Source organism: Roseococcus suduntuyensis (assembly GCF_014196305.1).
Lineage (GTDB): Bacteria > Pseudomonadota > Alphaproteobacteria > Acetobacterales > Acetobacteraceae > Roseococcus > Roseococcus suduntuyensis.
On sequence record NZ_JACIDJ010000001.1, the window covers coordinates 1,121,968 to 1,232,796 of the forward strand.

Genomic DNA, 110,829 nt, shown 5'->3' on the forward strand with positions numbered 1-110,829 from the left:
GCCCGTGGTCGCGTCCAGCACCAGCAGGGTGGAATGCGGCACCGCCTCGCCATGGCGCTTCAACACGCGCACCACCTTGCGAAGCTCGTCCATCAGCGCGGTCTTGTTGTGCAGGCGCCCGGCGGTGTCCACCAGCAGCACATCGGCGCCCGCCGCGCGCGCGTCTCGCAGCGCGTCGAAGGCGAGGCCGGCCGCGTCCGCGCCATGCTTCGCGGGTGCAACCACATGCGCGCCCGTGCGCTCGCCCCAGACCTGGAGCTGTTCCACCGCCGCGGCGCGGAAGGTGTCGCCCGCCACCATCCAGACCTTGAGGCCCTGGGCGCGATACTGCTCGGACAGCTTCGCGATGGTGGTCGTCTTGCCCGTGCCGTTCACGCCCACCACCAGCACCACATGCGGCGCGTGGCCGGGCGTGATCTCCAGCGGCTGGGCCACGGGCGTCAGGATGGCCGCGATCTCCTCGGCGAGCGCGGACTTGATCTCCTCATCCGTCGCCTCGCGCCCGAAGCGCGTGCGGCGGAAGCCGGCCACGATGCGCTGCGAGGCCGCGACGCCCAGATCGGCACTGATCAGCGTCTCCTCCAGCTCCTCCAGCGCCTCGTCGTCCAGCTTGCGCTTGGTGAAGACGCCGGTGATGGATTGCGTGAGCTTGGCGGTGGAGCGCGACAGCCCCGCCTTGAGCCGCGCGAAGAAGCCGCGCGGTTCCTCGGGTTCGGCCGCCACCGGGGCCGGGGCGGGTGGGGGCGGCACGACCACCGGCGGCGGCGGCACGTCCGGCCGGGGTGCCTCGATCACCGGGGGCGGGGCTTCCTGGACCGGTGCGGGAGGCGCTTCCGTGACCGGTGCTGGCGGCTCCGGGACAAGCTCCGGGGGCGTTTCCTGCACCGCCCCCGGCGGCGCTTCCTTCGCCACCTCCGGCGGCGATGGGGGGGCCTCCTCGGGCTTCGCGCCCTCCTCCTTGCCGCGCAGACGGTTCCAGAGATCGCGCAGGGCCATCAGATCGTCTCCCCGGTCAGGGTGGTGCCGTCGCTGCCCGCCACGCGCAGCCGCAGCAGCGTGCCGGCGGGCGGGGGCGAGGCGACGCGCAGGGGCGCGAAATGCTCGGTGTGGGCGCGGCCATCGGCCTCGAACAGCGCCTCGGCGGTGGTGCCGATGCGCGCGGCCAGGAACCGCGCGCGTTCCGCCGCACCCGCCGCGCGCAGCCGCGCCGCGCGTTCGCGCCGCAGCGCCATGGGAAGCTGTGGCATGCGCGCGGCCGGCGTGCCGGTGCGGGCGGAATAGGGGAACACATGCAGGAAGGAGAGGCCCGCTTCGGCCACCAGCGCCTCCATGGCGGCGAAATGCGCCTCGGCTTCGGTGGGGAAGCCCGCGATAAGGTCCGCGCCCAGCGCCACATCGCCCCGCAGCGAACGCGCGCGGGCGGCCACGCGCAGCACATCGGCGCGGGCATGGCGGCGCTTCATGCGCTTCAGCATCAGGTCATCGCCATGCTGCGCCGAGAGGTGAAGGTAGGGTGCCAACCGTGGCTCCTCGGCGAACACGGCCCAGAAGCGATCATCCAGCGCGGCGGGGTCCAGCGAGGACAGGCGCAGCCGCGGCAATTCCGGCACCGCGCGCAGCACCGCACGGATCAGCGCCGGCAGTTCGGGGTGCGAGGCCAGATCCACCCCCGTCAGCACCACCTCGGCATGGCGGGAAGCGAGGTCGCGCACCGCCGCAACCGCCTGGTCCACCGGCATGGCCCGTGCCGGCCCACGCCCGGCGGGGATGATGCAGAAGGTGCAGGCGTGGTCGCAGCCCTGCTGCACCGCCAGGAAGGCCCGCGTGCCGCCACCTGCCGCCAGCCCGATGGGCGCTTCGCGGTCCATGGCCGCCACGGGCGCATCCCAGCGCGCGCGGTCCAGCTTCGCGCCATTGCCGATGACGCGCGCGACGCCAGGCAGCGCCGCCCAGGCGCCAGGATTGATCTGCGCCGCGCAGCCGGTGACGAGGATGGGCCGCCCGGGCTTCTCCCGCGCCGCGCGGCGGATGGCCTGGCGGGCCTGGGCCTCGGCCTCACCCGTGACGGCGCAGGTGTTCACGATCAGCGCGTCCATGTCGCCGGCCAGGCGGCGCATGGTCTCGCTCTCGGCGATGTTCAGCCGGCAGCCGAAGGTCAGCGTCTCAGCCAACAGGGAACTCGCCCGTGAAGGACGTGGCGACGGGGCCGGCCATCAGCACATGGTCGTCCGCGCGCCATTCCAGCATCAGGTCGCCGCCCGGCATGGTGATGGTGACGGCGCGGTTCGTCAGCCCGCGCCGCACGGCGTTCACCACGGTGGCGCAGGCGCCGGAGCCGCAGGCCAGCGTCAGCCCCGCGCCGCGTTCCCACACGGTCAGGCGGATATGGTCCGGCGCCAGGACCTGCGCGAAGCCGATATTGCCACGCTGCGGTAGCAGGGGGTCGTGTTCCAGGAGTGGCCCGATGCGCGCGATGTCCAGCGCGTCCAGGCTCTCCACGAAGAAGGTGGCGTGCGGGTTGCCCATGGAGCAGCAGGCGGCATCCGAAACCCCCTCCGCGGCCAGCGGCACATGCAGCGTGTCCATCGCGCGGGCCAGCGGCACCGCGTCCCATTCCAGGCGGGGCTTGCCCATGTCCACGCGCACCATGCCATCCGGCAAGGTTTCGGCGGCCAGCAGGCCGTGCGCGGTGCGGATGGTGATGCGCGGCTTGCCTGTCTCGGCCAGGATCAGGCTGGCGGCGCAGCGCGTGCCATTGCCGCAGGCCCCGGCCTCGGTCCCGTCGCTGTTGTGGAACAGCAGAGTGATATCCGCATCGGTGGCGGGCGCGATGGTGATGAGCTGGTCGAAGCCCACGCCCCGGTGCCGGTCGCCCATGGCGGCGATGGCGGGGGCGGGCAGGTCGAAGGGCCGGGCGCGCGCATCCAGGATGACGAAATCATTGCCCAGGCCGTGCATTTTGCGGAAAGGAACACGCATGGGGCGGATATAGGCCATTGGTGCCCTTGGCGTAACAGCCCCAAGGTGCCTATCTGCCGGGCCATGAGACGCTTCGCCCTTCTCCTCGCGCTCCTGATGCTGGCGGCCTGCGCCGACCGTTTCTCGGCCGATGAATACCGCACCACCGCCGTGCAGCAGGCCAACCCGGTCGAGCAGGGGGTGGTGCTGGGCTCGCGCCGGGTCGCCATCGCGGCCGATGGCGCGGCGGGCGGCACGGCGGGGGCGGCGGCGGGCGGCGCGGTGGGCGGCGCGGCCGGGGGCGGCGGCGTCAGCGCGGCACTGGGCGCGGTGGGCGGCGCGCTGCTGGGCGGCATCATCGGCACCACGGCCGAGCGCGCCACCGCCAATACCGATGCCATCGAATACGTCGTGCGCCAGGGCAACGGGTCGCTGGTCAGCGTGACCCAGCGCGACCTGGAGCCCCTGCCCAACGGCACCCGCGTCCTGGTCATCAAGGGGGCGCAGGCGCGCATCGTGCCCGACTACACGGAGCCCGCGGCGGCCGAGGCGCCCTCGGGGGCCGTGATGGCGCCCGCCGCGGCGGCGCCCGCGCCCGCGCCCGCCCCGACGCTGGCACCGACCACGGAGCCCGCCCTGGCCCCCGCGCCGGCGCGCGAGGCCCTGGCGCCCATCGCCGGCGGGCTGGTGCCGCCGCCGCCCGTGGTGCCGGCCCCGCCGCGTCCGGACTAGCGTCTGGTCGGCTTCGGTGTAACGCCGAAGCCGTGAATCAGCCGCCCAGCCACGCCGCATGGGGCCGGGCTGGACTCCGCGCCGCCCCGCCTGTAGAAGCCTGCCTCCCGCCCGACCATGGCCATTGGACAGCCTGGCCGGGCGCGCGTGCCTCCGCCACATGGTGTGGCAGTCAGGGGCCGCCCCAACCCACCGATCGGAGGGCCCGAATGTCCAAGATGAAGACCACCTCGAGCGCCAAGAAGCGCTTCAAGATCACCGCCACCGGCAAGGTCCTCGCGGGCCCGGGCCGCAAGCGGCACATGCTCTCCAACCGCAGCCAGAAGGCCAAGCGCCAGAACCGGGGCACCCAGGTTCTTGAGCCGCAGGACGCCAAGACGGTGATGCAGTGGCTGCCCTACGGGCTGTCCCGGTAAAGCGCGGCTAGAGGAGAGAGCAGATGGCACGTGTCAAGCGCGGCGTTACCGCCCATGCCCGTCACAAGAAGGTCCTGGACCTGGCGAAGGGCTATGTCGGCCGTTCGTCCACGACCTACCGCGCGGCGCTGCAGCGCGTCGAGAAGGCGCTGCAATACGCCTATCGCGACCGCCGCAACAAGAAGCGTGAGTTCCGCGGCCTGTGGATCCAGCGCATCAACGCCGCCACGCGCGAGCATGGCATGACCTACAGCCAGTTCATCGCGGGCATCAAGGCGGCCGGCATCGAGATGGACCGCAAGGTCCTGGCCACCATCGCCTTCGACGAGCCCGCGGCCTTTGCCGAGATCGTCCAGAAGGCCAAGGAAGCGCGCCCCCAGGCCTGACAGCCCGGGTTACGCGTCGTGTTTCGGAGGGCCGCTGCGCGCAAGCGTGGGCGGCCCTTTTTCATGTTTCGGGACCATTGTCATGTCGGATGACCTCGCCGAACTCGCCACCCGGACCGAGGCGGAGCTTGCCGCCGCCGCCGATTTGCGCGCGCTGGAGGCGGTGCGCGTGGCCACGCTGGGCAAGGCGGGCGCGCTGACCGGGCTGCTCAAGACGCTGGGCGCCCTGCCGCCCGAGGAGCGCAAGGCGCGCGGGGCGGCCGTGAACGCGCTCAAGACGCGGCTGGAAGCGGCCATCGAGGCGCGCCGGGCCGTGCTGGAAGCGGCCGCGCTGGACGCCCGCCTGGCCGCAGAGCGCCTGGACGTGACGCTGCCGCCGCGGCCCTTCGCGCCGGGTGGGAAGGGGGGCATCCACCCCATCTCCCGCACCATCGAGGAACTCACCGCCATCTTCGGCGCCATGGGTTTCCGCGTGGTGGAAGGCCCGGACATCGAGGGCGACTGGTACAATTTCGCGGCGCTCAACATCCCCGACCACCATCCTGCGCGGCAGGAGCAGGACACGTTCTACTTGCCCGGTGAAACCGACGGGCGCCGGACGGTCCTGCGGACGCAGACCAGCCCGCTGCAAATCCGCACCATGATCGGGCAGGCGCCGCCCATCCGCATCATCGCGCCCGGCCGCACCTACCGCGCCGACCATGACGCGACGCACAGCCCCATGTTCCACCAGGTGGAGGGGCTGGTGATTGATCGCGGCATCACGCTCGGCCACCTCAAGGGCTGCCTGACGGATTTCCTGCGCGCCTTCTTCGGGATTTCCGACCTGCCGGTGCGCTTCCGCAGCAGCTACTTCCCCTTCACCGAGCCCTCGATGGAGGTGGACATCGGCTGGAACCGCAAGACGGGCGAACTCGGCGCGGGGACGGATTGGCTGGAAATCCTGGGCAGCGGCATGGTGCATCCGCGCGTGCTGGCCAATTGCGGGCTGGATGCGCGCGAGTGGCAGGGCTTCGCCTTCGGCATGGGCATCGAGCGCATCACGATGCTGAAGCACGGCATGGCCGACCTCAGGCCGTTTTTCGAGGGCGATACGAGATGGCTGAGCCACTACGGCACGAACCCTCTTTCTCCCGCCAACCTGCACGAGGGCGTGTAGCCATGCGCCACAACGCAAAATCCGGCCGCACGGCGGCCGGCGCCGCAAGCGTGTTCTTCCCGCCCTCAAGCGCCGGGCGCGCGCATCCGCGCGCTTGGCTTCGCCGCGCCACTGGCGCACCTGCGGTCACGCTCGGTCGGGCGGCGGCGGCCGCTGTGCGGCCGCATTCCTCAGGGGCATCGCTGATCCCATGAAGTTCCCGCTTTCCTGGCTGCGCGAACACCTCGCCACCACCGCCACCCTGGACGAGATCACCACCACCCTTTCCGCCATCGGCATCGAGGTGGAGGGCGTGGAGGACCGTGGCGCCGCACTCGCCCATTTCCGCATCGCGCGCGTGATCGAAGCGGCACCCCACCCCAATGCCGACCGCCTGCGCGCGCTGCGCGTGGATGTGGGCGATCGGCGTGAGCTTTCCGTCGTCTGCGGCGCGCCCAACGCGCGCACCGGCATGGTGGGGGTCGCGGCCCTGCCTGGCGCCTTCATCCCCGGCACCGGCATCACGCTCAAGGCCGGCGAAATCCGCGGCGTGAAGAGCGAGGCCATGATGCTCTCCGCCCGCGAGATGGGGCTGGGCGAGGACCATGACGGCATCGTGGACCTGCCGCCCGACGCGCCGGTGGGCAGCAGCTACGTCGCCTGGGCCGGGCTCGACGACCCCATCATCGAGGTGAAGGTCACGCCCAACCGCGGCGATGCGCTTTCCGTGCGCGGCGTGGCGCGCGACCTGGCGGCGGCCGGCCTCGGCACGCTGCACCCGCGCGTGCCGCCCGCCATCACCCCCGCCTACGAAACCCCGCTGCGCTGGACCATCGAGGACCCGCGCGCCTGCATCTGGGTGCTGGGGCGCGCCGTGCGCGGCGTGAAGAACGGCCCCAGCCCGCAATGGCTGCAGGACCGGCTGCGCGCCATCGGCCTCAGGCCCATCTCGGCGCTGGTGGACATCACGAACTTCTTCACCTTCGACATCGGCCGCCCGCTGCACGTGTTCGACGTGGCGAAGGTGAAGGGCGGCACGCTCGCCATGCGGATGGCGCGCGAGGGCGAGGAACTGGCCGCCCTCAACGGCAAGACCTACACGCTCACGCCCGAGGACGGCGTCATCGCCGACGCGGCGGGGGCCGAGGCGCTGGGCGGCATCGTGGGCGGCGAGCCTTCGGGCTGCGACGAGACCACCACCGAATGCTTCATCGAATGCGCGCTGTTCGACCCGGTGCGCGTGGCGCTGTCGGGCCGGCGGCACAATGTCTTCACCGATGCCCGTGCGCGGTTCGAGCGCGGCATTGACCCTTCGCTGCTGCCCTCCGCGCTGGACGCGGCCACGGCCATGATCATGGAACTCTGCGGCGGCGAGCCCAGCACGGTCAGCGAAGCCGGCACGCCCCCGGCCTGGGAACGCAACGCCACGCTGCGGCTGGAACGCCTGGCCGGGCTGGGCGGCCTCGACCTCCCGCTCGACGAGGCGGTGACGCGGCTGACGCGCCTCGGCTTCGTGCTGCAATCGGCGGATGACGCGGCGATCACGGTCGCGGTGCCGCCCTGGCGCAACGACATCGCGGCCGCCATCCATCTCGACCAGGACCCGGGCCTCGACGCCACCCGCGCGGCTACCGCCGCCGAGGGCTGCGCCGCGGTGGAAGCCGAATGCGACCTGGTGGAGGAGGTGCTGCGCCTGGGCGGGCTGGATGCCGTGCCGGCCGTCTCGCTGCCCGTGGCCTCGCCCGTGCCCGCGCCCTCGCTGGACGCGAAGCAGGGCAGGGCGGCGCTGGCACGGCGCCTGCTGGCGGCACGGGGCCTGCAGGAATGCGTGACCTATGGCTTCATCGAGCATCGCATCGTCGCGATGTTCGGGGAAACGCCCGAGGCGCTGCGCCTGGAAAACCCCATCGCCTCGGACCTCGACCAGATGCGGCCCACGCCGCTCGCCTCGCTCGCTCTGGCCGCCGCGCGCAACGCGGCGCGGGGCTTGCCGGATGTGGCGCTGTGCGAGCTGGGCGGCGGCTATCGCGACACCACGCCCGCCGGGCAGATGGCCATGGCGGTGGGCCTGCGCGCCGGCCGCACGCCCGCCAACTGGGCCGCGCCGGCACGGGACCTCGACGCGTTGGACGCCAAGGGCGACGTGATGGCGCTGCTGGAGGCGCTGGGCGTGCCCATGGCGGCCCTCCAGACCACCACCGACGCGCCGGGGCATTACCACCCGGGCCGCTCGGGCGTGCTGCGGCAGGGGCCCAAGACCGTCCTGGCGCAGTTCGGGCAGCTTCACCCCAGGCTCTGCGAGGCGCTGGACCTGCCGCGCGCCACGGTGGGCTTCGAGCTGTTCCTGGATGCCATCCCCGAGCCGAAGCGGCGGAAGAAGTCGGCGCCGGAGCTTTCGGCCCTCCAGCCCGTGCGGCGTGACTTCGCCTTCCTGCTGGACGCGAGCGTGCCGGCCGAGAAACTGCTGCGCGCGGCCCAGGGCGCGGAACGCGCGCTGATCAGCGAGGTCACGCTGTTCGACCGCTATGCCGGGCCGAACCTGCCCGAGGGCAAGGTGAGCCTCGCCATCGAGGTCACGCTCCAGCCGCGCGACAAGACCCTGACCGACGCCGAGATCGAGGCCGTGGCCCAGAAGGTGGTGGCGGCGGTGGCGAAGGCCACGGGCGCGACGCTCAGGGGATGAAGGCGCGGAACCTCACCTTGCTGGCGCTGGCGATCATGCTGGCGCCGGCGGTGTGGTTCGCGGGCGCGGCCACGGTGCCGCCCTTGCTCGCCTCCGGCGCCATCACGGGGGCGCAGGCGGGCTGGCTGACGGCGGCGGTGCAGCTGGGCTTCGTGGCGGGCACGCTGGTTTCGGCGTTGCTGTCATTGGCGGACCGCCTGCCGGCGCGGCGGCTGTTCCTGGCGTCCGCCCTGCTGGCGGGCGCGGCCACGGCGGCCCAGGCCTTCCTGCCGCCGGCCGGATGGGCCGCCTATGGGCTGCGCTTCGTGGCGGGGGCGGCCATGGCGGGCGTCTATCCGGTGGGGATGAAGCTCGCTTCGGGTTGGGCGCAAGGCGATCTCGGGCTGCTCATCGGCATCGTGGTGGGGGCGCTGACGCTGGGTTCGGCGGCACCCCATGCGCTGCCGGCGCTGCTGGGCGGGCTGGACCCGCTGGCGGTCTATGTGGCCTCGGGCGCGCTGGCCGCACTCGGCGGGCTGCTGGTGCTGCCCTTCCGGGAGGGCCCGAACCAGGCCAATCGCCCGCCCTTCAACCCGCGCGCCGCGCTGCTGGCCTTCACCGACCGGCGGCTGCGCCTGGCCAATGCGGGCTACCTTGGCCACATGTGGGAACTCTACGCGATGTGGGCCTGGGTGGGGCTGTTCCTGGCGGGGCAGGGGCTGCCCGGCGATGCGGGCGTCTGGACCACGCTGGTGGTGGGCGCCGGCGCCATCGGCTGCGTGGGGCTGGGCGCGTTGGCCGACCGCTTCAACCGGGCGCGGATGGCCGCACTCGCCATGCTGGTCAGCGGCACCTGCGCCCTGCTGGCGGGCAGCACGGCGGGGCTCTTCCTGCCGCTGACGCTGGTGCTGGTCTTCGTGTGGGGCATCTTCGTGGTGGCGGATTCGGCGCAGTTCAGCGCCTGCACCAGCCTCTGCGCCCCGCCCGAACTGGTCGGCACCATGCTGACGGTGCAGACCTGCCTCGGTTTCCTGCTGACCGTGCCGGTCATCCAGATGATGGCCTGGGCCGTGCCGGCGCTGGGCTGGGGCGGGGGGTTCGCGGTGCTGGCGGCGGGGCCGCTGCTCGGGGCCTTGGCCATGCTGCGGCTGGCGCCGCTGCTGCCGTCTGCTGTTCCGGCGCGCAGCCGCCACACCAACCCTGCGCGCTAGCCCTCTCCCAAGTAGACCGTGGCATCAATCTCCACCAGGCAATCGGGCGAGCCCAGCCCGGCCACGATGCAGGACACGCGATGCGGCGGGTCTTCCGCGAAATTGGCGAAATAGACCTCGTTCATCGGCGCCCAGTGCTCGCGGCCCGTCACATAGACGGTGCATTTCACCACGTCGGCCAGGGTGCCGCCCGCTTCCTCGATCAGGGCGCGGATGTTGTCGATGCATTGCTGGGTCTGGGCGCGGGCGTCGCCCACCGCATACTTCCCATCGCGGTTCGAGCCCACGCAGCAGACGAACATGAAGCCCCCCGCGACCGTGGCCTGGGCGAAGGGCAGGCGGGACTTGAACACCTTGTCGGAGGTGATGGCGCGCTTGGGCATGGAGCTCTCCGGTTGCGGGAAGGGGCCAGCTTCGCCGCCACGGGCCGCTTCGTCACCTCCGCGCTTTGACTTCCCGCCCGTCTGGCCTATGTCCATCCCGAACCCACCGCGCCCGGCATCATCCGGGCGCCGCCAGACCGGGCCCCCATGACCGATACCCCGCTGAACCGCATTCGTAACTTCTCCATCGTGGCGCACATCGACCACGGCAAGTCCACGCTCGCCGACCGGCTGATCCAGTCCACCGGCACCGTGGCGCTGCGCGACATGAAGGAACAGATGCTCGACAGCATGGACATCGAGCGCGAGCGCGGCATCACCATCAAGGCGCAGACCGTCCGCATCCACTACAAGGCGAATGATGGCGAGACCTATGTGCTGAACCTCATGGACACGCCGGGCCATGTGGACTTCGCCTATGAGGTGTCGCGCAGCCTGGCCGCCTGCGAGGGCTCGCTGCTGGTGGTGGACGCTTCCCAGGGTGTCGAGGCGCAGACGCTGGCCAATGTGTATCAGGCCATTGATGCGAACCACGAGATCGTGCCGGTCCTGAACAAGATCGACCTGCCGGCGGCCGAGCCCGCGCGCGTGAAGCAGCAGATCGAGGACGTGATCGGCCTCGACGCCAGCGAGGCGGTGGAGATTTCCGCCAAGACCGGCCTCAACATCGAGGGCGTGCTGGAGGCCATCGTCACGCGCCTGCCCGCGCCCACCGGCGATGCCAAGGCGCCGACCAAGGCGCTGCTGGTGGACAGCTGGTATGACAGCTACCTCGGCGTCGTCATCCTGGTGCGGATCAAGGACGGGCACCTGAAGAAGGGGCAGAAGATCCGCATGATGTCCAATGGCGCCACCTACACGGTGGACCAGGTGGGCGTCTTCACGCCCAAGATGGTGCCGGTGGACAGCCTCGGCCCGGGCGAGATGGGCTTCCTGACGGCGGCCATGAAGACCGTGGCCGACACCAAGGTGGGCGACACCATCACCGATGACCGCACCCCCGCGGCGGCGGCGCTGCCCGGCTTCAAGGACAGCATCCCGGTGGTGTGGTGCGGCCTCTACCCCGTGGACGCCGACGATTTCGACAAGCTGCGCGATGCGCTGGGCAAGCTGCGCCTGAACGACAGCAGCTTCCACTATGAGCAGGAAACCTCGCTGGCGCTGGGCCTCGGCTATCGCTGCGGCTTCCTGGGGCTGCTGCACCTGGAGATCATCCAGGAACGCCTCTCGCGCGAGTTCAACCTGGAACTCATCGCGACCGCGCCCAGCGTGGTCTACAAGCTGCGGATGAATGACGGCGTGGTGGAGGAACTCCACAACCCCGCCGACATGCCCGACCCGACCCGCATCGCGGCCATCGAGGAGCCCTGGATCAAGGCGACCGTCTTCGTGCCCGACGAGCATCTCGGCGCCATCCTGACCCTGTGCAACGAGCGCCGCGGCCAGCAGGTGGAACTGACCTATGTCGGCACCCGCGCCATGGCGGTCTATCGCCTGCCGCTGAACGAGGTGGTGTTCGACTTCTACGACCGCCTGAAGTCCGTCAGCCGGGGCTATGCCAGCTTCGACTACGTGATGGACGGCTACGCCGAGAGCGACCTCGTGAAGATCAGCATTCTCGTGAACAACGAGCCGGTGGATGCGCTGTCCTTCATGGCGCACCGGAGTGCGGCCGACAAACGCGGCCGCCAGATCTGCGAGAAGCTGAAGGAACTGATTCCCCGCCAGCTCTTCAAGATTCCCATCCAGGCGGCCATCGGCGGGCGCGTGATCGCGCGCGAGACCATCAGCGCCCTGTCCAAGGATGTGACGGCCAAGTGCTATGGCGGCGACATCAGCAGAAAGCGCAAGCTGTTGGACAAGCAGAAGGAAGGCAAGAAGAAGATGCGCCAGTTCGGGAAGGTCGAAATCCCGCAGAGCGCCTTCATCGCCGCCCTGAAGATGGATGCGTGACCCCGCGCGATCGCCGCAGGGCACAAGCCCGGAGGCGTCAATCGCTCGGGCAGCCCCCGCGCGATCGCCGCAGGGCGCAAGCCCGGAGGCGTGAATCGCTCGGGCAGCCCCCGCGCGATCGCCGCAGGGCACAAGCCCGGAGGCGTGAATCGCTCGGGCAGCCCCCGCGCGATCGCCGCAGGGCGTAGGCGCGGGCGCGTGACGCGCGGGGCCGTCTGGCCAGATTAACCCGTTGACAGGCGCGCGCGGCGGGGCAATGGCAATTCCGCCAAACGCACGGAACAAAAATGTCACTCGCCTTCGTCTTCCCCGGCCAGGGCAGCCAGGCCCCGGGCATGGGCCGCGACCTGGCCGATGCCTTCCCCATCGCCCGCCACACCTTCCAGGAGGTGGATGACGCGCTGAGCCAGCGCCTCTCCCGCCTCATCTTCGAGGGGCCGGCCGAGGAACTCACCCTCACCGCCAATGCCCAGCCAGCGCTGATGGCCGTCTCGCTCGCCGTGGTGCGGGTGCTGGCGACCGAGGCGGGCTTCGACCTGGGCCGGCGCGTGGCGCTGGTGGCCGGGCATTCCCTGGGCGAATACAGCGCGCTGACCGCGGCCGGCAGCTTCGACCTGCCCACCGCCGCCCGCCTGCTGCGCGTGCGCGGCGATGCCATGCAGCAGGCCGTGGCCCCCGGCGAGGGCGCCATGGCCGCCCTGCTGGGTGCCGAGGCCGAGCAGGCGCGGGCCATCTGCGCCGAGGCCGCGCAAGGCGAGGTGGTCGAGGTCGCCAACGACAATGGCGGCGGCCAGGTGGTCATCTCCGGCGCGAAGGCCGCCGTGGAACGCGCCATCGAGGCCGCGAAGGCCGCCGGCATCAAGCGCGCCATGCTGCTGCCCGTCTCCGCCCCCTTCCACTGCGCCATGATGGCCCCGGCGGCCGAGGTGATGGCCGATGCGCTGTCCAAGGCCCGCATGGTGCACCCCGCCGTGCCCGTGGTGGCGAACGTGACCGCCGCGCCGGTCAGCGACCCCGAGGCCATCCGCGAATTGCTGGTGCGCCAGGTGACGGGTACGGTGCGCTGGCGCGAATGCGTGGCCGCCATGGCCGCCGCCGGCTGCACCCGCTTCGTCGAGATCGGCGCGGGCAAGGTGCTGACCGGGCTGATGAAGCGCAACGCGCCGGAGGCCAGCGCCATGGCCGTCAGCACGCCCGCCGACATCGAAGCCTTCGCGAAGACGCTCTGAGATGCGCATCGTTCTCTCCGAGGCGGAACAGACGCCGCTGGAAGACGTGCTGGTGGCCGGCTTCGCGTCCTACAACGGCCCCTTCATCGGCCCGCATGGCTACAAGCCGCTGCGGCTGATGGTCTTCCGCGACGGAGAGGACGTGCCCGCCGGCGGCATCCACGGGTATTGCTACGCCGCCTGGCTGCACGTCCTGATGTTCTGGCTGCCCGAGGACCTCCGCCGCGACGGCCTCGGCGCGCAACTGCTGCGCCGCATGGAGGAGGAGGCCCGCGCGCGCGGCTGCGTCGGCGCCTATCTCGACACGCTCAGCTTCCAGGCGCGGCCCTTCTACGAGAAGCAGGGCTACACCCTCTTCGGCACCCTGCCCGACAATCCGCCGGGCCATTCGCGCTACTTCATGATGAAACGCCTCGACGGAGAGACGCATGTTCCAGCTTGACGGCAAGATCGCCCTCGTCACCGGCGCCAGCTCGGGCATCGGGGTGGGCATTGCCCGCGCGCTGCACGCCCAGGGCGCCCATGTGGTGCTGACCGGGCGGCGCGAGGCGGAACTGAAGGCCGTGGCCGACGAACTGGGCGACCGCGCCAGCGTCATGCCGGCCGACCTCGCCGACCCCGCCGCCCCCGCCGCGCTGGTGGAGGGCATCGAGGCCGCGCAGGGCAAGCTCGACATCCTCGTCAACAATGCCGGCTTCACGCGCGACATGCTGGCGCTGCGGATGGGCGACGAGGACTGGAACGCCGTGCTGGAGGTGGACCTCAACGCCCCCTTCCGCCTGGCGCGCGCGGCTCTGCGCGGCATGATGAAGCGGCGCACCGGGCGCATCGTCTCCATCGCCTCCATCGTGGGCGTGACGGGCAATGCGGGCCAGGCGAACTACGCCGCGGCCAAGGCGGGCCTCATCGGCATGAGCAAGGCGCTGGCGCAGGAGGTGGCGCCACGGGGTGTCACGGTGAACGTGGTCGCCCCCGGCTTCGTCGCCACGCCCATGACCGACAAGCTGAACGAGACGCAGAAGACCACCCTGCTCTCGCGCATCCCGCTGGCCCGCATGGGCGAGGCGAAGGACGTGGCCTCCGCCGTGGTCTATCTGGCGTCCGACGAGGCCGGCTGGGTCACGGGGACGACGGTGCATGTGAATGGCGGCATGCTGATGGTCTGACGACCAGGAAGGGGCGCGTCCATGCTGACCCAGCGGGCGAAATACGGGCTGCGCGCCCTGTGCATCCTGGCGGCCGACGACACGGGGCGGCCCATCCTGCCCATCCATGAACTGGCCGAGCGCGGGCACATCCCGCAGAAATTCCTGGAAGCCATCCTGCTGGACCTGCGGCGCCACGGCTTCGTGAACAGCCGGCGCGGCAAGGCGGGCGGCTATGCGCTGGCGCGCGCGGCGGCCGAGATCCCGGTCTCGGACATCATCCGCGCGCTGGATGGGCCGCTCGCCCCCATCCCCTGCGCGAGCCTGACGGCCTACCAGCCCTGCATGGACTGCCCCGACCCGCCGAGTTGCGAAATCCGCCGCCTGATGCGCCAGGTGCGCGACGCGACGGCGCGCATCCTGGACGGCACCAGCCTTGCGCAGTTGGCGGCCGAGGGCGAGGCGGCGGTGTGTCAGCCTGCCGCAACCTGACCGGCGCAGCGGGCCTTCAGCCCGCCACCCTTTTCCTGGCGCAGCGGGCTTTCAGCCCGCCACGACCCCCCCCACCCGCTGCACCGCATTGTTGAGGTAGCCGCGGGGGTTCCAGGGCGGGTCCATGGGCTGGGTCTTGCCCGCCATGTCGGTGGCGCGCGCCAGCAGCGTCACGGGGCCCGGGGGCACGGCCAGCTCCGTCGTGAAGCGCCGCCAGGCCCAGGGCGAGGCCCCAGGCTCCAGCCGCGCCGGGTGCCAGGTGCCGCCGCCATCGGCCGAGACCTCCACCTTCGCCAGCGGCACATGGCCGCTCCAGGCGAAGCCGCGCACCGCCACGGGGCCGGGGGTGGAAAAACCCTCCAGCGGCGCGGTGATCAGGCTCTTCACCGGCATGTCGGTGATGACGTCGAACTCGGTGCCGGCGGGGTCCTGGCCGGGGCGGAGCGGGTGGCGCGGCATGCGGTAGTCCAGGCCGGTCATCTTCGCGCCGTCATGCTCGCGGTCCAGCACGACGATCTCACGCAGCCATTTCTGCCAGGCCGAGCCGGGAAAGCCGGGTGCCACGATGCGCAGCGGTGCCCCATGCAGCGCGCTCAGCGGCGCGCCATTCATCCCGAAGGCGATCAGCGTCTCGGGCGAGAGCGCCTTGGCCAGCGGCAGCCCGCGCGACAGCGCCTCCACGCCCGGCTTGCCGATCACATGGTCGGGGCTGCGGAAGCCCACATAGACGGCGCGGGGCGAGACGCCGGCGGCCTCCAGCACATCGGCCAACCGCACGCCCGTCCAGCGCGCGCAGCCCACGGCGCCCGGGCCCCAGGGCTGCCCGTCCACGGCGGGGGTGATGGCGCTGCGGTTGTTGCCCGCGCATTCCAGCACGGAGACGATCTCGACGGTCGGGAAGCGGGCGCGCAGCGCCTCGGGCGTCAGGGCCAGCTCGCGCGCGACGAGGCCGGTGACGGAAAGCGTCCAGCCCGGCAGGTTGTCCGGCACCGTGCCGTTGTTGCGGGTAAAGAGGATGTCGGCGGGGGTGAGCATGGCATCGAGCGCGGAGACGGGAGGCTCGATATTCACCGGCTCGGCCGCCACGGGGGGCAGGCTGTCAGGCATGGAACTCTCCCTGTGTCTGGTGAAGGGGAGATTAACGGTGCTGGCGTCCTGGCGTCGATATAATTCCTACTGAGTTGATGGACATTCGGGCGGCCCGGTCAGACCTTGGCCTTGAGCTTGCCCAGCTCCTCCTTGAGCTTCGCGTTCTCGGCCTTGAGCGCCTCGACCTCGCTGCGGCCCTGGAAGGGGCTGAACAGATTCATCGCGCGTTCCATCATGGCGATGTTGCGGCTGCTGATCTCCTCCAGCGTGAAGGGGCGGAAGGCCTCCTGCACGCCGCGGCGCATCTCCTCCTGCTGGCGCGCGAAGCCCTGCATGGTCATTTCCAGGTAGCGCGGCACCACGCCCTGCAGGCTGTCGCCATAGAAGCCGATGAGCTGGCGCAGGAAGCTCTCGGGCAGCAGGTGGCTGCCCTTCGCCTCCTCCTCCACGATGATCTGCGTCAGCACGCCGCGGGTGATGTCGTCGCCCGATTTCGCGTCATAGACCACGAAGTCCCGGCCCTGGCGGACCATCTGCGCCAGGTCGTCCAGCGTGACGTAGCTGCTGCTTTCCGTGTTGTAGAGCCGCCGGTTCGCATACTTCTTCACCACCACAGGGGGTTTTGACGGCTTGCTGGCGGCGCTCTCGTCGGACATGTGACGTTCCCCATTCGGGCTTTGTTGCGGCCGCAACTCTAGCACGCGCGGCCCGGGATGCGATAAGTCTCTGCCGCCCCTGGCTTGTGCGCCGGCTGGAGCGTTAAAGGCATGGATGGAGCCGCCCGACCCACTCGACCAGCTTGCCGCCGACTGGATCTCCCTCTGGGAGAGCGAGGTCACGGCGCTGGCCCAGGACACCGAGCTGGCCGAGGCCTGGGCCGCGGGCATCGCCCTCATGGCCGCCTTCTGGCGGGCGCAAGCCGCGACCGCGGCCGCCTGGCCCCCGCGTGAACGGCCCGCACAGCCCGAGGCGCCGCGGCCCGCGCCCCCTGCCACTGCACCTGCTGCTGAGCCAGGCCCGGGGGCTGAGCGCGCTGATGATGCCACCGCCCTCCGCGCAAGGCTCGATGAGCTGGAACGCCGCCTGGCCTCGATCGAGGGAGGGAAGGGCGGAGGCGGCGCGGATCGGCCGCGCGCTCGACGCGCTGCGCCAAGGCGGAAACCCTCTCGCGGGTGAACAGTTCCGCGCCGCGGTGCTGCGGCGGCTGTGGCGGGCGGATGCGGCGCTGCTGAAGGGGCTGGCCGCCTATCGCCGCCACCCGCACCAGCGCGGGCTGGAGGAGCCGCCGGTGATCTGGCGCGAGGGTGCGGCCCGGCTGCTGGATTATGGCGGCCCAGGGGGGCGGGGTGGCCCGCCCGTGCTGTTCGTGCCCTCGCTCGTGAACCGCGCCCATGTGCTGGACCTGGACGAGGGCGCCTCCTTCCTGCGCTTCCTGCGCGCCCAGGGCGTCCGGCCGCTGCTGCTGGATTGGGGCTGGCCGGGCCCGCTGGAACGCCGCTTCACCCTGACGGACCACATCGCCGGTCGCCTCGAACGCGCCCTGCTGGCGGCGCCCGAAGGCGTGGTCCTGGCCGGCTATTGCATGGGCGGGCTGCTGGCGCTGGCCGCCGCGCTGCGCCAGCCCGCGCGGGTGCGGGCGCTGGCGCTGCTGGCCACGCCCTGGGATTTCCATGTGGACCCGGGCGCTGCGCGGTTGGCGAAGCTGCTGCCGGGGCTGGAGCCGGTGATGGAGGCCACGGGCACGGTGCCGGTGGACGCGCTGCAGGCCATGTTCGCCCTGCTGGACCCCTATGGTGTCGCGGAAAAATTCCGTGCCTTCGGGCGCCTGGACCCGGCCAGCCCGCGCGCCCGCCGCTTCGTGGCGCTGGAGGACTGGCTGAATGATGGCGTGCCGCTCGCCGCCCCCGTGGCGCGCGAGACCATCGGCGGCTGGTATGGCGCCAACACGCCCGCGCGCGGCGAATGGGCGGTGGCGGGGCTGCCGGTGGCGCCGGGCGAATGGCGCAAGCCCGCCTTCCTCGCCATCCCGGCGCGGGACCGCATCGTGCCGCCCGCTTCGGCCGGGGCGCTGGCGGGCGCGATGCCGGGTGCCGTGGTGCATGAGGCCGCATCCGGGCATATCGGCATGGTGGCCGGGCAGGGGGCGGAGGCGGCGCTGTGGCGGCCTTTCCTCGACTGGCTGCGCGGGGCGTGAGTCAGGCCGCAGTGGCGCGGGACCGTTGCACGCGGTAGGGCGAAGGGTCCTGGATGCGCACGCCATCCGGGTTGGCCGCGCTGTATTCGAAGACCGGCCCTTCCCAGGCGCCGAAATCGATCGGGCCGTCATCGTGGTGGTAATACTGCGTGTCCCGCGCCGCGATGACCCGCGCGCCCGTGGTGACCGCCAGATAGCCGCAGAAGCGCCGCCCATCGCCCCAGGTGCCGGCATTCTCGCGATAGGTGTCGGCCGGCGCGCAGGCGAAGAGAACGATCTCGTCCACCAGCCCGTTCCAGGCGCGGGCCAGTGTGTAGTTGAAGAGGTTCAGCCCCTCCATGCCGAGCTGCAGCCCGAAGCCGCCATGGGCGGTGGGGGTGCAGACCTGGCCGCCGATGCTCCAATTCGCCTCGAAGCCATGGCAGAGGATGTGCAGCTTCGCGAGCCGCCGCGACTGCCGGGCCCGCCGCGCGGTGGTCTCGACGATGGTCCGGATGGGGGAGTTGGCCGTGACCTGGTAGACATAGTTGTACCAGGCGGGTGTGGAGCCGATCAGGCGGCGGTCGTGGATCACCATCGAGGCCATGACGGAGCCCTCGGGAGAACGTTACGGTCGCAGCTTACGGCTTCGCACGTCCCGAATTCCAGCTTTTTCGCGGACGGGCGAAACCTCCCCTCCCCCGGGAATTCGGCGTGATACCGTTGCACCGCACCCGGCGAAGCGCGACATTGCGGGCAACCGAGGAGACACCCCCATGACCGGTATCGTCATCGCTTCCGCCGCGCGCACCCCTGTCGGCGCCTTCAATGGCGCCCTTGCGGGGGTGGCCGCGCATGACCTGGGCAAGGTCGCCATCGAGGCCGCGCTGTCGCGCGCCGGCATCACGGGCGCCGATGTGGACGAGGTGATCCTCGGCCAGATCCTGCAGGCCGGCGCCGGGCAGAACCCTGCGCGCCAGGCCGCGGTGAACGCCGGCATTCCGGTGGAGCGCACCGCCTTCGGCATCAACCAGCTCTGCGGCTCCGGCCTGCGGGCGGTGGCGCTGGCGGCGCAGCAGATCGCGACGGGGGATGCCACCATCGTCGTCGCCGGCGGGCAGGAGAGCATGTCCCAGGCGCCGCACGCGGCCAACATGCGCGGCGGCACCAAGATGGGCAGCCTGGAGCTGGTGGACACCATGCTCAAGGACGGGCTGTGGGATGCCTTCCACGGTTACCACATGGGCAACACCGCCGAGAACGTGGCCCAGAAGTTCCAACTGACGCGCCAGGAGCAGGACGAATTCGCCTACAACAGCCAGCGCAAGGCGGGCGAGGCGATGAAGGCCGGCCGCTTCAAGGACGAGATCGCCCCCGTCACCGTCAAGACCCGCAAGGGCGAGGTGGTGGTGAGCGAGGACGAATACCCGAAGCCCGACACCTCCATGGAGGTGCTGGGCAAGCTGCGCGCCGCATTCGCCAAGGATGGCACCGTCACCGCCGGCAATGCCTCCGGCATCAATGACGGCGCGGCCGCGCTGGTGGTGATGAGCGCCGAGGAAGCGAAGAAGCGCGGCATCACGCCCATGGCGCGCATCGTCTCCTGGGCCACGGCGGGGGTGGACCCGTCCATCATGGGCACGGGGCCCATCCCGGCCTCGCGCAAGGCGTTGCAGAAGGCGGGCTGGACGGTGGCGGACCTCGATTTGATCGAGGCCAACGAGGCCTTCGCGGCGCAGGCCTGCGCGGTGAACAAGGACCTCGGCTGGGACACGTCCAAGGTGAACGTGAATGGCGGGGCGATCGCGCTGGGGCACCCGATCGGCGCGAGCGGTGCGCGCGTGCTGACCACGCTGCTGTTCGAGATGCAGCGGCGCGATGCGAAGAAGGGCCTGGCGACGCTGTGCATCGGCGGCGGGATGGGTGTCGCGATGTGCGTCGAGCGCGACTAGCGCTCGCGGACGAAGGCGAGCGCGACTAGCGCTCGCGGATGAAGGCGAGCGCGACTAGCGCTCGCGGACGAAGGCGAGCGCGATTAGCGATCGCGGACGAAGGGAAGCGGATTGAGCTGACCGGCGGGTGGGGCGGCGCGGGTCGGGCCGCCTTACCATCTTACTACCTTACCATCTTACCGGGCGGGGGCAGCCGGCCCGCGCGGAACGCCCTCGGCAGATGCATGATATGGCACGAAGTGGCTGAAAAGTCCAGGGAAACCGCGCCCCGCCTTGCCACCCGGCGCGACCAACCCTAACTTCCTCCATGAGGGGAGACAGCACCGTCACGGCAACCATGACCTGGAGGCCGCATGATCCGCTTGTCCCGCCGCACCCTCGCCCGCACCGCCTTGGCCGCGCCGCTGCTCGCCGCCCCCGCCCTCGGCGCCGCGCAGGGCTTTCCCACGGGCGCCATCCGCCTTGTCGTCCCCTATCCGCCGGGCGGCATCACCGATGTGCTGGCGCGTGGCGTGGCCGGGCCCATGTCGGCCTTCCTCGGCAATTCGGTGGTGGTGGAGAACCGGCCTGGCGCCAATGGCAGCATCGGCGCCAATGCCGTGGCCCGCGCCACGCCCGATGGCACCACCCTGCTGGTGGGCGTGACGGACACCCATGCGGTGAACCCCGCCGCCATGCGCAACCTGCCCTATGACGCCAACCGGGACTTCCTGCCCGTCTCGCTCATCACCCGCGTGCCGCTGGCCGTCGCGGTCGGGCCGACGCAGTCGGGTGTGGCCGACCTCGCGGCCTTCATCGCCGCGGCCAAGGCGCGGCCGGGCGGGCTGACCCATTCGAGCTGGGGCGTGGGCAGCGTGTCGCAGATCGCGATGCTGCGCATCGGCCTCGCCGCCGGCTTCGAGCTGCTGCACGTGCCCTTCACCGGGGCGGCGCCGGCGCTGACCGCGCTGGGCGCGGGCCAGGTGGACAGCATGGTGCTGCCGGCCGGTGCGGCCGAGGCCTTCGCGCGCGACGGCCGCGTGCGGGTGCTGGCCGTCCTTTCGCCCGAGCGCCTCGCGTTGCTCCCCAATGTGCCCACGCTGCGCCAGCAGGGGGTGGACCTCTCGGTCAGCATCCTCCAGGCGGTCTTCGCGCCGGCCCGCACGCCCGCCCCCGTGGTGGCGCGGCTGAACGCGGCCATGGTCGAGGCCATGAAGGCCCCCTCCATGCTGGAAATCCTGCGCCTGCAGGCCTCGGCACCCGAAGCCGGCCCGCCCGAGGCGCTGGGCGAACTCGTCCGCACCGAGCAGGAGGCCTGGGGCAGCGTGGTGCGTGGCGCCGGCATCCGGCTGGATTGACGCGAGGGGCGCGCGGCGCCTCCAATCCAGCGCCTCCAATCCAGCGCCTCCAAACCCAGCGCTTCCAATCCCTGGCGCCCTGAAGGAGCCGAGCCATCACCCATCTGGAAACGGACGTCCTCATCATCGGCGCGGGCGGGGCGGGCATGTATGCCGCCATCGAGGCGGCGCGGCACGGTGCGGGCCGCGTGCTGCTGCTGGACCGCAGCTTGATCGGGCGCGGCGGCGCCACCGTCATGGCGCAGATGACCGTCGCCGCCTCGGTCGGCCCCGGCGACACGCCCGGCTTCCACCTGGCCGACACGCTGGCCGCCGGGCGTGGGCTCTGCGACGAGGCGCTCTCCGCCCTGCTCTGCGAGGAGGGGCGCGACTGCATCCTGGAGATGGATGCCTGGAAGGTGGGCTGGGCGCGCGCGGGCAACGGCTTCGCCCAGGTGCAGGCGCCGGGGCACGACCGGCCGCGCTGCGTCTATGTGGACTTCCTCAACACCGGGCCCGCCGTCTCGCGCACGCTGCGCGCGCAGGTGCAGCGCGTGGGCGACGCCATCCGCCGCGTGGGCGAGTTGGCCGTGACGGACCTGGTGGTGCAGGGCGGCGAGGTGACGGGGGCGGTAGCGCTGGACGTGGCGCGCGGCGGGGTTGTCACCATCGCGGCCGGTGCGACCATCATCGCGACCGGCGGCCTCACGCGGCTCTACGCCCGCAACAGCGCCAGCGCCAACATGTCGGGCGATGGCTATGCGCTGGCGCTGCGGGCCGGGGCGCGGCTGATGGACATGGAATTCGTGCAGTTCTTCCCCATCGGGCATTTGGCCCCGCGGCTGGTGGGAATGGACCCCATCATGTGGGACCCCTTCCGCTACAAGCTGGGCGGGCGGCTGCTGAACGCGGCGGGCGAGGAATTCACCGAACGCTGGGGCGGCGGCGTGGAGGCGGGCGGCTACACCGTCACGCGCGACCTCGCCACCTATGCCATCACGAAGGAGGTGGAGGCCGGGCGCGGCTCGCCCCATGGCGGCGCCTGGCTGAGCTTTTCGCATCTGCCGGCAGCCACGCTGCGCGCGGCCTTCGGGCCCGTGATCGACAAGCTGGCCGCGAACGGCATTGATCTGACGCGCGATGCCGTCGAGGTCTCGCCCATCGCGCACTACCACATGGGCGGCGTGCGCGTGGACACGCGGATGCGGACCGGCGTGCCGCGCCTGCTGGCGGCGGGCGAGGCGGTGGGCGGGGCCAATGGGGCGAACCGCCTTTCGGGCAATGCCATCACCGAGGCCTTCGCGTTCGGCCGCGTGGCGGGGCGGGAGGCGGCGCGGATCGCGGCGGCGGGGGCGCCGCGCGGCTTCGACGCGGGTTCGGCCACGGCGCTGCTCTCGTCGTCCGGCCCCGCGCGCAACACGGCGGCGCTGGTGGCGCGCTTGCAGGCGGTGATGGCGCGGGATGTGGGGCCCTTCCGCACGGCTTCGGGGCTGGCGCGGGCGGCCTCCGTCCTGGCCGAACTCCGCGCCGAGCTGGGCGAGGCCCCGCCGGGTGCGCCTGGCGCGGCACATGACCTGGCGCGGCTGGACTGGCTCGACCTGCGGTAGATGCTGCTGGTGGCGGATTGCGTGGTGACGGCGGCCATGGCGCGCACCGAAAGCCGCGGCGCGCATCAGCGCGAGGATTTCCCCGGTCTGGACGAGGGCTGGCGGCGCAACCAGTGCCTGCGCCTGCCGGAGGGTGCCGCCGCGCCCGTGCTGGAGGCCGCGTGATGCGGGCGCGGTTGCTGATCCAGCGCGGCGCCCCGGGCGAGGCCCCGCGCGAGGAGGAATTCGCGCTGGAGTTCGAGCCGGGCGAGAGCGTGCTGGACGGTCTGCGCCGCCTGCGGGTGGAGCAGGATGCGACGCTGGCCTTCCGCTATGCCTGCCTGAACGCCAATGCCTGCAAGGAGTGCATGATGCTGCTGGATGGCCGCGTCATCTATGCCTGCACGGCGCGGCTGGAGGCGCGGGAGATGCGCCTGGCGCCCCTGGGGAACAAGGCGCTGCTGCGCGACCTCGCCACCGAGATCGCGCCGCCGGATGAGCGGTTGGGGTAGCGTCCGATCGTCCCTGGCGCAGCCAGGGGCGTGGATCGGCCGCGCGGCTAGCCTCCGGCCGCTACACCCACCCCAGCTCCTGCGCCTTGATCTGCAAGGCGATGTAGCGCGAATACATCCGCACCTGCGAAAACGCGCCCCCCGTGAACCACAGCCCCTGCTGCGGCGTGCGGTGCCACATGTTCGCCAGCTCCTGCCGCGGCATGTCGAAGCCCCAGACCTGGCCCACGCGCGCCGCCACCTCCGGGCCGAAGAAGGCGTTCACCATGTGCTCATGCCCCTTGTAGCCGGTGGCGAGCACGATGAGTTCCGCGGGCCGCCGCGTGCCATCCTTCATCACCACGCCATCGGCCGCGAAATGGGCGATGTCGTGGTATTGCATCAGCCCCACCTCGCCCCGGATCAGCAGTTCGGAGGCGCCCACGTTGAAGTAGTAGCCACCCCCGCGCGTGCGGTATTTCAGCGGCCAGCCCGTGTCGTCCTCGCCGAAGTCGAGGCGGAAGCCCACGCGCTCCAGCCCTGACAGCAGCTCCGCATCCAGCTCGCGTGATTTCGCGGTCAGGATCTGGTGCGCCCGCTTCATCACCGGCAGCGGGAAGGAGGTGTTGATGAGGTCACGGTCCTCCCGCGCCGGGCCGGGCCCGTAGTAGATGCCGTCATAGAGCTGCGCGGCGGGCTCCACATTCGTCACCAGCGTGGGGCTGCGCTGCACCATCGTGACGTGCGCGCCATTGCCGTGCAGGTCCTGCGTGATGTCGTGCGCGCTGGTGCCGGTGCCGAACACCATCACGGGCCTTCCCTCCCATTCCGCGCCATCCTTGAACTGGCTGGAATGCAGCACCTTGCCCTGGAAGTTCGAGAGCGTCGGGATGTCTGGCAGCTTGGGCACGCTGGAGACGCTGGTGGCCATGATGATGTGGCGCGGGCGCATGACGCGCGTGCTGCCATCTTCCAGCTTGAGCGTGGCGTTCCAGCACCGCGCCGCCTCGTCGAATGTGGCGCCCTCGAAGCTGGTGCGGGTCCAGAAGTCGAGTTCCAGCGCCTCGACATAGAATTCCAGCCAGTTCGCGATCTTGTCCTTCGGGATGTAGGTGGGCCAAGTGTCGGGGAAGGGCAGATAGGGCATGTGGTTGCTGCCCAGGGAGTTGTGCAGCTTCAGCCCGTGGTAGCGCAGGCGCCAGTTGTCGCCGATGCGCGCCATGCGGTCCACGACCAGCGCCTCCACCCCCAGCGCCTTCAGGCTGGCGGCCGCGCCCAGCCCGGCATGGCCCCCGCCCACGATCAGCACGGCCGGGTCGCGGTCCTTGTAGAGCCGCGCCTCCAGCCGCTTGTCGAGCCAGTTGGGGCCCTTGAAGTCGCGCTCGAAGGCGGGTTCCTCGCGCGAGAGGCGCGCGCTTTCCTCGTCATGGCCGCGCAGGCTGTGCAGGGCGGTCATCAGCGTCCAGGCGGCGGGCGGGGTGGCGAAGCCGTCCGCGGCCTTGATGCGCAGCACGCCGGCGCATTCGCCCACATCGGTCTCGAAGCGGAGGATGGCCTCGATGCAGGCCTCGCCCGCACGTTCCACGCGCCGCGGCGGGCAGCGGTCCTCGGCCACGCGGAAATCCCGCGCACCGGCCTGCCGCAGCGCGGGGGCCAGGGCGGCCAGCGCGGCGTCGCGCCCGCTATGGGTGACGAAGCCCCAGCTCAGCGCCAGCAGGTCGCGCCAATGGCCGTCCTCGCGGAAGAGGGGCGTCAGCGCCGCCTCGTCGCCTGGCGCCGCCCCTTGGGCCGCGTTGAAATGCCGCAGCCAGGTTTCCACCACCTGGGCCGGCGCAAGCTGGGTGTCCGCGTTCATCGCGTGCCTCTCGTGGATGTTTCCTTGAGGGGCAGGTTAGCGCCTGATCCGCGGAGGCGAAATCGCCGGAGCGGTGAATCAGTCGCTCAATAACGCCACGCGCGCTATGGCGCCGGCGCAATCACCCGAAGGTGAGTTCCAGCCGGTTGCGGCCATCCTCGCGCGCATGGGCCATGGTGCCGGCGAAGCGGCGCACCAGCAGCAGCCCGCGCCCGCCGATGCCGATGCTGTCGAAATCCGTGGGCGGCGGGGGCGGGGGCGCGCTGGTGGGGTCGAAGGGCGGGCCGGTGTCGGTGAAGACCATCACCTGGCGAGTGGCATCGCCTTCCAGCGTGACCGTGACCTCGGCCGGCGCCGCGTGCATCGCGATATTCGCGAAGATCTCCTCCGCGCAGAGATGCAGCGCATGGGCGCGCGCGGAGGGCAGGTTCCAGGCGGTGACGGCGCCCTCGACCCACGCGGCGAGCTCGGCCGCGCGGGCCAGCTCCGCCGGCAGGGCGAGAGTGAGGGGCTTCAAGCCTGGACGCGGGATTCCGCCTCGGACAGCTCCGTCACCATGGGCAGCAGCGCGTCGAGGCCGGAGGTGGTGATGACATCGGCCACCACGGGGCGGGGGCGCCACAGCACCAGGCGCCCGCCCTTGGAGTTGGCGGCGCGTGCCGCCATCACCAGCAGGCGCAGGCCCATGGAGGCCATGAACTCCACCCCATCCATGTCCACCACCACGGCTTTGTGGCCGGCGGCCAGCGCCGTGAAGCGCAGTTCCACCGCGCTGGCGCCCGTGATGTCGAGGCGCCCGGTCAGCGCGATGCAGAGCGCGCCGGAGGGCAGGGTTTCGAAGGCAAGGTCCACGGAAACAGCCTCTTCTCAAGTTGCCGTTGCTGTAGCCTTGCCTTCGCGCGGGTGTAAGTGACGGTTACGTGACGGCGGGCCGGGGCGCCTCCCGCCGCGACTTCAGGAAATTCACCAGCAGCACCGGCGCGGCCAGCGCCCCACCCACGATGGCGAGCGGCCCGTTGGGCGCGATCATCAGCAGCGCCCCCAGGATGAGGAGGAGCTGCGAAACCAGGCCCATATGGGTGAAGGCATAGCCCGTCAGCCCGATGCCGATGAACAGCACCCCCATGGCGCAGGTCAGCGTCACCAGCAGGAAGGCGTCCCAGGTGAAGCCGTCCGTGACGATGAGCATGACGGGCGCATAGGCGAAGACGAAGGGCACGGTGGCCTTCGCGATGCCCAGGCGGAAGGCGGTCAGCCCCGTGCGGAAGGGGTTGGCCCCCGCGATGCCCGCCGCCGCATAGGCCGAGACGCAGACGGGTGGCGTGAGGTCCGCCAGGATCCCGAAATACAGCACGAAGAGGTGTGCGGCGATGGGCGGCACGCCGAGCTGCACGATGGAGGGGGCCGCGATCGCCGCCAGGATGATGTAGAGCGCGGTGGTGGGAATGCCCGCGCCCATCAGCACGCAGATGATGGCGACGAAGAGCAGCGTGAGGAACAGCGTCAGCCCCTGCAGCGAGACGAAGCCCGCCGGCATCAGGTCCAGCACCGGGGTGAAGAAGGCGGCGGCGGAGGCGGCGGCCTGGGTCACGATGAAGCCCACGCGGAAGCCCGCGCCGGTCAGCGTCACCACGCCCACCACCATGCCGACCGCGGCGGCCGCGGCACCCACCGCCAGCGCGTAGCGCGCGCCGGTGTCGAGCGCGATCCAGAGGTCCTTGAGCGTCAGCCGGTTGCGGGGGTTGAGGAAGCCCACCACCACGCAGGCCGTGATGCCCACGAAAGCCGCCAGATAGGGCGTGTAGCCGGCCAGGATGACATAGACGAGCAGCACGAGGGGAATGACCGTGGGCCAGCCGTCGCGCAGCGTGGGCCACAGCTTCGGCAGTTCGGACTGCTCCAGGCCGCGCAGGCCCAGGCGCTTGGCCTCGAAATGCACCTGCACGAAGACGCCCCAGAAGTGCATGGCGGCCGGGATCGCGGCCGCGATCAGCAGCGTCGTCAGCGTGATTTCCAGGAACTCGATCATGATGAAGGCGGCGGCCCCCATGATGGGCGGCGTGATCTGCCCGCCCGCGCTCGCCGCCGCTTCCACCGCGCCCGCGAAGTGCGGCTTGTAGCCCACGCGCTTCATGGCCGGGATGGTGAGCGAACCGGTCGTCACCGTGTTCGCGATGGAGGAGCCGCTGATGGAGCCGAACATGGCCGACGCCAGCACCGCCACCTTGGCCGGCCCGCCCGCATAGCGCCCGGCGATGATGGTCGCGATGTCGATGAAGAACTGGCCGAGGCCCATCCGCGTGGCGATCACGCCGAACAGCACGAAGTGGAAGACGTAGGTGGCCACCACCTTGGCCGGGATGCCGAAGATGCCTTCCTGCGTGAGGTAGACATGGTTCACGAAGCCGGCCCAGTCGGAGCCGGGATGCGCCAGCACGCCCGAGAGCAGGTTGCCCCACAGCGCATAGGCGATGAACACGCAGACGATGATGGGCAGCGTGATGCCCATGGAGCGCCGCACCGCCTCCAGCGTCAGCACCACCATGATGGTGCCCATCAGCATGTCCATGTCGTTGGGCATGCCGATGCGGAAGGTGAGTTCGTCGAAGATGACGGGCAGATAGATGGTGGCGATGATGATGGTGGTGGCCAGCACCCAGTCCAGCACCGGCACCCCGCCGATCTTCGGCCCGAAGGAGAAGAGGCGCCCGCCGGGGAACATGATGAACACCAGCGCGAGCACGGCGGCCAGGTGGATGGCCTTGTGCCAATGCTCGGTCATGATGCCGAAGCCGGCCGTCCAGTAGTGGAACACCGAGAGCGCGACCAGCGCCGCCGAGACCATGGGCGCGGCCAGGCCCGAGAGGTCACGGAAGCGCAACTCGCTGTCCGTCGCCTTCTCCAGCTTTTCCGCCGCCTCGAGGTCGAGCCTGGTGCTCGATGAACGCTGTTCGCTCACGCTGACTTCCTCACACGAAAACGGCCCCGCGCGGCAATTCGCGCGGGGCCAGCAACCACAGTCTCAGCAGGTCTCAGAGCATGCCGGCTTCGCGGTAGAAACGCTCGGCACCCGGGTGGAAGGGCACCACGCCGCGGCCTTCCAGGGCGCGCTGGCGAATGATCTCGCGGCCCTTGGCGTGGCCACGGTCGAGCAGGCCGCGCGTCGTCTCGGACCACAGCGCGCGGGTGATCTCATAGACCACGTTGTCCGGCACGCTGTCGCGCACGATCCAGCAGGCGCCGACGGTCAGCGTCGGCACGTCCTGGGTCACGCCCTGGTAGGCGCCGGCCGGAATCACGCCCGTGGAGTAGAAGGGCGCGCGCTCGATCACGCGGGTGGCCTCGGCGCCGGCGATGGGCAGGATGCGGCAGCCGGTGCGGCTGCAGAACTCGGTGAAGGCGGCGGCGGGGTAGCCCACCACGGTGAAGGTGGCGTCGAGCCCACGGTCCTGCATGCGCTCGGTGCCCTGCGCCTGGTTCAGGAACTCGGCCGTGAATTCGCGCCCCGCCCGCAGGCCATTGGCCTCCAGGATCATCTCGCTGCCCACGCGGGCACCCGAGGCCTGCAGGCCGATGGCGATGCGCCGGCCGCGCAGGTCGGAGAAGGCGCGGATTTCGCTGTCCGCGCGCACCACGGCGTGGATGTGCTCGGGGAAGAGGTGGCCCAGGAAGCGCAGCCGCTGAAGCTGCGGGCGGCCCTCGAACAGGCCCGTGCCGGTGTAGGACCAATGCAGCACGTCGGACTGCACGAAGCCGCTCTCGGCATTGCCGGACTGGATCAGGTTCACGTTCTGCACGCTGCCCTGGGTGGCCTGGGCCACGGCCACCATGCCCGGCACGCCGTCCGTGGCGCCGGCCACGTTGCAGGCGGAGCCCGGCGGGCAGGAGATGGCGTTCGCGATGATGCCGCCGATGGGGTAGTAGGTGCCGCCGGCCGAACCCGTGCCGATGCGGAAGAAGGACGGCGTCTGCGCCGCGGCCTCACGCCCGATCAGCGCCGGCGCCGCGAGCGCCACGCCGGCCATCAGGCTGCGGCGGTGGAATGTGTTGCTTGCCATGTCTTTCGTCTCCTTGAACCGGATCATTGCAGACTAGCCCCGCGGCCCTGATTGGCCAACGCGCCTGTCGCTCAACCCACGGCCAGCACCAGCAGGATCAGCGTGCCGAGCCCGATGCGATACCAGCCGAAGGGGGTGAAGCCGATCCGCGCGATGAAGGCCAGCAGAAGCTTGACCGTGAACAGCGCCACGACGAAGGCCACCACCGTGCCAAGCGCGATCTGCGCGAGGCCATCGCTGGTGAGTTCGGCGCGCACCTTGAACAGCGAATAGGCGCTGGCCGCGATCATGGTCGGAATGGCCAGGATGAAGCTGAACTCCGCCGCCGTCTTGCGGTCCACGCCGCAGAGCAGCGCGGTGATGATGGTGGCCCCTGAGCGCGAGGTGCCCGGGATCATTGCCAGCGCCTGGCCGAAGCCGATCAGCACGGCCGCGATGGGGTTGATCTGCTCCACGGCATGGATGGTGGGCTCGGGCCGCTTCTTCTCGATCACGATGATGGCGATGCCGCCCAGGATCAGCGCGCAGGCCACCACGAAGGGGTTGAACAGCAATGAGGTGATGGTGCCGTGGAAAGTTGCGCCGATGAAGGCCGCCGGCAGGAAGGCCAGGGCCACATTCATGGCGAAAACATATTCCGGCGTGCCGCGCTTCCAGAAGCCCCGCGCCACCGCCATCAGCCGCGCCCAGAACACCACGATGACGGCCAGGATGGCGCCGAGCTGGATCGTGATCTCGAACACCTTGCCGGGCGGGCCGTGGAACCCGATCAGCTCCCCCAGCAGGATCAGGTGGCCGGTGGAGGAAATGGGCAGGAACTCGGTGAGGCCTTCGACCACACCCATCAGGAAGGCGTCGAACATCAGCCTCTATTCCTCCAGCAAAACCAGGTCGTCGCGGTGGATGATCTCGTCGCGGCCGCGCCAGCCCAGGATGGCCTCGATTTCGGCACTACGATGGCCGGCGATGCGGCGCGCATCGGCCGCGTCATAGGCGGAAAGCCCGCGCGCCCATTCGCGGCCCGTGGCGTCGCGCACGGACAGCGGATCACCGCGCAGGAATTCGCCGCGCACCTCGCGCACGCCCGCCGGCAGCAGGGAGGAGCCGCGGCGCAAGGCGCCCACCGCGCCCTCATCCACCACCAGCGTGCCCAGCGGCGCGAGGCTGCCCGCGATCCAGCGCTTGCGGGCGGTGCGGGCCTCGGGCGGGGCGAGGAACCAGGTGCAGCGGGCGCCCTCTTCCAGCGCGCGCAGCGGGTGCATGGCCTCGCCCTTCGCGATGGCCATCGCGCAGCCGGCCCCGGTCGCGATGCGCGCCGCGATCAGCTTGGTGCGCATGCCGCCGGAGGAATAGCCGGGCGGCGGCTCGCCCCCCATGGCCATGATGTCATCCGTGATGCGCTCGACCACCGGCAGATGGGTGGCCGTGGGGTCGCGGCGGGGGTCGGCGGTGTAGAGACCGTCAATGTCGCTGAACAGCACCAGCGCGTCGGCCTGCACCATCTCGGCCACGCGGGCGGCCAGGCGGTCATTGTCGCCGAAGCGGATTTCGGCGGTGGCCACCGTGTCGTTCTCGTTGATGACGGGCACGCAGCCCAGCTCCAGCAGCGTGCCCAGCGTGGCGCGGGCGTTGAGGTAGCGCCTGCGGTCCTCGCTGTCCTCCAGCGTCAGCAGCAGTTGCGCGGCGCGCAGGCCCTGGGCGGCCAGGGCCGTGTCCCAGGCGCCGGCCAGCCGGATCTGCCCCACGGCGGCCGCGGCCTGCTTCTGTTCCAGGCGCAGGGTCCGGCCCGTCAGGCCCAGGGTGCGGCGGGCGAGTGCGACGGCGCCCGAGGAGACGACGATCACCTCGCGCCCCTGCGCGCGCAGGGCGGCGATGTCCTCGGCCACGGAGGCGAGCCAGGCGGCGCGCGGCTCGGCGCGCTCGGCCTCCACCAGCAGGGCGGAGCCGATCTTGATGACGATGCGTCTGGCCTGGGCCCAGGGGGTGGGGCCGGAACCGGAACAGGGCGCGGCGGCGGACATGGGCGCGGTCTGTGCGGGTTTTGCCGCGGCGCCGCAAGTCACCCCTCCCCAGCAACCGGGGCGTGTGGTTAACCTTCCATTAATGCGTCGCGCGGCGATCCCCTGCCTTCTCCTGCTTCTCGCGGCCTGCGGCAGCGATGGCGGGGCCTCGGGCATGGCGCGGGCGGTGATGGGCGGGCTTGGCCTGCCTCAGCCACGGGAGACCGCGCCCGAACCCGACCGCCTGGCCATCGCCGAGGCCGAGAGCGCCGAGGTGGACGCCGCCGCCCCCCAGCTTCGCCTGGGCCTCGGGCCGCGCACCGCGACGGCCGTGCTCATCCAGCAGCAGGGGAACCGGCGGATGTGGCGCGCGCCTGGCGGCGTGGTGGTGGCGACGGACGGGCCGCGCGTGGTGGCCACCTCGGGCCTGCCCACCCTCATCACCGCCACGCGCTTCGACGGGCCGGACCCGCTGGACAACCCCGTGGAACTGCTGGGTCGCAGCGCCGAGGCGCGGCGGCTGGTGGATTTGTCCGGCGCTGGGCGGAACCCCGCCTCGATGCGCTTCGGCATCGCCTTCGACTGTCGCCTGCGTGCCGCCCGCACCGAGGAGGAGGGTGTGGTGCTGGTGGAGGAACGCTGCCGGGTGCCGGGGCAGGGGGCGGTGGCGAATTCCTTCTGGGCGGATGAGGCGAGCGGCCGCGTCACCCACGCCGAACAATGGGTGGGGACGGGGTTGCCGCGGATGGTGCTGGTCTTCCCGAACTGACGTTGGGGGAAGTTGGCCGGGCTACTCCGCCGGCGATTCACGCCTCCGGGCCTGCGGCCCTCCGGCGATCGCGGGCGCTACTCCGCCGGCGCCGCCACCGTGCGCGGGGCGGGCTCCTCCGCCTTTTCCCAGAGTTCCGGGTGCAGTTCCTCGGGGCTGTTGGGGAACCACAGCGCGCAGCCCAGCGTGACCGTGGCGGCCCCGGCCAGCGCCACCATGGCGGCCGCCAGGTTGCCCGTGCTGGCGTGCAGGAAGCCCACCAGCGGCGCGGCGCAGGCGGCCCCAAGGAAGCCCACGGTGAAGCGCAGCGAATAGAGCTTGGCGCGCAATTCCGGCGCCACGTAGCGCGCGGTGATGGTCTCGTTCACCGTCACCTGGCCGAAGATGGCCGCCGCCATCAGCCCCGCCAGCGGCAGCACGATCCAGCCATCCAGGAAGGACAGCGCCAGCATTCCCGGCACCAGCACGATGGCCAGCGGCATGAAGACCGATTTCAGCGTCATCCGGTCAATCATGTGGCCCACGGTGAACTGCGCGAGGCCCCCGCACAGCGTCGCCAGGAAGGCCAGCAGCCCCACCACCGGCAGCAGGTCGGGCGAGGAGGCCAGGCGTTCCTCCATCAGCTTCGGGATCAGCATGGTGTAGGCGTTGAAGACCAGGCCCGACACCACCGCGATCAGCATCAGCGAGATCACGGCGCGGCGGACGATGGCGCGCGGGATGCGCGGGAAGGGGCGCGTCTGGACGCCGGCGCGGCGGGCGTCATAGGCGGGCTCACGCAGGTAGGCCAGGCCGATCACCATGCAGGCCAGCCCCGGCAGCACGAAGGCCCAGCGCCAGCCGAGCTGGGCGGCCAGGAAGGCCGTGACCACCGGGGCAAGTGCGACGCCCAGGTTCCCGAAGACGCCGTTGATGCCCATGGCGCGGCCCACCCGGTTGCCGCCGGCCTCGCTGATGATGGCGGTGCCGATGGGGTGGTAGATGGCCGAGAAGGCGCCCATCACCGCCAGCGCCACGGCCAGCCCCAGCGGCCCCGAGGTGAAGCCCGCCGCCGCCATGGCGGCCCCCGAGCCCAGGAAGAAGGCCGACATCATGGCCTTGCGCCCGAAGCGCGCGGCGAGCCAGCCCATGGGCAGCGCGCCCAGCCCGTAAATCACGAACATGCCGGTGCCGAGCGCGATGATGGGCCCGTATTCCGTGCCGAAGGGCGCCCCCGGCTCCTGCACCATGGCCAGCACGGCGGTGGCCAGCACCAGCAGCCCGTAATGGGTGAAGCTGTGCGCGGCGTTGATGAAGCAGATCTGGCGGGTGGTGCTGGTCATCGCCGCGCACTCCCCGCGCCGAGGCCAGGGTTGGTGTGGCGGCTGGCCTTGGCGCGGTCGGCAAAGCTTGCGGCGTTGATGAAGCAGATCTGGCGGGTGGTGCTGGTCATGGCGGATACGCTAGCCTGTCTGCCCTTCAACGTCCGGACGGAACATGTCGGCAGACGGACAAAACCCGCGCACCCCCAATCTGCGCACCTTGGCCCAGGAACAGGCCGATCGGCCGCTCACCGCCTATGCGCGCGACTACACCGATGGCGAGGCAACGGGCTGGCACCACCACGGCCGCGCCCAGCTTCTCTACGCGACGCGCGGCGTGATGCGGGTGGCGACGCGGGAATACAACTTCACCGTTCCCCCCGGCCGGGCGCTCTGGGTGCCGGCCGCCATGCCGCATGCGGTGGCGGTGGAAGGGCCGCTCGCCATGCGCGCCCTGTTCTTCCGGGAGGATGCGGCGGTGCTGGGCGAGGGCAGGGCGCTGGTCCTGGCCGTCTCGCCCCTGCTGCGCGAACTCATCCTCGCCGCCTGCGCGGAGCCGCTGGAATGGGATGTGCAGGGCCGCGGCGGGCATCTGGCGGCCTTGATCGCGGAGGAGGTGGCGCGTGCCCCGCAACTGCCCTTCGGCCTGCCCGCCCCGCGCGACGCGCGGCTGCGCCGGCTGGCGGATGCGCTGGCCGCCGACCCGGGGCGCGACTGGACGCTGGAGGAATGGGCGCAGCGCTGCGGCGGCTCGGCGCGGACGCTCGCCCGGCTGTTCCAGGCGGAGACGGGGATGGGCTTCGCCCGCTGGCGCCAGGCGCTGCGCCTGACCGAGGCGGCGGCGCTGCTGGCCGGCGGCGCCACGCCCGCGCGGGCCGCGGCGGCGGTGGGCTATGCCAGCGCGCCGGCCTTCGGCGCCGCCTTCCGGGCGGCCTTCGGCCTCACGCCCGGCGAGGCGCGGCTTATTCGACCGGGGTCATCGCCTTGATCAGGTCGAAGACGCGGCGGCGCACGGCGGGGTCCTGGATGCGGTAATAGGCGCGCACCAGCTCCAGCGTCTCGCGCCGGTGCAGGGTGTCGTCCTCGAAGGGGGAGGATTCCTCGGCGAAGCCGGCCACGCGGCGGGCGAAGCCCTGGCTGCCGCCCACCTGGCCCGGCATGTCGTCGAAGAAGAAGCTGATGGGCACGTCCAGCACGCGGGAGAGGTCGAAGAGGCGGCTGGCGCCGATGCGGTTCACCCCGCGCTCATACTTCTGGACCTGCTGGAAGGTGAGGCCCAGCGCCTCGCCCAGGCGTTCCTGGCTCATTCCCAGCAGCGTCCGGCGCAACCGCACGCGGGAGCCGACATGAACGTCAATGGGGCTGGGGCGATGCTCGCGTTCCGCCTTGGCGTCCTGTCCGGAAACCGGCTCCTTCATCGCAACGTCCACCTTTGCACTCCGCCGCTGGCCGCGCTCCGAAGGCGACCACACCCAGAACGGGCAGGATCGGATGCGCAGGATCGGCGGATTTGGCGCCGCATTCCGGCCACCTTTTTCGCACGATCACGAAACGGTCCTTAACGCAAAAGAAAGAAAGGGTCAATTCCCGATCTATGGTCTCAATAAAACTACAATTCTGGGTGGGAAAAATGAACGCTCTGGTTGCGTCAATCGGGCCGGCGTCGCTGCAGCGCCATACCCAATATGCCCACGCATAGCAAGGCGCCGAGCGGCACCCAGAGACCCCAGCGGCTGAAGGGCGTGGGGGCAGCGGCGCCGGGCAAGGGGGCGATGGCGAAGCCCGTCTCGCCCAGTCCGATCCGCGCGCGCTCGCGGCCCAAGGCGTCATAGACAATCGAAATGCCGGTCTGCGCGGCGCGCACCAGGGGCAGGCCCTCCTCCACCGCGCGCAGGCGGCTGGCGGCCAGATGCTGGTAGGGGCCGGCGGAATGGCCGAACCAGGCATCATTGGTGATGTTCAGCAGCCAGCCGGGGCGGGTCGGCCCCGTCACCCGTCCGGGGAAGATCACCTCATAGCAGATCAAGGGGCTGAAGCCCGGAATCCCAGGAAGTTCAAGGGTTTGCCGCCCAGGCCCGGCGGTGAAGTCCACCCCGCCCGTCACCACGCGGATGGGAATCAGCCCCCGCAGCGGCATGTATTCGCCGAAGGGCACCAGATGCGACTTGTCATAAGCGGGGCCCATGGTGCCGGCGGCGTCCAGGCTGACCAGGCTGTTCCACAGCCGCGCGACGCGCCCCTCGGGCGACCATTCGGCGCGCACCGTTCCGGCCAGCAGCACCCCCCGCTCCGGCAGCACCGAGGCCGCGAGGCGCTGGGCGTCCGGGTCCTGGGCCAGCAGGAAAGGGCTCGCCGTCTCGGGCCAGATGGCCAGGATGGGCGCTTCCGGGGCGGCCTGCGCGGCCTCGGCGGTGCCTTCGCGGGTCAACTGGAGGTATCTTTGGAAAATGGCGAGGCGCTGCGTCTCCTCCCATTTGAGATCCTGCGGAATGTTGCCCTGCACCAGCACCAGCCGGGCGGCGCTGTCCTCCGGCGCGGGCTGGCGCAGCACCCAGGCGCCCCCGCTGCCCCAAAGGGCCAGGCCCGAGAGCAGCAGCGGCGTCGCCACCCGCCAGCCCAGCGCGGGCAGGGCGGCCAGCAGGGCCGTCAGCAAGGAAAGCCCATGCACCCCCACAAAGGCGGCCGGTTGCAGCGGGATTTCGTGGAAGGCCCAGGCGGTGCCCAGCAGGTTCCAGGGGAAGCCGGTGAAGAGGAAGCCGCGCAGCATTTCGGACGCCGTCCAGGCGGCGGCGAAGACCAGCACGGCGGGCCAGCCCACGCCCGGCCTTCCCCGCCCCGCCCGCCACGCCGCCCAGGCCGGCAGCGCCATGAAGGCCGCGAGCGGCAGCGCCACCCCGGGCGCCGCGAAAGGCACCAGCCAGAACCAGGTGGCGAGGTCCGTGAACAGCGCGTGCGTCAGCCAATAGAGGCCGGCCACATGGTGCCCGAAGCCGAACAGCGCCCCCCACCACAGCGCCTGCCGCGCCCCCCCGGCCCGTGCCAGCACAGCCAGGAAGGTGGGGAAGGTCAGCAGCAGCACCGGCAACAGGTGCAAGGGCGGCAGCGCGAGGGCCGAGGCGGCGCCGAGCAGCAGGGAGGCGAGGCCCGGACGCGCGTTCAGGAAATTCCGCATGGCGCGGCTTATGCCCGGAAAACCGGGCGGTGGATACGCGGCGCCTACTCCGCCGCGTTCCTTGCCGTCCGGCCTTTACTCCGCCGCGCCCTCTTACTCCGCCGCGCTTCGGGCGGCACCGGCCGCCGGCCGCCGCACGCGCAGCCGGCGGATGCGCCGTGCATCGGCCTCCAGCACCCGGAATTCCAGGCCCGAGGGGTGGGAGAAGATCTCGCCCCGCGCTGGCACGCGCTCGGCCAGGGTGAAGACGAGGCCGCCCACCGTATCTATGTCGCTGCCGCGTTCCTCGGACGTCAGCACCTCGCCCAGCTTTTCCTCGAAATCCTCGATGGGGGTGCGGGCGTCGAGTTCATAGACGCCCTCGCCACGCTCGATGATCTGCGGCGCGCCGTCCTCGTCATGCTCGTCGGCGATGTCGCCCACGATGGTCTCGACCACGTCCTCGATGGTGACGAGGCCATCAATGCCGCCATATTCGTCCACCACCAGGGCCAGGTGCATCCGCTCCTGCCGCATGCGCAGCAGCAGGTCGAGCACGGGCATGGAGGGCACGACGAAGAGGGGTTTCCGCAGCACGGAGCGCAGGGTGAAATCCCCCTCGCGCCCCATGGCGGCGATGATATCCTTGATGTGGACCATGCCCAGCACGTCATCCAGGTGGCCCTGGTAGACCGGGTAGCGGCTGTGGCCCTCGCGCTGGATGGCGGCCATGGCCTGGCCGAAGGTGAGGCCCACGGGCAGGGCGATGATGTCCGCGCGCGGCACCATCACGTCATTGGCCGTGGCGCCGCGCAGCTTCAGCACGTTGGACAGCAGGGCGCGCTCGTGCCGGTCCAGCGCGCGGGCATCGGGGGCGCCGCCGGAATCGGCCGGCGCGCCGATGAGTTCCTCGACGCGGTCGCGCAGGCTGTCGGCGGCGCGGCGGTTGAACAGGCCGCGGATGCGGCGGATCAGCTCGGGTTGTTGGCCGTCGCTCGCCATCACGCGGCCCCCCGCCAGCGCGTGCGCCAGGGGTTGGCGACGCCCAGCCGCCGCAGGATGCGCGCCTCGGCGCGTTCCATCAGCATGGCCTCCCCGGCCGAAAGGTGGTCATGGCCGAGCAAATGCAGCGTCCCGTGCACGATGAGGTGGAGGAAATGGTCCTGGACCGCGCGGCCCTCGGCCAGCGCCTCCCGCCGCACGACACCGAGCGCCAGGGCCACATCGCCCAGCGTCAGGCTGCCATAGGGGGCAGGAAAGGAGAGGACGTTGGTGGCCTTCTCCTTGCCGCGGAAGCCGGTGTTGAGCCGCCGGATCTCGGCGTCATCGGTCAGCAGCAGGGTCAGGTGGCCATTGGCGCCCTGGTCGGCCAAAGTGGCCGTGACGGCACGGCGGGCCAAGGCCTCCGCACGGGGCAAGGCGGCACGCCAGCCCGGCGCGCCCAGCACCACATCCACATCGGCGAGCCCGGCGGCGAGTTCCGCACCGCCGGGCAGGCTACTTCCCGGTTCCATCCACATCCTTCCCGGCGCCACTGCGGGGCATGTTGCCGCCGCGCTGCGCCTCCATTGCACCATAGGCCGCGACGATGCGCCCCACGAGGGGGTGCCGCACCACGTCCTTCTCGTCGAAATGGGTGAAGCCTATTCCGGGCACCCCACGCAAGATGGAAATGGCCTCGACCAGTCCGGATTTCATCCCCGGCGGCAGGTCCACCTGGGTGGGGTCGCCGGTGATGGCCATGCGGGTGCCTTCGCCCATGCGCGTCAGGAACATCTTCATCTGGGCGGGGGTGGTGTTCTGCGCCTCGTCCAGGATGGCGAAGGAATGGGCCAGCGTGCGGCCCCGCATGAAGGCGAGCGGGGCGATCTCGATCTCGCCGGCGGCGATGCGGCGGGCCACCTGCTCGGCCGGCAGCATGTCGTGCAGGGCGTCGTAGAGGGGGCGGAGATAGGGGTCCACCTTCTCCTTCATGTCGCCGGGCAGGAAGCCCAGGCGTTCGCCGGCCTCGACGGCGGGGCGGGAGAGCACGATGCGGTCCACCCGCTGCGCCAGCAGCAGCGCCACGCCCTGCGCCACGGCGAGATAGGTCTTGCCCGTGCCGGCGGGGCCGATGCCGAAGACCATCTCGTTGCGGGAGAGGGTCTCCATATAGGCGGCCTGGGCCGGGGTGCGGGGAGCGATGGCGCCGCGCCGGGTGCGGATTTGCGGGATGTCCTGGAGCGGCAGGCGGGGGTCGGCCTCGGCCTCGCCCTCTGCCATGCGGATGGCGGCCTCGACCTCGGCGCCGGTCAGGCTGCCGCCGCGCTCCAGACTGCGCCAGAGGCCACGCAGCACCTGTTCGGCCATCTGCGTGCGCTCGGCGGTGCCGCTCAGCGTGATGCGGTTGCCGCGGCAGGCCAGCCGCACGCCGCATCGGCTTTCGATCCGCGCCAGGTGCTTGTCGTGCTCGCCATAGAGCATCGGCAGCAGGGCGTTGTCCTCGAATTGCAGCGTGACGCTGCGGGATTCGGAGGAGGGGGGACCAGGGGGTTGACCCTGGCGGGCGCGGAGCGCGAGGGCGTTGCTCAAGCGGCGTGTTGCTCCTGGTTGGGCGGGGGGGAAACCAGTTCGCCCGCGAGGGAATTGGGGTGTCCCGCGCGGATTCGCAGGGGTTGCACCGTGCCCACAAGTTCCAAACCGGCGATGGCATGCACCGGTTGCAACCAGGGCGTGCGCCCCGACAATTGTCCCGGATGGCGGCCAGGGCCGGTGAACAGCACGTCCACCATCTGCCCGGCCTTGGAGGCGTTGAAGGCGGCCTGCTGGGCGCGCAGCAGGGACTGGATCTCCTGCAGGCGGCGGTCCTTGGTGGCTTCGTCCACATGGCCGGCGGCGCCGTCGGCCGGCGTGCCGGGGCGGGGGGAATACTTGAAGCTGAAGGCCTGGGCGAAGCCCACGCGCTCGATCAGGCGGAGCGTGGCCTGGTGGTCGGCCTCGGTTTCGCCGGGGTGGCCGGCGATGATGTCCGTGGAGAGGGCGAGGTCGGGCCGGGCCTCCCGCAGCCGGTCCACGAGGCGGAGGTAGTCGTCCGCCGTGTGGCCCCGGTTCATGGCGGCCAGAACCCGGTCGCTGCCCGACTGGATGGGCAAATGCAGGAAGGGCATGACGGCCGGGATGTCGCGGTGGGCGGCGATCAGCGCCTCATCCATGTCGCGGGGGTGGGAGGTGGTGTAGCGGAGCCGGAGCAGGCCCGGGATGGCGGCCAGCGCCTCCAGCAGCCGCGCCAGCCCCCATTCGGCGCCCGCCGCATCGGCCCCGTGATAGGCGTTCACATTCTGGCCGAGCAGCGTGATCTCGCGCGCACCTTGGGCCACGAGGCGCCGCGCCTCGGCCAGCACCGCCTCGGGCGCGCGGGAATATTCGGCGCCACGGGTGTAGGGCACCACGCAGAAGGCGCAGAACTTGTCGCAGCCCTCCTGGATGGTGAGGAAGGCCGTGACGCCCTGGGGCGCGCTGGCCTCGGGCAGGTGGTCGAATTTTTCTTCCGTGGGGAATTCGGTGTCCACCACGGAACCGGCGGCGCGGGAGATGCGGGCCACCAGCTCGGGCAGCTTGTGGTAGCTCTGCGGGCCCAGCACCAGGTCCACATAGGGGGCGCGGGCGGTGATCTCGGCGCCCTCGGCCTGGGCGACGCAGCCGGCGACGGCCAGCAGCATGTCCTGGCCACCCGCGCGGCGGGCCTCCTTCATCACGCGCAGCCGGCCGAGTTCGGAGAACAGCTTCTCCGTCGCCTTCTCGCGGATATGGCAGGTGTTGAGGATGACCATGTCCGCCGCCTCGGGCGCATCCACGGGGGCATAGCCCAGGGGTGCGAGCACATCCGCCATGCGGTGGCTGTCATAGACATTCATCTGGCAGCCCCAGCTGCGCAGGAAGAGCTTCTTCTTCGGTGTGGTCGTCTGCGTCATGGAGGGGCCTCGCCGGCCGCCGAAGGGGCGGTCCAGCGGGGATAGGTGCGGAACAGCGGCCGCGCGGTCAAGAAGCGCGGCCCCAGTCCAGGGCGGGGTTCTGACGCATCATCGGCCTGGACGGTTCCAGAACGGGGCCGCGCCGGTCAAGGGAAAGCGTGTGAAGATGCGGTGTCGGGCGCTCAGCCGCGGCGGAACAGCACGGTGAGGTTGTTGGCCGGCATCTCCACCACCCGCTCCGGTGCGAAGTGCGGCGCGGCGGCGGCGGCCACCTCCTCCAGCGCGCGGAGTCCCCATTCCGGATTGCGCGCCCGCAGGTCCGCGTCGAAGGCGCTGTTGCCCGGCGCCGTCTCCACGCCCGCCCGCAGATAGGGGCCATACAGGATCAAGGGCGCCCCTGCCGGCAGCGCCGCCGCCGCGTGGCGCATCAGCCCCAGCGTGGCGGCCCAGGGCGCGATATGGATCATGTTGATGCAGAGCACGGCTTGGGCGGGCGGGAAGGGCGCGTCCTCCAGCACATCCAGGCGGTTCGGCGGCAGCAGGTTGGCCGGGCCTTCCGCCTCCCGCCAGGCCGCGATGGAGGCCAGCGCCTCGGCCGAGGGGTCGGTGGGCTGGAAGCGCAGACCCGGAAATTCGCGGGCCAGGTGCAGCGCATGCTCCCCGCTGCCCGAGGCGATTTCCAGCACCAGGCCCGAGGCCGGCAGCATGTCCCGCAGCGCGGCCGCGATGGGTTCCCGGTTGCGCGCCGTGGCGGGCGCATACAGCCGGGCGTCGGTCACGCCGGCACGCCCTTGCTGGTGGAGTATTCGAAGTGCAGCGCCTCGCCCGGAAAGACGCGCGGATGGATGGCATGGGCGGCCATGGCGGCCTCGGAAAAGCCTTGGAGAATGAGCTTCAGCTTGCCCGGATAGGTCGCGATGTCGCCGATGGCGTGCACGCCCGGAATGTTGGTGGCGCAGGTGGCGGGTTCGACCGCGATATGGCTGCGCTCCAGCCCCAGCCCCCATTCCGCGATGGGGCCGAGTTCCATGGACAGGCCGAAGAAGGCCAGCAGGTGGTCGGCCTCGACGCGCTTCTCCTCGCCCTTCAGCGTGGCGAGCGTGACGGCGGAGAGGCGCGACCCGTCGCCCTCCAGCCCGTGAAGCTGGTAGGGAATGGCCATCTCCACCTCGCCGCGCGCGGCGGCGGTGGCGAGCTGGGCGGCGGTCTCGGGGGCGGCGCGGAACTTGTCGCGGCGATGGACGACGATGACCTTGGCCGCCACGTCCTTCAGCGAAAGCGCCCAGTCCACCGCGCTGTCACCGCCGCCGGCGATGACGACGCGCTTGCCGCGGAATTCCTCGCGCTTCGTGACCATGTAGCGCACGGCGCCCGAGGCCTCGTAGCCCGGCAGGTCGTTCAGCGGGGGGCGGTTGGGGCCGAAGGCGCCGGCGCCGGCGGCCAGGATCACGGCCTTGGCGCGCACCACGCGGCCCGCGCTGGTGGTGAGGGTGAAGCCGCCTTCCTCCGGCCGCAGCGCCTCGACCCGCTGGGCCAGCAGGTATTGCGGCGAGAAGGGCGCGGCCTGTTCCTCCAGCGCGCGGATCAGCGCCGCGCCGTCAATGCGGGGGTGCGCCGGGATGTCGAAGATGGGTTTCTCGGGATAGAGGGCGGCGCATTGGCCGCCGATCTCCTCCAGCGTGTCGATCACGGTGCAGGACATCTTCAGCATGCCGCACTCGAAGACGGCGAAGAGCCCCACGGGCCCCGCGCCGATGATGGCCACGTCGGTGGTGATCGTCTCGGTCATGGCGCTGGGATGCCCGGCTTCGCGGCGCCCGTCCAGTCTGGCGGAGGGCAGGGCAGGGGGCCAGAATGCGGGGGATGGATTTGATCGTTTCAACCCTGGCCGAGACCGAGGCCCTGGCCGCCCGCCTGGCCGCCCTGGCAGGGCCTGGCGACGTGATCCTGCTGCGCGGCCCGCTGGGCGCGGGCAAGTCGGCGCTGGCCCGCGCCTTCCTGCGCGCGGCGTCCGGCGATGCGGCGCTGGAGGTGCCCAGCCCCACCTTCACCCTGGTGCAGTCCTACCCGCTGCCGGGGGGCATCACGGCGCACCACTATGACCTGTATCGGCTGGACGGGCCCGGGGGGCTGATGGAACTGGGCTGGGACGAGGCGCGGGAGGGAATCGTGCTGGTCGAATGGCCCGAACGCCTGGGCGCGCTGGCCCCCGAAACCGCGCTGGAGGTCACCCTGGAACCGCTGGACGAGGACGCCCGCCGCATCACGCTGCGCGGCTGGGAGGGAAGGCTGTGACCCTCCTGGAAAGGCACGGCTTCGCCGCCGCGCGCGCCGAAACGCTGCCCGGCGATGCCTCGAAGCGCTACACCCGCCTGCATGGCGGCCCGCGCCCCGCTTTGGTGATGCAGACGCCCGATGCGGAATATCTCGACGCCTTTCTGCGCGTGGCCGAACATCTGCGCGCCATCGGCGTGGCGACGCCCGAGGTGCTGGCGGTGGACCGGCCGGGCCTGACGGCGCTGGTGGAGGATCTCGGCCCCGCCAGCATGGCCGATGCGCTGGATGCGGGCGCGGCCCCCGGCCCGCTTTATGCCGCCGCCGTGGAAAGCCTGGCCCGCGCCGCCGCGGCACCCCCGCCGCCCGGCCTGCCCGCATGGGATGCGGCGGCCATGTCGCGCACGGCCGCGGCCACCTTCCTCGAGTGGTGGTGGCCCGCCCGCTTCGGCGCCCCGCCCGATGACGCGGTGCGGGCGGGGCTGGACACGGCCATTCGCGAGATGCTGGCCCCCTTCGCGGAACCTTTTGCAGGAGGGGCCGGCTTCGTCCACCGCGACTATTTCCCGGCCAACCTCATGCCCACCCCGCGCGGCATGGCTTTGATTGATGTGCAGGACGCGGCCACGGGCCACCCGGCCTATGACCTCGTCTCGCTGGTGGAGGATGCGCGGCGGGACGTGGCCCCGGCGCTGAGGGATGCCGCGCTGCGGCAATACCTGGCGGCCCGGCCGGAACTGGATGCGGGCGACTTCGCCGCCGCCATGGCCGCCTGCGCCGCCCAGCGCCATTTGCGCGTGGCGGCGCTCTGGGTGCGGCTGGACCGGCGGGATGGCAAGCCGCACTACCTCCAGCACGGCCCGCGCTGCTGGGCGCTGCTGGACCGGGCGCTCGCCCACCCTGCCACGGCCCCGCTGGCGCGTTTCCTCGATGCCCATGTGCCGCCCGCGCTCCGGGGGAACCCGTGAAGCACGGGATGGTCCTGGCCGCCGGGCTCGGCACGCGGATGCGGCCACTGACGGCCACCACCGCCAAGCCGCTGCTGCGGGTGCGGGGGCGCTCCCTGCTCGACCACGCGCTGGACCGGCTGGCGGAGGCGGGCGTGGAACAGGTGGTGGTCAACGCCCATTGGCGGGCCGAGCGGGTGGCCGAGGCGCTCTCCGCCCGCGCCACCCCGCCCCAAACCCGGCTGCAACTGGAACCGGACCTGCTGGAAACCGGCGGTGGCGTCCGCCGTGCCCTGCCCCTGTTGGGCGAGGCCCCCTTCGCCGTGGTCAATGGCGATGCCTTCTGGCTGGACGGCCCGCGCCCCGCCTTGGAACGGCTGCGCGATGCCTTCGACCCCGCGCGCATGGACGCGCTGCTGCTGATGGTCCGCACCTCCACCATCGAGGGCGAGGTGGGGCGCGGCGATTTCCACATGGACCCCTGGGGCCGGCTGCGCCGCCCCGCGCAGCACGAACAGGCGGCCTATCTGTTCGGGGGCGTGCAGGTGATGGCGCCCGCGCTGGTGGCGCCGGAGCCCCAGGGCCGCTTCAGCCTGAACCGCTGCTTCGACCGGGCGCTGGCGGCAGGCCGCCTGTTTGGCCTGGTGCATGACGGGTGGTGGTTCCACCTCTCCACCCCGCCCGACCTTGCGCGGACGGAGCGGCGGCTGGCGGCCATGTCCGCGCCTGACGCATCGGGGCGGTAGGAGCCCCCATGCGCCTCTTCACCATCGCCCCCGGCATGCCCTTCCTGCCCGCGCTGGCGCGCGGCGCCCTGGCCCGGCTGGGCGTGGGCGACGAATTGGCCGCCGCCACCATTCTGCTGCCCACCCGCCGCGCCGCGCGCGCGCTTCAGGCCGCCTTCCTGCGCGAGGCCGATTCGCCCGCCCTTCTGCTGCCCCGGCTGCGGCCGCTGGCGGGGCTCTCGGTCGAGGATGCCGACGAGCTGGCCCTGCCGGCCTTGCTGGACCTCCCGCCCGCCGTGGACCCCCTGCGCCGCCAGGCCGTGCTGGCGGGCTTCGCCGCGCGCTGGCCGCCGCGCTTCGGCGGCCCCCCCACCGCCGAGCACGCCTGGGCGTTGGGCGGGGAACTCGCCAAGCTGCTGGACGAGATCGCGCTGGAGGAGGCCGAGACCCTCCCCGAAGACCCCGCCTTGCTGGAGCACCGCTGGCTGGAAAAGCTGGACGGGCTGGCGCCGGAGCACCTGGCGAGCCACTGGCAGATCACCACCACCTTCCTCCGCGCCGCGGTGGTGGAGTGGCAGTCCTGGCTGCACGCCCAGGGGCTGCTGGATGTGGGGGTGCGCCGCGTGATGGCGCTGCGCGCCCAGCGCCGCGCCTGGGAGGAGGCGCCCCCCGAGGGCGCCGTCATCGCCGCCGGCATCGGCATGGGCGGCACCATCCCGGCCGCGTCCGACCTGCTGCGCGTGGTGGCGACGCGCCTGCCGCGCGGCTTCGTGGTGCTGACGGGCGAGGATGCCGCCACCGCCGCCCTGCCGCTGGATGCGCTGGACGGCGCCCCCACCCACCCCTTCGCGGGGCAGCGCGCCATGCTGGCCCGCATGGGCGCGACGCTCGCCGATGCGACGCCCTGGGTCGAGGGCGAGGCCACGCCGCGCGCGCATCTGCTCGGCACGGCGCTGCTGCCGGCGGGGCACCTCGCCCCCTGGCTGGAACCCGGCTTGCGCCCGGAGGCGCTGGCGGGTGTCACACGGCTTTCGGCCGGCGATTCCCAGCATGAGGCGACGGCCATCGCGCTGGCGCTACGGGGTGCCCTGGAAACCCCCGGCGCGCGGGCTGCGCTGGTGACGCCGGACCGGGATCTCGCGCGGCGCGTGGCCGCCGAATTGCCGCGCCACGGCATCCTGGCCGATGACAGCGCGGGGCAGCCCTTGTCCGACACGCCCCCCGGCGCCTTCCTGCGCCTCATCGCCAAGCTGGCGGCGGGGGAGATGGGGCCGGTGGCGCTGCTGGCCCTGCTCAAGCACCCGCTCTGCGCGGCGGGGATGGCGCGGGGGGAATTGCTGGACGCCGCGCGCAGGCTGGAAGCGAGGGCCCTACGCGGCCCGGCCCCGGCGCCCGGCTTCGCGGGGCTGCGCGCCCTGGGGCTGGTGGAAGCCGCGCCGCTGCTGGACGCGCTGGAAGCCTGCCTCGACGGCTTCACCGCCCTGCCGGAGGAGGCCGAGCCGCGCCCACCGGCCGAGTTGCTCGAAACCCAGCTTCGCGCCGCGGAAGCGCTGGCCACCACGCCCGAACTGCCGGGCGGCCTGCGCCTCTACGCCCAGGCCGAAGGCGAAGCTTTGGCCCGCCACCTGGCCGCCCTGCCGCCCGCGCTGGCGGAACTGCCGCCCATCGCCCCCGCCGAATGGCCCGGCCTGTTCGAGGCGCTGCTGGCCGCCGGCACCACCCGCGCGGCGCGCGTGGCGCGCGGCCGCACGGGCGCCGCGCTGCACCCGCAGGTGGAGATTTTGGGCCTGCTGGAAGCCCGCCTGCTCGACTTCGACCTGGTGGTGCTGGGCGCGCTCGACGAGACCATCTGGCCCCAAGCCGCCGACCCCGGCCCCTGGATGAGCCGGCCCATGCGGCGCGAATTCGGCCTGCCCTCGCCGGAATTGCGGATCGGCCGTGTGGCCGCCGACTTTTTCCAGTTCGGCGCGGGCTCGCGGCGGGTGGTGCTGTCACGCGCGGCGCGGCGCGGCGGCAGCCCGACGGTGCCCGCGCGCTGGCTCACGCGGCTGGGCACGCTGCTGAAGGGGCAGGGGCTGTCCATGGCCGCCGCCCCCGAGGCGCATTGGGCCCGGTTGCTGGACGCGCCAGGCCGGCCCTGCCCGCAGGAGCGCCCCCAGCCCCGCCCGCCGCTCGGCGCCCGCCCGCACCGCGTCACGGTCAGCGACGTGCAGATGCTGCTTTCGGACCCCTATGCCTTCCACGCGAAGCATGTGCTGGGCCTGCGCGCCCTGCCGCCGCTGGAGCAGGAGGCCGATGCCGCCGACTACGGCAACCTGGTCCACACCGCCATGCACCGCTTCCTGGCGCAGCTCGGTGCCTCCTGGCCCGGCGAGGCCATGGCGCGCCAGATGTGGGAAGCGGCGATGGCCGAGGCCCTCGCCCGCGCCGCCCCGCGCCCCGCCGTCGCGGCCATCTGGGCGCCGCGGCTGGCGCGCATCGGCGCCGAGGTGATCCGGCTGGAGGCCGAGGCGCGGCCCGTGCTGGCGCGCAGCCTGGCCGAGGTGAAGGGGCGGCTGGAATTGCGCCGCCCCGGCGGCGTGCTGCGCCTCGAGGCGCGCGCCGACCGGCTGGACCTGTTCGAGGACGGCAACCTGCGCCTGGTGGACTACAAGACCGGCACCACCCCCTCCGGCACCGCGGTGGAGCGCGGCGACTTCCCGCAACTGCCCCTGGAGGCCCTGATCGCGGAGCGCGGCGGCTTCGAGGGGATGGAGGGCGGCCCGGTCACCGCGCTGGAATACTGGCGCCTGACCGGGGCCCTGGAGCCGAGCAAGATCACGCGGCTCGACCTCGACATTGCGGAGGCCATCGAGCGCGCGCATGCCGCGCTGGCGCGCCTCGCGGACCGTTTCCTGTTCGGCGAGGCCCCCTTCGCCGCCCACCCGCACCCGCGCCGCCGCGCCGCGCAGGATTACCGGCATTTGTCGCGCGCCGATGAATGGTCGGCGGGCGAGGGGGATGCGCCATGAACGCCCCTCATGACGCCCGCGCCGAGGCCAATGCCCGCCAGCGCGCGGCCTCGGATCCGCTGGCCTCCTGCTTCGTCACGGCCTCGGCCGGGTCGGGCAAGACCAAGCTGCTGACCGACCGGCTGCTGCGGCTGATGCTGGGGGGGGCGGCGCCCGAACGCCTGTTGTGCCTCACCTTCACCAAGGCGGCGGCGGCGGAGATGGCCTCGCGCCTCAATGCCCGGCTGGGCGAATGGGCGGTGGCCGATGCGGCGAAGCTGCGTGCGGAACTGACCGACCTGCTGGGCCGTGCCCCCGCCGGCGACGAGACGGCGCGCGCGCGCGACGCCTTCGCCCGCGTGCTGGAACTGCCCGGCGGCATGCGGATCGCCACACTGCACGCCTTCGCCCAATCCCTGCTGCGGGGCTTCCCGCTGGAGGCGGGCCTCGCCCCCGGCTTCGCCGTCATGGAGGAGATGGACGCCGCCGCCCGCATGGCCGAGGCGCGGGAGGCCGAACTCCCCGTCAGCCCCGCCACCGGGCACCTGGCCACGCTGACCGATGCGCGCGGCATGCAGGCGCTGCTGCGTGCCCTGCGGGATGAGGAGGCGGCGCTGGATCAGGCCATCATGGGCTCCGGCGGGACGCTGGCCGGGTTGCGGCTGCGGCTGGCGGCAAGGCTGGAACTGGCCCCCGATGCCGATGCCGAGGCGCTGGCCATGGAGGCCGCGACGGGCGGCGATGACGGCGCCCTCTCCCGCGCGGCCGCCGCGCTGCTGCTGAGCGGCAATGGCAATGACGTGATCCGGGGCGAGGGCATCCGCGCCCATCTGAAGCTCGGCCCCGCCGCGCGGCTGGTGAAGCTGGCGGATTGGATGGCGGTGTTCCTCACCAAGGACGGCACCGTGCGGAAAAGCTTCGCCACCAAGGGCTGCGGCGCGAACCAGGCCATGATCCAGGCCACCCTCGCCACCGAGGGCGAGCGGCTGGTCGAGATCGAGACCCGCCGCCAGGCGCTGGCCCTGCTGGACGCCACCATGGCCGCGCTGACGCTGGGGCGGCCGGTGCTCGGCCATTTCGCGGCGGCCAAGCGGCGGGTGGGCCGGTTGGATTACGACGACCTGATCGCCTCGGCCCGCGCGCTGCTGGAGAATCCGGGGGCGGCCTGGGTGCTCTACAAGCTCGATGGCGGGCTGGACCATGTGCTGCTGGACGAGGCGCAGGACAGCAACCCGGAGCAATGGGGCATCGCCGGCGCGCTGACCGCCGAATTCACCACGGGCGAGGGCAGCAACGCCGCACCCCGCACCTTGTTTGCCGTGGGCGATGTGAAGCAGTCCATCTTCGGCTTCCAGGGCGCGGACGCCACCGGCCTGCCGCGCGCCGCCACCCGCTTCGGGGCGCGGGCGGAGGCGGCGGGGCAGGAATTCCGGCGGGTGGAGCTGAACGTCTCCTTCCGCTCCGCGCCGCCCGTGCTGGCGCTGGTGGATGCGGTTTTCGCGGATGGCGCCGCCCGCCAGGGCGTGGTGGGCGAGGGCGAGGCGCTGCGCCACAATCCCGACCGCGCCGGCATGGCGGGCTGCGTGGAAATCTGGCCCCTGCTGGCGGCCGGCGACGCCGAGGAAGCCCCGGAATGGGAGGTCCCCGAGACCCCCATGGGCGAGACCGGCCCCGATTCCCGCCTGGCCCAGGTGCTGGCCCGGCGTATCCGCCACATGCTGGACCACGAGCACCTCCCCGCCCGCCATGAGGGCGACCCCGCCCAAGGTGAAGCGGAGGGGGGCCGGCCCATCCGCGCGGGCGACATCCTGGTGCTGGTCCGCAAGCGCGACGCCTTCCTGGCGCAGCTCGTCCGCGCGCTGAAGGAGCTGGACGTGCCGGTGGGCGGCGTGGACCGCATGGTGCTGGTGGAGCAGCTGGCCGTGCTGGACGTGCTGGCCACGCTGGACGCCATCCTGCTGCCGGAGGACGACCTGCAACTGGCGGCGGCGCTGAAATCGCCGATCTTCGGGCTGGAGGAGGAGGACCTGTTCGCGCTCGCCCATGGCCGCACGGGGTCGCTGCACGCGCGGCTGATGGCGCGGCGGGGCGAGGGTGGGCGCGTGGGCGCGGCGGCCGATCTGTTTGCGGCGCTGTCGGTGCGGGCGGACCATTTGCCGCCCCACGCGCTGGTCGCGGAAATCCTGTCCGAACGCGGCGGGCGGGCGCGGTTGCTGGCCCGCCTCGGCCCCGACGCCGCCGACCCGCTGGACGAGCTGCTGACGGCCGCCCTGGCCCATGAACGCGCCCACCCGGCCAGCCTGCAAGACTTCCTGCACTGGCTGCGCCGCGCCGCCACCGAGGTGAAGCGCGAGCCCGAGAACAGCGCCGACCGCGTGCGCGTGATGACGGTGCATGGCGCCAAGGGGTTGCAGGCGCCCATCGTCATCCTGCCCGACACGGCCTCGGCGCCGCCCGTGCGGCCCGGCCTGCGCTGGACGGAGGACGACCTGCCGCTCTGGGCGCCGCGCAGCACGGGCTTCGCCGCGCCCCTTTGGACCGCCGCGCAGTCGGGCGAGGCCCAGCGTGAGGCGGAGGAGGCCAACCGCCTGCTCTACGTCGCGCTGACGCGGGCCGAAGACCGGCTGCTGGTCTGCGGCTGGTATCGCAAGAAGAAGGCCCCCGCCTGCTGGCATGACAAGGTGTTGGAGGGCTTCCGCCGCCTGCCCGGCGTGGAGGAGGTGCAATTCGACCCCGGCGCCTGGGGCGCGGAGGCTTCGGGCTTCCTGGAAAGCCCCATGTTGCGCCTGGAAACGCCGCAGGAGGGCGCGCGCCAGGCGGAACGCCTCGCCAATACCGCGGCCGATGCGCCCCCCTTGCCCGCCTGGGCGCGCAGCCCCGCGCCGGAGGTGGAGGGCGTGCGCGTCGCCACGCCCTCGCACATGGAGGATGAGGAGGTGGAGGGCGCCGCCGCCGCCCCGCACGCCCCCGGCGACCCGCTGGGCACGCGCTTCCGCCGCGGCAACCTGATCCATGCCCTGCTGCAATCCCTGCCCGAACTGCCGGAGCCGCAGCGCGAGGCGGCGGCGGCGCGCTATCTCGCGCGGCCCGGCCATGGGCTGGATGCCGCGCAGCAGGCGGAGATCCTGGCCGAGGCCCTGGGCGTGCTGGCCCACCCCGACATCGCCGCCGCCTTCGGGCGCGGCAGCCTGGCGGAGGCACCCATCGCCGGGCGCATCGGCCAGCGGCTGATCCTGGGCGTGGTGGACCGTCTGCTCGTCACGCCCGACACCGTGCTGATCCTGGACTTCAAGACGAACCGCCCGCCGCCCCTGGTGCCGGAGGCCGCGCCGGCCGGTTATCTGCGGCAGATGGCGGCCTATCGGGCCGTGCTTTGTCTGGCCTATCCCGGCCGCGAGGTGGCGTGCGCCCTGGTCTGGACCTATGGCGCGCGCGTGATGCCCTTGCCGTCAGCCCTGCTGGACGCGCATGCTCCGACCGCTTGACCTCGGCTCGGCGTGATCCGACTTATCGCGCCATGTGCAAGGATCACATCCGATGAGCGAACTGACCAAGGCCGTGAGCGACGAGACCTTCCAGCAGGATGTGCTGGAGGCGAAGGGTGCCGTGCTGGTGGATTTCTGGGCCGAATGGTGCGGCCCCTGCCGGATGGTGGCCCCCATCCTGGACGAGATCGCCCAGGAGTATCAGGGCAAGCTGACCATCGCGAAGGTCAACATCGACGACAACCCGGAGACGCCCAGCGCCTATGCGGTGCGCGGCATCCCCACCATGATCCTGTTCCAGGACGGCAAGCCGGTGGACACGAAGGTGGGGGCCATGCCGAAGAGCCAGATGAAGGACTGGATCGCGTCGAAGCTGGCGTGATGTCTGGGGCTGGGGTGAGGTCTAACCTCGCTCCAGCCCTTTCCTTTCCGCGTGATTCACGCTTCCGGGCTTTCGCCCTTCAGCGATCATGCGTTACGTGACCGCGTGATTCACGCTTCCGGGCCTACGGCCCTTCAGCGATCACGCTCCAGCATCCCATGCCGCCAGAGATGCGCCGCGAAGTCCCGGTCCCGCGGGATGGCGCCATCGGCAAGCGCCGTCAGGTCGTCCATCTGTTCCGCGGTCAGGATGTCCACGCCGCCGGGCCAGTGCAGCGCCACCACCCCATCCTCGCCCTGCACCACATGGTGGTGCATGCCGTCGGCTAGGCGCAGCGGGCCTTCGGGCATGCGGTCCATCAGGCCCCGCGCCGGCAGGGGCTGGCGGTCCTGCGGCAGGTGGGACAGCAGCAGGTTCTGCAGGCGCTCCGCGAGGCCGGGCGCGGCCAGCCGCGCCAGGGTGCCTTCGAGGGCGGGGTGCAGGTCATCCTCCCCGATGCGCCAGGTGGGCACGGATTCGCGCAAACCGGGGTCGGTCGCTTCCACATCGTCCAGCAATTGCCGCAGTGCCTCGGCCCAGGAGGGTTCGAGGAAGCCCAGCGTGATGTGCAGCGAGGTCTCGCCCGGCTCCGTCGCCGCATCGTGGAAGACGCCGCGCGGGATATAGAGGGCGTCGCCCGGTTCCAGCAGCAGGGTGTGGGGTTCGCCCTCGGGCGCGAGCTTGCCGGTCCAGCCGGTGCGGCGGGTGGGGCGGGGCAGGGGCTCGCCATCCCACACGCGCCAGCGCTTGCGGCCTTCGACCTGGAGCACCAGCACGTCATGCGTGTCGTAATGGGTGCGGAAGCCCTGGGCGGCGGGGGGCGTGAGGTAGAGGTTGGCCTGGACCGCGTGGAGGAACAGCTTCTCCAGCCCCCGGCAGAGGCGTTGCAGCGGCGGGTGCGTCTCGTCGAACTGGGAGACGACCAGGGAGGCCCCGGCGTCGAAGCGCGCCAGCAGGCGGGGCAGGTCCACGCGGCCGTCATCGAGGGTGAATTCCTCGGCCGGCACGCCCGCGCTGCCGCGCTGGCTTTCATCGGCCATGGCGATGCGCGGCGTGCGGGCGGCATCGGTGCGCAGGTGCGCGTCAATGGCGGCGGTGGAGAGCACCTCGGCGAAGCGGTTGGCGCCCTGGCCGGGCAGGAAGCGCCAGTTGCGGGATTCCCGCATGGACAGCGCCTCGCTGACGCCCAGCGTTCCATAGGTGACGCCGAAGGCCCATTCGCCCAGGGTTTCGGTGGTGGGGTGGCGAAGGCTTCCCGTTTGGCTCCCCGATTGGATCCCCTCTGGGCTCACCAGCGGCGGCCCCCGCGGCCGAAGCCCACGCCGTCGCTCGGGTCGCTGTCGGTCAGCCCGGTGCGGATGCGGTTGCCGCCATAGCCGCCACGATACCCGCCGCGCCCGTAGCCCGCGCCGTCATTGGGGTCGCTGTCGGTCATGCCGGTGCGGACGCGGTTGCCGGAGTAGCCGCCACGATAGCCGCCGCGGCCATAGCCGGCGCCGTCATTGGGGTCGCTGTCGGTCATGCCGGTGCGGACGCGGTTGCCGGAATAGCCGCCGCGATAGCCGCCGCGCCCATAGCCCACGCCGTCATTGGGATCGGCGTCGGTCAGGCCGGTGCGGATGCGGCCGGGCATCGGCTGCACATAGACGGGGCCGGGCTGGGCGGGCACACAGGCGGCCAGCGTGGCGCCGGCGGCGCTCAGCGCGGCGACGCGGAGCACCAGCAGGCGTCGGGACAGGCGTTCGGTCATGTTCCTCGTGCTCCGTATGCGCGGCGCGGATTACTTGCGCCCGCCGCCGCGGCCCTGGCCAGCGACGTCGTTGGGGTCGGAATCGGTCAGGCCGGTGCGGGGGCGTCCGCCACCGCGGCCATAACCGGGGCTGTCATTGGGGTCGGAATCGGTCAGGCCAGTGCGGGGCCGTCCGCCACCGCGGCCATAACCGGGGCTGTCATTGGGGTCGCTGTCGGTCAGGCCCGTTCGGGGGCGGCCGCCACCACGGCCACGCCCGGGGCTGTCATTCGGGTCGCTGTCCGTCAGGCCGGTGCGGGGGCGGCCACCACGGCCATAGCCTGGGCTGTCATTCGGGTCGCTGTCGGTGATGCCGGTGCGGTATTGGGCGCGGGCGGGCGCGGCGGCCAGGCCACCCAGCAGCAGCGCGGCGCCCGAGGCCACGCGGGTGACGAAGAGGCGACGGCCAAGCCGGTCCTGCGCCACCTGGGTCTCGTCCTGCCTGCCTGAACCCTCTGTGGGGTCTGGGTGGGACATGGCCTTCCTCCACTTCTTCGTACCGTTGTGCCATTCTGGATGGACGATGTTACGGACGCAAGCTTTCGTCCATCACAGATGACAGCCGCGTGTCATTCGAAGCCAACAGGGGTTGAACCATGTCCGAAGCCGCCTCCCCGCTGCCACCGCTCTATGGCGGGCTGGTGCCCCTGAACCAGATGCAGCACGCCCAGTGGCGCGTGCGCGACGTCGGCTTCGGCTTCGCCGCCGGCATCCCCGCCGTGCCGCTGGCGCTGGAGGAATTCCCGCTGGCCGCGCGCCACATGGGCGTGGTCTTCGCCACCGGCGCGCCGCACATGCCGCTCGCCATCCTGGGCGGCGGGCCGGGCCGCAACCTCTTCATCAACGAGGCGGGGCAGTGGCGGGATGGCGTCTATGTGCCGGCCTATCTCCGCCGCTACCCCTTCCTGCTGGCCCGCACCGCCCCGGGCAGCGAGGAGCTGGCGCTCTGCCTCGACCCCGGCGCGCCGCAATTCTCCGAGGCCGAGGGCGAACCCCTCTTCGACGCCGAGGGCAAGCCCACCGCCATGGCCAGCCGCGCCTTCGAATTCACCCGCGCGGTGGAGGGCAGCTTCCTCCGCACCCAGGAGTTCGTGGCGGCGCTGGCGGAGCTGAAGCTGCTCGGCCCCGCCGCCGTGCAGTTCGAACAGGGCGGGCGCAACCTGCGCGTGGACGGCTTCCACGCCGTGCAGCGCGAGGCCTTCAACGCCCTCACCGGCGAGCAACTGGTCATGCTGCGCGACAAGGGCTGGCTGGAGGCCATCCACGCCCACCTGTTCTCGGTGGCGGCACTTCCGTCCATCGTGCAGCAGGCGGCGGCCTGAGCCTGTGCCCGAAGCGCCGCTGCTGAAGCCCGAGGCCGCTCCGCGAATCCGGCGGCGGCGCGCCTGGGGCTCACCCCTGCTGCGGCGCATCCTGCTGGTGAACGCCCTGCCGCCGGCGCTGCTGGCCGTGGCCCTTCTCTACCTCGACCAATACCAGGACGGGCTGCTGGCCGCCGAGGTCGAGGCCATGCGCACCCAGGCGCGCATCTATGCGGGCGGCATCAGCGAGGCCGCCGTCCGCATCCAGGATGACCGCGCCGTGCTGGTGCCCGAAACCGCGCGCCCCCTGCTGCGGCGCCTGGTGGAACCCTCGCCCAACACCCAGGCCAGGCTGTTCGACACGGCGGGCCTGGTGGTGGCCGACAGCCGCGTGCGCGAAAGCGTGGGCGGCGCCGTCGTCACCGAGCCCTTGCCGCCGCCCGCTGCGCGCGGCGTGTTCTCGCAAGGCGTGGGGGGTGTCTATGAATGGCTGCTGGGGCTGCTGCCCAGCGCCTCCCGCAACCCGGTGGTGCTGGACACGACGCCGGACGCGCAGAGCTTCGACTGGCAGCCCGACCTCGGCCCCGAACGCCAGGCGGAACTGCGGCTGGCGCTCGAAGGCGGCGTCACCCCCTATATCCGCCGCACGCCGGATGGGCGGCTGCTGGTGAGTGTCGCCGAACCCGCGCGGCGCGGCGCGCAGGCCGTGGGCATCGTGCTGCTGACGCGCGAGGCGCGGGAGGTGGATGCGCGGCTTCTGGAAATCCGCGCCAGCGTGCTGGGGCTGTTCCTGCTGGCGTTGGCGCTGACCGTCGCCGTCTCCTTCTACCTGGCGCAGACCCTGGCAAGCCCGATCCTGCGCCTTGCTGATGCGGCCGCCGAGATGCGGCAGGGCAAGGGCCGCGGTGGCTCGGTTCCCGAGGAGTTGCTGGGGCGGCGGGACGAGATCGGCATTCTCGCGCGGGATTTGCAGGCGGCGGCCCTCGCGCTCTGGGCGCGGATTGACGCCAATGAACGCTTCGCCGCCGATGTGGCGCATGAGCTGAAGAACCCACTGACCAGCGTGCGCAGCGCCATCGAGACGCTGCGGCGGGTGGAGGATGTGGAGCAGCAACGCAGGTTGCTCGGCATCATCGCCAATGACGCGGTGCGGATGGACCGGCTGATCACGGACATCGCGGATTCCTCGCGCGTGGATGCGGAGCTTTCGCGCGTGATCGCGGAGCCGGTGGACATCGCGCCGATCCTGGCCGTGCTGGTGGAGCTGCACAACACCATCCGCCAGGAGGGCGAGCCGGAAATGATCCTGGAGGCGCCGGAACGCCTGGTGGCGATGGGGGTGGAGGACCGGCTGGTGCAGGTGTTCCGCAACCTGCTGGGCAACGCCGTCAGCTTCAGCCCGGAGGGCGGGCGCGTCTGGCTGCGCGCGCGCGCGGCGGGGCCGGAGGTGGAGGTGATTGTGGAGGATGAGGGGCCGGGAATTCCGGAGGCGCGTCTGGAGGGGATTTTTGACCGCTTTTATTCCGAACGCCCGCGGGGGGAGCGGTTCGGGCAGCATTCGGGGCTGGGGCTTTCCATCAGCCGGCAGATCATCGAGGGGCTGCGGGGGAGGATTGCGGCGGAGAATAGGAGGGATGCGGAGGGGAAGGTGATTGGGGCGCGGTTTTTGGTGCGGTTGCCGGTGGGGTAGATGAATACTTCAGAATTAGGTTGAAACCAAGATACGCAATTTAGGACTTGTGAATACTTGCGTGCATACAACTAATATCATCGGCTCCATAAACTCAAGAATAAAGTCTTCATCAGAATCTTCAAATACAAATTCGCCAATTCTATTGTGCGCTATCGAGCATCTGACTCTATAAATCCAGTATGCAGCAATATTACTGATAAGTTTATTATATTCATCGGCTGTCCCAATAAATTTCGTCTGAATTAAATCAGCCTCAGACGTTTGTTGTAATGCGCAGAAATTAATAAATTTCTGCCATCTATCTTTAAGAGGATTGCCCTCTCTCGTGTGATCTTGAAATACTTCTTCTGCTTTTGTTTGAAATGAAGAAATCGGCCAAAAATATTGCGCAATTTCCTCGCGATTATGGCAAAATTCGTTTAAAATTTGCTTTAATTTATCGAATTCATTTTTTCCATATGCACGAGAAAGTTCATTGAGGCCGTCTAGGTCATCGTTTAACTTCTGCAAATTTTTAAAGAAAGCAAAATCAAACATAAGTTCCAAGCTGTGGTACAGTCTCAGGAACCTATCGAATCCGTTTGAGGCCGTCAGGTAGCGCCTAAACGTTGCCTCATGATGACGAGTAGGGATCAGAATATCCTGTCTTGCTTTAAGCTGTTCATGCACTCGGGACGGACGAGCCTGGATTTCTGTGTGCGAAAAACCGCCCCAAATATGAGAAAAGTTCATATATTTTTCGGTATATTTCTGCAGAAAAATCGACTCAACGACAAAGTAGTTTTTCTTGAATACTGTTGGGTTCCCAGCCTGATGCGCTTCTATATCAGTTAAATACGATATGTACTGCCATTTTGTGAGACTTGTTGGTTCAAGATCGCTTAATTTTCCAGTTATACAAAGAACTCCCAGGACTGTACCGCTTTCATCAACGATTTCCGGATCAACCTCTTTGCTGATGGCGCTGGAGATATCGAATACAGGAATGGCGACAAAACCGTCTATGCACAAATATTCCGCCAGTTCGATTGCATTAACGGGATTTATCCCATCAACAACTGGTAATTGTGCCAGAATTTCTTGATTTTGAAGCTCTGCGAGAATCATGAGATTTCACTCAACCGCAATGGTCCAGCAGTCTGATAGTGCCGACTCGCCAGACTCCCGAAAAAATTCTTTAAAACCGTTCGTTAACAAGCGACGTGTTGCCAGCCCCACATTTACTTTGCGCGGGTTATTTCCAGCGCGGAGACGTTCGAACGTCTCCAGTCCAAGAGGGTCAGACCCTTCGCGCGATTCTCTAAGGAGCGCCAGAAGAGTCCGGACGGCCGCATCGACACGCTGGGACCGCAAGTCAGACGACGAAAACTGAGAAATGGCCGCAAAAAACGCCATCATCACATTTTCCGTGGCGAGCCAGTTTGAGTAATTGATTTGAGTAGAAGATGCTTCATTATCACCTTCTAATCCAACCCCAAAATCTCCATCACCTAAAACATTATTCCGATATATGCGTGAAACTTCTTCGTCAAGATCGGCGTAGAGCGCAAAATACTGATTGAATTTTCCAAATTGTTCCGAGATTTCAGATTCGGATAAATCTAAGGCACTATTGGAAATCAACTGATTTGCAATTACGTTATCTTTTTGCAATTCAGATGATGCAGTAATGAATGCTTGATAGCCAGAAACAATGGAACTCAGAGGGAATTTGCGTGCGCGGCGTCGTCTAGTGTTGTCGCGTTCGGTGTATATCTCAAGGCCTGGAATAGAATTTTCAACCGATGTCTTTAGCGACATAAATAAAAGCTCAAGTTGATGTCTAATTGACATGGGCTTTTGCCCAGCATTAAGAATAATAATCCTATAAACGAGCTTTTTTAGATCCGATTCCAGCCAAAATTCTACAAGAAGTTTTTGTCCAGAAACAAATACATGCCCCTCTTTTTCAAGGTCCTTCATAATATATGTACGCTGTAATCCGTCCAGGATATCAACATTTCCAGGAGTACTAAGTGCGAGCTCAAGTGACGCCAAATTCGAAGTATTAAGTTCGGCTGAGCAAAAAAGAGGAAGAATTGTAGATACTTTATCAGGTTTGACGGCCAGAGTTATCGACGGAAGCAATGCTCCATCTTTAATGTCCGACTTTAGCCTCTGATAGGCTTTGTGACTTTCTCGGCGTCGCTGAATAGAAAAATTTTCGAACTCATTTCCCACAATATTCAGATAATCAGCGACTGCCATCTGTGCGTATACAACAGGGGTCGAGGTGCGAAGATCGCGTGCCAGCCCAATTACTTTCAATTGCATTGCCGATCTCCATTGGCCCGCAAGTACCGTCGAGCGGCCTGCGGGGCCTAATGTCGTTAGCCTATCCGCGGGGCGGATATGATGTCCAGGCGAGCTGAGCGTCCGCCGCTTGGACGCCCTTGCACCCCCCTCCCAAAAAGCGCATATCTCCTCCATTCACACCATCTGAACCATCAGGGGGGTGGCCTTCCGGGGCCGCCTTTTTTGTTTTTGACCATCGAACGACCCCGCCATGAAGGGCTAGACGCCCGCATCGCCGACCTCGTGGCGCCGACCATCGAGCACATGGGCTATGAGCTCGTGCGCGTGCAGGTCAGCGGCAAGGAACGCCCCACCGTGCAGATCATGGCGGACCGTGCCGATGGCGCGGCCTTCACGGTCGAGGATTGCACCGAGATCAGCCACGCCATCGGCGCCGTGCTGGACGTGGCGGACCCCATCAAGGCCGAATGGATGCTGGAAGTCTCCAGCCCCGGCATTGACCGCCCGCTGACGCGCACCAAGGACTGGGAGCGTTACGCCGGCCACATCGCCACCGTGGAAATGCTGGTGCCCTTCGAGGGCCGCAAGCGCTTCCGCGGCGTGATCCTGGGTGCCGACCTCGAAGCCGCCCGCCTGCGCCTGGACGAGGGCCCGGAAATCACCCTCCCGCGCGACCAGATGCGCCGCGCCAAGCTCGTGCTGACCGACGAACTCATCGCCGCCACCGCGGCCTCCCAACCCGAGACGAGGAACTGACACCCATGGCCCTCGACACCGCCATTCCGCGGCCCGAATTCCTCCAGGTGGCCGACGCCGTCGCCCGCGAGAAGATGATCGAGCGCGAGGAGGTGCTGGAGGCCATGGAGATGGCCATGGGCAAGGCCGGGCGCCAGACCTATGGCCAGAACAAGGACATCCGCGCCGAGATTGACCGCAAGACGGGCGCCGTGAAGCTCTCCCGCTGGACCCTCATCGTGGACGATGAGGCGCTGGAGGACGAAGAGACGCAGATGCCCATCCGCATCGCGCAGAAGATCAAGCCCGGCATCGCGGTCGGCGAATACATCGTGGACCCGCTGCCGCCGATCGACTTCGGCCGCATCGGCGCGCAGACGGCCAAGCAGGTCATCGTGCAGCGCGTGCGCGAGGTGGAGCGGAAGAAGCAGTTCGAGGAATACAAGGACCGCGTCGGCGAGATCATCAACGGCACGGTCAAGCGCACCGAGTACGGCAACCTGATGGTGGACCTCGGCCGGGCCGAGGCGCTGCTGCGGCGTGACGAGTGCATCGCGCGCGAGGCCTTCAAGAACGGCGATCGCGTCCGCGCCTACATCTACGACGTGCGCGAGGAGCCGCGCGGCCCGCAGATCTTCCTCAGCCGCACGCATCCGGGCTTCCTGGCGAAGCTGTTCGCGCAGGAGGTGCCGGAAATCTACGACGGCATCATCGAGATCAAGGCCGTGGCGCGCGACCCGGGCAGCCGCGCCAAGATGGCCGTGATCAGCCGCGACAGCAGCATTGACCCTGTCGGCGCCTGTGTCGGCATGCGCGGCAGCCGCGTGCAGGCCGTGGTGGCGGAGTTGCAGGGCGAGAAGATCGACATCATCCCCTGGAGCAGCGACATCGCGACCTTCATCGTGAACGCCATGGCGCCGGCCGAGGTGTCCAAGGTGGTGCTGGACGATGACGACAAGCGCGTGGAAGTGGTGGTGCCGGATGAGCAGCTTTCGCTCGCCATCGGCCGGCGCGGGCAGAATGTGCGCCTGGCCTCGCAGCTCACCCGCTACGACATCGACATCCTGACCGAGGCGGGCGAGAGCGAGCGCCGCCAGGAAGATTTCCGCAAGCGCAGCGGCCTCTTCGTCGAGGGGCTGGACGTGGACGACGTCATCGCGGGCCTGCTGGTCACCGAGGGCTACGGCTCGATCGAGGAGATCGTGGACGTGGACGACGAGGAGCTGGCCGGCATCGAGGGCTTCGACGAGAACATCTCGGCCGAACTCAAGCGCCGCGCCATGGCCTTCCTGGAACAGAAGGACGCCGAGCTGGCGCAGAAGCGCACCGATCTGGGCGTGGAGGACGGGGTCGTGGACCTCGGCTACTTCACCAACGCGCAGCTCGTGTCGCTGGGTGAGGCCGGCGTGAAGACGCTGGATGACGTGGCGGACCTGGCTTCCGACGAACTCATCGAGATCCTCGGCGAGGGCGCGATGGACGAGGAGACGGCGAACGCCGTCATCATGGCCGCCCGCGCCCATTGGTTCGGCGAGGAGGGTGAGCAGCCTGGCTGACGCGCCTGCACAGGAAGACGACCTGCCCGATGACGCGGTGGCGCGTGAGCGTGGGCCGCTTCGACGCTGCATTGTCACGCGGCAGGTGTTGCCGAAGGAGGCGATGCTCCGCTTCGTCATAGGACCCGCGCGCGAACTCATCCCCGATCCGGGTGGACGTTTGCCGGGCAGGGGCCTATGGTTGGCGGCGCAGGACGGGGTTCTTCGCAAGGCGTTGAAGCAGGGGGCGTTCGCACGGGCAGCGCGGGGGCAAGTCATTGTCCCGGCGGACCTGGGCGCCTTCGTCGTTTCCGCGCTGCGGCAGCGGGTGAAGGATTTCCTCGGTTTCGCGCGCCGTGGCGGTGAGGCCGTGGCGGGGCGGGAGGCGGTGCTGGAATGGCTCCGCGCCGGGCGGGTGGCGCTGGTGGTCCAGGCCTCCGACGGCAGCCCGGCCGAGCGGGAGCGCCTGCTGGGCCGCCGGGAATTGCCGGTGCTGGCGCCGCTCTCGGGCGAGGCGCTGGGCGCGGTCTTCGGCCGGGATCGGGTGGTCCATGTCGCGGTGGCGCCCGGGAAGCTGGCGCAGGGTTTGCTGGTCGAGGCGGAACGCCTGGCCGGCTTTGAAATGGACGCGGGCCATGGCCCCGCGTGAGGAACGCGCCCCCGGACAAGTGTCGGGGCGTGACGGTGCAGCGGCCGCGGGCCGCGTGTTTTTCAGGTGCCCCTGGGCGGTGACGCCCGCGGGACGAGTTCGGAACGGCGGATGAGCGACCAGAACGATCAAGATGCGGCGAAGAACCGGCTGAGCCTCCGCCCCGCGGGGCGTCTCGAGCTCGGCAAGACGGTGGACGCCGGAAGCGTGCGGCAGAGCTTCAGCCACGGCCGCAGCAAGGTGGTGCAGGTCGAGGTCGTGAAGAAGCGCGCGCCCGCGCCGGCCGCGCCCACGGGTGCCACGCGCCCGACCGGCGCCACGCCCACGGCCCCGCGCGCGTCCGGCGCCGCGCCGCCGGCGGCATCGCGCAGCGGTGGGCCCGCGCGCCCCGGCAGTGGCCCCGCCCGCAGCGGCGGCGGCGCCCCCACCGTGGGCCGCCCGCTGACCGCCGCCGAAATGGCCACCCGCCAGCGCGTGCTGGAAGAACAGCGCCGTGTCGAGGCGTCGCGCGAGCGTGAGCAGCGTGAGCGCCAGGCACTCATGGTCCGCAGCGCCGCCGAGGAAGCGGCCCGCCGCGCCGAGGAAGAGGCCCGCGCCGCCGAGGAGGCCCAGGAGGCCGCCCGCCAGGCCGAGGCCGAAGCGGCCGCCGCCGCGCGCGAGGCCGCCCGCGCGCCCGCCGCCCCGGAGCCCGAGGCCGCCCCCGCGCCGGCCCCCGCCGCCGCCCGTGCGCCCGAGCGCGCCCCGGCGCCCGCATCCCGTCCCGCGCCGCGCGCCCCGCAGCAGCCGGCCCCCGGCATGCCCGGCAGCACCGTGCGCCCCGGCTCCCAGCGCGTGACGCCTCTCGCGGCCCGCGCCCAGCCTGGCCCGGCGCTGCGGCCCAACCCCTCGGCCACCACGCCGGCGGCCAAGCTCAGCCTCGGCCCGCCGCGCGTGCGCGAGGAGGATGACGACCGCCGCGGCCCCGCCCGCCGCACCGGCCCGCCGGGCCCCGGCGGCGCGCGCCGCGTCGTGGCCGCGCCCGTCAAGAAGACCCCGCTGGCCGGCCCCCGTCGCGAAGGCCGCATCGACGTCGCCGCCGCGATGGATGGCGATGACGATCGCAGCCGCTCGATGGCCTCGGTCCGCCGCGCGCGTGAGCGTGAGCGGCGGCAGCAGGAACTGGCCCGGCTGCGCGCCGGCCAGGAGCGCGTGGTGCGCGACGTCATCATCCCCGAGACCATCACGGTCCAGGAACTCGCCAACCGCATGGCGTCCCGCGCGGGCGAGGTGGTGAAGGCGCTGTTCCGCATGGGCGTCATGGCGACCATCACGCAGTCCATCGACGCCGACACGGCCGAGCTGGTGGCGCAGGAATTCGGCCACCGCGTGAAGCGCGTGTCCGAGGATGACGTGGAAGTGGGCCTGGAAGGCGCCATCGACGAGGAGGGGACGCAGGTCCCCCGCCCGCCCGTGGTGACCATCATGGGCCATGTGGACCACGGCAAGACCAGCCTGCTGGACGCGCTGCGCAAGACCGACGTGGTGGCGAAGGAAGCGGGTGGCATCACCCAGCACATCGGCGCCTACCAGGTGCAGACCGCGTCCGGCATCGTCACCTTCATCGACACCCCGGGCCACGAGGCCTTCACGGCCATGCGCGCCCGTGGCGCGTCCGTGACGGACATGGTGGTGCTGGTGGTGGCCGCCGATGACGGCGTGATGCCGCAGACCATCGAGGCCATCAAGCACGCCCGCGCGGCGAACGTTCCGCTGATCGTGGCCGTGAACAAGATCGACAAGCCGGGCATCAACCTCGACCGCGTGCGCAACGAGCTGCTGCAGCACGAGATCGTGGTGGAGAGCCTGGGCGGTGAGACGCAGGAAATCCAGGTTTCGGCCACCAAGGGCACGAACCTCGACAAGCTGCTGGAAGCCATCCTGCTGCAGGCGGAAATCCTCGACCTGCGCGCCAATCCGGAACGCGCCGGCGAGGGCACCGTGATCGAGAGCAAGCTCGACCGCGGGCGTGGCCCCGTGGCCACCGTGCTGGTGCAGAAGGGCACGCTGAAGCAGGGCGACATCGTGGTGGCCGGCGCCGAATGGGGCCGGGTGCGCGCGCTGGTGGACGACAAGGGCAAGCAGATCAAGACGGCCGGCCCCTCGGCCCCCGTCGAGATCCTGGGCCTTTCGGGCGTGCCGGCGGCCGGCGAGAACTTCGTCGCGGTCGAGAACGAAATCCGCGCGCGGGAAGTCAGCGAATTCCGCCAGCGCCGCGCCCGCGACAAGGCGGCGGCCGCACTCGGTGCCGGCCGTGGCACGCTGAACGACATGCTGGCGCGCATCCAGGCGGGCCAGCAGAAGGAAGTGGCCGTCGTCGTGAAGGCGGACGTGCAGGGCTCCGCCGAGGCGATCAACGTCACGCTCGGCAAGCTCGGCAACGAGGAGGTGAAGGTCCGCGTGCTGCATTCGGCCGTGGGTCAGATCACCGAGAGCGACATCCAGCTCGCCAAGGCGTCCAACGCGGTGGTGGTGGCCTTCAATGTCCGCGCCACCAGCCAGGCGCGCGAGATGGCGACGCGGGATGGCGTGGACATCCGCTACTACTCGATCATCTACCAGGTGTCGGACGACATCGAGGCGATCTTCAAGTCGCGCCTCGCCCCCGTGCAGCGCGAGAACTTCCTGGGCTACGCGCAGATCCTGCAGGTGTTCGAGGTCAAGCGCATCGGCAAGGTGGCCGGCTGCCGCGTGACCGAAGGCGTGGTGAAGCGCGGCTGCGGTTTCCGCCTGATCCGCGAGGGCGTGGTGATCCACGAGGGCGAGCTCTCCACGCTGCGCCGCTTCAAGGACGACGTGAAGGAAGTCACGAACGGCTACGAATGCGGCATGGGCTTCCGGAACTTCGATGACATCCGCGTGGATGACCAGATCGAATGCTTCGAGACGGAAACCGTCGCCGCGGCGTGATGACGGATGGAAGCGGACGGGGCACGGCGCGATGAGGAGGTCTCCCTCCTCCTCGAAGCCATTCATGACGGGGTGATGCAGATCCGCTTCAATGTGACGGAGCTGAACACCCCTGGGCGCCCCACCCATTCCTATCGGGACAACTGGCTGGTGATGGGGGCGCCCTTCGTCATCGCCCTGCTGTTCCTGCCCATGGCCTGGTGGCTGGCGCTGGGTTTCCTGGCCACGGGCTTCGCCTATGTGGCGAAGCTGGGCCGCCCTTGGATCTTCGGGCGCTGCATGAAGCGGGCCATGGCGCTGCTGGAAGCCGACCATAGGCGCTTCAACGAATTCTGGCGCGAGGGCATGTTCATGCTGGTACACAACCCCTCCGGCGACAGCTGCCCCGCCCGCCAGCCCGAGGTGCGGGGCTTCATCCGCCACCACCTGGCCCCCATTCCCCCGGCCCCCATTCCCCCGTCCCAGGAGGCCTGAGACCATGGCCCGTTCATCCTCCCGGGGGGCTGGCGCCGCCGCCGGCCCCTCGCAGCGGCAATTGCGCGTGGCCGAGGAAATCCGCCACTCGCTGGCCGCGATCTTCGAACGCGCGGATTTCCGTGATCCGGACCTCGCCAATGCGCGCATCACCGTGACCGAGGTCCGCGCCTCGCCGGACCTCAAGCACATGACGGCCTTCGTCAGCGGCCTGGGCCGGGACCTGCCGCCCGAGCAGTTCGCCGCGCTGAAGCGCGCCGCCCCCTTCCTGCGCAGCCAGATCGCCAAGGCGGTGCGGCTGAAATACGCGCCGGACCTGCATTTCCAGCCCGATACCGCGCTGGACTACGCCCTGCACATGACGCGGGTGCTGCGCCAGCCCGAGGTGGCGCGCGACCTGACCCCCCGCCCGGATTCCGACGAAGAGGGCTGACCCGCCCTCAAGGATTGCACATGCCCCGCCCCTTCAAGAAAAAGCCCCGCGGCCGTGACATCAACGGCTGGTTGATCGTGGACAAGCCCAGCGGGATCGGAAGCACCGATGTCGTGAACAAGGTGAAGCGCGCCTTCGACGCGCAGAAGGCGGGCCATGGCGGCACGCTGGACCCCTTGGCCACCGGCCTGCTGCCCATCGCCTTCGGCGCCGCCACCAAGACCGTGCCCTATGTGATGGACGGCACGAAGGTCTATCACTTCACCCTGCGCTTCGGCGAAGCCCGGGATTCCGACGATGCCGATGGCGCGGTGACGGAAAAGAGCGAAGCCCGCCCCACGGACGAGGCCATCCGCGCGGCGCTGCCCGCCTTCACGGGCGACATCATGCAGATCCCGCCCATCTACTCCGCCATCAAGATCAATGGCGAACGCGCCTATGACCTGGCGCGTGACGGGCAGGAGGTGGTGCTGGAAGCCCGCCCCGCACGGGTGGACCGCTTCGAACTCATCGCGCGCCAGGACGCCGACACGGCCATCTTCGAGGTGCAGTCGGGCAAGGGCGTCTATATGCGTTCCCTGGCGCGGGACCTGGCAAAGGCGGTCGGCACGGTGGGGCATATCGCCGCCCTGCGCCGGCTGCGGGTCGGCCCCTTCCTGGAGGCGCATGCCGTGCCCCTGGACAAGATCGCGGTAAGCGGCGATACCCCGCCTCCTTCACTGGACGTCCTTCTTCCGTTCGCGACCGCGCTGGCCGACATCCCGGCACTGGCCGTCACGGAAGGGGAGGCCGCCCGTCTCGGCTTCGGCCAGGCCTTGAGCCTGGTGGAATTCATGGGACGGGTTCCGCCCGACGCCGACCCCGATGGGGGCCTGGTGCGCGTGGTGGCAGGGGAGCGGTTCGTGGGCCTGTGCCGTCTCGAGGAAGGGATGCTCAGGCCCGAACGGCTGATGGCCGACGCCATTCGGGCGGCCTGAGGCCCGCGCACCGTCGCATCCCTCAGACCCCATAAGGAACACACCGATGTCGATCACCGCAGAGCGCCGCCAGGCCCTCATCCAGGATTACGCCCAGAAGCCGGGCGATACGGGCAGCCCCGAGGTGCAGGTCGCGATCCTGAGCGAGCGCATCTCCAACCTGACCGAGCACCTCAAGACCCACGCCAAGGATTTCCACAGCCGCCGCGGCCTTCTGGTGCTGGTTGGCCAGCGCCGTGGCCTGCTGGACTATGTGAAGCGCAAGGACCGGGCCCGCTACGAAGCGCTGATCGGGCGGCTCGGCCTGCGCCGGTGATCCGGCGCCGCCCGCCGGTTCTGCTCTTCGAGTCGAACCGCGGGCGGGTCATGTGGGTGATGAGCGTCATCGCCTGGGGCTGCGTGCTTGGCATGGCGACGGCGCTCTACGCCAGCCTGGACGAGGTGGTGCCAGGGGGCGACAGCCCCGCCATCCTCTTCCTGGCCCAGCTCCTGCTGCTGCTGGTGGCGATCCTGACCGATCGCCGTCGCCGGGCGACCATCGCGCGGATCTGGCGCGTGCCCGAAGGCCTGGTCTTCGAGATGCAGGGGCTTTTCCGGCCCTTTCGTCGCTATGCCGCCCAGGCCGATCTGGGGCGCATCCGTGCCTATCCGCCCGACACCCATGGGAGGATGGGCCTGCGCCTGCCCGATGGCGGGCAGCGGCTGGTGATGCACACGGGGTTCCAGGAACTGAACCTTGGCCTGCCCGAGCCCGAGCACAAGAAGAAGCGGCGCTGAGACGCGCCGCCTCTCGACTTTCCCCTGGTGTCCCGGCCTCATCCGGTCCATAAGGGGGCTTGCCTCGTCGGAGCCTCCGGCGCGGCACAACCGACCGCGTCCGCGGCGGGTTGTCAGAGCCACCGGGCATTCCTGACGGAAGATGGGTCGGCGGCGCCTCCGGCCACATGGCCTTGCCGCGGGTGCGTGCACCCCGGCCCCATGTCCCCCGAGACGCCGAGAGCCTCCCCTTCTGCTGGGCGGTCGGGTGGACGAACTGCCTTCCTGCCGCGTCGCGCACATCCATGCCCCGCACGGGCCCATCCGGGGCCGGGGGCAAGCTAGGACGACGCATGTTCGACAACTACTTCCGCAAGGACATTCCCTGGGGCGGCCAGATCCTGACGCTCGAGACGGGCAAGATCGCCCGCCAGGCCGATGGCGCCGTGATGGCCCGCCTGGGCGACACCATCGTGCTCTGCACCGTGGTCGGCAGCCGCAGCGTGAAGCCCGGCCAGGACTTCTTCCCGCTGACCGTGAACTACCAGGAAAAGGCCTTCGCGGCCGGTAAGATTCCAGGCGGCTTCTTCAAGCGCGAAGGCCGGCCCAGCGAGAGCGAGACGCTGATCTCGCGCCTCATTGACCGCCCCATCCGCCCGCTGTTCCCGGAAGGGTTCCGCAACGAGGTGCAGGTGATCGCCACCGTCCTCAGCCATGACCTGGAGAATGACCCGGACATGGTGGCGCTGGTGGGCTGCTCCGCCGCGCTGACGCTGTCGGGCATTCCCTTCTTCGGCCCGGTGGGCGGCGCGCGCGTGGGCTTCATCGACGGCCAGTTCGTGCTGAACCCGACGGCGGCGCAACGCAAGCTCTCCAAGCTCGACCTCGTCATCGCCGGCACCGCCGAGGGCGTGCTGATGGTGGAGAGCGAGGCGCATGAGCTGAGCGAGGACGACATGCTCGCCGCGCTCGAGTTCGGCCACAAGGGCTTCCAGCCGGTCATCGAGGGCATCATCGCGCTGGCCGAGGTGGCCGCGAAGGAGCCCTGGGACCTGGCCGAGGCCGACCCCGCCATGGCGGCGCTGAAGGCCCGCATCGCGGAACTGGGCACCGCCCAGATGGCCGAGGCCTACAAGATCACCGACAAGCAGGCGCGCCAGAAGGCCGTCTCCGAGGCGAAGAAGGCCGTGATGGCCGCGCTGGAGTCCGAGGGCGCCAACACCGACGCCGCCAAGGGCATGATGAAGGCGCTGGAGGCCGATGTGGTCCGCGGCGCCATCCTCGACACCGGCATCCGCATTGACGGCCGCGACACCAAGACCGTCCGCCCCATCGTGGCGGAGGTGGGCGTGCTGCCGCGCGCCCATGGCTCGGCCCTGTTCACGCGCGGCGAGACCCAGGCGCTCTGCGTCGCCACGCTCGGGACCGGCCAGGATGAGCAGGTGATCGACGCGCTGGCGGGCGAGTACCGCGAGAACTTCATGCTGCACTACAACTTCCCTCCCTACTCGGTGGGTGAGACGGGCCGCATGGGCAGCCCCGGCCGGCGTGAGATCGGCCATGGCAAGCTGGCCTGGCGCGCCATGCACCCCGTGCTGCCGGAGAAGGAGAAGTTCCCGTACACGATGCGCATCGTGTCCGAGATCACGGAGAGCAACGGCTCCTCCTCGATGGCGACGGTGTGCGGCACCTCGCTGGCGCTGATGGATGCGGGCTGCCCGCTGGCGCGGCCGGTGGCGGGCATCGCCATGGGCCTGATCAAGGAAGACCGCGGCTTCGCGGTGCTGAGCGACATCCTGGGCGACGAGGACCACCTCGGCGACATGGACTTCAAGGTGGCGGGGACCGAGGCGGGCATCACCAGCCTGCAGATGGACATCAAGATCACGTCCATCACCTTCGACATCATGAAGACCGCCCTGGCACAGGCCAAGGATGGCCGCATCCACATCCTGGGCGAGATGGCCAAGGCCATCACCGGCGCCCGCACCGAGATGGCCGCGACCGCCCCGCGCATCACGATCATCAACGTGCCCAAGGACAAGATCCGCGAAGTGATCGGCACGGGCGGCAAGGTGATCCGCGAGATCGTGGAGCAGACCGGCACCAAGATCGACATCGAGGATGACGGGACGATCAAGATCGCCTCCTCCAACCCCGAGGCGACCCAGGCCGCGATCGACCGCATCAAGGGCATCACCGCCGAGGCCGAGATCGGCGCCATCTACAACGGGAAGGTCGTGAAGACCGCCGAATTCGGCGCCTTCGTGAACTTCCTGGGCGCCAAGGACGGCCTGGTTCACATCTCCGAACTGGCCAATGAGCGGGTGAACCGCACCACCGACATCGTCAAGGAAGGCGATGCCGTGAAGGTAAAGGTCATCGGCTTCGACGACCGCGGCAAGGTGAAGCTCTCCATGCGGGTTGTGGACCAGGCCACGGGTGCCGATATCACCGAGCAGGTGGGCGAGCGTCGCCCGCGCGAAGGCGGCGAGGGCGAGGACCGTCCCCGCCGCGAGGGCCGCGACCGCGGCCCGCGCCGCGAGCGCGACTGAATCACGACCAAACCGGCCGGTGCCTCTTGCACCGGCCGGGATCGTGGTAACGTAACTGTCAGAAGAATTCTCCCGGGGTAGGTCGCCGTGAAGGCCATCAATACAATCCGCATGGGTGGCGTGGACGTGCTGCCCCTGGTCGAGGGCGGCAAGGGCGTCGCCGTCAGCAATGGGCTGACCGCCGGCGCCTGGGCGGCGGCTGGCGGCGTCGGCACCTTCTCGGGCGTCAATGCCGACAGCTACGACGCCGAGGGCCGGACCATCCGGCAGGTCTATCACGGCACCACCCGCCGCGACCGGCACGAGGAACTCGTGGCCTATGGCATCGCGGGCGGCATCGCCCAGGCGCGCGAGGCGCGGGATGTCGGCGGTCCCGGCGCGCGCATCCATATGAACATCCTGTGGGAGATGGGCGGCGCCGAACGCGTGGCCCGCGGCGTGCTCGAAGGCGCCAAGGGCATGGTGAACGGCATCACCTGCGGCGCGGGCATGCCCTACAAGCTGGCCGACATCGCGCGCGACTACGGCGTGCACTACTACCCCATCGTCTCCTCCGCCCGCGCCTTCTCGGCGCTGTGGAAGCGCAGCTATTCCAAGGTGAGCGAATGGCTGGGCGGCGTGGTCTATGAGGACCCCTGGCTGGCCGGCGGCCACAACGGGCTGTCCAACAGCGAGGACCCCCGCAAGCCCGAGGCCCCCTACGATCGCGTCCGCAAGCTGCGCGAGCAGATGCGCGCCTTCGGCCTGGACGAGACCCCCATCATCATGGCCGGCGGCGTCTGGTGGCTGGAGGAATGGGAGGACTGGCTCGACAACCCCGAGCTCGGCCCCATCGCCTTCCAGTTCGGCACCCGCCCGCTGCTGACCAAGGAATCGCCCATCAGCGATGCCTGGAAGAAGCGGCTGACGGAGCTGCAGCCCGGCGACGTGCTGCTGCAGCCCTTCTCGCCCACCGGCTTCTACTCCAGCGCCGTCCGCAACGAATTCCTGTCGGAGCTGGAAGCCCGCAGCGAGCGCCAGGTGGCCTACACCATGGAGCCCGTGGGCGAGCACACGGCGGAACTCGGCATCGGGCCGCGCAAGCGCCTGGTGTGGCTGACCCCCGGTGATCGGGCGCGGGCGGAATCCTGGCTTTCGGCCGGCTTCACCGAGGCCATGCGGACGCCCGACAGCACGCTGATCTTCGTCACCCCCGAGAAGTCGCGCGAGATCGTGGATGACCAGGTGGCCTGCATGGGCTGCCTCAGCCATTGCCGCTTCAGCAACTGGACGCAGATCGAGCCCGACTATTCCACCGGCAAGAAGGCCGACCCGCGCAGCTTCTGCATCCAGAAGACCCTGCAGGACATCGCCCATGACGGCAGCCTGCAGGACAATCTGATGTTCGCGGGCCACAACGCCTACCGCTTCGGCAGCGACCCCTTCTATTCCAACGGCTTCGTGCCGACGGTCCGCCAGCTGGTGGACCGGATCATGACGGGGCGTTGATCCGCATCAAGGCGCGGGGCGTCGCCTTCCATCAGTCTTCGCGCAGATAAGGCGGCGGACCTCTCCGCCGCCCTGGCGAAGGGGATGAAGGCGATGTTCGCAACCAATGTGGGTGGCCTGGACCGCATGCTGCGGGTCGCGGTGGGGCTGGCGTTGATCGTGGCCACCCTGGCCGGGCTCATCGGCATCTGGGGTTGGGTGGGCGTGGTGCCGCTGGCCACGGGGCTGTTGCGGACCTGCCCGCTCTACACGCTTCTGGGCATTCGCACCTGCCCGATGGCAAAAGGGGCCTGACGCGCCTCGCAATTCCGCGTAATGATCGCGGGATGGACTTCCAGGCAAACCCAGACCCCGGGACCATGCTCCCCGCCGCGCTGCCGCCTGAGATGGAGGCGCGCGCGGGCGAAGCCGCGCAATTGCTGCGCCTGCTGGCCAATGAACGTCGGTTGCTGCTGCTCTGCCACCTCATCACCGAGGGCGAGGTCACGGTGGGGCGACTGGCCGAGATGGTGGGGCTGTCGCAGCCCGCCATTTCCCAGCACCTGGCGCGGCTGCGGGCGGATGGGCTGGTGGCCACGCGCCGTGCCGCCACCACCATCCATTACCGCGTGGCCGACCCGCGGGTCGGCCGCATCATCCTGACCCTGCGGGACATCTTCTGCCCGCCGGAGCCGGGTTGAGGCGCCGCGTGATCGCCGGAGGGCAAGGCCCGGAGGCGTGAATCACGCGTGAGGCAAAGCGTGATCGCCGCAGGGCGAATGCCCGGAGGCGTGAATCACGCGGCTGGCAAAGCGTGATCGCCGCAGGGCGAATGCCCGGAGGCGTGAATCACGCGGCTGGCAAAGCGTGATCGCCGCAGGGCGGATGCCCGGAGGCGTGAATCACGCGGGAAAGAAGCTCAGCCCGGCCAGGCCTTCACCTCGGTCTCCACGAAGCTGAGCGGTCCGGGGCCGGCATTGACCACATTGTGCTCCACCCCGGCGGGGCGGCTATAGGCCACCCCCGCCTTGAGCTGCGCCTCCGTGCTGCTGCCATCGGGGAATTCGATGTGCAGCGTGCCATCCATCATCGGCACCACGACATAGAGCCAGCCGTGGCGGTGGAAGCCCGTCTCGGCGCCGGGTTCGAAATCCCAGCGGATGACGCGGATCTTGTCATCCTCCAGCTGGGGCACGGGCACGGCGGGGGGGCGGCAGCGCAGGGGTTCGCCTTGTCTTGCCATCGGATTCACGCCGTCGGTCCTCCTTCGCTTCGCTCCGTACGCCCTGCGGCGATCCGATGGAGGCTCACTCCGCCGCCTGCTTCATCAGCCCCGGCAGGGGCAGGGCGCCGGCGGCTTCCCAGGCGGCCCAGGCCTTGTCGGCATCGGCCTTGGACAGCGGCAGGTGCGGCGGGCGGATGGTGCGCCAACCCGCGTCGCCGGTGCTGCGCGCGATGATCTCGCGCAGGCCGGGGATGAGGGCCACGCTGGTCGCGGCCTTGCGGGTGGCGGTCAGCATGGCCTGCGCGGCGTCCGCCTCCGCGCCCGTGCGCTTGGCGTAGACGATGCCGCCCCAGTGGGAATTGCCGTTGGAGGCGGCGGTGATGCAGCCCGCGCCGCCCTCGGCCAGGATCTTCTGGAGGAACTCGTCGCTGCCCGAATAGACCTCGAAGCCGCGCGAGGCGAAGGCGTCGATCATCGCCTTCATGTTCGCGTAGTCGCCCGAGGAATCCTTCACGCCCTTGAACACGCCCGGATGCGCGTCCAGCAGCCGGCCGATGACGCTCAGGCTGAAGGGCACCGCCGACTGCTGCGGGAAGTTGTAGAGATAGAGCGCGATGCCGCCGCCGACGCGCTTCGCCACCTCGTCGAAGAAGGCGAAGATGCCGTCATCGGAGGGGTTCTTGTAGTAGAAGGGCGGCAGCAGCAGCACGCCGCGGCAGCCCTGGGCGCGGGCGTGCTGCGTCAGTTCCACGGTCTCGGTGATGGAGGAGACGCCCGCACCCGGCATCATGGTGGAAGCCGGCACGCCGCGCGCGATCAGCCCTTCCAGGATGGCCTTGCGCTCGGCCGTGGAGAAGCTGTTGGCTTCGCCCGTGGTGCCGAGGATGCCCAGGCCGTTGCAGCCATTGGCCAGCAGCCATTTGGCGTGGGCGGCCATGCGGTCGAGGTCGGGCGAGAAATCCTCGCGCATCGCGGTCAGCACCGCGGCGTTCACGCCGCCGAACAGGGCATCCTTCATGGGGCAGTTTCCTCTGTGAGTGAGCCGGGCAGGGGCCTTGGCCCCGCCCGGCGTGGCCAGTCGCCCGGCCAGGTGGTGATGTGGTCCTCTAGCGCGCCCGCCTCGCGCTCCGCCACCGTGCGGCCGCGCACGGAGACGCCGGCCCGCACCACGCTCTCCGGGTCGCCGGAGCGGAGCGGGTGCCATTCCGGCAAATCCCGCCCCTCGGCCAGCAGGCGGTAGGCGCAGGTGGGCGGCAGCCAGTCCATGCCCGCCAGCCGCTTGGGCGTGAGGCGGACGCAGTCCGGCACGCGGGCGCGGCGGTTGGCGTAGTCGGTGCAGCGGGCCGTGGCGCGGTCGAGCAGGCGGCAGGCGACGTCGGTGTGGTGCAGCTCCTCCGTGTCGGCGTCGCGCAGCTTGTGCAGGCAGCAGCGGCCGCAGCCATCGCACAGGCTTTCCCACTGGGCGCGCGTCATGCGCTCCAGCGGGACGGTCTTCCAGAAGGGCAGTTCAGGGGCCACGCCCCTTTGTAGATCAGAATGTGGACCGGCGTCAGATCGCCCTCGGTGGAATCACCGAGGGCGTGAATCTGCCGCTCAAAGGTAGCTGAAGCGTGAGCGAGCTGGCTCGCTCGCGCTTCAGCGCGCCAGCCCCGCGGCCGTCAGGAAGGCGGCGCCCTCGCGGATGCGGGCGTTCTCCTTCAGTTCCAGCTTCAGCCGGGGCGTGGTGCCATGCGCGGCCATGACGCCCGCGATGGCGCGGAACACGGCGGGCCAGGGGATGTTGCCCTCGCCCGGCACCCAGTGGCGGTCGCCATAGCCGTCCGTGTCCTGCAGGTGGATATGGTCCAGCAGATCGCCGGCGGCGGTGATGTAGTGGTCCACGGGCGGGGCGCCGGTGCTGCCATGGGCGTAGTTGGCATGGCCCGTGTCCACCGAGACGCGCACATGGGCGCTGGCGAAGCTGCGGGCGAGGAGCACGCGCTCCATCGGGTCCTTGTCCTCGATGTTCTCGATGACCAGCACGACGCCCAGCGATTCGGCGCGGCGCACGGCGGCGCCCATGGTGTCGTGGCTGAGGTCCAGCACCTGCTGCCGCGCCGCCTGGTCATGGCCGAGATTGTTGTAGCCCCAGGTGGTGTAGGGGCTGTGGACCACCATCATGGTCGCCCCCAGTTCGGCGCAGGCGTCGAGGCCCTGGTCCAGCCGCCGCCGCACCACGGCGCGGATCTCGGGGTCCTTGGAGGCGATGGTGAAGCCCCAGAAGGGGCCATGGATGCCGAGCCGGCCCTTGTGCCCCTCCAGCAGGGATTTCGCGCGGGCGCAGCGGGCGCGCCAGTCGCTGTCCAGCACCTCGGTGCGGCAGAAATCCTGGAGTTCGAGGTCGCGCGGCTGCTCCAGCAGCCAGTCCCGGTGGTCGGGCAGGTCCTCGACGTTGAGGCAGGCGCCGAGCAGGGGAAGGGTGGGGGTGTTCGACATGCCACCGAGCCTCCGTCACCCCCGCCCGCCGCGCAAGGCGGGGGGGGATGACGTCTGCGTGAAACCCGCCGCCTCAGCGCGCGATGGGCGACAGCGGCGCGCGGCCCACGCCACTGGGCGCGGGGCCCGGGGCGGGGTTCACGAAGCCGGAATCGGCCGGCGGCGGCGGGGCGAAGGCCGGGCTGGGCGCGGGCGCACGGGCCTGCGTGCCCGCTCGCAGCAGCGCGGCCCGCAGCGGGTCGGCGCCCGGGTTATGGACCGTCATGTTCCGCACGATGTCGCGCGCCACCACGGCGCGGCCGTAATAGGCCTGGTCCCATTCGGGCTGGGGCTGCAGCACCGTGCCGTCCAGCGCCACGCCGGCATACAACCCGCGCGAGCGGGAGAAGGCCACGAGGTCCGCCCCCAGCGCGGTGGTGATGGCCCCCTCCACCGCGCCGCCCACATGCAGCACGGCCAGCGAGGCATCGGCGCCCAGCGTGAATTGCCGGTTGATCATGGCGTCCAGCGCGCGGTCGTTCATCACCAGGATCAGCGTCTGGCTGTCGCGGATGCCGGCCTGCAGGCCGAAGCTGGCCGAGCCCAGCACATAGAAGGCCGGCGAGGACCAGGAGCCGGCCGCGTCACGCCCCAGCAGCACGCAGCCCCCGCCCTCGCCGCCCGCGAAGAAGGCGGCGCGGAAGCGGCGCGGGCAGACCACGGCGCCGCGGGCGCGCGGCAGCAGCGTGGCGGCGTTCAGCCGGTCATTCTCGGATGAGAGGATGTCCTGCACGGACAGGGCCGAATTGTCCACGAGGCGTTGCGGCCCGGTGGCGCCGGGCGGGCCGGCGCAGGCGGCCAGTGCCAATACTCCCACCATCGTCAGCATGGGGCCAAGCCCCAGCTTGCGCAGGATATTCCGCCCCGGAAGGCGCGGCGAAACCAGGTTCCGCCAGATAAGGTTCCGCATGAGTTTCCCCCGATAACCCCCGCTATCACCACTATTCCTAGACGCAAACATGGCACAGCGAAAGCCAATTGACGGTGCGGGCGTGGCAGCGGAGCATAGGCCATGCCCGGGAGGGGCATCGCGCCTCGCCGCGGTCGCGCATGGCCGGCCCGCAAGCCCTTCGCCTGCGTCGCAAGCTTGGGGAGGTTCCCTTGGCCAACAGCGGCGCGGCCGCACAACATGGCATCTTGCCATGCCAGGAGCGCCAGGGATGTTCATCGACAGGGCCGTGGGGATCGGCTGGGGGCGGCTGCTGATGGGCTTGGTCGCGGCCTCGGTGGTGGCGACGTTGGCCTTCCCGTTGCTGATCCTGCTCGCGATGGGGCTGACGGAGGGCAAGTGGAGCGCGCTCGGCGCCCCGGGTGATGTCCTTCCGGGGATGCTCGTCCTGCTGCCGGTCAGCTTCGCCATGACCCTGGCGGCTGGGCTGCCGGTGCACCTCGCGCTGGCCGCGCTGCGCCGCCAGGGCTGGCCGGCCTACGCGCTCGGCGGGACGCTGGCCGGGGGCGGGCTGATGTTTTTCCTGGGCGGAGGGGGGCATGCCCTCGATCCGGTCCAGCTCCTGGGCGCCGCCCTTGGGTTGGCGGCGGGGCTCGGGTTCCGTGCCGTCTGGCGCCCCGTGCCGCCCCGCGAGGGGTAGGCCTTCAGCCCTCGCCCGGGAAAGGCCACGGCTCCTCGTTCACGCCGCTGACGCGCCAATGCGCCCCGTGCTTCTCCAGCGTGGTCAGCGAAAGGTTCTTCACCGAGAAGGCCAGCGCCTGCTGCGCCGAGAGCCCCATGGCGTGCATGATGGCGGCGCGGATGCTGCCGCCATGGGCCACCACCACGGCGTCATCGGCCTCGGCCGCCAGGCGCTCGATCACGGGGCCGACGCGGCCGCGCACATCCTCCAGGCTTTCGCCGCCGGGCGGGCGGGTTTCGGCGGCATGGGGCCAGAAGGGGTGGGGTGGTTCCAGCAGGCGTTCGGTCAGCGCCTCATGCGTGATGCCCTGCCATTCGCCGAGGTGCTGTTCGGCCAGGGCCGGCTCGATGGCCACCTCCTGCTCGGGGTAGCCGGCGGCGAAGATGGCGGCGGCCGTGGCGCGGGTGCGGGCCAGCGGCGTGGTCACCCAGCGCGCGGGACGCGGCAGCCGGGCGGCGAGCCAGCGATAGAGCGCGGCCTCCGCCTCCAGTTGCGCCTCGCACAGGCGCACATCCATGTCGCCATAGAGGATGGCGCGGGCCGAGGGCTCCACCAGGGCGTGACGGACGAGAAAGAGGCGCGAGACGGACATGCGCGCGATGTAGCGGAGCGGCCGCGCGCCTGATAGCCAGGGCGGATGCGCGCATTGCTCCGTGACCGCCGATTCCTCGTCATGCTGGCCCTGGGCTTCTCGGCCGGGGTGCCCCTGCCGCTGACGGGCTTCGTGCTGCGGCAATGGTTCGCGGAGAGCGACATCCCGCTGGCCGCCATCGGCTTCACGGCGCTGATCGGCCTGTCCTACTCGCTGAAATTCCTCTGGGCGCCGGTGCTCGACCACGCGCCGCCGCCCTTCTTCGGGCATCTGGGGCGGCGGCGGGGCTGGCTGCTCTCCATCCAGCCGCCGCTGATGCTGGCCATCGTCGCACTCGGCTGGACCAACCCGGCGACCGCCGCGGCGGTGACGGCGGCGGTGGCGGTGGTGGTGGCCTTCCTCTCGGCCAGCCAGGACATCGTGATCGACGCCTACCGCATCGAGATCCTGGGCGAGGAGGAACAGGGCTACGGCTTCGCCTGCTATGTCTGGGGCTATCGCTTCGCCATGCTGGCGGCCAATGCCGGCGCGCTGGGCATGGTGGGGCTGGTGGGGTGGGACGGCGCCTTCCTCTATTGCGCGGCGCTGGTGCTGGTCGGCCTCATCGCGGCCCTGCTGGCGCCGGAGCCGGAGGCGCCGCCGCGCGTGAAACTGGCCTGGGGGGCGCGCCTCAAGCTGGCCGTGGTGGACCCCTTCCGCGACTTCATGCAGCGCCGCTACTGGCTGGCCATCCTGCTCTTCATCGCGCTGTTCAAGCTGGGCGAGGCGCTGGCGGGCATCATGACGGCGCCCTTCTACCGCTCGCTCGGCTTCACGCGGGGCGAGGTGGCGGCGGTGGCCAGCGTGTTCGGCCTGATGATGACGCTGCTGGGCGTGCTGGCCGGCGGCTGGTTCGTGTCCAAGATCGGGGTGGGCCGCGCGCTGATCATCACCGGCATCCTGCAGATGGTGTCAAACCTGATGTATGTGGCGTTGAACGAGGTGGGGCGCGACATGGGCATGCTCTACGCCCAGGTCGGGGTCGAGAACTTCACGGATGGCCTGGCCGATGCCGCCTTCGTCGCCTACCTGACCAGCCTCACCAACCGCGCCTTCAGCGCCACGCAGTATGCGCTGCTCTCCTCGCTGGCGGCCGTGCCGCTGCGCTTCCTGGGCGGGTGGTCCGGGCAATTGGCCGAGGGCATGGGCTGGACGCCCTTCTTCCTGCTGACCACGGTGGCGGCCCTGCCCGCGCTGTGCATCATGCTGTTCCTGCTGAAGCGGCTGCCGCCGCCGCCGCGCGCCCCGACCGCCGCCGCGACGGGCTGAGGTTTCACGCGCCGAGGCTGGTCCCGACGCGGCCGAGGGTGAAAGAGTGCGCGGGCCCATTCCGGAGCCCGCCGCATGTCCCTCCTCGCCTCGCCCTACGTCGCCACGCCGCTGCTGCTGGTGGCGAGCAACATCATGATGACCTTCGCCTGGTATGGGCATCTGAAGGCGCCGCATTGGCCGCTCTGGGTGGCGGTCCTGGTGTCCTGGGGCATCGCCTTCTTCGAATACTGGCTGGCGGTGCCGGCCAACCGCATCGGCTATGGCACCTTCACCGGGCAGCAGCTGAAGGTGATGCAGGAGGTGATCACCCTCTCGGTCTTCGCCGTGTTCAGCGTGATGTTCCTGGGCGAGGCGCTGCGCTGGACCTATTTCGCCGCCATGGCCTGCCTGGTGGCGGCCGTCATCTTCATCTTCTTGCCTGTGGATTGATACAGCGGCGTGAAATTCCTGGGGAAAACCCCCTGCCTGGCGCATGGCGGCCCCGCCCAGGCCCCGTAAGGGGTTGCGGCGCGGGAATCCGGTGCCATACCCTATCGGTGGTGGCGTTGCGCCGCCTGACCCCCCACCGCTTGCGTCAAGCGCGCAAGGTGGCCGGGCCGGACCCGCGGGGGAGGGTTCGTCACGGGGCAGGCCGCCCACGGGCCCGACGGAGGCCCCCACCCGCACCCCCCGCGCCGCCCGGGCCGGAGGTGCGTTCCTGACCGGGTTCCAGGGGGAGTGCCACATGTCCGAAATGCTGGCCGAGATGACCGAGCGCGCGACAAACCCGCTCGATGTTCTGGAACAGATCGTCATGGCGCATGAATGGACCTTCGAGCGCCGCTCCGACGGGGAGATGGCCGCCGAGGCGCCAGGGAAATGGTGCAACTACACCCTGTTCTTTTCCTGGGCGCCCGAGATCAGCGCCATGCATTTCTCCTGCGCCTTCGACGTGAAGGTGCCCACCGGTCACCGCGCGCCGCTGTTTGAATTGCTGGCGATGGCCAATGAGCGCCTCTGGATCGGCCATTTCGGGCTGGAGGTGGAGGAGGGCGTGCCCGTCTTCCGCCACGCCGTGCTGTTGCGCGGCGCGCCGGGCGCCAGCGCGGAAAGCCTGGAGGACATGGTGGACATCGCGCTGACCGAATGCGAGCGCTTCTACCCCGCCTTCCAGTTCGTGCTGTGGGGCGGGAAGAAGCCGGGCGAGGCGCTGGATGCCGCCATGCTGGATTGCGTCGGAGAGGCTTAGTTTACACCCTCAGGCGCCGGGCGCCTGATTTTCCGCCCTCAGGCGCCGGGCGCCGCCTCCGGCGGCTTGGCTTGCGGCGCGCGGCGGGAGCGCCAGCCGCGCGGGTGAGTGGGCGCCGCCGGCCGCTTTGCGGCCGGATGCTGTGAGGGTGCGCTGATGCTGGCCGGGGCGTGCTTGCCCGACGCCAGCTTGGTGAGGGGCCGCCTGCTGCCCGTCCATCCGACGCAACCGGGCATGGCCCGCGCGCCTTCCCCACGCTCCGGCCGCAACGCGGCCGGCGGCGCCCATGCTCCCTTCCCACCTGCGCATCCGTCGCGCGCCGCAGCCAAGCGCGCGGAGAGCGCGCCCGGCGCCTGAGGGCGGAAAAAAACTAGCATTGCGGGGCCCAACCGCCGCCACCGGTCAGAAACGGTGCCCGTTCGCAACCCGCTTTGCCCCAACAGCCTGCAATGCTAGGGACAGGTTTGCCCGTGGCGCGAATCGCCGCGGTGATGCCGGACGTTTGGGGACCAGAGAGATGAAGTTCAGCGTCGAGCGCGCCATCCTGCTCAAGGCCCTGGCCCACACGCAATCCGTGGTGGAGCGGCGCAACACCATCCCCATCCTGGCCAACATCCTGCTCGATGCCTCGGCCGAGGGCGTGCTGCGCCTGACCGCCACCGACATGGAGATCGCCATCGTCGAGGAGGTGCCCGGCGTGCAGGTGGCCCGCGCGGGCCGCACCACGGCGCCGGCCGCGACGCTGTATGAGATCGTCCGCAAGCTGCCCGACGGCGCCACCATCGAGCTGGACCACAAGGGCGGCGACGCGCCGCTGGCGCTGCGTGCCGGCAAGTTCAACACCACGCTGCAGGTGCTGCCGGTGGAGGACTTCCCCTCGATGACCGAGGGCAGCCTGCCGCACCAGTTCAAGATCGAGGCCGCCCGGCTGCGCGGCATGATCGACCGCACGCGCTTCGCAATCTCCACCGAAGAGACGCGCTACTACCTCAACGGCATCTATTTCCACGTGGCCGAGAACGACGGCCGCAAGGTGATGCGTGCCGCCGCGACCGACGGCCACCGCCTGGCCCGCGTGGAGGAGGACCTGCCGGACGGGGCGGCCGGCATGCCCGGCGTCATCATCCCGCGCAAGACCATCAACGAACTCCGCAAGCTGGCCGAGGAGACGCGCGACGAGATCGAGATGCGCCTCTCCGACACCAAGGTCAGCTTCCGCATCGGGCCCGTGAGCCTCACCTCCAAGCTGATCGACGGCACCTTCCCGGATTATGAGCGCGTGATCCCGCGCGGGAACGACAAGGTGATGGAGGTGGCGCGCCAGGCCTTCGCCGATGCGGTGGGCCGCGTGGCCGCCATTTCCTCCGAGCGGTCGCGGCCGGTGAAGCTCTCCATCGGGCGGAACCACCTGTTGCTGACCGCCTCCTCGGCCGAGCAGGGCTCCGCGCAGGAGGAACTGGACGAGGATGTCGTCACCTACGCCGCGGCGCCCATCGAGATCGGCTTCCAGGCGCGCTACCTCGCCGACATCACCGACCAGGTGGGCGACATGCTGCGGTTCAAGTTCTCGGACGGCAGCGCGCCGACCGTCGTGCAGGATGCGGGCGATGAGGGTGCGCTCTACGTCCTGATGCCGATGCGCGTGTAGCTCCCCACGAAATCGCCTTCGGCGCTTTCGCGGGGGCCCCAACCACTCCCCACAAAACCGCTTCGCAGTTTTGCGGGGGCCCCGGTTTGGCGCTGATCCTGCGCGCTGGGCTCCGCCTCGCGGGGCAAAGCCCCGCGAGGGCACCGGGGAGGCTGAAGGCGCTTCGCGCGTTGGGGGGTTGCGCTGCCCTCGGGGCGGGGTAGGGGTTTCCCGTGCTGCGTCTCTCGCGCCTCCGTCTCACACGCTTCCGCAACCACGCCGCGCTGGACCTGCGCTTCGGCGGGCGTGCCGTCGTGCTCACGGGGCCCAATGGCGCGGGCAAGACCAATGTGCTGGAGGCCGTCTCGCTGCTCGGCGCCGGGCGGGGGCTGCGCGGGGCGCGGGGCGCCGAAATGGCGATGGAGGGCGCACCGCCCTGGGCCGTCTCCGGGCATTTCGAGGACCAGGCGGGCGGCTTCGAGATCGGCACCGGCAGCGAGGAGGGCAACCCCGACCGCCGCGCCTGGCGCCTGGATGGCGAGAAGCTGCGCGGCCAGGCCGAGCTGGCCGAGCGTGTGGCCACCGTCTGGATCACCCCGCAGATGGACCGCATCTTCCAGGACAGCGCGGGCGGGCGGCGGCGCTTTCTGGACCGGCTGGTGCTGGCCCTCGAACCCCACCACGCGCGCGAAGTGGCGGCCTATGAGACCGCCATGGCCCACCGCAACCGCCTGCTGGCCGATGCCCGCCGCGCCGACCCGGCCTGGCTCAACGCGGTGGAGGACGCCATGGCGCGGCACGGCATCGCCGCCGCCGCCTCGCGCCGGGCGCTGCTGGCGCGGCTGAATGCGGCGCTGGAGGGCGGCGTGGCCGGGGCCTTCCCGGCCGCGCAACTGGCCCTGCAATGCCCGGCCAATGCGCTGCTGGACACCATGCCCGCGCTGGCGGCGGAGGAGGCGCTGCGGGAGGCCCTGCGCGCCACCCGCCCGCGCGATGCGGCGGCGGGCGTCAGCCTTTCCGGCCCGCACCGCGCGGATTTGCTGTTCACCCATGCGGCCAAGGGCGTGCCGGCGGCGCAATGCTCGACGGGCGAGCAGAAGGCGCTGCTGGTCTCGACCGTGCTGGCCCATGCCGCGCTGATCGCCCGCGCGCGGGGCTTCGCGCCGCTGCTGCTGCTGGACGAGGTGCCGGCGCATCTGGACGCCGCCCGTCGCGCGGCACTGTTCGAGGCCCTGGCCGCCCTGCCGGGCCAGGCCTTCCTGACGGGCACGGATGCGGCGCTGTTCGCGCCCCTGGCGGGGGGCGAATATTTCACCCTGGAAGAGAGCGAAATCCGCCCCGCCCCCTTGGGCTGAGGCGCGGAAAAATGCCATAATGCAGGGCTTCTCCCTGTCGCGCGTCCGTGCGCATCGCCCCTGGCCGCCCACGCGGCCGGATGGGGCCCCAAGAGCCGAGGTGTCTGCCCACCCATGATGTTTCCCGCGCCATGACGGACGAACCCATGCTGCCCAATGGCGATGACTACACGGGCGCCTCCATCACCGTGCTGCGGGGCCTGGAGGCCGTCCGCAAGCGCCCGGGGATGTATATCGGCGACACCGATGACGGCTCGGGCCTGCACCACATGGCCTTCGAGATCATCGACAACGCGGTGGACGAGGCCCAGGCCGGCTATGCCAGCCGCGTGGACGTGGTGCTGAACGGCGATGGCAGCGTGACCGTCACCGATGACGGGCGCGGCATTCCGGTGGACATCCATTCGGAGGAAGGCGTTTCCGCCGCCGAGGTGGTGCTGACGCGGCTGCACGCCGGCGGCAAGTTCAACCAGAATTCCTACAAGGTCTCGGGCGGGCTGCACGGCGTGGGGGCCGCCGTGGTCAACGCGCTGTCCGAATGGATGGAAGTGAAGATCTGGCGCGAGGGGAGCGAGCACTTCATCCGCTTCGAGCATGGCGACACGGTGCAGCCGCTGCGCATCGTGGGCCCGGCCACGCGCGCCAAGGGCACGGAGGTGACGTTCAAGCCCTCCGCGCTGACCTTCACCAAGACCGAATACGACTTCGCCATCCTGGAACGTCGCCTGCGGGAACTGGCCTTCCTCAATTCCGGCCTCGCCATCACGCTGCGTGATGACCGGCATGTCCCGGCGCAGACGGCGGAGTTCAAGTTCGACGGTGGCCTCGTGGCCTTCGTGGAGTGGCTCGACAAGGGCAAGGACCCGCTGTTCAAGCCGCCCATCAGCGTCATCGCCAAGGAAGGCGACGGCATCCGCGTGGAACTGGCCATGTGGTGGACCAGCTCCCCGCGCGAGGTGATGCTGTGCTTCACCAACAACATCCCGCAGCGCGACGGCGGCACGCACCAGGCGGGCTTCCGCCAGGCGCTGACGCGCGTGGTGGCGAAGTTCGCGGAGGATCTGGCGAAGAAGGAAAAGGTGGAGCTGGTCGGCGAGGACATGCGCGAGGGGCTGACCTGCGTGCTCTCCGTGAAGGTGCCGGACCCGAAATTCTCCAGCCAGACCAAGGACAAGCTGGTCAGCTCCGAGGTGCAGCCGGTGGTGCAGATGGCCGTGGCCGACGCGCTGACGCACTGGTTCGAGACGCACCCCAAGGAAACCCGGCAGGTGCTGGACCAGGTGGTGCTGAGCGCCGTGGCGCGGAAGGCGGCGCAGCTGGCGCGGGAGAAGGTGGGGCGGAAGAACGCGCTCGACATCTCGACGCTGCCCGGCAAGCTGGCGGATTGCCAGGAGAAGGACCCGGCCAAGTCGGAACTGTTCATCGTCGAGGGTGACTCGGCGGGCGGCTCGGCGAAGCAGGGGCGCAACCGCGCCAACCAGGCCATCCTGCCACTGAAGGGAAAAATCCTGAACGTGGAGCGCGCTCGCATCGACAAGATGCTGGGCAGCGCCGAGATCGGCACGCTGATCACGGCACTCGGCACCGGCATCGGCGCGGGCGATCCGGCCAAGGGCGGGTTCGACGCGAACAAGCTGCGCTACCACCGCATCATCATCATGACGGACGCGGATGTGGATGGTTCGCACATCCGCACCCTGCTGCTGACCTTCTTCTTCCGCCAGATGCCGGAACTGATCGAGCGCGGGCACCTCTACATCGCGCAGCCGCCGCTCTACCGCGCCAAGCGCGGCAATGAGGAACGCTACCTCAAGGACGACCGCGCGCTGGAAGACTTCCTGCTGGAGAAGGCGCTGAGCGGCGCGCGGATGCTGCTGGCCGATGGGCGGGTGCTGGAGGGGGTGGAACTCGCCACCTTCGTCGAAACCCTGCGCCAGATCACCAGCCGCATGCGCCGCATGGCGGCCAATGTGCCGGTGGAGGTGCTGGAACAGGCCGCACTCGCCGCCACGCTGACGCCCGATGGCCAGCGCGCGCTGGAAAACGCGCCCGACCTGGTGGCGCGGCTCGACGCCATGGCGCCCCCCTCCGAGCGCGGCTGGGTGGTGACGGTGGACGAGGCGGGCGTGCACATGCACCGCATGGTGCGCGGCGTGGCCGAGCGCCACACGCTGACCGCCGCGGCCCTTCGCAGCGCCGAGGCGCGTTGGCTGGACGAACGGCGTGACCTGCTGCGCGCGAATTTCGGGCAGGGGGCCACGCTGGCCTTCGAGGGCGCCGAAGCCCCGGTGCGTGGGCCGCTCGCCGCCTATGACCGGCTGCTGGCCCAGGGCCGCAAGGGGCTGAGCTTCCAGCGCTTCAAGGGCCTGGGCGAGATGAACCCCGACCAGCTCTGGAAGACCACGCTGGACCCCGCGGTGCGCACGCTTCTCCAGGTGCGCGTGGACGACGCCGAGGATGCCGAGACGGTGTTCTCGACCCTGATGGGCGATGTGGTGGAGCCGCGCCGCGAGTTCATCGTGGGCAATGCGCTGAAGGTGGCGAACCTGGATGTCTGACCCCCATGGATGAATATGGCGCGCCCCCGCGCGGCGGCTGGGCGCGCTTCGTGGTGGAACTCCATGCGAACGACCTGGACGCCAGCCTGGATTTCTGGCGCGGCGTGCTGGGCTTCACCACGGCCTATGCCCGGCCTTCCGAGGGGTTCCACTACCTCGAACACGCGGCGGGGATGCAGGTGATGGTCTGCCGCCGCAATGGCCGCTTCGAGACGGGGCCGATGCAGGCGCCGCTCGGCCAAGGCGCCATGATGCAGCTGTATTTCGACAACCTGGCGCCGGTGCTGGAGGCGCTGACGGCGCGGTCCTGGCCCGTCCATACGGCGCTGCGCGACATCTGGCGCCGCACCGGCGATGTGGAGAGCGGCCAGCGCGAGATCTTCGTGCAGGACCCGGATGGCTATCTGCTGATGCTGGCGCAGAACATCGGGACGAGGCCGCTCAGCGTCTGATCGCCTTCGGTGGGATCACCGGAGGCGTGAATCAGCCGCTCGGCTATGACGTCTGATCGCCTTCGGTGGGATCACCGGAGGCGTGAATTCGCCGCTCCGCCAGCGTCTGATCGCCTTCGGTGGAATCACCGGAGGCGTGAATCCGCCGCTCCGCCAGCGTCGGATCGGCTTCGGTGGACTCACCGAAGGCGTGAATCCGCCGCTCCGCTAGCCCCTGACGATCACGGCCACCGGCCCACCCCCATCCGGCCCCTGGTGCTCCGCGCCGCCGGAGACGAACAAATCCGTCCGCCCCGTGGCCGCCGCCACCACGCCGCCCACCAGCGCGCGGGCGTGGCGCGTCGCGTTGATGTCGCTGTCATCCCACATGATGTGGCGCCGACCGCGGATCAGGCCGCTGGAGCTGGGCTCGGCCTTGCACAGCAGGGCGACGAGGCGCCCGGCCTCCTCGGCCGGCAATTGGCCAGCGCCGGCATCCAGCCCGGCGGCGGAAAGCGCCCGCTGCACGGCCGGCAGGTCAATGGCGTCGCGCATCACGGCATGGGCGATAGAAAGCGCCCCGCCCCAGTCGGGCGAATTGCCCAGCACCACCACCTCGTTGCGCGTCAGTTCCACGCCGGCGGAACAACTGGCGCGCCCCGAGAACAACCCCCAGTCCCGCCCCACCACGCCGTCATCCAGCGCCGCGCGCGGCACCTCGCCCAGCGCCAGCGCCACGCCCAGCGCCGAGGCCCCGCGCGAGAGGCCCATGGAGGCATAGGTGTCGTCGGTGGCGCAGGCGGCCCCGCGCGCGCGGGCCTCGGCCATGCGTTCGCTGGTCAGCAGGGGGCATTTGACCTGGACGTAATGGACATCGCGCGCGTCGGGGATGCCGGCCTGGGACATGGCCTCGCGCACGGCGGCGGCGGTGGCGTCCACCTGGGCCATGCGGCCCAGCGCCTCGGGCGGGAATTCGGGGGTGAAGGCCACACCCAGCGCCAGCGCTGGGGCAGGGGCGGGCGGCCCGTCCGGGCGCACCCCCAGCACGAGGAAATGCGGGGAAAGCCCGCCCTCCGTGCCGCCCGACATCACCATGGCCACCCGCCCCAGCACGGTGGCCAGGTCCGTGCCCAGGCGCGCGGCCAGCATGTGGCCCAGCGCCTCCACGGCATAGGCGCGGGTGAAGTCGTTCACGCAGCCATTGCCCTCGGTCTTGCCCAGGATGGCCACCACCTCCTCCGGCCGGATCACCCCCTGGTCGAACAGCGCGGCCACGGCGGCGGCGTCGCCCGGGTGGCGGGCGGGGACGAGGAAGGCGAGGGCCTGACGGGGCATGGATCACCATGGGTTGTGAGCGGGGCAGGAGATGCCCCCTGCCACGCCCTTGCGAGGTTTTCAACGCGGCGGGGATCGGCTAACCGAAACCACTTGGCCCGATGAGGCAGGGCCGTGACAGATCAAGGATGCCATGCGCCCCGTCAGGATCGCCCCCTCGCTGCTCGCCGCCGATTTCTCGCGCCTGGGCGAGGAGGTGCGCGCCATCGAGGCCGCGGGCGCCGACTGGCTGCACCTCGACATCATGGACGGGCATTTCGTGCCCAATATCAGCTTCGGGCCTGGTCTCATCCGCGCGCTGAAGCCGCATTGCGGGCTGTTCTTCGACGTCCATCTGATGATCGCCCCGGCCGACCCTTACCTCGCCGCCTTCGCGGAGGCGGGGGCGGACCTCATCAGCCTGCACCCGGAGGCGGGGCCGCACCTGCACCGCTCGCTGCAGACCATCCGCGCGCTGGGCAAGAAATGCGGCGTGGTGCTGAACCCGGCCACGCCCGTGCAATCCGTCGCGCATGTGATGGATCTGGTGGACCTGATCCTCGTCATGGCGGTGAACCCGGGCTTTGGCGGGCAATCCTTCCTGGACAGCCAATTGGCTAAGATCACCACGCTGCGCGGCATGATCCAGGAAAGCGGACGCGACATCGCGCTGCAGGTGGATGGCGGCGTCACGGCCGCCACCGCGTCGCGCTGCGTGGCGGCGGGGGCGGATGTGCTGGTGGCGGGCACGGCGGTCTTTGGTGCCAAGGACTATGCCGCGGCCATCCGCGGCCTGCGGGGCGAGCCGGCATGAGCGACGTGTTCCGCAACGCCCGCCGCCTCTTCTCGCGCATCAAGCCCGTGCGGGTGCCGGAGGCGCCGGCGCGTTCCTTCCGCGACCTCTGGCCGGGCGATGCCAATCGCGGCGCCGCCCTGCTGCGCGGCGAGATGGAGGTGCTGGGCAGCACCCGCATGCTCGATGGCTGGGGCCCCGAGTCCGGGCCGCTGTTGTGGCGGCAGGCGGCGCATGGCTTCGCCTGGCTGCGCGACCTCCGCAGCCTGGGCAGCGACGCGGCGCGCGTCGAGGCGCGGGATCTGACGGAAGCCTGGCTTGCCCAGGGGGCCAATGAGCCGCTGGCGAACCTGCCCGAGGTGGCGGCCGCGCGCGTCTCCGCCTGGCTGGGGCATTGGGATTTCTTCGCCGCCTCGGCCGAGGAGGGGTTTCGCCGCGCGCTGATGCAGCGCCTCGCGCATGACGGGCGCAGGCTCGCGGCCAGCCTGCCGGACGAGGCCGCGCATCGTGGCGCGCTGATGGTGCTGAAGGGCACCATCGCCGCCGCCGTGGCGCTGGGCGAGGAGGCCTGGATGGTCCGCGCCCTGAAATTCCTGCCGGCGGAACTCGAACGGCAATTCCACCCCGATGGCGGCCATGTGGAGCGCAGCCCCGCCGTGCAGCTCCTGGCCTTCCAGGATCTGATCGAACTCAGGAACCTGCTGAATGGCAGCGGCGTGACCGCGCCGCCGCAGCTCGCCACCGTGATTGATCGCGCGGGGCAGGCGTTGCGGCTGTTCCGCCATGGCGATGGCACGCTCGCGCTGTTCAACGGCACGCGGGAGGAGCCGGCCTCGCTGGTGGACCTGGTGCTGACCCAGGGCCAGGCCAAGGGCCGCGCGCCGCTGCTGCTGCAGGAGACGGGGTTTCACCGCCTGGCCGCGAGCCGCACCCTGGTCATCGCCGATTGCGGCGCGCCGCCGCCGGGCCGCGGCGCCGACCCCGCCACGGGCGCGCCGCGGGGCGCGGACCGCTTCGCCCATGCCGGCGCGCTCTCCTTCGAGATGTCCGTGGGGCGCGACCGGCTGATCGTGAATTGCGGCGCCTCGCCGGCGGGTGATCCGGCCTGGCGCGACGCGCTGCGTTCCACCGCCGCGCATTCCACCCTCACGCTGGCCGACACCAACAGCGCCGAACTCCGCCCCGAGGGCCTCGGCCGCCGGCCGGAGCGCGTGGAGGTGGAACGCTTCGAGGCCAATGGCGCGCAATGGCTGGAAGCCACGCATGACGGCTATCGCCGCACGCACAACGCCATCCACAAGCGCCGCCTCTATCTGTCGGAGAATGGCGACGACCTGCGCGGCGAGGATGTGCTGGAGCCCCAGGGCACGGTGGACCAGCCCTGCGTGGTGCGTTTCCACCTGCACCCTGGCGTGAAGGCCGTCTTGCAGGAGGAGGAGGGCGGGGTGCTCATGCGCCTGCCCACCGGCCAGGGCTGGCGCCTGCGTGCGCGGGGCGCGGCCATCGCGCTGGAGGACAGCGTCTATCTCGGCCTCGGCGTCGAGGCGCGGCGGACCAGCCAGATCGTCCTCACCTCGCAGGGCGAGCCGGAGGGCATCCAATGGGCCATCACCCGCGTGGCCCCGGCCGAGCCCGCCTCGCCCCCCGCCTGATGGCGTGCGGGTCCTGGAAGTCACCAATGTGGATTTCTCGCTGCGGCACTTCCTGCTGCCGCTGATGCGCGCGGCCCGCGCGCGCGGGCATGAGGTGGTGGGGATGTGCGCGGAGGGCCCGCTGCTGGAGGTGGCGCGGGCCGAGGGTTTCCGCATCATTCCCGTGCCCATGGCGCGCAGCCTTTCGCCCCGCGCCAACATCGCCGCCTGGCGCGCGATCCGTGCCGCCCTGCGCGACGAACGCTTCGACCTGGTCCACGCGCACATGCCCATCTCGGGCATCCTGGCGCGGCTGGCGGCGCGGGCGGCCGGCGTGCCGCGTGTGGCCTATACCTGCCACGGTTTCCTGTTCAACCAGCCGGGGCCGCTGTGGCGGCGGGGGCTTTCGCTCGGGATGGAGTGGCTGGGCGGGCGGCTGACCGACCGCTTCCTCACCGTCAGCGAGGAGGAGGCGGCGGATGCACGGCGCCTCTTCATCCATCGCGGCGCGGTGGCCTTGGGCAATGGGCGAGACCCGGCGCTGTTCCACCCGGACCCTGCCGCGCGCGCCGCGATCCGCGCGGAACTCGGCGTGCCGGAGGAGGCCGTGGTGGTGGTGGCCGTGGCCCGGCTGGTGCGCCACAAGGGCTGGCCGGAATTGCTGGAGGCCATGGCGCGCGTGCCGGGCGCCCATCTCTGGGCGGTGGGCGAACGGCTTCCCTCCGACCATGGCGCCGACATGGACCTGCATTTCGCCCGCGCCGAAGCCGCCATGGGGCCGCGGCTGCACCGCCTGGGCTATCGGCGCGACGTGGCGCGGGTGATGGCGGCGGCCGACATCTTCTGCCTGCCCAGCCATTTCGAGGGCCTGCCGATGAGCGGCATCGAGGCCATGCTGACCGGCCTGCCCGTGGTGGCCACCGACATCCGCGGCTGCCGCGAACTGGTGCGGGGTGGCGAGACCGGCCTGCTGGTCCCGCCCATGCAGGCCGCGCCGCTGGCCGATGCGCTTTCGCGGCTGGCCGCCGACGCGCAACTGCGCCACAGCATGGGGCAGGCGGGCCTGGCCCGCGCCCTTTCGCACTACACCGAGGCCCGCGTGCTGGCGCGCACCCTCGACCATCTGGGACTTTGACGCATGACCGACCGCCTGCCCATTCGCCGCGCCCTGCTCTCCGTCTCCGACAAGACGGGCATCGTGGATTTCGCCCGGATGCTGGCGGGGATGGGGGCCGAGATCCTCTCCACCGGCGGCACCGCCCAGGCCATCCGCGCGGCCGGCATCCCCGTGAAGGATGTCTCCGAGCACACGGGCTTCCCCGAGGTGCTGGACGGCCGCGTGAAGACGCTGGTGCCGCAGGTGCATGGCGGGCTGCTGGGCCGGCGTGACCTCTCGGCGCATCTCCAGCAGATGGAGCAGCACGGGCTGGCGCCCATAGATCTGCTGGCGGTGAACCTCTACCCCTTCGAGGCGACGGTGGCGAAGGGCGCCGAGTTCGACGACTGCATCGAGAACATCGACATCGGCGGGCCGGCCATGATCCGCTCGGCGGCCAAGAACCACGCCCATGTGGTCGTCTGCACCGAGCCCCAGCACCTGCTGCGCGTGACCGAGGAGTTGGCGACGCAGGGCGGCACGAGCCTCGCCTTGCGGCGGGAGCTGGCGGCGGCCGCCTATGCCCGCACGGCTTCCTATGACGCGGCCATCGGCAGCTGGTTCGCGGGGCAGGTGGGGCAGGAGTTCCCACCGCGCCTGGCTTTCGCGGGACAACTCGCGCAGACGCTGCGCTATGGCGAGAACCCGCACCAGCGCGCGGGCTTCTACCTGGACGGCACGGGGCGGCCCGGTATCGCCACCGCGCGCCAGGCGCAGGGCAAGGAGCTGAGCTTCAACAATTTGAACGACACGGACGCCGCCTTCGACTGCGTGGCCGAGTTCGAGCGCCCGGCCATCGTCATCGTGAAGCACGCGAACCCCTGCGGCGTGGCGGAGGGCACGGACCTCGCCGCCGCCTGGGATGCGGCGCTGCGCTGCGACCCCGTCTCGGCCTTTGGCGGCATCGTGGCGGCGAACCGCGTGCTGGATGCCGCGGCGGCGGAGCGTATCAGCGCCATCTTCACCGAGGTGGTCATCGCGCCCGATGCCGATGAGGCGGCGCGCGCCATCTTCGCGCGCAAGAAGAACCTGCGCCTGCTGCTGACGGGTGGGCTGCCGGACCCTGCATCGCCCGGGATGGTGTTCCGCAGCGTGGGCGGCGGCTTCCTCGCGCAGTCGCGCGATGCGGGGCGCGTGACGGAGGGCGCGCTGAAGGTGGTGACCCAGCGCGCGCCCACCGCGCAGGAAATGGCCGACCTGCTGTTTGCCTTCCGCGTCTGCAAGCATGTGAAGTCCAACGCCATCATCTACGCCCGCGGCGGCGCCACGGTCGGCATCGGCGCGGGACAGATGAGCCGGGTGGATTCGGCGCGCATCGCCGCCTGGAAATCCGCCGAGGCAGCGCGTGCGTCCGGTTCCGACACACCGCTGGCGCAGGGTTCGGTCGTGGCGTCCGACGCCTTCTTCCCCTTCGCCGATGGGCTGGAGGCGGCGGCGGCGGCGGGGGCGACCGCGGTGATCCAGCCGGGGGGTTCGATGCGCGACAACGAGGTGATTGCCGCCGCCGATGCCGCCGGGCTGGCCATGGTGTTCACGGGGATGCGGCACTTCCGGCACTGACGTGTTCCCCACGAGACCGCCTTCGGCGTTCTCGCGGGGGCCCCGGCTTGGCGCCATGTCCTGGGGGTTGGGCTCCGCCTGCCGTGGCGAAGCCACGGCAGGGCACCGGGGGGCGGAGTTTCTTCGTAGGGGGCGTGGGTGATGTCGGTTGAAGTGGTCCTTCTGGGGCTGGTGGTCCTGCTGCTGGTCGCCGTCCTGCTGCTGCTGCTGGTGCGCAAGCCTGGCGCGGACCCGACCATCCCGCTGCTCCAGGCCGCGCAGGAGCGGCAGGGCGAACGCCTGGGCGCGCTGGCGGGTGAGGTGAAGGCGGCGCTTTCCGCCAGCGAGGCCGCGACGGGCCGCGAAATCCAGGGCTTTTCCGTCGAGCAGACGAAGGTGCTCAGCGAGGGCCTGACGCGCCTCGCCCAGGGCACCGGCACGCTCCAGACCGACCTCGCCGGCAAGCTGGAGGCGATGCGCGCGGGCCTCGCGGAAGGCCAGGCGGAAGCGGCCAAGGCCCTGCGCGCCGAGATGTCCGAAAAGCTGGCCGCCATGAACGTGATGGTCGAGCAGGTGCGCGCGGCACTCACGGAATCCCAGGCCGCCATGCGCGCCGCCATCGCCCTGGAGATGACCACGGCGCGTGACCTGATCGACCGCAAGGCCCTCGAATCCCGTGCCGAGATCGAGGCCCGCCTCAAGGAGATGCGCGAGGCGAACGACAAGCGCCTCACCGACATCCAGGCCAGCGTGAACGAGAAGCTGGGCGAGGCGGTGGAGAAGCAGATGACCGAAAGCTTCACCCGCGTCATTGACCAGTTCAACGCCATCCAGGCCATGATGGGCAATGTGCAGTCGGTGGCGACGCAGGTGGGGGACCTGAAGCGCCTCTTCTCCAACGTCAAGACGCGCGGCGGCTGGGGCGAGGCCCAGGTGAAGGCCATGCTGGACGACTTCCTGCCCGAGGGCAGCTACGAGATGAACGTGAAGCTGCGCGAGGACAGCAACGAGGTGGTGGAATTCGCCATCCGCATGCCGACCAGCGGCGAGTCCATCGTGCGCCTGCCGGTGGACGCGAAGTTCCCCGTGGAGGATTACGAACGCCTGCTGGCCGCGCACGACGCGGGCGACGTGGCGGCCGAGGCCCAGGCCCGCCGCGCCCTGGAAGTCCGCATCCGCGCCGAGGCCCAGAAGATCCGGCAGAAATACGTCCACCCGCCGCTGACCACGGAATTCGCCGTGCTCTATCTGCCGACCGAGGGCCTCTATGCCGAAGTGGCCCGCATCCCCGGCCTGATCGAGGATGTGGGCCATTCGGGCCGCGTCTTCATCGCCGGCCCCTCGCTGCTGCCGGCCATGTTGCGGACCATCCAGCTCGGCCATGTCACGCTGGCCTTGTCCAAGAATGCGGAAGGCGTGCGGGATTTGCTTGCCGCCACCAAGGCCGAGATGGCCAAGATGGACGGCGTCCTGGAGAAGCTGGGCAAGCAGGTGGGCACGGTGAACAACACGATCGGCGATGCGCGCACGCGCACCCGTGCCATCGCGCGCAAGCTGAAGGGCGTGGAGGCCATGCCGGGCGAGCAATCGGCCGCCGCCCTCGGCCTCGACCTGCCCGAGGCCGACGAGGACGAACCCGCTTGAGCGCGCTGCAATGGCAGTCGCTCGCCGGCATGGGCGCGCTCTGCCTGCTGGCCTGGGTGCTGGGAGGCTGCCGGCGGGGTGTCTCGGCGCGGGTGGTGGTGGCGGGGCTGGCCTCGGTGCTGGGGCTGGCGGCGCTGCTGTTGAACATCGCCTGGCTGCGGGTGGGGTTCGGCTGGATCGGGCAGGGGGTGGAGGCGCTGGCGCGGGCCACGCGGGCGGGCACCTCGCTCGTGTTCGGCTATCTGGGCGGCGGGCCGCTGCCCTTCCCGGAGCCCTTCCCGGGTGCGGCCTTCATCCTGTTCTTCCAGGCCTTGCCGCTGGTGCTGGTGGTGGGCGCGCTCTCGGCCGTGCTGTTCCATTGGGGGGTGTTGGGTTTCCTCGTGCGGCTGCTGGCGCGGGCGCTGCGGCGCGTCTTTGGGCTGGGCGGGGCCAGCGGCTTCGGCGTGGGCGCCAATGTCTTCGTGGGCATGGTCGAGGCGCCGCTGATGATCCGCCCCTGGCTCGCGCGGATGAACAGCACCGAGCTTTTCGTGGTGATGGTGGCGGGCATGGCCACCATCGCGGGCAACATGTTCGTGATCTATGCGCTGGTCATCGCGCCCGTGGTGCCGGATGCGGCGGGGCAGTTGCTGACGGCCTCGCTGATTTCCGCCCCCGCGGCCGTGCTGGTGGCGATGCTGATGCGCCCGGGCGACACCTCCACCACCGCCGAGGAAGCCCCCGTGCTGCGCTATTCCAGCACCATGGAGGCGCTGGTGCAGGGCATCGGCGACGGCTTGCAGCTGATGCTGGGCGTGATGGCCGCGCTGATCGTCTTCGTGGCGCTCGTTGCCCTTGCGAACGAGGTGCTGCAACCCCTGCTGGGCCTGACGCTGGAGCAGATGGCGGGCTGGCTGTTCCGCCCGCTGGCCTGGGCCATGGGTGTCGCGCCCGAGCATGCGGCGCGGGCCGGGGAACTGCTCGGCGTGAAGGTGGTGGTCAACGAATTCGTGTCCTACCTGGCGCTGGCGCAGGAGGGGGCGGCGATGGACCCCCGCACGCGCCTGATCCTGGCTTATGCCATGTGCGGCTTCGCCAATTTCGGCTCGGTCGGCATCATGCTGGGGGGCATGTCGGCCATGGTGCCGGAACGCCGGGCGGAAATCGCGCGGCTGGGTTTCCCCGCCCTGGCGGCGGGCACCATCGCCTGCTGCCTCACCGGGGCGGCGGTGGGGGTGCTGACGGCGCCGTAAGGGCAGGTTACGATTTTGCCCCATGACCCACCTCGTCCATCGCAGCCTGCGCGCCGCCCCGCCCATCGCCGTCTCCGGCCAGGGAATCTGGCTGCACGAGAAGGGCGGCCACGCCGTGATGGACGCGAGCGGGGGCGCGGCCGTGGCCTGCCTCGGCCATGGCCACCCGCATGTGCTGGGGGCCATGCGCGCGCAGCTGGAACGGCTGACCTACGCCCACACCGCGCTGTTCTCCTGCGAGAGTGCCGAGCAACTCGCCGACATGCTGGTGGGCCACGCCCCGGGCGGGCTGACCCACGCCTATTTCTGCTCCTCCGGCAGCGAGGGGATGGAGGCGGCGCTCAAGATGGCGCGGCAGCATTTCGTGGAGGCCGGCCAGCCACAGCGCCGGAACTTCATCGCGCGCCGGCAGAGCTATCACGGCAACACGCTGGGCGCCCTGGCCGCCGGCGGCAACATGATGCGCCGCGCGACCTACCTGCCCATCCTGAGCGACGCCTTCCACCATGTCTCGCCCTGCTACGCCTATCGCGACCGGCGCGATGACGAGAACGACGCCGACTACGTCCAGCGGCTGGCCGACGAACTGGAGGCGGAATTCCAGCGCCTCGGCCCCGACACCGTCATCGCCTTCTGCGCCGAGACGGTGGTCGGCGCCACCCTGGGCTGCGTCACCGCCCTGCCCGGCTACTTCCAGAAGATGCGCGAGGTCTGCGACCGCCACGGCGCGCTGCTGATCCTGGACGAGGTGATGTCCGGCATGGGCCGCACCGGCACCCAGCACGCCTGGGAGGCGGAGGGCGTGGCCCCCGACATCCAGGTCATCGCCAAGGGGCTGGGCGGCGGCTACCAGCCCATCGGCGGCATATTGGTGAATGACCGCGTGCTGGCGCCGCTGCGTGATGGCACGGGCGGCTTCATGCATGGCCACACCTACCAGGCGCATCCATTGGCCTGCGCCGCGGCCGTCGCGGTGCAGGAGGTGATCCGTGCGGAAAACCTTCTGGCCAATGTCCAGGCCATGGGGGCGAAGCTGGAACAGGGCCTGACCGAGCGCCTGGGCAACCACGCCCATGTGGGCGACATCCGTGGCCGCGGCCTGTTCTGGGCGGTGGAGCTGGTGGCCGACCGCGCCAGCAAGGCGGTCTTCGACCCGGCCCTGCGGATGAATGAGCGCGTGAAGCAGGCGGCCTATGCACGCGGCCTCGGCTGCTACCCCATGGGCGGCACGATTGATGGCCGCCAGGGCGACCACGTCATCCTCGCGCCCCCCTACAATGTGACGGCCGACGAGATGGAGATGATCCTCGACCGTTTCGACGCGGCGCTGCGCGAGGCCCTGGACGGCTGACCTCCACGCGGAGGCTGGACTTTCGCCCCGAGATCGCCTGAAAAGCACTTGATGATGATTTGCGTGAAAAGAATGCGCTCCTCACCCGCGCCTTTGTGCCCGCACCGTGACTGATGCCCCGCCATCATCCCAGCCGGGCGCCGCAACCAAGCGCATGACGCCCGAACAGGTCGAGCTGGGATACAGGCTGCTGCTGGGCCGCCCGCCCGAGCGCCCCCAGGTGATCGAGATCCATGTGAATTCCGGCCGCACGGTCGAGCAGTTCGGCTGGCTCCTCATGCAGAGCCAGGAATTCCGCACGCGCATGCGCGATGCCGCGGGGCTGGTGGGCGCCCTGCCGCCACCGCCACCTGCGGGCATGCATGCCATGCCGCGCGGCCGGGCGCTGGACGCGATGCCGATCTACTACTTCGTCCATATCCCGAAGACGGCGGGAACGGCGATGTGGAAGCTTCTCGGCGACATGTTCCACCCCTTCGTGCATTTCTACCACCTGCTGCTGGCCGAGGCGGGGGGCGAGGCGCAACTGGCCGAGCGCCTGGCCAAGGACCCGCAATTGCTGCAAAGCAAGCTGCTCGTCTGCGGGCATTTCCCGGTGATGCATCCGCTGGTGCAGCGCGCGCCGCGGCGCAAGGTGCTGCTGTCGGTCCTGCGCGAGCCAGTGGAGCGCGCGGTGTCCTTCTACGACCATGTCCGGTCCCGCGCCGACCACCCCCTGCATGAGCGCATCCGGGATGTCAGCTTCTCCCGCGCCATCGCCGAATTCCCGGAATTCGCCGACCAGGTGGACAATTACCAGCTGCGCCAGCTCTTCGGCACGGTGGAGGAGCGCGGCATTCGCCGGATGCTGACCGAGAACAGCTACGTCATCGGCCGCTTCGACGAATTGCCGCGCTTTATCGAGGCGGTGGAGAATGTGACGGGGCTGAAGCGCTGCTCCGAGCTGATCACGACCAATGTGAAGCGGATGCCCAATGGCATGGAAAGCGGCGCCCGGCAGCCCGATTTCCCGGCGGTGGCCGAGGAGCTGCGCCGGCGCAACGCCGCCGAGATCGCCTTCTACGAGGCGATGGGACCTGTTCGGGTGACGGTGTCCACGCGCAGCCCCCCGACCGACCGGAAGAAGCGGCCGAAGGCGTAGCCGCCTCGCCCCTTCGGGCACCGCGTGGCCTTACCGCCGCGCCCGGAGTGCGGCGGCCAGCGTGCCGTCATCCAGCGCATCGAGGCTGCCGCCGATGGGCACCCCCTGGGCGAGGCGCGTGACGGTGACGGGCGCGCCCGCCAGCCGGTCCTGGAGGTAATGCGCGGTGCTGGCGCCCTCCACCGTGGCGGGCAGGGCCAGGATCACCTCCCGCACGCCGCCCCCCTCGGGCCCCTCTTCCGCGCGGCGCAGTAGGGGCGCCACGCGCAATTCCTCCGGCCCCGTGCCTGATAGCGCCGACAGCGTGCCGCCCAGCACGTGATAGACGCCGGCGTGAGCGTGGGCGCGTTCCAGCGCCCAGAGGTCGGCCACACCTTCCACCACGCAGACCAGGCCCTGATCACGCTCGGGGTTGGCGCAGATGCGGCAGGGGTCCGTGGCGTCGAGGTTGCCGCAGATGCCGCAGGGGGTGACGGCCTCGGCCGCCGCCCTGAGCGCGTCCGACAGGGGCAGCATCAATGCCCGCGGGTCCGCCAGCATGCGCAGCGCCGCCCGCCGCGCGCTGCGCCGGCCAAGGCCGGGCAGGCGCGAGAGCAGCGCGATCAGGTGCTCGACAGGATCCACGAGCCCGCCCTTGGGTCAGACGTTCCACCAAGCGCCCGCCCCAGGCGGGCAAGCGGCCGAATGGCCGCCGCCGGCTGTCCGGCGGAGCCAAGCGCAGCGCCGGCGAGTGAGGGCGGATCGGCCACGATCCGCAGCGGCGGCATCAGAAGGGCAGCTTCAGCCCGGGCGGCAGGCCCATGCCGGCCGTCGCCTTCTGCATTTCCTCGGCCATGGTGGCCTCGACCTTCTGCTTGGCGTCGGCATGGGCGGCCACCAGCAGGTCTTCCAGCACCTCGCGGTCCTCGGCGGTCATCAGCGAGGGGTCGATGGTGACGCGGCGCAAATCGCCCTTCCCGGTCAGCTTCACCTTCACCATGCCGGCGCCGGCCTGGCCCTCGACCTCGGTGGCTTCCAGCTTCGCCTGCATCTCCGCCATGCGGGTCTGCATCTGCTGGGCCTGCTTCAGCATGTTGCCAAGATTCTTCACTCAATCCTCCTCGGGGAATTCGTCGTCATAGGCGGGTTCGGCGTCGGGGGGCGCGAATTCGGGCAACTCCTCCTCCGCCGACGCCACGGGGGCGAGGCCATAGGCGTCCAGGCTGGCATCGCGCACCGCGTCGAGCGTCGCGCCCGGAAAGGCCGTCAGGATGGCCACCACCAGCGGGTGCGTGGCGGCCGCCGCGCGGCGGTCCTGCTCGGCGGCCTGGGATTGCTCGGCCAGCGTCGGTTCGCCGGGCGCGTTGGAGAGCGCGATGGTCCAGCGCGCGCCCGTCTTTTCCTCCAGCAGGCGCGTGAGTTGCGCGGCCAGGTCGCGCGGGGCCTGGGGCCGGACGCGGATCTCGACCTGCCCGCGCGCGACGCGCACCGGGTGCACGTCATGCAGCAGATGGGCGTGCAGCAGGGGGTGGGTGCCGCTGGCCAGCGCCACCACCTCGCGCCAGGCGGAGGGCTGGGGCAGCGGGGCCGGGGCAGGTGCCGCGGCCGCCATGACGGCGCCGCCCCCCGCCACCGCGCGCAGCCCGCCGCCGCCATTGCCCGGCGCGGGCGCGCCCCCATTGCCCGGCGCGGGCGCGCCGCCGGCCGCCGGCACCGCGCCGCCCGATTCGAGGCGCTTCAGGATGTCGCCCGGCGTCGGCATGTCGGCCACATGGGCGAGGCGGATCAGCACCATCTCGGCCGCCGCGCGGCGATCGGGGGCCTGCTGCACCTCCTCCAGCCCCTTCAGCAGCATCTGCCATGCGCGGGCCAAAGCCGGCACGGAGAGGCTGGCCGCCAGGGCCGCGCCGCGCACACGCTCATTCTCCGGCAGGCCCTGGTCCTCGCGCAGCGCCGGGATGGCGGCGAAGCGGGTCAGGATATGCACCTGCTCCAGCATGTCGGAGAGGATGTTGGCGGCGTCCGCGCCACGCTCATGCGCCTCGGCCATGCGGGCGAGGGCGGGCGGCAGGTCGCCGCGCAGCACGGCTTCCAGGATGTCCAGCACCATGCCACGGTCGGCCAGGCCCAGCATGTCGCGCACGCTCTCGGCCGTGACCTGGCCGCCATCCCCGGCGAGCGCGATGGCCTGGTCCAGCAGCGACAACCCATCACGCACGGAGCCATCCGCCGCGCGGGCCAGCAGGGCCAGGGCGGGCTCCTCCGCCGCGCTGCCCTCCAGCCCCGCGATGCGGGCGAAATGGGCGCGCAGCCGGTCTTCCGGCACGCGTTTCAGCGCGAAGGTCTGGCAGCGGCTGCGGATGGTGATGGGCACCTTCCGCAGTTCCGTGGTGGCGAGGATGAAGGTGATGGCGGGCGGTGGTTCCTCCAGCGACTTGAGCAGGGCGTTGAAGGCCTGCTCCGTCAGCATGTGGACCTCGTCCAGGATGAACACCTTCTGGCGGCCCTGGGCGGGGCGGAAGCGCAGCGCCTCGCGCAGCTCGCGCACATCGTCGATGCCGCGGTTGCTGGCCGCGTCCATCTCGATCACGTCGGGGTGGCGGTCGGCCAGGATGGCCACGCATTCGGGGCAGACGCCGCAAGGATCTGCCGTCGGGCCGCCTTTCCCATCCACGCCCACGCAGTTCAGCGCGCGGGCGATGATGCGGGCCGTGGTGGTCTTCCCCACGCCGCGCACGCCGGTCATCAGGAAGGCATGGTGCACGCGGCCGCGGGCGAAGGCGTTGCGGAGCGTGCGGACCAGGGCCTCCTGGCCGATCAGGTCATCGAGCGCCTGGGGGCGGTATTTTCGGGCGAGCACACGATAGGGCGTGGGCTTGGCGGCCACCTGCGCCACCGGTGCGGGGACGGGCACGTCATCCATGCCGAACAGGCCGGGGCCCTCGGGCGGGGGGGGCTCGGGGAGGCCGGCTTCGGCCTCCGCCGGGCTCATGTCGCGCTCGAGATCGCTGGGCATGGGTCCTGGTGGCGAAGAAACGGTGGAAGGCCGGACACGACCCGGGCAAGAACCCGTTACGGCTGCTTCCTTCCGGACCTGACCGGGTTGGCGAGGAGCCCGTCCGCACCGACCTTCCGCGACGACATATAGCACGCACGCCCCGCTTTGGCACCCGCCCCGCGTAACCCCGGCCGCCCTCGCGACGAAATCCCGGAAAGACCGAGGGATATCCGATGAAGCGCCGTCATCTCCTGGGCCTTGGCCTACTGCTCCCGGCCGGGGGCTTCCTGTTCGCGCCGCGCCGCGCCATGGCGCGCACCAACCAGGCCCGCACCAACCAGGAGGGCGGGGTGGCGGTGCGCGGCACCGATGTCGTCGCCTATGTCACCGAGGGCCGCGCGCGTCCCGGCCTCCCCGCATTCGCCCATGACTGGCAGGGCGCGCGCTGGCTCTTCGCCACCGCCGCCCACCGCGACGCCTTCGCGGCCGACCCCGCGCGCTACGCCCCTGCCTATGGCGGCTTCTGCGCCTTCGCCGTCTCCGAAGGCTACACCGCGCCCATTGACCCCGAGGCCTGGCGCATCGTGGAGGGGCGCCTCTTCCTCAACCACGACAGGGGCGTGCATCGCCGGTGGGAACGCGACATGGCCCGCCGCATCACCCGTGGCGACGCGAACTGGCCCCGGCTGGCGCGCCAGTGACACGGCCGCCGGCGCGTCGGGCGCAACCAGGGGGGGTGCCGGGCGTTGAGGCGGAATGGAAAAGCTGGATCCCGACAAGAACCTGAATGCCCAGGAAGCCCGCCAGGGCAAGACGCTGGGAGTGATGCGCTGGGTGTTGTTGGCCAGCCTGATTCTGGTCGTGCTCGGCTTTGTGCTGGCAAGGCTGATCGCCTGAACACGCACACGGCCGCGGGCCTGCCTGCCGCCGCATACGGAGAGCCGACATGAGCGACCTCGATCCGAACCGAAACCTCAGCGGCCAGGAAGCGCGGCAGGGGCGCATTGTCGGCAATGGCCGCATCCGCGGCATCCTGATCACGAGCCTGGTGCTGGTGGTGATCGGCTTCGCTGTGGCCTGGATGCTGGTCTGACCAGGCAGTTGGCGGGCGTGCGGGGGCGGCCTAGTGTCGCTCCATGCTCGCCATTCCCGCCCAACGCGCCAACGCCTACACCGGAAGCCCGCTCGACCGCGCCGGGAAGCTGCGCGACGACCCGGCCTTCATCGAGGCCGCGCTGGCCGATGACGCCACCCTCTTCGTCCCCATCTGGCGCGCTCGCAACCTGATGCGCGGCGTGGAGGAGGGCCGGCCGGAGGCCGTTCTCCTCTCCCGCCCCGGCGCCGAGGCCGTGCGCATGGCGGGCGGTCCCTGGGCCTTCCTGGGCCTGTGGGAAAAGCGCCCCGTCTTCGCCGTGGACTGCTCCACCGCCGACGACCCGCTGCCCCTGCTGCCGCCCGAGATGGGCGCCTTCACCGACCTGCGCGCGGTGGCGGGCCTGCTGCCGCCCGGCGAGGCCAGCGTGCTGGCCCATGCGCGCGGCATGATGCATTGGCGCGTGAAACACCGGTTCTGCGGCGTGTGCGGCGGGGTGTGCGAGGCGCGCAGCGCCGGCCACGCCATGGTCTGCACCGCCTGCAACGCCCAGCATTTCCCCCGCACCGACCCCGCCGTCATCATGCTGGTGGTGCGCGGCGACGCCTGCCTGCTGGGCCATTCGCGCCGCTTCCCCAATTCCGTGATGTATTCGACGCTGGCGGGCTTCGTGGAGCCTGGCGAAAGCTTCGAGGAGGCGGTGCGCCGCGAGGTGATGGAGGAGACGGGCGTGGAGGTGGGTGACGTGACCTATCATTCCTCGCAGCCCTGGCCCTTCCCCTCCTCCATCATGATCGGCTTCCACGCCGAGGGGCTGAGCGAGCCCATCACGCTGGACGACGAGGAATTGCAGGATGCGCGCTGGTTCACTCGCGACCAGATCCGCGACCCCGCTTCGCATGGTTTTTCCCTGCCGCGCGCCGATTCGATCGCGCGCCGCCTGATCGAGGACTGGATGTCGGCATGAGGCATGCGCCCTTCCTGATGCTGTTCGTGCTCGCGGCCTGCGCCCAGCCGAATGAGCCCTTGCGCGGCGGCGCCCCCATGACCAATGCCGAGTGCCGTGCCGAGGCCGAGGCCACGCCGGCGGTGCGCAGCTGGGGTGCCCAGGCCGGCCCTGCCGCCTATGGCCCGAGCCCCCGCGCCGAGGCCGCCCGGCAGGAGGCTCTGTCCCAGGCCTATAGCGACTGCCTGCGCCGCCGGAACCTGCCCGCGCCGGGCGGGGTCGAGCGGCTGCGGCCCTGACCGGGCGGCGCCGGCCATGGGAGTTCGTGCGCTTCTCCTGGCCGCGCTGCTGGTGGCGCCCCCCGTTTGGGCGCCCCCCGTTTGGGCGCAGGCCCCCTTGGCCGAGCCGCCTGAAATCGCCCAGATCCGCGGCGAACTGACCGCCGGTTGCCGCGCCCGTTCGGGCCAGGTGCCGAGCTTCGGGCCGAATTTCGTCCGCGTGGCCAATCTGACGCCCGATGCGCGGCCGGATTTCGTGGTGGATGTCTCGGCCATGACCTGCCCGGGGGCGACGGGGGCCTTCTGCCGGGGCCGCGAATGCCCGGTGCATGTCATCGTGAGCTTTCCGGGCGGCTATCGGCGCGTGCTGGAGCGTTTCGCAGAGGGGGTGGACATCCGCCCCGGCGCCGACCGTGACGTGCTGGTCCTGGGGCATGAGGCGCTGGCCTGGGATGGCAACCTCTTCGTCGCCGTGCCCATGCCGCCGGCGCCGGCCGTCGCCGCCATACCCGCCGCCACCGGCCCCGCCTGGCGGCTGGAGACGGCCCCGCGCGCCCTGGCGGCCAGCCCGCCGCTTGGCATGGTGCGGGGGCTGAACCTCTATTGCGACGGGCCGCTGAACCCGGTGGCCGAGGCCGCCTTCATGGGCCCCATGCCGCCGCGCGTGGACATCACGCTGGAAGCGGGGGGGCAGCGCCTGCAGGTGAGTTTCCTGCGCCATTCGCCGCTGGAGGCGCTGTGGCGTGCCGATGTGCATGGCGCGCCCGAGGTGGCGCGGCTGCTGGCCCATGCGGGCACGCCGGTGGAACTGGCCGTGAACGGCATGCCGCAGGGCGCGCTCGGCATGGGGGGCGCCGAGGCCGCGCTGCGACAGGCGCTGGGGCGGTGTTTGAGGCTGCGCTAGGCCGCGTCGGGCCTACCGCCCCTCATGCGCCACCCGGAAGGGGTGCGCCGTGTAGCAGCCCAGCACCTTCACCTCGCGCGAGAAGAAGCGCAGTTCCTCGAAGGCGCGGAACAGGGCGGGGTCGTCCGGGTGGCCGTCCACGTCGCAGAGGAACTGGGTGGCCGTGAAGGCGCCGTCCAGCATGTAGCTTTCCAGCTTCGTCATGTTCACGCCGTTCGTCGCGAAGCCGCCCAGCGCCTTGTAGAGGGCGGCCGGCATGTTCCGCACCCGGAAGACGAAGGTGGTCAGCGTGTGCGGCGTGCCCAGCGCGGGCATCTTCCGTTCGCGCGCCATCACGTAGAAGCGCGTGGTGTTGTGCGAGGCGTCCTCGACATTGCGACGCAGGATGTCGAGGCCATAGACCTCGGCGGCCAGTTCGCTCGCCACCGCCGCGTCCTCCTCCGTGCCCTCGCGGGCGATGAGTTCGGCCGCACCCGCCGTGTCGGCCTGGATGACGGCGGTGAGGTTCAGCTCCTTCATCACCTTCAGCACCTGCCCCAGGGCCATCGGGTGGCTGTGCGCGCGGCGGATGGTGGCGAGCGTGGCGCCAGGGCGCGCCAGCAGGCAGTGCTCCACGCGCTCGAAATGCTCGCCCACCACGGAGAGGCCGGATTCGGGCAGCAGGCGATGGATGTCAGGCACGCGGCCGGCCAGCGAATTCTCGCAGGGCAGCATGGCCAACTGGGCGTGGCCCTCGCGCACCGCTTCCATCGCGGCCTCGAAGCTCGGGCAGGGCAGGGTGGCCCAGCCCGGATAGGCCTGGCGGCAGGCGAGGTCGGAATAGGCGCCGGGGACACCCTGGAAGGCGATGGTCTGGCTCATGGTCTCGTGTTCAAGAAGGGGTTGCGGGCGTTCCGGAGACGAAACCCGTGCCTTGGGCGGTTGATGCGGCGGCGGGTGGCAGCTATGTGGTCCCGAACGCATAAGTCAGGGCTGGCCTTCGCGCAAATCCGCGCAACGGCCGCCGGGAACGAGGAAGGGTGAGCTCGGCATGAGCCTTGAGTTCAACAAGATCGCCGCGGCCGTGCTGACCGCGGGTGTGGCCTTCATGGGCGCGGGCATCGTGGCCGAGGTGCTGATCCACCCCAAGCGCCTGGCCGAGCCCGCCATCAGCCTGGGCCGCGACCCGGCTGCTGCCGCCCCTGCCGCCGCCGCGGCGGCGCCGGCGGCCCCGGCCATCGAGCCCATCGGCCCGCTGCTGGCCGCCGCCAATGCGGAGAATGGCGCCGCCGCCGCCCGCCGCTCCTGCGGCGCCTGCCACAGCTTCAACGAGGGCGGGCGCAACGGCGTGGGCCCGAACCTCTGGGGCATCGTGGGCGCCAACCATGCGCGGGCGGAGGGCTTCAACTACTCGGCCGCCAACCGCGCCCTGGCCGACAAGCCCTGGGATTTCGAGGCGCTGAACCAGTTCATCGCCGCCCCGGCCCGCGCCATGCCGGGCACGCGCATGGCCTTCGCCGGCATTGCCAACACGCAGCAGCGGGCGGACATCATCGTCTACCTGCGCAGCCTGTCCAGCAGCCCGGTGCCGCTGCCCTGAGGCTCGACCCGGCGCTCGTCGCCGCGGCGGAGGCGGCGGCGGATTTGGCGGGGGAGGCGATTCGCCCGCTGTTCCGCTCCGCCCTGCTGGTGGAGGCGAAGGGCGATGCCTCGCCGGTGACCGAGGCCGACCGCGCCGCCGAACGCGCGCTGCGCGCCTTCCTGGCCGAGCGCTTCCCCAGCCATGGCATCATGGGCGAGGAATACGGCACCGAACGCGGCGATGCCGAGTACCTCTGGGTGCTGGATCCGATTGACGGCACCCGCGCCTTCCTGACCGGACGCCCCCTCTTCGGCACGCTGATCGGCCTGCTGCACCGGGGCGTCCCCGTGCTGGGGCTGATTGACCAGCCCGTGACGGGCGAGCGCTGGGTGGGTGTGGCGGGCGAGGGCACGCGCTTCACCTCGCCGCTGGGCGGTACCGCGCGGGCGCGCCCCTGCGCGCGGCTGGCCGAGGCGGAACTCTCCGTCACCTCCCCCGACATCTTCGACGCCGCGCAGCGCCCGGGTTTCGAGCGCGTGCGCCAGGCCGCCCGCCGCGTGACCTGGGGCGGCGATTGCTACGCCTATGGGCTGGTGGCGCTGGGCCTGGTGGATGCGGTGGTCGAGGCCACGCTCAAACCCTGGGACTGGGCGGCGCTGGTGCCGGTGGTGGAAGGCGCGGGCGGCCGCATGACCGATTGGCAGGGGCGCGCGCTGACGCTGGACAGCCCCGGCGATGTGGTGGCCGTGGGCGATGCCGCGCTGCTGCCGGAGATCGTGGGGCTGCTGGCGGGTTAGAGCGGGATGCGTTGAGGTGGAATCACCGAAAACGCCGAATCCCGCTCTCAACGACGGCTGGAGCGGGCTGCGTGAACGCAGCACGCTCCACGCGCCGTGGCGCTCAGCGCGTGCGTGCCGGGGCCGTCGTGCCGCCGCCGCCACCGGGCAGGCTGCCCGCCGCGATGGCGCCCAGCGCGGCCAGGGGCACGATCAGCGCGGGCGCCGTCAGCCCCATGCCGCCCGTGACCGTGCCCAGCGCCGGGGGGGCGGCCTGCATCGGCGCCGTGACCGTCGCTCGGGGCGCGCCGGCCGGCGGCAGCACGGGGCGGGGCCGCGAGACGACGGGGGCGCCGCGCGGGGGCACCACCACCTGTTCGCCAGGCGGGATCACCAGCGCGGGTTGCGCGGCGGCAGGCAGGACGGGAAGGGCGAGGGCGGCCAGCGCCACCACGAAGCTACGCATGGTGGCGAGGTAGCGCCGCCGGGCAACCGGTGGCAAGCGAATTCCGCGCGGATCAGCCCCGCAGCAGGTGGCGGGCGATGATGACGCGCATGATCTCGTTGGTGCCCTCCAGGATGCGGTGCACCCGCAGGTCGCGCACGATCTTCTCGATGCCGTAGTCGGCCAGATAGCCATACCCGCCCAGCAATTGCAGCGCGTCATCGGCCACGCGGTGGCCGGTGTCGGTGACGAAGCGCTTGGCCATGGCGCAGAAGGCGCCGGCATCGGGCGCCTTTTCGTCCAGCTTGGCGCAGGCGCGCCAGAGCAGGGTGCGGGCGGCCTCCAGCTCGGTTGCCATGTCGGCCAGCTTGAACTGGGTGGCCTGGAAATCGGCGATGGGGCGGCCGAAGGCGCGGCGTTCCTTCACATAGGCCAGCGCGATGTCGAGCGCGGCCTGGGCACCCCCCAGCGAACAGGCGGCGATGTTGAGCCGCCCGCCGTCGAGGCCCGCCATGGCGTAGCGGAAGCCCTGGCCCTCTTCGCCCAGCAGGGCGGCGGCGGGGATGCGGGCATCCTCCAGGATGACCTGCCGGGTGGGCTGGGCGTTCCAGCCCATCTTTTTCTCGTTCGCCCCGAAGGAGAGGCCGGGGGTGCCCGCCGGGATCAGCAGGGCCGACACGCCATCGGCCCCCGCGCCCCCGGTGCGGACCATGGTCAGGTAGAGGTCCGCGGCACCCGCCCCGCTGATGAACTGCTTGGTGCCGTTCAGCACATAGCCCTCATTGTCCCGCGCGGCGCGCGTGGAAAGGGCGGCGGCGTCGCTGCCCGAGCCGGGCTCGGTCAGGCAGTAGCTGGCGACCTTCTCCATCGTCAACAGCGCGGGCAGCCATTCGGCGCGCTGGGCGTCACTGCCCCAGCGGTCCAGCATCCAGGCCACCATGTTGTGAATGGAAAGAAAGGCGCTGGTCGTGGGGCAGCCGGTGGCCAGGGCCTCGAACACCACGGCGGCGTCCAGGCGGGTGAGGCCCGCGCCGCCGCTTTCCTCGCGCACATAGAGGCCGGCCATGCCGAGGCCCGCCGCCTCCCGCAGCACCTCCACCGGGAAATGCCGCGCCTCGTCCCATGCCTGGGCGTTGGGCGCGATTCGGTCGCGGGAAAAATCCAGCGCGGTGGCGCGGAGTTCGCGGGTGGCCTCGGGCAGGTCGAACATCAGGCCTCCAGTTCGGCCCAGCGGGCGCGGACCTTTTCCACATTCGCGGCCTTGATGGGGCCGAAGCCCTTGATGCCCGCGGCGGCCTCCGCCCAGTCGCAGGCGCGGGCGTGGCTCGCGGGCGTCAGTTGCGCCAAGGCGCGCTCGATGCCCGCACGATACTCCGCGATCAGCGCGCGTTCCATGCGGCGTTCGGCGGTGCGGCCGAAGGGGTCCAGCGGGGTGCCGCGCAGCGCCTTGCCGTGGCGCAGCAGCCCCATGGCGCGCAGCATCCAGGGGCCGAATGCGCGCTTGGCGGGGCGTTCGGCCTTGGACATCAGCGGCGGCGCCAGGTGCATGTTGATGCGCGTGGTGCCCGCGAAGCGGCGGCCGAGCTCCGCCTGCCAGGCGGGGTCCGTGTGCAGCCGCGCCACCTCGTATTCATCCTTGTAGGCCATGAGGCGATAGAGCTGCGTGGCGACGGCGCGGGAGAGGCGCTGCTCGCCCGGGATCAAGCTGCTCTCGGCTTCGCGCACGCGGGCCACGAAGTCGGCATAGGCGCGGGCGTAGCGGGCGGACTGGTAGTCGGTCAGGTCCGCGATGCGACGCGCGATGAGGCTGTCCAGGCTTTCCGGCGTGCGGGGGGCGGCCTCGGCCGCGCGGCGCCCGGCTTCGAAGGCCAGCAGGTTCCGCTCCACCGCGGCGCCGTTCAGCGTGATGGCCTGGCGCAGCGCATCCCGCCCCATGGGCACCAGGCCGCGCTGCCAGGCCGCACCCAGCAGCCAGATGTTGAGGAAGATGAGGTCGCCGAAATCGCGCTCGATGGTGCGGGCGCCGTCGAGTGCGACCACCTCGCGCGAAACGGCGCGCACGCTTTCCAGCATGGCCGGCGCGTCCTCGCGCGTCTCGGGGTCCATCACGAAGCGTCCGGTGGGGGAGACATTGGCGCTGACCACGACGCGGGTGCGCCCGGGGCCCAGCAGCGGGCGGGCCACCTTGCCATGCGCGCCCACCAGGTCGGCGGCGATCACGGCATCCGCCTGGCCCTGGCCGATGCGCGGGTTGGCCACGCTCCCGCCCGGCGCGCCGATGCGCAGCTGGGCATAGACGCCGCCCCCCTTCTGCGCGAGGCCCAGCATGTCCAGCGTCCGAACCGGGCGGCCTTCCATATGCGCCGCCATGGCGAGGATGGCGGAGAGCGCCGTCACCCCCTGGCCGCCCACGCCGGCCAGCAGCAGGTTCCAGGCCTCGCCGCGGCGGGGTTCGGGGAGGGTGGGGTCGGGCGGCTCACCCTCCAGCACGGGCGTGGGGGGCTTCGCGGGCTCAGCGCCTTCCAGCGTCAGGAAGGAGGGGCAGAACCCTTCCACACAGGAAAAATCCTGGTTGCAGCCGGACTGGTCAATGCGGCGCTTGCGGCCCCATTCCGTCTCGATGGGCTCGATGGCGATGCAGTTGGAAACGCGCGAGCAATCGCCGCAATCCTCGCAGACGCGCGGGTTGATGACGGCGCGTTTCGTCGCGCGCGGCGAGAGGTCGCGCTTGCGCATGCGGCGGCGTTCGGTGGCGCATTGCTGGTCGTAGATCAGGACGGTGACGCCGGGCGTCTCGCGCAGGCGGCGCTGCACGGCGTCGAGTTCGGCGCGCGGGTGGAAGGTGACGCTGCGGGGGATCAGCGGGTCGCCGCGGTGGCGGTCCGGGTCGTCGCCCACCACCACGACGGCGGCGGCACCCTCCGCCACCATCTGCGCGGCGATGCGCGGGACCGTGACCTCGCCTTCCGGCGCCTGGCCGCCCGTCATGGCGACGGCGGAGTTGACCAGGATCTTGTAGGTCATGGTCACCTTCGCCGCGATGGCGGCGCGCACGGCCATGCTGCCCGAATGGGCATAGGTGCCGTCGCCCATATTGGCGAATACGTGGGGCGTCTCGGTGAAGCGGTGCTGGCCGATCCAGGGCGCGCCCTCGCCGCCCATATGGGTGAAGAGGTCGCTCTCGCGGTTCATGTCCTTGGCGAGGTAGTGGCAGCCGATGCCGGCGAGCGCATGGCTGCCCTCGGGGAGCTTCGTGCTCGTGTTGTGCGGGCAGCCCGGGCAGAAATAGGGTTGGCGCAGCGAGAGGGGCTCGGCCGCGCGCGCCGCCAGCGCGTCCAGCTCCGCCATGCGGGCCGTGAGCTGTTCGGTGTGCAGCCCCTCGGGCAGGGTGGCGGCGAGTGCGCGCAGGATCTGCGCGGCTTCGAGTTCGGAGAGGTCGCTCAGCACATCCTTGCCGCGCAGCGCGGGGCGGGTGGGCAGGTCGTAGAGCGCCTCGCGCAGCTGGATTTCCAGGAAGGCGCGGCGGTCCTCCACCACCAGGATGGTGTCGAGGCCCCGGGCGAAGTCGCGCGCCGCCATCGGGTCCAGCGGCCAGACCAGGCCCGGCTTCCAGATGACGAGGCCCATCATCCGCGCCAGCTCCGGCGTGATGCCGGCATCGGCCAGCGCCTGCTTCAGCGTGGACCAGGCCTTGCCGCGCACGGCGATGCCGAAGCGCGGATGGGGCGCCGGCCAGATCACGGGGTTGAGGTTGTTGGCGCGGGCGAAGGCGAGGGCGGCGGGCAGCTTGTGGCGGCGCACGCGCTCCTCGATGGGCAGCGCCGCGTCCTTCAGGCGGATGTGCAGGCCGCCCTCGGGCAGGGTGATGTCGGGAGCGATGGTGGCGAAGCTGGCGGGGTCCACCGTCAGGCTCATGGTGGCGTCCATGGTCTCGGCCACGCATTTGAGGCCGACCCAGAGGCCCGAGAAGCGCGAAAGGGCGATGCCCTTCACGCCATATTCCAGCACCTCGCCCACATCGGCGGGGTCGAGCAGGGGAATTTCCAGGTCCGCGAAGGCATATTCGCAGCCCGAGGTGACGGTGGAGGATTTGGACGCCGGGTCATCGCCCGCCAGCGCCAGCACGCCGCCGAAGGGCGCCGTGCCCGCCCCGTTCGCGTGGCGCAGCACATCGCCCGAGCGGTCCACGCCCGGCCCCTTGCCATACCAGATGGCGAAGACGCCCTGGTGCTTCGCGTTCGGATAGAGGCCGACCTGCTGCGTGCCCCAGCAGGCGGTGGCGGCCAGGTCCTCGTTCAGCCCCGGCTCGAAATGGACCTGCTGCGCCTGGAGGCGCTTGTGCTGCTTCGCCAACTCCCGGTCGAAGCCGCCGAGCGGCGAGCCGCGATAGCCGCTGATGAAGCCCGCCGTGTCCAGCCCGGCCGAGGCATCCAGCTGCCGCACCACCAGGGGCAGCCGCACCAGGGCCTGGGTGCCGGTCAGCAGGGTTTCCCGGCCGGCGGCGTCCCAGCGTTCCTCGAGCGTGATGTCCGGGCGCACGATGCTGTTCATGGAAGGCCTCCCAAGCTTGGACCTTGGAAGCTTGCGCGGGTTCGCGCAAGATTTCCTGCCGTATCCTGTTGTGCGGTGCCGAAGAGGCGGAAGGATCTGCTGCCATGGACGCGATTGACCGCCGGATTCTCCGCGCCCTGCATGGCGAGGCGCGTCTGAGCAATGCCGAGCTGTCCGAACGG

At 70.7% G+C, this 110,829-nt stretch carries 107 protein-coding genes and 1 other RNA gene (2 of these 108 cut by a window edge); 65 read left to right on the plus strand and 43 right to left on the minus strand.

Annotated features, from left to right (window positions below):
• The 3 genes from ftsY to dapF form a co-directional block, all read right to left on the minus strand.
• Window positions 1–723, minus strand: partial view of a signal recognition particle-docking protein FtsY gene (gene ftsY / locus GGQ83_RS05280; protein ID WP_311727423.1) — the 5' portion only. 219 nt of this gene lie to the left of the window's left edge; only the first 723 of its 942 coding nucleotides appear in the window; it begins with the start codon at window positions 721–723; the stop codon falls past the left edge of the window.
• Window positions 724–995: 272 nt separating this feature from the next.
• On the minus strand, window positions 996–2,174 hold the full coding sequence (locus GGQ83_RS05285) for a MiaB/RimO family radical SAM methylthiotransferase (RefSeq protein WP_184382957.1): 1,179 nt from the start codon (window positions 2,172–2,174) through the stop codon (window positions 996–998).
• Entirely contained in the window at window positions 2,164–2,979 is an 816-nt protein-coding gene (dapF, locus tag GGQ83_RS05290; RefSeq protein WP_184382584.1) for a diaminopimelate epimerase, read from the minus strand. The genes GGQ83_RS05285 and dapF overlap by 11 nt, the downstream gene beginning before the upstream one ends.
• 63 nt (window positions 2,980–3,042) lie before the next feature.
• On the opposite strand from dapF, the gene GGQ83_RS05295 reads away from it, so the two are divergent.
• The 6 genes from GGQ83_RS05295 (at window position 3,043) to GGQ83_RS05320 (ending at window position 9,503) form a co-directional block, all read left to right on the plus strand.
• A complete protein-coding gene (locus tag GGQ83_RS05295) occupies window positions 3,043–3,690 on the plus strand; it encodes a hypothetical protein (protein WP_184382586.1) in 648 nt (215 codons plus the stop codon).
• 209 nt (window positions 3,691–3,899) lie between these two features.
• Complete coding sequence (rpmI, locus tag GGQ83_RS05300; RefSeq protein WP_184382587.1) at window positions 3,900–4,106, plus strand: 50S ribosomal protein L35; 207 nt, start codon at window positions 3,900–3,902, stop codon at window positions 4,104–4,106.
• A 23-nt stretch (window positions 4,107–4,129) separates the two neighbouring features.
• The gene (gene rplT / locus GGQ83_RS05305) at window positions 4,130–4,492 is read left to right on the plus strand and encodes a 50S ribosomal protein L20 (protein ID WP_184382589.1); all 363 of its coding nucleotides are present in this window, start codon (window positions 4,130–4,132) and stop codon (window positions 4,490–4,492) included.
• Window positions 4,493–4,574: 82 nt separating this feature from the next.
• The gene (pheS, locus tag GGQ83_RS05310; RefSeq protein ID WP_184382590.1) at window positions 4,575–5,651 is read left to right on the plus strand and encodes a phenylalanine--tRNA ligase subunit alpha; all 1,077 of its coding nucleotides are present in this window, start codon (window positions 4,575–4,577) and stop codon (window positions 5,649–5,651) included.
• A 190-nt stretch (window positions 5,652–5,841) separates the two neighbouring features.
• Entirely contained in the window at window positions 5,842–8,313 is a 2,472-nt protein-coding gene (gene pheT / locus GGQ83_RS05315; RefSeq protein ID WP_184382592.1) for a phenylalanine--tRNA ligase subunit beta, read from the plus strand.
• The gene (locus tag GGQ83_RS05320; protein ID WP_184382594.1) at window positions 8,310–9,503 is read left to right on the plus strand and encodes an MFS transporter; all 1,194 of its coding nucleotides are present in this window, start codon (window positions 8,310–8,312) and stop codon (window positions 9,501–9,503) included. The genes pheT and GGQ83_RS05320 overlap by 4 nt, the downstream gene beginning before the upstream one ends.
• Here the strand turns inward: GGQ83_RS05320 and GGQ83_RS05325 are convergent.
• Window positions 9,500–9,886, minus strand: coding sequence for a RidA family protein (locus GGQ83_RS05325; RefSeq protein WP_184382595.1), 387 nt, complete (start codon window positions 9,884–9,886; stop codon window positions 9,500–9,502). The genes GGQ83_RS05320 and GGQ83_RS05325 overlap by 4 nt on opposite strands.
• Window positions 9,887–10,033: 147 nt before the next feature.
• Here GGQ83_RS05325 and lepA point away from each other — a divergent pair, with 147 nt between their 5' ends.
• The 5 genes from lepA to GGQ83_RS05350 all read left to right on the plus strand — a co-directional run bounded on the left by lepA (window position 10,034) and on the right by GGQ83_RS05350 (window position 14,705).
• On the plus strand, window positions 10,034–11,839 hold the full coding sequence (lepA, locus tag GGQ83_RS05330; RefSeq protein WP_184382596.1) for a translation elongation factor 4: 1,806 nt from the start codon (window positions 10,034–10,036) through the stop codon (window positions 11,837–11,839).
• A 287-nt stretch (window positions 11,840–12,126) separates the two neighbouring features.
• Window positions 12,127–13,068 (plus strand): ACP S-malonyltransferase, encoded by a 942-nt coding sequence (fabD, locus tag GGQ83_RS05335; RefSeq protein ID WP_184382598.1) that lies wholly within the window; start codon window positions 12,127–12,129, stop codon window positions 13,066–13,068.
• A gap of 1 nt (window position 13,069) precedes the next feature.
• Complete coding sequence (locus tag GGQ83_RS05340) at window positions 13,070–13,510, plus strand: GNAT family N-acetyltransferase (RefSeq protein WP_184382599.1); 441 nt, start codon at window positions 13,070–13,072, stop codon at window positions 13,508–13,510.
• Entirely contained in the window at window positions 13,497–14,234 is a 738-nt protein-coding gene (gene fabG / locus GGQ83_RS05345) for a 3-oxoacyl-[acyl-carrier-protein] reductase (RefSeq protein ID WP_184382601.1), read from the plus strand. The genes GGQ83_RS05340 and fabG overlap by 14 nt, the downstream gene beginning before the upstream one ends.
• 21 nt (window positions 14,235–14,255) lie before the next feature.
• Window positions 14,256–14,705 carry an RrF2 family transcriptional regulator gene (locus GGQ83_RS05350; RefSeq protein WP_184382602.1) on the plus strand — a complete coding sequence of 150 codons (450 nt, stop codon included), beginning with the start codon at window positions 14,256–14,258 and terminating at the stop codon, window positions 14,703–14,705.
• A 51-nt stretch (window positions 14,706–14,756) separates the two neighbouring features.
• Here the strand turns inward: GGQ83_RS05350 and GGQ83_RS05355 are convergent, their stop codons facing one another.
• A complete protein-coding gene (locus GGQ83_RS05355; RefSeq protein WP_184382604.1) occupies window positions 14,757–15,812 on the minus strand; it encodes a sulfite oxidase in 1,056 nt (351 codons plus the stop codon).
• Between the two features lie 98 nt (window positions 15,813–15,910).
• Entirely contained in the window at window positions 15,911–16,450 is a 540-nt protein-coding gene (gene phaR, locus GGQ83_RS05360; RefSeq protein WP_184382605.1) for a polyhydroxyalkanoate synthesis repressor PhaR, read from the minus strand.
• Between the two features lie 410 nt (window positions 16,451–16,860).
• Here phaR and GGQ83_RS05365 point away from each other — a divergent pair, with 410 nt between their 5' ends.
• A complete protein-coding gene (locus GGQ83_RS05365) occupies window positions 16,861–17,988 on the plus strand; it encodes an alpha/beta fold hydrolase (RefSeq protein WP_242535002.1) in 1,128 nt (375 codons plus the stop codon).
• Window position 17,989: 1 nt separating this feature from the next.
• Here the strand turns inward: GGQ83_RS05365 and GGQ83_RS05370 are convergent, their stop codons facing one another.
• Window positions 17,990–18,574 carry a hypothetical protein gene (locus GGQ83_RS05370; protein ID WP_184382607.1) on the minus strand — a complete coding sequence of 195 codons (585 nt, stop codon included), beginning with the start codon at window positions 18,572–18,574 and terminating at the stop codon, window positions 17,990–17,992.
• 169 nt (window positions 18,575–18,743) lie between these two features.
• On the opposite strand from GGQ83_RS05370, the gene GGQ83_RS05375 reads away from it, so the two are divergent.
• The 5 genes from GGQ83_RS05375 (at window position 18,744) to GGQ83_RS05390 (ending at window position 23,333) form a co-directional block, all read left to right on the plus strand.
• Complete coding sequence (locus GGQ83_RS05375; protein ID WP_184382609.1) at window positions 18,744–19,919, plus strand: acetyl-CoA C-acetyltransferase; 1,176 nt, start codon at window positions 18,744–18,746, stop codon at window positions 19,917–19,919.
• A gap of 353 nt (window positions 19,920–20,272) precedes the next feature.
• Window positions 20,273–21,256, plus strand: a complete 984-nt coding sequence (locus tag GGQ83_RS05380; RefSeq protein ID WP_184382611.1) for a Bug family tripartite tricarboxylate transporter substrate binding protein — start codon at window positions 20,273–20,275, stop codon at window positions 21,254–21,256.
• A gap of 125 nt (window positions 21,257–21,381) precedes the next feature.
• Window positions 21,382–22,842, plus strand: coding sequence for an FAD-binding protein (locus tag GGQ83_RS05385; RefSeq protein ID WP_311727425.1), 1,461 nt, complete (start codon window positions 21,382–21,384; stop codon window positions 22,840–22,842).
• Window positions 22,843–23,007 (plus strand): hypothetical protein, encoded by a 165-nt coding sequence (locus GGQ83_RS19930; protein WP_207018080.1) that lies wholly within the window; start codon window positions 22,843–22,845, stop codon window positions 23,005–23,007. It abuts the gene before it with no gap.
• Entirely contained in the window at window positions 23,007–23,333 is a 327-nt protein-coding gene (locus GGQ83_RS05390) for a 2Fe-2S iron-sulfur cluster-binding protein (RefSeq protein WP_184382613.1), read from the plus strand. The genes GGQ83_RS19930 and GGQ83_RS05390 overlap by 1 nt, the downstream gene beginning before the upstream one ends.
• A gap of 61 nt (window positions 23,334–23,394) precedes the next feature.
• Here the strand turns inward: GGQ83_RS05390 and GGQ83_RS05395 are convergent, their stop codons facing one another.
• From GGQ83_RS05395 to proB, 7 genes are all read right to left on the minus strand, one after another.
• Complete coding sequence (locus GGQ83_RS05395) at window positions 23,395–25,167, minus strand: NAD(P)-binding domain-containing protein (protein ID WP_184382615.1); 1,773 nt, start codon at window positions 25,165–25,167, stop codon at window positions 23,395–23,397.
• Between the two features lie 121 nt (window positions 25,168–25,288).
• Window positions 25,289–25,684, minus strand: coding sequence for an ATP-binding protein (locus GGQ83_RS05400; protein ID WP_184382617.1), 396 nt, complete (start codon window positions 25,682–25,684; stop codon window positions 25,289–25,291).
• The gene (locus GGQ83_RS05405; protein WP_184382619.1) at window positions 25,681–26,019 is read right to left on the minus strand and encodes an STAS domain-containing protein; all 339 of its coding nucleotides are present in this window, start codon (window positions 26,017–26,019) and stop codon (window positions 25,681–25,683) included. The genes GGQ83_RS05400 and GGQ83_RS05405 overlap by 4 nt, the downstream gene beginning before the upstream one ends.
• 64 nt (window positions 26,020–26,083) lie before the next feature.
• Window positions 26,084–28,126 carry a TRAP transporter permease gene (locus GGQ83_RS05410; RefSeq protein ID WP_207018077.1) on the minus strand — a complete coding sequence of 681 codons (2,043 nt, stop codon included), beginning with the start codon at window positions 28,124–28,126 and terminating at the stop codon, window positions 26,084–26,086.
• Window positions 28,127–28,199: 73 nt separating this feature from the next.
• Complete coding sequence (locus GGQ83_RS05415; protein ID WP_207018075.1) at window positions 28,200–29,225, minus strand: TAXI family TRAP transporter solute-binding subunit; 1,026 nt, start codon at window positions 29,223–29,225, stop codon at window positions 28,200–28,202.
• A gap of 71 nt (window positions 29,226–29,296) precedes the next feature.
• Entirely contained in the window at window positions 29,297–30,088 is a 792-nt protein-coding gene (locus GGQ83_RS05420; RefSeq protein WP_184382621.1) for an undecaprenyl-diphosphate phosphatase, read from the minus strand.
• Between the two features lie 6 nt (window positions 30,089–30,094).
• Complete coding sequence (proB, locus tag GGQ83_RS05425) at window positions 30,095–31,246, minus strand: glutamate 5-kinase (protein ID WP_184382622.1); 1,152 nt, start codon at window positions 31,244–31,246, stop codon at window positions 30,095–30,097.
• An 82-nt stretch (window positions 31,247–31,328) separates the two neighbouring features.
• Between proB and GGQ83_RS05430 the strand changes: the two genes are divergently transcribed.
• Window positions 31,329–31,994: a YjbF family lipoprotein gene (locus GGQ83_RS05430; RefSeq protein WP_184382624.1), complete on the plus strand. Its 666-nt coding sequence runs from the start codon at window positions 31,329–31,331 to the stop codon at window positions 31,992–31,994.
• A gap of 77 nt (window positions 31,995–32,071) precedes the next feature.
• Here GGQ83_RS05430 and GGQ83_RS05435 read toward each other — a convergent pair whose 3' ends face one another.
• A complete protein-coding gene (locus GGQ83_RS05435) occupies window positions 32,072–33,316 on the minus strand; it encodes an MFS transporter (protein WP_184382626.1) in 1,245 nt (414 codons plus the stop codon).
• A gap of 154 nt (window positions 33,317–33,470) precedes the next feature.
• Between GGQ83_RS05435 and GGQ83_RS05440 the strand changes: the two genes are divergently transcribed.
• Window positions 33,471–34,283 carry an AraC family transcriptional regulator gene (locus tag GGQ83_RS05440; protein ID WP_184382628.1) on the plus strand — a complete coding sequence of 271 codons (813 nt, stop codon included), beginning with the start codon at window positions 33,471–33,473 and terminating at the stop codon, window positions 34,281–34,283.
• Here the strand turns inward: GGQ83_RS05440 and GGQ83_RS05445 are convergent.
• The 8 genes from GGQ83_RS05445 to GGQ83_RS05480 form a co-directional block, all read right to left on the minus strand.
• Window positions 34,258–34,713: a helix-turn-helix domain-containing protein gene (locus GGQ83_RS05445; RefSeq protein ID WP_184382630.1), complete on the minus strand. Its 456-nt coding sequence runs from the start codon at window positions 34,711–34,713 to the stop codon at window positions 34,258–34,260. The genes GGQ83_RS05440 and GGQ83_RS05445 overlap by 26 nt on opposite strands.
• A 230-nt stretch (window positions 34,714–34,943) precedes the next feature.
• Entirely contained in the window at window positions 34,944–36,467 is a 1,524-nt protein-coding gene (lnt, locus tag GGQ83_RS05450) for an apolipoprotein N-acyltransferase (RefSeq protein ID WP_184382632.1), read from the minus strand.
• A gap of 93 nt (window positions 36,468–36,560) precedes the next feature.
• Window positions 36,561–37,448, minus strand: coding sequence for a hemolysin family protein (locus tag GGQ83_RS05455; protein WP_184382634.1), 888 nt, complete (start codon window positions 37,446–37,448; stop codon window positions 36,561–36,563).
• Window positions 37,448–37,960 (minus strand): rRNA maturation RNase YbeY, encoded by a 513-nt coding sequence (gene ybeY / locus GGQ83_RS05460; protein WP_184382636.1) that lies wholly within the window; start codon window positions 37,958–37,960, stop codon window positions 37,448–37,450. The genes GGQ83_RS05455 and ybeY overlap by 1 nt, the downstream gene beginning before the upstream one ends.
• Complete coding sequence (locus GGQ83_RS05465; protein WP_184382961.1) at window positions 37,944–38,909, minus strand: PhoH family protein; 966 nt, start codon at window positions 38,907–38,909, stop codon at window positions 37,944–37,946. Before GGQ83_RS05465 ends, ybeY begins: the two co-directional genes overlap by 17 nt.
• A gap of 104 nt (window positions 38,910–39,013) precedes the next feature.
• A complete protein-coding gene (gene miaB / locus GGQ83_RS05470; RefSeq protein ID WP_184382637.1) occupies window positions 39,014–40,396 on the minus strand; it encodes a tRNA (N6-isopentenyl adenosine(37)-C2)-methylthiotransferase MiaB in 1,383 nt (460 codons plus the stop codon).
• A 182-nt stretch (window positions 40,397–40,578) separates the two neighbouring features.
• Complete coding sequence (locus GGQ83_RS05475; RefSeq protein ID WP_184382639.1) at window positions 40,579–41,175, minus strand: DUF938 domain-containing protein; 597 nt, start codon at window positions 41,173–41,175, stop codon at window positions 40,579–40,581.
• Window positions 41,172–42,185 carry an NAD(P)/FAD-dependent oxidoreductase gene (locus GGQ83_RS05480; RefSeq protein ID WP_184382640.1) on the minus strand — a complete coding sequence of 338 codons (1,014 nt, stop codon included), beginning with the start codon at window positions 42,183–42,185 and terminating at the stop codon, window positions 41,172–41,174. Before GGQ83_RS05480 ends, GGQ83_RS05475 begins: the two co-directional genes overlap by 4 nt.
• A gap of 74 nt (window positions 42,186–42,259) precedes the next feature.
• Between GGQ83_RS05480 and tsaE the strand changes: the two genes are divergently transcribed.
• From tsaE to trxA, 6 genes are read left to right on the plus strand one after another with little or no spacing between them, the layout of a single operon-like run.
• Entirely contained in the window at window positions 42,260–42,691 is a 432-nt protein-coding gene (gene tsaE, locus GGQ83_RS05485; protein WP_375781506.1) for a tRNA (adenosine(37)-N6)-threonylcarbamoyltransferase complex ATPase subunit type 1 TsaE, read from the plus strand.
• The gene (locus GGQ83_RS05490) at window positions 42,688–43,638 is read left to right on the plus strand and encodes an aminoglycoside phosphotransferase family protein (RefSeq protein ID WP_311727309.1); all 951 of its coding nucleotides are present in this window, start codon (window positions 42,688–42,690) and stop codon (window positions 43,636–43,638) included. Before tsaE ends, GGQ83_RS05490 begins: the two co-directional genes overlap by 4 nt.
• An 8-nt stretch (window positions 43,639–43,646) precedes the next feature.
• On the plus strand, window positions 43,647–44,363 hold the full coding sequence (locus GGQ83_RS05495) for a nucleotidyltransferase family protein (protein ID WP_184382646.1): 717 nt from the start codon (window positions 43,647–43,649) through the stop codon (window positions 44,361–44,363).
• Window positions 44,364–44,371: 8 nt separating this feature from the next.
• Window positions 44,372–47,353, plus strand: coding sequence for a PD-(D/E)XK nuclease family protein (locus GGQ83_RS05500; RefSeq protein ID WP_184382647.1), 2,982 nt, complete (start codon window positions 44,372–44,374; stop codon window positions 47,351–47,353).
• Window positions 47,350–50,817, plus strand: a complete 3,468-nt coding sequence (gene addA / locus GGQ83_RS05505; RefSeq protein WP_184382649.1) for a double-strand break repair helicase AddA — start codon at window positions 47,350–47,352, stop codon at window positions 50,815–50,817. The genes GGQ83_RS05500 and addA overlap by 4 nt, the downstream gene beginning before the upstream one ends.
• A 52-nt stretch (window positions 50,818–50,869) precedes the next feature.
• Entirely contained in the window at window positions 50,870–51,199 is a 330-nt protein-coding gene (gene trxA, locus GGQ83_RS05510; RefSeq protein ID WP_184382651.1) for a thioredoxin TrxA, read from the plus strand.
• Between the two features lie 134 nt (window positions 51,200–51,333).
• Here trxA and GGQ83_RS05515 read toward each other — a convergent pair whose 3' ends face one another.
• Genes GGQ83_RS05515 through GGQ83_RS05525 form a run of 3 tightly spaced genes read right to left on the minus strand, consistent with a single transcriptional unit; the run spans window position 51,334 to window position 53,504 of the window.
• Complete coding sequence (locus GGQ83_RS05515; protein WP_184382653.1) at window positions 51,334–52,530, minus strand: cupin domain-containing protein; 1,197 nt, start codon at window positions 52,528–52,530, stop codon at window positions 51,334–51,336.
• Complete coding sequence (locus tag GGQ83_RS05520; protein ID WP_184382655.1) at window positions 52,527–52,988, minus strand: hypothetical protein; 462 nt, start codon at window positions 52,986–52,988, stop codon at window positions 52,527–52,529. The genes GGQ83_RS05515 and GGQ83_RS05520 overlap by 4 nt, the downstream gene beginning before the upstream one ends.
• 30 nt (window positions 52,989–53,018) lie before the next feature.
• Window positions 53,019–53,504 carry a hypothetical protein gene (locus GGQ83_RS05525; RefSeq protein WP_184382657.1) on the minus strand — a complete coding sequence of 162 codons (486 nt, stop codon included), beginning with the start codon at window positions 53,502–53,504 and terminating at the stop codon, window positions 53,019–53,021.
• A 119-nt stretch (window positions 53,505–53,623) separates the two neighbouring features.
• Here GGQ83_RS05525 and GGQ83_RS05530 point away from each other — a divergent pair, with 119 nt between their 5' ends.
• Both GGQ83_RS05530 and GGQ83_RS05535 read left to right on the plus strand, forming a co-directional pair.
• Entirely contained in the window at window positions 53,624–54,349 is a 726-nt protein-coding gene (locus GGQ83_RS05530) for a SapC family protein (RefSeq protein ID WP_184382659.1), read from the plus strand.
• Window positions 54,350–54,353: 4 nt separating this feature from the next.
• The gene (locus GGQ83_RS05535; protein ID WP_311727316.1) at window positions 54,354–56,018 is read left to right on the plus strand and encodes a stimulus-sensing domain-containing protein; all 1,665 of its coding nucleotides are present in this window, start codon (window positions 54,354–54,356) and stop codon (window positions 56,016–56,018) included.
• A gap of 15 nt (window positions 56,019–56,033) precedes the next feature.
• Here the strand turns inward: GGQ83_RS05535 and GGQ83_RS05540 are convergent, their stop codons facing one another.
• Both GGQ83_RS05540 and GGQ83_RS05545 read right to left on the minus strand, forming a co-directional pair.
• On the minus strand, window positions 56,034–57,128 hold the full coding sequence (locus GGQ83_RS05540) for a hypothetical protein (protein ID WP_184382661.1): 1,095 nt from the start codon (window positions 57,126–57,128) through the stop codon (window positions 56,034–56,036).
• Window positions 57,129–57,134: 6 nt separating this feature from the next.
• Window positions 57,135–58,334, minus strand: a complete 1,200-nt coding sequence (locus tag GGQ83_RS05545; protein WP_207018073.1) for a hypothetical protein — start codon at window positions 58,332–58,334, stop codon at window positions 57,135–57,137.
• A 210-nt stretch (window positions 58,335–58,544) separates the two neighbouring features.
• On the opposite strand from GGQ83_RS05545, the gene rimP reads away from it, so the two are divergent.
• The 13 genes from rimP to GGQ83_RS05610 all read left to right on the plus strand — a co-directional run bounded on the left by rimP (window position 58,545) and on the right by GGQ83_RS05610 (window position 71,544).
• The gene (gene rimP, locus GGQ83_RS05550) at window positions 58,545–59,072 is read left to right on the plus strand and encodes a ribosome maturation factor RimP (protein WP_242535001.1); all 528 of its coding nucleotides are present in this window, start codon (window positions 58,545–58,547) and stop codon (window positions 59,070–59,072) included.
• Between the two features lie 5 nt (window positions 59,073–59,077).
• Window positions 59,078–60,607: a transcription termination factor NusA gene (gene nusA / locus GGQ83_RS05555; RefSeq protein WP_184382664.1), complete on the plus strand. Its 1,530-nt coding sequence runs from the start codon at window positions 59,078–59,080 to the stop codon at window positions 60,605–60,607.
• A complete protein-coding gene (locus GGQ83_RS05560) occupies window positions 60,591–61,235 on the plus strand; it encodes an RNA-binding protein (protein ID WP_340643616.1) in 645 nt (214 codons plus the stop codon). The genes nusA and GGQ83_RS05560 overlap by 17 nt, the downstream gene beginning before the upstream one ends.
• A gap of 111 nt (window positions 61,236–61,346) precedes the next feature.
• The gene (infB, locus tag GGQ83_RS05565) at window positions 61,347–64,181 is read left to right on the plus strand and encodes a translation initiation factor IF-2 (protein ID WP_184382667.1); all 2,835 of its coding nucleotides are present in this window, start codon (window positions 61,347–61,349) and stop codon (window positions 64,179–64,181) included.
• A 75-nt stretch (window positions 64,182–64,256) separates the two neighbouring features.
• On the plus strand, window positions 64,257–64,655 hold the full coding sequence (locus tag GGQ83_RS05570; protein ID WP_184382668.1) for a hypothetical protein: 399 nt from the start codon (window positions 64,257–64,259) through the stop codon (window positions 64,653–64,655).
• A 4-nt stretch (window positions 64,656–64,659) separates the two neighbouring features.
• Window positions 64,660–65,088 (plus strand): 30S ribosome-binding factor RbfA, encoded by a 429-nt coding sequence (gene rbfA / locus GGQ83_RS05575; protein WP_184382670.1) that lies wholly within the window; start codon window positions 64,660–64,662, stop codon window positions 65,086–65,088.
• A gap of 20 nt (window positions 65,089–65,108) precedes the next feature.
• Window positions 65,109–66,065 carry a tRNA pseudouridine(55) synthase TruB gene (truB, locus tag GGQ83_RS05580; RefSeq protein WP_184382672.1) on the plus strand — a complete coding sequence of 319 codons (957 nt, stop codon included), beginning with the start codon at window positions 65,109–65,111 and terminating at the stop codon, window positions 66,063–66,065.
• A gap of 46 nt (window positions 66,066–66,111) precedes the next feature.
• Window positions 66,112–66,381 carry a 30S ribosomal protein S15 gene (gene rpsO, locus GGQ83_RS05585; protein ID WP_184382674.1) on the plus strand — a complete coding sequence of 90 codons (270 nt, stop codon included), beginning with the start codon at window positions 66,112–66,114 and terminating at the stop codon, window positions 66,379–66,381.
• 59 nt (window positions 66,382–66,440) lie between these two features.
• On the plus strand, window positions 66,441–66,842 hold the full coding sequence (locus GGQ83_RS05590; RefSeq protein ID WP_184382676.1) for a hypothetical protein: 402 nt from the start codon (window positions 66,441–66,443) through the stop codon (window positions 66,840–66,842).
• A 332-nt stretch (window positions 66,843–67,174) separates the two neighbouring features.
• Window positions 67,175–69,376, plus strand: a complete 2,202-nt coding sequence (gene pnp / locus GGQ83_RS05595; protein WP_184382677.1) for a polyribonucleotide nucleotidyltransferase — start codon at window positions 67,175–67,177, stop codon at window positions 69,374–69,376.
• Between the two features lie 87 nt (window positions 69,377–69,463).
• On the plus strand, window positions 69,464–70,864 hold the full coding sequence (locus GGQ83_RS05600; RefSeq protein WP_184382679.1) for an NAD(P)H-dependent flavin oxidoreductase: 1,401 nt from the start codon (window positions 69,464–69,466) through the stop codon (window positions 70,862–70,864).
• 93 nt (window positions 70,865–70,957) lie between these two features.
• Window positions 70,958–71,158, plus strand: coding sequence for a YgaP family membrane protein (locus GGQ83_RS05605; protein WP_184382680.1), 201 nt, complete (start codon window positions 70,958–70,960; stop codon window positions 71,156–71,158).
• A gap of 65 nt (window positions 71,159–71,223) precedes the next feature.
• On the plus strand, window positions 71,224–71,544 hold the full coding sequence (locus tag GGQ83_RS05610; protein ID WP_184382682.1) for an ArsR/SmtB family transcription factor: 321 nt from the start codon (window positions 71,224–71,226) through the stop codon (window positions 71,542–71,544).
• Window positions 71,545–71,762: 218 nt separating this feature from the next.
• Here the strand turns inward: GGQ83_RS05610 and GGQ83_RS05615 are convergent, their stop codons facing one another.
• The 5 genes from GGQ83_RS05615 to GGQ83_RS05635 form a co-directional block, all read right to left on the minus strand.
• Complete coding sequence (locus GGQ83_RS05615; protein ID WP_311727324.1) at window positions 71,763–72,044, minus strand: cupin domain-containing protein; 282 nt, start codon at window positions 72,042–72,044, stop codon at window positions 71,763–71,765.
• Between the two features lie 106 nt (window positions 72,045–72,150).
• The gene (locus tag GGQ83_RS05620) at window positions 72,151–73,086 is read right to left on the minus strand and encodes a dihydrodipicolinate synthase family protein (protein WP_184382685.1); all 936 of its coding nucleotides are present in this window, start codon (window positions 73,084–73,086) and stop codon (window positions 72,151–72,153) included.
• Window positions 73,083–73,586, minus strand: coding sequence for a YcgN family cysteine cluster protein (locus GGQ83_RS05625; RefSeq protein WP_184382687.1), 504 nt, complete (start codon window positions 73,584–73,586; stop codon window positions 73,083–73,085). The genes GGQ83_RS05620 and GGQ83_RS05625 overlap by 4 nt, the downstream gene beginning before the upstream one ends.
• A gap of 117 nt (window positions 73,587–73,703) precedes the next feature.
• Window positions 73,704–74,543 carry a sugar phosphate isomerase/epimerase family protein gene (locus GGQ83_RS05630; RefSeq protein WP_184382689.1) on the minus strand — a complete coding sequence of 280 codons (840 nt, stop codon included), beginning with the start codon at window positions 74,541–74,543 and terminating at the stop codon, window positions 73,704–73,706.
• Window positions 74,544–74,616: 73 nt separating this feature from the next.
• Window positions 74,617–75,492 carry a lipid-binding SYLF domain-containing protein gene (locus tag GGQ83_RS05635; RefSeq protein WP_184382690.1) on the minus strand — a complete coding sequence of 292 codons (876 nt, stop codon included), beginning with the start codon at window positions 75,490–75,492 and terminating at the stop codon, window positions 74,617–74,619.
• Between the two features lie 250 nt (window positions 75,493–75,742).
• On the opposite strand from GGQ83_RS05635, the gene GGQ83_RS05640 reads away from it, so the two are divergent.
• Complete coding sequence (locus GGQ83_RS05640) at window positions 75,743–76,171, plus strand: hypothetical protein (RefSeq protein ID WP_184382692.1); 429 nt, start codon at window positions 75,743–75,745, stop codon at window positions 76,169–76,171.
• Window positions 76,172–76,175: 4 nt separating this feature from the next.
• On the opposite strand, the gene GGQ83_RS05645 is transcribed toward GGQ83_RS05640, so the two are convergent.
• Window positions 76,176–76,805 carry a histidine phosphatase family protein gene (locus GGQ83_RS05645; RefSeq protein ID WP_184382693.1) on the minus strand — a complete coding sequence of 210 codons (630 nt, stop codon included), beginning with the start codon at window positions 76,803–76,805 and terminating at the stop codon, window positions 76,176–76,178.
• Window positions 76,806–76,850: 45 nt separating this feature from the next.
• On the opposite strand from GGQ83_RS05645, the gene GGQ83_RS05650 reads away from it, so the two are divergent.
• The 7 genes from GGQ83_RS05650 (at window position 76,851) to GGQ83_RS05680 (ending at window position 85,336) form a co-directional block, all read left to right on the plus strand.
• Window positions 76,851–78,113, plus strand: coding sequence for an AmpG family muropeptide MFS transporter (locus GGQ83_RS05650; protein WP_184382695.1), 1,263 nt, complete (start codon window positions 76,851–76,853; stop codon window positions 78,111–78,113).
• A 75-nt stretch (window positions 78,114–78,188) separates the two neighbouring features.
• The gene (locus GGQ83_RS05655; protein ID WP_184382697.1) at window positions 78,189–78,545 is read left to right on the plus strand and encodes a DMT family protein; all 357 of its coding nucleotides are present in this window, start codon (window positions 78,189–78,191) and stop codon (window positions 78,543–78,545) included.
• Between the two features lie 295 nt (window positions 78,546–78,840).
• A complete protein-coding gene (locus tag GGQ83_RS05660) occupies window positions 78,841–79,344 on the plus strand; it encodes a type III secretion system chaperone family protein (protein WP_184382698.1) in 504 nt (167 codons plus the stop codon).
• A 517-nt stretch (window positions 79,345–79,861) separates the two neighbouring features.
• Window positions 79,862–80,992 carry a DNA polymerase III subunit beta gene (gene dnaN, locus GGQ83_RS05665; RefSeq protein WP_184382700.1) on the plus strand — a complete coding sequence of 377 codons (1,131 nt, stop codon included), beginning with the start codon at window positions 79,862–79,864 and terminating at the stop codon, window positions 80,990–80,992.
• 212 nt (window positions 80,993–81,204) lie between these two features.
• Window positions 81,205–82,326, plus strand: coding sequence for a DNA replication/repair protein RecF (recF, locus tag GGQ83_RS05670; protein WP_184382702.1), 1,122 nt, complete (start codon window positions 81,205–81,207; stop codon window positions 82,324–82,326).
• A gap of 131 nt (window positions 82,327–82,457) precedes the next feature.
• Window positions 82,458–84,884: a DNA topoisomerase (ATP-hydrolyzing) subunit B gene (gene gyrB / locus GGQ83_RS05675; RefSeq protein WP_184382704.1), complete on the plus strand. Its 2,427-nt coding sequence runs from the start codon at window positions 82,458–82,460 to the stop codon at window positions 84,882–84,884.
• Between the two features lie 5 nt (window positions 84,885–84,889).
• A complete protein-coding gene (locus tag GGQ83_RS05680; RefSeq protein ID WP_184382705.1) occupies window positions 84,890–85,336 on the plus strand; it encodes a VOC family protein in 447 nt (148 codons plus the stop codon).
• Between the two features lie 207 nt (window positions 85,337–85,543).
• On the opposite strand, the gene atzD is transcribed toward GGQ83_RS05680, so the two are convergent.
• Window positions 85,544–86,650: a cyanuric acid amidohydrolase gene (gene atzD / locus GGQ83_RS05685; RefSeq protein WP_184382707.1), complete on the minus strand. Its 1,107-nt coding sequence runs from the start codon at window positions 86,648–86,650 to the stop codon at window positions 85,544–85,546.
• 133 nt (window positions 86,651–86,783) lie between these two features.
• Here atzD and rpe point away from each other — a divergent pair, with 133 nt between their 5' ends.
• From rpe to GGQ83_RS05725, 8 genes are all read left to right on the plus strand, one after another.
• On the plus strand, window positions 86,784–87,443 hold the full coding sequence (gene rpe, locus GGQ83_RS05690; protein WP_184382709.1) for a ribulose-phosphate 3-epimerase: 660 nt from the start codon (window positions 86,784–86,786) through the stop codon (window positions 87,441–87,443).
• Entirely contained in the window at window positions 87,440–89,074 is a 1,635-nt protein-coding gene (locus GGQ83_RS05695; protein WP_184382711.1) for a heparinase II/III family protein, read from the plus strand. Before rpe ends, GGQ83_RS05695 begins: the two co-directional genes overlap by 4 nt.
• A 4-nt stretch (window positions 89,075–89,078) precedes the next feature.
• Complete coding sequence (locus GGQ83_RS05700; protein WP_184382713.1) at window positions 89,079–90,188, plus strand: glycosyltransferase family 4 protein; 1,110 nt, start codon at window positions 89,079–89,081, stop codon at window positions 90,186–90,188.
• A 3-nt stretch (window positions 90,189–90,191) separates the two neighbouring features.
• Window positions 90,192–91,769, plus strand: a complete 1,578-nt coding sequence (purH, locus tag GGQ83_RS05705; RefSeq protein ID WP_184382715.1) for a bifunctional phosphoribosylaminoimidazolecarboxamide formyltransferase/IMP cyclohydrolase — start codon at window positions 90,192–90,194, stop codon at window positions 91,767–91,769.
• Window positions 91,770–91,910: 141 nt separating this feature from the next.
• Window positions 91,911–93,392, plus strand: coding sequence for a DNA recombination protein RmuC (rmuC, locus tag GGQ83_RS05710; RefSeq protein WP_184382717.1), 1,482 nt, complete (start codon window positions 91,911–91,913; stop codon window positions 93,390–93,392).
• Window positions 93,389–94,624, plus strand: a complete 1,236-nt coding sequence (locus GGQ83_RS05715) for a NupC/NupG family nucleoside CNT transporter (protein WP_242535000.1) — start codon at window positions 93,389–93,391, stop codon at window positions 94,622–94,624. Before rmuC ends, GGQ83_RS05715 begins: the two co-directional genes overlap by 4 nt.
• A gap of 22 nt (window positions 94,625–94,646) precedes the next feature.
• Complete coding sequence (locus tag GGQ83_RS05720) at window positions 94,647–95,975, plus strand: aspartate aminotransferase family protein (RefSeq protein ID WP_184382719.1); 1,329 nt, start codon at window positions 94,647–94,649, stop codon at window positions 95,973–95,975.
• A 154-nt stretch (window positions 95,976–96,129) separates the two neighbouring features.
• Window positions 96,130–97,116 carry a sulfotransferase family 2 domain-containing protein gene (locus tag GGQ83_RS05725; protein WP_184382721.1) on the plus strand — a complete coding sequence of 329 codons (987 nt, stop codon included), beginning with the start codon at window positions 96,130–96,132 and terminating at the stop codon, window positions 97,114–97,116.
• A 30-nt stretch (window positions 97,117–97,146) separates the two neighbouring features.
• Here the strand turns inward: GGQ83_RS05725 and recR are convergent, their stop codons facing one another.
• The 4 genes from recR to ffs all read right to left on the minus strand — a co-directional run bounded on the left by recR (window position 97,147) and on the right by ffs (window position 100,229).
• Window positions 97,147–97,740, minus strand: a complete 594-nt coding sequence (gene recR / locus GGQ83_RS05730) for a recombination mediator RecR (protein WP_184382723.1) — start codon at window positions 97,738–97,740, stop codon at window positions 97,147–97,149.
• A gap of 142 nt (window positions 97,741–97,882) precedes the next feature.
• Complete coding sequence (locus GGQ83_RS05735) at window positions 97,883–98,206, minus strand: YbaB/EbfC family nucleoid-associated protein (protein WP_184382725.1); 324 nt, start codon at window positions 98,204–98,206, stop codon at window positions 97,883–97,885.
• Window positions 98,207–100,111, minus strand: a complete 1,905-nt coding sequence (locus tag GGQ83_RS05740) for a DNA polymerase III subunit gamma/tau (protein WP_242534999.1) — start codon at window positions 100,109–100,111, stop codon at window positions 98,207–98,209. It lies immediately after the preceding gene.
• A 21-nt stretch (window positions 100,112–100,132) separates the two neighbouring features.
• Window positions 100,133–100,229, minus strand: an RNA gene (gene ffs, locus GGQ83_RS05745) — signal recognition particle sRNA small type.
• Between the two features lie 97 nt (window positions 100,230–100,326).
• Between ffs and GGQ83_RS05750 the strand changes: the two genes are divergently transcribed.
• From GGQ83_RS05750 to GGQ83_RS05775, 6 genes are all read left to right on the plus strand, one after another.
• Window positions 100,327–100,794 carry a YHS domain-containing (seleno)protein gene (locus GGQ83_RS05750; RefSeq protein ID WP_184382729.1) on the plus strand — a complete coding sequence of 156 codons (468 nt, stop codon included), beginning with the start codon at window positions 100,327–100,329 and terminating at the stop codon, window positions 100,792–100,794.
• A gap of 55 nt (window positions 100,795–100,849) precedes the next feature.
• Window positions 100,850–100,990 carry a hypothetical protein gene (locus GGQ83_RS05755; RefSeq protein ID WP_184382730.1) on the plus strand — a complete coding sequence of 47 codons (141 nt, stop codon included), beginning with the start codon at window positions 100,850–100,852 and terminating at the stop codon, window positions 100,988–100,990.
• Between the two features lie 49 nt (window positions 100,991–101,039).
• Window positions 101,040–101,186, plus strand: coding sequence for a hypothetical protein (locus GGQ83_RS05760; protein WP_184382732.1), 147 nt, complete (start codon window positions 101,040–101,042; stop codon window positions 101,184–101,186).
• 43 nt (window positions 101,187–101,229) lie between these two features.
• A complete protein-coding gene (gene nudC, locus GGQ83_RS05765; protein WP_184382734.1) occupies window positions 101,230–102,153 on the plus strand; it encodes an NAD(+) diphosphatase in 924 nt (307 codons plus the stop codon).
• Window positions 102,150–102,431, plus strand: a complete 282-nt coding sequence (locus GGQ83_RS05770) for a phosphoribosylamine--glycine ligase (RefSeq protein ID WP_184382735.1) — start codon at window positions 102,150–102,152, stop codon at window positions 102,429–102,431. The genes nudC and GGQ83_RS05770 overlap by 4 nt, the downstream gene beginning before the upstream one ends.
• 97 nt (window positions 102,432–102,528) lie before the next feature.
• Complete coding sequence (locus GGQ83_RS05775; protein WP_184382737.1) at window positions 102,529–103,314, plus strand: hypothetical protein; 786 nt, start codon at window positions 102,529–102,531, stop codon at window positions 103,312–103,314.
• A 12-nt stretch (window positions 103,315–103,326) separates the two neighbouring features.
• Here the strand turns inward: GGQ83_RS05775 and GGQ83_RS05780 are convergent, their stop codons facing one another.
• Entirely contained in the window at window positions 103,327–104,175 is an 849-nt protein-coding gene (locus tag GGQ83_RS05780; RefSeq protein WP_184382739.1) for a prephenate dehydratase, read from the minus strand.
• A gap of 169 nt (window positions 104,176–104,344) precedes the next feature.
• Here GGQ83_RS05780 and GGQ83_RS05785 point away from each other — a divergent pair, with 169 nt between their 5' ends.
• A complete protein-coding gene (locus GGQ83_RS05785) occupies window positions 104,345–104,893 on the plus strand; it encodes a c-type cytochrome (protein WP_184382741.1) in 549 nt (182 codons plus the stop codon).
• A complete protein-coding gene (hisN, locus tag GGQ83_RS05790; protein ID WP_184382967.1) occupies window positions 104,890–105,672 on the plus strand; it encodes a histidinol-phosphatase in 783 nt (260 codons plus the stop codon). The genes GGQ83_RS05785 and hisN overlap by 4 nt, the downstream gene beginning before the upstream one ends.
• A 103-nt stretch (window positions 105,673–105,775) precedes the next feature.
• Here the strand turns inward: hisN and GGQ83_RS05795 are convergent, their stop codons facing one another.
• Genes GGQ83_RS05795 through GGQ83_RS05805 form a run of 3 tightly spaced genes read right to left on the minus strand, consistent with a single transcriptional unit; the run spans window position 105,776 to window position 110,647 of the window.
• Complete coding sequence (locus tag GGQ83_RS05795; protein WP_184382743.1) at window positions 105,776–106,117, minus strand: hypothetical protein; 342 nt, start codon at window positions 106,115–106,117, stop codon at window positions 105,776–105,778.
• A gap of 52 nt (window positions 106,118–106,169) precedes the next feature.
• On the minus strand, window positions 106,170–107,306 hold the full coding sequence (locus GGQ83_RS05800; protein WP_184382745.1) for an acyl-CoA dehydrogenase family protein: 1,137 nt from the start codon (window positions 107,304–107,306) through the stop codon (window positions 106,170–106,172).
• Complete coding sequence (locus GGQ83_RS05805; RefSeq protein WP_184382746.1) at window positions 107,306–110,647, minus strand: indolepyruvate ferredoxin oxidoreductase family protein; 3,342 nt, start codon at window positions 110,645–110,647, stop codon at window positions 107,306–107,308. The genes GGQ83_RS05800 and GGQ83_RS05805 overlap by 1 nt, the downstream gene beginning before the upstream one ends.
• Window positions 110,648–110,751: 104 nt before the next feature.
• On the opposite strand from GGQ83_RS05805, the gene GGQ83_RS05810 reads away from it, so the two are divergent.
• Window positions 110,752–110,829 carry the 5' portion of an Lrp/AsnC family transcriptional regulator gene (locus GGQ83_RS05810; protein WP_184382748.1) on the plus strand. Its footprint extends 378 nt past the window's final position, so 78 of the gene's 456 nt are visible here — the first part of the coding sequence; it begins with the start codon at window positions 110,752–110,754; its stop codon lies off the right edge, out of view.

Coding starts and splice junctions, on each gene's coding strand:
- dapF (WP_184382584.1), bottom strand. CDS start 2,979: ATGCGTGTTCCTTTCCGCAAAATGCACGGCCTGGGCAATGATTTCGTC.
- GGQ83_RS05295 (WP_184382586.1), top strand. CDS start 3,043: ATGAGACGCTTCGCCCTTCTCCTCGCGCTCCTGATGCTGGCGGCCTGC.
- rpmI (WP_184382587.1), top strand. CDS start 3,900: ATGTCCAAGATGAAGACCACCTCGAGCGCCAAGAAGCGCTTCAAGATC.
- rplT (WP_184382589.1), top strand. CDS start 4,130: ATGGCACGTGTCAAGCGCGGCGTTACCGCCCATGCCCGTCACAAGAAG.
- pheS (WP_184382590.1), top strand. CDS start 4,575: ATGTCGGATGACCTCGCCGAACTCGCCACCCGGACCGAGGCGGAGCTT.
- pheT (WP_184382592.1), top strand. CDS start 5,842: ATGAAGTTCCCGCTTTCCTGGCTGCGCGAACACCTCGCCACCACCGCC.
- GGQ83_RS05320 (WP_184382594.1), top strand. CDS start 8,310: ATGAAGGCGCGGAACCTCACCTTGCTGGCGCTGGCGATCATGCTGGCG.
- GGQ83_RS05325 (WP_184382595.1), bottom strand. CDS start 9,886: ATGCCCAAGCGCGCCATCACCTCCGACAAGGTGTTCAAGTCCCGCCTG.
- lepA (WP_184382596.1), top strand. CDS start 10,034: ATGACCGATACCCCGCTGAACCGCATTCGTAACTTCTCCATCGTGGCG.
- fabD (WP_184382598.1), top strand. CDS start 12,127: ATGTCACTCGCCTTCGTCTTCCCCGGCCAGGGCAGCCAGGCCCCGGGC.
- GGQ83_RS05340 (WP_184382599.1), top strand. CDS start 13,070: ATGCGCATCGTTCTCTCCGAGGCGGAACAGACGCCGCTGGAAGACGTG.
- fabG (WP_184382601.1), top strand. CDS start 13,497: ATGTTCCAGCTTGACGGCAAGATCGCCCTCGTCACCGGCGCCAGCTCG.
- GGQ83_RS05350 (WP_184382602.1), top strand. CDS start 14,256: ATGCTGACCCAGCGGGCGAAATACGGGCTGCGCGCCCTGTGCATCCTG.
- GGQ83_RS05355 (WP_184382604.1), bottom strand. CDS start 15,812: ATGCCTGACAGCCTGCCCCCCGTGGCGGCCGAGCCGGTGAATATCGAG.
- phaR (WP_184382605.1), bottom strand. CDS start 16,450: ATGTCCGACGAGAGCGCCGCCAGCAAGCCGTCAAAACCCCCTGTGGTG.
- GGQ83_RS05365 (WP_242535002.1), top strand. CDS start 16,861: ATGAGCTGGAACGCCGCCTGGCCTCGATCGAGGGAGGGAAGGGCGGAG.
- GGQ83_RS05370 (WP_184382607.1), bottom strand. CDS start 18,574: ATGGCCTCGATGGTGATCCACGACCGCCGCCTGATCGGCTCCACACCC.
- GGQ83_RS05375 (WP_184382609.1), top strand. CDS start 18,744: ATGACCGGTATCGTCATCGCTTCCGCCGCGCGCACCCCTGTCGGCGCC.
- GGQ83_RS05380 (WP_184382611.1), top strand. CDS start 20,273: ATGATCCGCTTGTCCCGCCGCACCCTCGCCCGCACCGCCTTGGCCGCG.
- GGQ83_RS19930 (WP_207018080.1), top strand. CDS start 22,843: ATGCTGCTGGTGGCGGATTGCGTGGTGACGGCGGCCATGGCGCGCACC.
- GGQ83_RS05390 (WP_184382613.1), top strand. CDS start 23,007: ATGCGGGCGCGGTTGCTGATCCAGCGCGGCGCCCCGGGCGAGGCCCCG.
- GGQ83_RS05395 (WP_184382615.1), bottom strand. CDS start 25,167: ATGAACGCGGACACCCAGCTTGCGCCGGCCCAGGTGGTGGAAACCTGG.
- GGQ83_RS05415 (WP_207018075.1), bottom strand. CDS start 29,225: ATGGCAAGCAACACATTCCACCGCCGCAGCCTGATGGCCGGCGTGGCG.
- GGQ83_RS05420 (WP_184382621.1), bottom strand. CDS start 30,088: ATGTTCGACGCCTTCCTGATGGGTGTGGTCGAAGGCCTCACCGAGTTC.
- proB (WP_184382622.1), bottom strand. CDS start 31,246: ATGTCCGCCGCCGCGCCCTGTTCCGGTTCCGGCCCCACCCCCTGGGCC.
- GGQ83_RS05430 (WP_184382624.1), top strand. CDS start 31,329: ATGCGTCGCGCGGCGATCCCCTGCCTTCTCCTGCTTCTCGCGGCCTGC.
- GGQ83_RS05435 (WP_184382626.1), bottom strand. CDS start 33,316: ATGACCAGCACCACCCGCCAGATCTGCTTCATCAACGCCGCGCACAGC.
- GGQ83_RS05440 (WP_184382628.1), top strand. CDS start 33,471: ATGTCGGCAGACGGACAAAACCCGCGCACCCCCAATCTGCGCACCTTG.
- GGQ83_RS05445 (WP_184382630.1), bottom strand. CDS start 34,713: ATGAAGGAGCCGGTTTCCGGACAGGACGCCAAGGCGGAACGCGAGCAT.
- lnt (WP_184382632.1), bottom strand. CDS start 36,467: ATGCGGAATTTCCTGAACGCGCGTCCGGGCCTCGCCTCCCTGCTGCTC.
- GGQ83_RS05455 (WP_184382634.1), bottom strand. CDS start 37,448: ATGGCGAGCGACGGCCAACAACCCGAGCTGATCCGCCGCATCCGCGGC.
- ybeY (WP_184382636.1), bottom strand. CDS start 37,960: ATGGAACCGGGAAGTAGCCTGCCCGGCGGTGCGGAACTCGCCGCCGGG.
- GGQ83_RS05465 (WP_184382961.1), bottom strand. CDS start 38,909: ATGCTCTATGGCGAGCACGACAAGCACCTGGCGCGGATCGAAAGCCGA.
- miaB (WP_184382637.1), bottom strand. CDS start 40,396: ATGACGCAGACGACCACACCGAAGAAGAAGCTCTTCCTGCGCAGCTGG.
- GGQ83_RS05480 (WP_184382640.1), bottom strand. CDS start 42,185: ATGACCGAGACGATCACCACCGACGTGGCCATCATCGGCGCGGGGCCC.
- tsaE (WP_375781506.1), top strand. CDS start 42,260: ATGGATTTGATCGTTTCAACCCTGGCCGAGACCGAGGCCCTGGCCGCC.
- GGQ83_RS05495 (WP_184382646.1), top strand. CDS start 43,647: ATGGTCCTGGCCGCCGGGCTCGGCACGCGGATGCGGCCACTGACGGCC.
- GGQ83_RS05500 (WP_184382647.1), top strand. CDS start 44,372: ATGCGCCTCTTCACCATCGCCCCCGGCATGCCCTTCCTGCCCGCGCTG.
- addA (WP_184382649.1), top strand. CDS start 47,350: ATGAACGCCCCTCATGACGCCCGCGCCGAGGCCAATGCCCGCCAGCGC.
- trxA (WP_184382651.1), top strand. CDS start 50,870: ATGAGCGAACTGACCAAGGCCGTGAGCGACGAGACCTTCCAGCAGGAT.
- GGQ83_RS05520 (WP_184382655.1), bottom strand. CDS start 52,988: ATGACCGAACGCCTGTCCCGACGCCTGCTGGTGCTCCGCGTCGCCGCG.
- GGQ83_RS05525 (WP_184382657.1), bottom strand. CDS start 53,504: ATGTCCCACCCAGACCCCACAGAGGGTTCAGGCAGGCAGGACGAGACC.
- GGQ83_RS05530 (WP_184382659.1), top strand. CDS start 53,624: ATGTCCGAAGCCGCCTCCCCGCTGCCACCGCTCTATGGCGGGCTGGTG.
- GGQ83_RS05540 (WP_184382661.1), bottom strand. CDS start 57,128: ATGATTCTCGCAGAGCTTCAAAATCAAGAAATTCTGGCACAATTACCA.
- GGQ83_RS05545 (WP_207018073.1), bottom strand. CDS start 58,334: ATGCAATTGAAAGTAATTGGGCTGGCACGCGATCTTCGCACCTCGACC.
- nusA (WP_184382664.1), top strand. CDS start 59,078: ATGGCCCTCGACACCGCCATTCCGCGGCCCGAATTCCTCCAGGTGGCC.
- infB (WP_184382667.1), top strand. CDS start 61,347: ATGAGCGACCAGAACGATCAAGATGCGGCGAAGAACCGGCTGAGCCTC.
- GGQ83_RS05570 (WP_184382668.1), top strand. CDS start 64,257: ATGCAGATCCGCTTCAATGTGACGGAGCTGAACACCCCTGGGCGCCCC.
- rbfA (WP_184382670.1), top strand. CDS start 64,660: ATGGCCCGTTCATCCTCCCGGGGGGCTGGCGCCGCCGCCGGCCCCTCG.
- truB (WP_184382672.1), top strand. CDS start 65,109: ATGCCCCGCCCCTTCAAGAAAAAGCCCCGCGGCCGTGACATCAACGGC.
- rpsO (WP_184382674.1), top strand. CDS start 66,112: ATGTCGATCACCGCAGAGCGCCGCCAGGCCCTCATCCAGGATTACGCC.
- GGQ83_RS05590 (WP_184382676.1), top strand. CDS start 66,441: ATGAGCGTCATCGCCTGGGGCTGCGTGCTTGGCATGGCGACGGCGCTC.
- pnp (WP_184382677.1), top strand. CDS start 67,175: ATGTTCGACAACTACTTCCGCAAGGACATTCCCTGGGGCGGCCAGATC.
- GGQ83_RS05605 (WP_184382680.1), top strand. CDS start 70,958: ATGTTCGCAACCAATGTGGGTGGCCTGGACCGCATGCTGCGGGTCGCG.
- GGQ83_RS05610 (WP_184382682.1), top strand. CDS start 71,224: ATGCTCCCCGCCGCGCTGCCGCCTGAGATGGAGGCGCGCGCGGGCGAA.
- GGQ83_RS05620 (WP_184382685.1), bottom strand. CDS start 73,086: ATGAAGGATGCCCTGTTCGGCGGCGTGAACGCCGCGGTGCTGACCGCG.
- GGQ83_RS05630 (WP_184382689.1), bottom strand. CDS start 74,543: ATGTCGAACACCCCCACCCTTCCCCTGCTCGGCGCCTGCCTCAACGTC.
- GGQ83_RS05635 (WP_184382690.1), bottom strand. CDS start 75,492: ATGCGGAACCTTATCTGGCGGAACCTGGTTTCGCCGCGCCTTCCGGGG.
- GGQ83_RS05640 (WP_184382692.1), top strand. CDS start 75,743: ATGTTCATCGACAGGGCCGTGGGGATCGGCTGGGGGCGGCTGCTGATG.
- GGQ83_RS05645 (WP_184382693.1), bottom strand. CDS start 76,805: ATGTCCGTCTCGCGCCTCTTTCTCGTCCGTCACGCCCTGGTGGAGCCC.
- GGQ83_RS05650 (WP_184382695.1), top strand. CDS start 76,851: ATGCGCGCATTGCTCCGTGACCGCCGATTCCTCGTCATGCTGGCCCTG.
- GGQ83_RS05655 (WP_184382697.1), top strand. CDS start 78,189: ATGTCCCTCCTCGCCTCGCCCTACGTCGCCACGCCGCTGCTGCTGGTG.
- GGQ83_RS05660 (WP_184382698.1), top strand. CDS start 78,841: ATGTCCGAAATGCTGGCCGAGATGACCGAGCGCGCGACAAACCCGCTC.
- dnaN (WP_184382700.1), top strand. CDS start 79,862: ATGAAGTTCAGCGTCGAGCGCGCCATCCTGCTCAAGGCCCTGGCCCAC.
- gyrB (WP_184382704.1), top strand. CDS start 82,458: ATGACGGACGAACCCATGCTGCCCAATGGCGATGACTACACGGGCGCC.
- GGQ83_RS05680 (WP_184382705.1), top strand. CDS start 84,890: ATGGATGAATATGGCGCGCCCCCGCGCGGCGGCTGGGCGCGCTTCGTG.
- atzD (WP_184382707.1), bottom strand. CDS start 86,650: ATGCCCCGTCAGGCCCTCGCCTTCCTCGTCCCCGCCCGCCACCCGGGC.
- rpe (WP_184382709.1), top strand. CDS start 86,784: ATGCGCCCCGTCAGGATCGCCCCCTCGCTGCTCGCCGCCGATTTCTCG.
- GGQ83_RS05695 (WP_184382711.1), top strand. CDS start 87,440: ATGAGCGACGTGTTCCGCAACGCCCGCCGCCTCTTCTCGCGCATCAAG.
- purH (WP_184382715.1), top strand. CDS start 90,192: ATGACCGACCGCCTGCCCATTCGCCGCGCCCTGCTCTCCGTCTCCGAC.
- rmuC (WP_184382717.1), top strand. CDS start 91,911: ATGTCGGTTGAAGTGGTCCTTCTGGGGCTGGTGGTCCTGCTGCTGGTC.
- GGQ83_RS05720 (WP_184382719.1), top strand. CDS start 94,647: ATGACCCACCTCGTCCATCGCAGCCTGCGCGCCGCCCCGCCCATCGCC.
- GGQ83_RS05725 (WP_184382721.1), top strand. CDS start 96,130: ATGACGCCCGAACAGGTCGAGCTGGGATACAGGCTGCTGCTGGGCCGC.
- GGQ83_RS05740 (WP_242534999.1), bottom strand. CDS start 100,111: ATGCCCAGCGATCTCGAGCGCGACATGAGCCCGGCGGAGGCCGAAGCC.
- GGQ83_RS05750 (WP_184382729.1), top strand. CDS start 100,327: ATGAAGCGCCGTCATCTCCTGGGCCTTGGCCTACTGCTCCCGGCCGGG.
- GGQ83_RS05755 (WP_184382730.1), top strand. CDS start 100,850: ATGGAAAAGCTGGATCCCGACAAGAACCTGAATGCCCAGGAAGCCCGC.
- GGQ83_RS05760 (WP_184382732.1), top strand. CDS start 101,040: ATGAGCGACCTCGATCCGAACCGAAACCTCAGCGGCCAGGAAGCGCGG.
- nudC (WP_184382734.1), top strand. CDS start 101,230: ATGCTCGCCATTCCCGCCCAACGCGCCAACGCCTACACCGGAAGCCCG.
- GGQ83_RS05770 (WP_184382735.1), top strand. CDS start 102,150: ATGAGGCATGCGCCCTTCCTGATGCTGTTCGTGCTCGCGGCCTGCGCC.
- GGQ83_RS05780 (WP_184382739.1), bottom strand. CDS start 104,175: ATGAGCCAGACCATCGCCTTCCAGGGTGTCCCCGGCGCCTATTCCGAC.
- GGQ83_RS05785 (WP_184382741.1), top strand. CDS start 104,345: ATGAGCCTTGAGTTCAACAAGATCGCCGCGGCCGTGCTGACCGCGGGT.
- GGQ83_RS05795 (WP_184382743.1), bottom strand. CDS start 106,117: ATGCGTAGCTTCGTGGTGGCGCTGGCCGCCCTCGCCCTTCCCGTCCTG.
- GGQ83_RS05800 (WP_184382745.1), bottom strand. CDS start 107,306: ATGTTCGACCTGCCCGAGGCCACCCGCGAACTCCGCGCCACCGCGCTG.
- GGQ83_RS05805 (WP_184382746.1), bottom strand. CDS start 110,647: ATGAACAGCATCGTGCGCCCGGACATCACGCTCGAGGAACGCTGGGAC.